84 protein-coding genes, 2 pseudogenes and 2 riboswitches (2 of these 88 only partly in view) are annotated in these 115343 nt (G+C 45.9%); of the genes and pseudogenes, 33 read left to right on the top strand and 53 right to left on the bottom strand.

The features are described from left to right. Nucleotides 1-858: the 3' portion of an ATP-binding protein gene (locus GO003_RS16100; RefSeq protein WP_159657919.1), read on the top strand. 810 nt of this gene lie to the left of the window's left edge; 858 of the gene's 1668 nt are visible here — the last part of the coding sequence; the start codon falls outside the window, past its left edge; the stop codon is at nucleotides 856-858. 39 nt (nucleotides 859-897) lie between these two features. On the opposite strand, the gene GO003_RS16095 is transcribed toward GO003_RS16100, so the two are convergent. Next, nucleotides 898-1539 carry a DUF2959 domain-containing protein gene (locus GO003_RS16095; RefSeq protein ID WP_159657920.1) on the bottom strand — a complete coding sequence of 214 codons (642 nt, stop codon included), beginning with the start codon at nucleotides 1537-1539 and terminating at the stop codon, nucleotides 898-900. Between the two features lie 100 nt (nucleotides 1540-1639). Between GO003_RS16095 and GO003_RS16090 the strand changes: the two genes are divergently transcribed. From GO003_RS16090 to GO003_RS16070, 5 genes are all read left to right on the top strand, one after another. After that, on the top strand, nucleotides 1640-3220 hold the full coding sequence (locus GO003_RS16090; RefSeq protein WP_159657921.1) for a peptide chain release factor 3: 1581 nt from the start codon (nucleotides 1640-1642) through the stop codon (nucleotides 3218-3220). Between the two features lie 22 nt (nucleotides 3221-3242). Continuing rightward, nucleotides 3243-3881 carry a uracil-DNA glycosylase gene (locus GO003_RS16085; protein WP_159657922.1) on the top strand — a complete coding sequence of 213 codons (639 nt, stop codon included), beginning with the start codon at nucleotides 3243-3245 and terminating at the stop codon, nucleotides 3879-3881. 2 nt (nucleotides 3882-3883) lie between these two features. Beyond that, nucleotides 3884-5725, top strand: a complete 1842-nt coding sequence (gene uvrC / locus GO003_RS16080) for an excinuclease ABC subunit UvrC (protein WP_159657923.1) — start codon at nucleotides 3884-3886, stop codon at nucleotides 5723-5725. After that, nucleotides 5715-6284, top strand: a complete 570-nt coding sequence (gene pgsA, locus GO003_RS16075; protein WP_206444716.1) for a CDP-diacylglycerol--glycerol-3-phosphate 3-phosphatidyltransferase — start codon at nucleotides 5715-5717, stop codon at nucleotides 6282-6284. Before uvrC ends, pgsA begins: the two co-directional genes overlap by 11 nt. Before the next feature lie 152 nt (nucleotides 6285-6436). Continuing rightward, nucleotides 6437-7036 carry a TetR/AcrR family transcriptional regulator gene (locus GO003_RS16070; protein WP_159657949.1) on the top strand — a complete coding sequence of 200 codons (600 nt, stop codon included), beginning with the start codon at nucleotides 6437-6439 and terminating at the stop codon, nucleotides 7034-7036. Between the two features lie 63 nt (nucleotides 7037-7099). On the opposite strand, the gene GO003_RS16065 is transcribed toward GO003_RS16070, so the two are convergent. The 3 genes from GO003_RS16065 to GO003_RS16055 all read right to left on the bottom strand — a co-directional run bounded on the left by GO003_RS16065 (nucleotide 7100) and on the right by GO003_RS16055 (nucleotide 11706). After that, the gene (locus GO003_RS16065) at nucleotides 7100-7564 is read right to left on the bottom strand and encodes a peroxiredoxin (protein WP_159657924.1); all 465 of its coding nucleotides are present in this window, start codon (nucleotides 7562-7564) and stop codon (nucleotides 7100-7102) included. Nucleotides 7565-7810: 246 nt separating this feature from the next. Further along, nucleotides 7811-8632, bottom strand: a complete 822-nt coding sequence (locus tag GO003_RS16060) for a class I SAM-dependent methyltransferase (protein ID WP_159657925.1) — start codon at nucleotides 8630-8632, stop codon at nucleotides 7811-7813. A gap of 11 nt (nucleotides 8633-8643) precedes the next feature. After that, nucleotides 8644-11706 (bottom strand): transglycosylase domain-containing protein, encoded by a 3063-nt coding sequence (locus GO003_RS16055; protein ID WP_159657926.1) that lies wholly within the window; start codon nucleotides 11704-11706, stop codon nucleotides 8644-8646. 572 nt (nucleotides 11707-12278) lie between these two features. Between GO003_RS16055 and GO003_RS16050 the strand changes: the two genes are divergently transcribed. The 6 genes from GO003_RS16050 (at nucleotide 12279) to GO003_RS16025 (ending at nucleotide 19511) form a co-directional block, all read left to right on the top strand. Then, complete coding sequence (locus GO003_RS16050; RefSeq protein WP_159657927.1) at nucleotides 12279-13646, top strand: alkaline phosphatase PhoX; 1368 nt, start codon at nucleotides 12279-12281, stop codon at nucleotides 13644-13646. 87 nt (nucleotides 13647-13733) lie between these two features. Beyond that, nucleotides 13734-14732: a metallophosphoesterase gene (locus tag GO003_RS16045; protein WP_159657928.1), complete on the top strand. Its 999-nt coding sequence runs from the start codon at nucleotides 13734-13736 to the stop codon at nucleotides 14730-14732. Between the two features lie 397 nt (nucleotides 14733-15129). Beyond that, complete coding sequence (locus GO003_RS16040; protein WP_159657929.1) at nucleotides 15130-15792, top strand: lamin tail domain-containing protein; 663 nt, start codon at nucleotides 15130-15132, stop codon at nucleotides 15790-15792. An 87-nt stretch (nucleotides 15793-15879) separates the two neighbouring features. Next, nucleotides 15880-16806: an SdiA-regulated domain-containing protein gene (locus tag GO003_RS16035; protein ID WP_159657930.1), complete on the top strand. Its 927-nt coding sequence runs from the start codon at nucleotides 15880-15882 to the stop codon at nucleotides 16804-16806. Nucleotides 16807-17182: 376 nt separating this feature from the next. After that, entirely contained in the window at nucleotides 17183-18424 is a 1242-nt protein-coding gene (locus tag GO003_RS16030) for a glycerophosphodiester phosphodiesterase family protein (protein WP_159657931.1), read from the top strand. Nucleotides 18425-18782: 358 nt separating this feature from the next. Next, complete coding sequence (locus tag GO003_RS16025; RefSeq protein ID WP_159657932.1) at nucleotides 18783-19511, top strand: esterase family protein; 729 nt, start codon at nucleotides 18783-18785, stop codon at nucleotides 19509-19511. A gap of 20 nt (nucleotides 19512-19531) precedes the next feature. Here GO003_RS16025 and GO003_RS16020 read toward each other — a convergent pair whose 3' ends face one another. The 9 genes from GO003_RS16020 to GO003_RS15980 all read right to left on the bottom strand — a co-directional run bounded on the left by GO003_RS16020 (nucleotide 19532) and on the right by GO003_RS15980 (nucleotide 28986). Further along, nucleotides 19532-21436: a pyruvate kinase gene (locus GO003_RS16020; RefSeq protein WP_159657933.1), complete on the bottom strand. Its 1905-nt coding sequence runs from the start codon at nucleotides 21434-21436 to the stop codon at nucleotides 19532-19534. Nucleotides 21437-21896: 460 nt separating this feature from the next. Then, nucleotides 21897-22403 (bottom strand): arsenate reductase ArsC, encoded by a 507-nt coding sequence (locus GO003_RS16015; RefSeq protein ID WP_159657934.1) that lies wholly within the window; start codon nucleotides 22401-22403, stop codon nucleotides 21897-21899. A 131-nt stretch (nucleotides 22404-22534) separates the two neighbouring features. Further along, nucleotides 22535-23710, bottom strand: coding sequence for an ACR3 family arsenite efflux transporter (gene arsB / locus GO003_RS16010; RefSeq protein ID WP_159657935.1), 1176 nt, complete (start codon nucleotides 23708-23710; stop codon nucleotides 22535-22537). A 109-nt stretch (nucleotides 23711-23819) separates the two neighbouring features. Continuing rightward, on the bottom strand, nucleotides 23820-25604 hold the full coding sequence (gene arsA, locus GO003_RS16005; protein ID WP_159657936.1) for an arsenical pump-driving ATPase: 1785 nt from the start codon (nucleotides 25602-25604) through the stop codon (nucleotides 23820-23822). A gap of 11 nt (nucleotides 25605-25615) precedes the next feature. Continuing rightward, the gene (gene arsD / locus GO003_RS16000) at nucleotides 25616-25972 is read right to left on the bottom strand and encodes an arsenite efflux transporter metallochaperone ArsD (RefSeq protein ID WP_159657937.1); all 357 of its coding nucleotides are present in this window, start codon (nucleotides 25970-25972) and stop codon (nucleotides 25616-25618) included. Nucleotides 25973-25988: 16 nt separating this feature from the next. Beyond that, the gene (locus GO003_RS15995; protein WP_159657938.1) at nucleotides 25989-26468 is read right to left on the bottom strand and encodes an arsenate reductase ArsC; all 480 of its coding nucleotides are present in this window, start codon (nucleotides 26466-26468) and stop codon (nucleotides 25989-25991) included. 32 nt (nucleotides 26469-26500) lie between these two features. Next, the gene (locus tag GO003_RS15990) at nucleotides 26501-26839 is read right to left on the bottom strand and encodes an ArsR/SmtB family transcription factor (protein WP_159657939.1); all 339 of its coding nucleotides are present in this window, start codon (nucleotides 26837-26839) and stop codon (nucleotides 26501-26503) included. A gap of 370 nt (nucleotides 26840-27209) precedes the next feature. Then, nucleotides 27210-27938 carry a DUF1566 domain-containing protein gene (locus GO003_RS15985; protein WP_159657940.1) on the bottom strand — a complete coding sequence of 243 codons (729 nt, stop codon included), beginning with the start codon at nucleotides 27936-27938 and terminating at the stop codon, nucleotides 27210-27212. Between the two features lie 256 nt (nucleotides 27939-28194). Continuing rightward, entirely contained in the window at nucleotides 28195-28986 is a 792-nt protein-coding gene (locus GO003_RS15980; RefSeq protein WP_159657941.1) for a UDP-2,3-diacylglucosamine diphosphatase, read from the bottom strand. Between the two features lie 223 nt (nucleotides 28987-29209). Here GO003_RS15980 and GO003_RS15975 point away from each other — a divergent pair, with 223 nt between their 5' ends. From GO003_RS15975 to GO003_RS15945, 7 genes and pseudogenes are all read left to right on the top strand, one after another. Further along, nucleotides 29210-30937, top strand: coding sequence for a lysophospholipid acyltransferase family protein (locus tag GO003_RS15975; RefSeq protein WP_159657942.1), 1728 nt, complete (start codon nucleotides 29210-29212; stop codon nucleotides 30935-30937). A gap of 276 nt (nucleotides 30938-31213) precedes the next feature. Beyond that, a pseudogene (locus tag GO003_RS15970) lies at nucleotides 31214-32047 on the top strand (DEAD/DEAH box helicase family protein); the annotation flags it as partial. Nucleotides 32048-32091: 44 nt separating this feature from the next. Continuing rightward, nucleotides 32092-33057 (top strand): HsdM family class I SAM-dependent methyltransferase, encoded by a 966-nt coding sequence (locus GO003_RS15965; RefSeq protein ID WP_231089026.1) that lies wholly within the window; start codon nucleotides 32092-32094, stop codon nucleotides 33055-33057. Nucleotides 33058-33175: 118 nt separating this feature from the next. After that, nucleotides 33176-34387, top strand: a complete 1212-nt coding sequence (locus GO003_RS15960) for a PDDEXK nuclease domain-containing protein (RefSeq protein WP_159657943.1) — start codon at nucleotides 33176-33178, stop codon at nucleotides 34385-34387. Continuing rightward, the gene (locus tag GO003_RS15955; protein ID WP_159657944.1) at nucleotides 34384-35562 is read left to right on the top strand and encodes a restriction endonuclease subunit S; all 1179 of its coding nucleotides are present in this window, start codon (nucleotides 34384-34386) and stop codon (nucleotides 35560-35562) included. The genes GO003_RS15960 and GO003_RS15955 overlap by 4 nt, the downstream gene beginning before the upstream one ends. After that, nucleotides 35555-37318, top strand: a complete 1764-nt coding sequence (locus tag GO003_RS15950) for an ATP-binding protein (RefSeq protein WP_159657945.1) — start codon at nucleotides 35555-35557, stop codon at nucleotides 37316-37318. The genes GO003_RS15955 and GO003_RS15950 overlap by 8 nt, the downstream gene beginning before the upstream one ends. 41 nt (nucleotides 37319-37359) lie before the next feature. Beyond that, nucleotides 37360-38514 (top strand): IS630 family transposase, encoded by a 1155-nt coding sequence (locus GO003_RS15945; RefSeq protein ID WP_159659124.1) that lies wholly within the window; start codon nucleotides 37360-37362, stop codon nucleotides 38512-38514. A gap of 239 nt (nucleotides 38515-38753) precedes the next feature. Here GO003_RS15945 and GO003_RS15940 read toward each other — a convergent pair whose 3' ends face one another. The 5 genes from GO003_RS15940 to GO003_RS15920 form a co-directional block, all read right to left on the bottom strand. Then, nucleotides 38754-39842: an SAVED domain-containing protein gene (locus GO003_RS15940; RefSeq protein WP_159658531.1), complete on the bottom strand. Its 1089-nt coding sequence runs from the start codon at nucleotides 39840-39842 to the stop codon at nucleotides 38754-38756. After that, entirely contained in the window at nucleotides 39839-40336 is a 498-nt protein-coding gene (locus GO003_RS15935; protein WP_159658532.1) for a Mov34/MPN/PAD-1 family protein, read from the bottom strand. Before GO003_RS15935 ends, GO003_RS15940 begins: the two co-directional genes overlap by 4 nt. After that, entirely contained in the window at nucleotides 40321-41949 is a 1629-nt protein-coding gene (locus tag GO003_RS15930) for a HesA/MoeB/ThiF family protein (RefSeq protein WP_159658533.1), read from the bottom strand. The genes GO003_RS15935 and GO003_RS15930 overlap by 16 nt, the downstream gene beginning before the upstream one ends. Further along, the gene (locus tag GO003_RS15925; RefSeq protein ID WP_159658534.1) at nucleotides 41946-42926 is read right to left on the bottom strand and encodes a nucleotidyltransferase domain-containing protein; all 981 of its coding nucleotides are present in this window, start codon (nucleotides 42924-42926) and stop codon (nucleotides 41946-41948) included. The genes GO003_RS15930 and GO003_RS15925 overlap by 4 nt, the downstream gene beginning before the upstream one ends. A 131-nt stretch (nucleotides 42927-43057) precedes the next feature. Next, entirely contained in the window at nucleotides 43058-44512 is a 1455-nt protein-coding gene (locus tag GO003_RS15920) for an ATP-binding protein (RefSeq protein WP_159658535.1), read from the bottom strand. 527 nt (nucleotides 44513-45039) lie between these two features. Here GO003_RS15920 and GO003_RS15915 point away from each other — a divergent pair. The 4 genes and pseudogenes from GO003_RS15915 to acpA all read left to right on the top strand — a co-directional run. Continuing rightward, on the top strand, nucleotides 45040-46080 hold the full coding sequence (locus GO003_RS15915) for an MJ1255/VC2487 family glycosyltransferase (protein WP_159658536.1): 1041 nt from the start codon (nucleotides 45040-45042) through the stop codon (nucleotides 46078-46080). 268 nt (nucleotides 46081-46348) lie between these two features. Continuing rightward, nucleotides 46349-47008, top strand: a complete 660-nt coding sequence (locus tag GO003_RS15910; protein ID WP_159658537.1) for an alkaline phosphatase family protein — start codon at nucleotides 46349-46351, stop codon at nucleotides 47006-47008. 41 nt (nucleotides 47009-47049) lie between these two features. Next, a complete protein-coding gene (locus GO003_RS15905) occupies nucleotides 47050-48204 on the top strand; it encodes an IS630 family transposase (RefSeq protein WP_159659124.1) in 1155 nt (384 codons plus the stop codon). A gap of 37 nt (nucleotides 48205-48241) precedes the next feature. Next, a pseudogene (gene acpA, locus GO003_RS15900) lies at nucleotides 48242-49186 on the top strand (acid phosphatase); the annotation flags it as partial. Nucleotides 49187-49295: 109 nt separating this feature from the next. On the opposite strand, the gene GO003_RS15895 reads toward acpA, so the two are convergent. The 16 genes from GO003_RS15895 to GO003_RS15820 all read right to left on the bottom strand — a co-directional run bounded on the left by GO003_RS15895 (nucleotide 49296) and on the right by GO003_RS15820 (nucleotide 79407). Next, on the bottom strand, nucleotides 49296-49694 hold the full coding sequence (locus tag GO003_RS15895) for a hypothetical protein (protein ID WP_159656721.1): 399 nt from the start codon (nucleotides 49692-49694) through the stop codon (nucleotides 49296-49298). Between the two features lie 80 nt (nucleotides 49695-49774). Further along, nucleotides 49775-50086, bottom strand: a complete 312-nt coding sequence (gene tatB, locus GO003_RS15890) for a Sec-independent protein translocase protein TatB (protein WP_159656723.1) — start codon at nucleotides 50084-50086, stop codon at nucleotides 49775-49777. Nucleotides 50087-50095: 9 nt separating this feature from the next. After that, nucleotides 50096-50311 carry a twin-arginine translocase TatA/TatE family subunit gene (gene tatA, locus GO003_RS15885; protein WP_159656725.1) on the bottom strand — a complete coding sequence of 72 codons (216 nt, stop codon included), beginning with the start codon at nucleotides 50309-50311 and terminating at the stop codon, nucleotides 50096-50098. A 133-nt stretch (nucleotides 50312-50444) separates the two neighbouring features. Further along, nucleotides 50445-52793: a PhoX family protein gene (locus GO003_RS15880; protein WP_159652912.1), complete on the bottom strand. Its 2349-nt coding sequence runs from the start codon at nucleotides 52791-52793 to the stop codon at nucleotides 50445-50447. Between the two features lie 651 nt (nucleotides 52794-53444). Further along, nucleotides 53445-55121, bottom strand: a complete 1677-nt coding sequence (locus GO003_RS15875) for a choice-of-anchor I family protein (protein ID WP_159652914.1) — start codon at nucleotides 55119-55121, stop codon at nucleotides 53445-53447. A 121-nt stretch (nucleotides 55122-55242) separates the two neighbouring features. Beyond that, on the bottom strand, nucleotides 55243-55911 hold the full coding sequence (locus GO003_RS15870) for a TVP38/TMEM64 family protein (protein WP_159652916.1): 669 nt from the start codon (nucleotides 55909-55911) through the stop codon (nucleotides 55243-55245). A gap of 58 nt (nucleotides 55912-55969) precedes the next feature. Continuing rightward, the gene (locus tag GO003_RS15865) at nucleotides 55970-58357 is read right to left on the bottom strand and encodes a tetratricopeptide repeat protein (protein ID WP_159652918.1); all 2388 of its coding nucleotides are present in this window, start codon (nucleotides 58355-58357) and stop codon (nucleotides 55970-55972) included. A 532-nt stretch (nucleotides 58358-58889) separates the two neighbouring features. After that, the gene (locus GO003_RS15860; RefSeq protein WP_159652920.1) at nucleotides 58890-59651 is read right to left on the bottom strand and encodes a hypothetical protein; all 762 of its coding nucleotides are present in this window, start codon (nucleotides 59649-59651) and stop codon (nucleotides 58890-58892) included. 11 nt (nucleotides 59652-59662) lie between these two features. Beyond that, nucleotides 59663-61390, bottom strand: a complete 1728-nt coding sequence (locus GO003_RS15855; protein WP_159652922.1) for a putative porin — start codon at nucleotides 61388-61390, stop codon at nucleotides 59663-59665. 6 nt (nucleotides 61391-61396) lie between these two features. Further along, on the bottom strand, nucleotides 61397-62056 hold the full coding sequence (locus GO003_RS15850; RefSeq protein WP_159652924.1) for a TonB C-terminal domain-containing protein: 660 nt from the start codon (nucleotides 62054-62056) through the stop codon (nucleotides 61397-61399). 10 nt (nucleotides 62057-62066) lie between these two features. Continuing rightward, nucleotides 62067-62471 carry an ExbD/TolR family protein gene (locus GO003_RS15845; protein ID WP_159652926.1) on the bottom strand — a complete coding sequence of 135 codons (405 nt, stop codon included), beginning with the start codon at nucleotides 62469-62471 and terminating at the stop codon, nucleotides 62067-62069. A gap of 22 nt (nucleotides 62472-62493) precedes the next feature. Beyond that, nucleotides 62494-64311: a DUF2341 domain-containing protein gene (locus GO003_RS15840; protein ID WP_159652928.1), complete on the bottom strand. Its 1818-nt coding sequence runs from the start codon at nucleotides 64309-64311 to the stop codon at nucleotides 62494-62496. Between the two features lie 141 nt (nucleotides 64312-64452). After that, a complete protein-coding gene (locus tag GO003_RS15835; RefSeq protein ID WP_159652930.1) occupies nucleotides 64453-74931 on the bottom strand; it encodes a filamentous haemagglutinin family protein in 10479 nt (3492 codons plus the stop codon). A 36-nt stretch (nucleotides 74932-74967) separates the two neighbouring features. Then, nucleotides 74968-75046, bottom strand: a riboswitch (cyclic di-GMP riboswitch). A gap of 238 nt (nucleotides 75047-75284) precedes the next feature. Beyond that, entirely contained in the window at nucleotides 75285-76892 is a 1608-nt protein-coding gene (locus GO003_RS15830) for a ShlB/FhaC/HecB family hemolysin secretion/activation protein (protein WP_231089025.1), read from the bottom strand. A 104-nt stretch (nucleotides 76893-76996) separates the two neighbouring features. After that, nucleotides 76997-78523: a hypothetical protein gene (locus GO003_RS15825; protein WP_159652932.1), complete on the bottom strand. Its 1527-nt coding sequence runs from the start codon at nucleotides 78521-78523 to the stop codon at nucleotides 76997-76999. 71 nt (nucleotides 78524-78594) lie between these two features. Then, the gene (locus GO003_RS15820; RefSeq protein WP_159652934.1) at nucleotides 78595-79407 is read right to left on the bottom strand and encodes a PEP-CTERM sorting domain-containing protein; all 813 of its coding nucleotides are present in this window, start codon (nucleotides 79405-79407) and stop codon (nucleotides 78595-78597) included. 67 nt (nucleotides 79408-79474) lie between these two features. Further along, nucleotides 79475-79552, bottom strand: a riboswitch (cyclic di-GMP riboswitch). A gap of 563 nt (nucleotides 79553-80115) precedes the next feature. Here GO003_RS15820 and GO003_RS15815 point away from each other — a divergent pair. Next, nucleotides 80116-80574, top strand: a complete 459-nt coding sequence (locus GO003_RS15815) for a hypothetical protein (RefSeq protein ID WP_231089024.1) — start codon at nucleotides 80116-80118, stop codon at nucleotides 80572-80574. A gap of 10 nt (nucleotides 80575-80584) precedes the next feature. On the opposite strand, the gene GO003_RS15810 is transcribed toward GO003_RS15815, so the two are convergent. The 16 genes from GO003_RS15810 to GO003_RS15735 all read right to left on the bottom strand — a co-directional run bounded on the left by GO003_RS15810 (nucleotide 80585) and on the right by GO003_RS15735 (nucleotide 99812). Beyond that, on the bottom strand, nucleotides 80585-81712 hold the full coding sequence (locus tag GO003_RS15810; protein WP_159652936.1) for a hypothetical protein: 1128 nt from the start codon (nucleotides 81710-81712) through the stop codon (nucleotides 80585-80587). Between the two features lie 236 nt (nucleotides 81713-81948). Then, entirely contained in the window at nucleotides 81949-82431 is a 483-nt protein-coding gene (locus GO003_RS15805) for a hypothetical protein (RefSeq protein WP_159652938.1), read from the bottom strand. Nucleotides 82432-82505: 74 nt separating this feature from the next. Then, a complete protein-coding gene (gene fae / locus GO003_RS15800; protein ID WP_159652940.1) occupies nucleotides 82506-83057 on the bottom strand; it encodes a formaldehyde-activating enzyme in 552 nt (183 codons plus the stop codon). Nucleotides 83058-83179: 122 nt separating this feature from the next. Beyond that, complete coding sequence (locus tag GO003_RS15795; RefSeq protein ID WP_159652942.1) at nucleotides 83180-83554, bottom strand: glycine zipper 2TM domain-containing protein; 375 nt, start codon at nucleotides 83552-83554, stop codon at nucleotides 83180-83182. Nucleotides 83555-83750: 196 nt separating this feature from the next. After that, complete coding sequence (locus GO003_RS15790; RefSeq protein WP_159652944.1) at nucleotides 83751-85643, bottom strand: XrtA/PEP-CTERM system amidotransferase; 1893 nt, start codon at nucleotides 85641-85643, stop codon at nucleotides 83751-83753. A gap of 42 nt (nucleotides 85644-85685) precedes the next feature. After that, nucleotides 85686-86837 (bottom strand): TIGR03088 family PEP-CTERM/XrtA system glycosyltransferase, encoded by a 1152-nt coding sequence (locus GO003_RS15785; protein ID WP_159652946.1) that lies wholly within the window; start codon nucleotides 86835-86837, stop codon nucleotides 85686-85688. Between the two features lie 39 nt (nucleotides 86838-86876). Continuing rightward, entirely contained in the window at nucleotides 86877-87884 is a 1008-nt protein-coding gene (locus GO003_RS15780; RefSeq protein ID WP_159652948.1) for an NAD-dependent epimerase, read from the bottom strand. 3 nt (nucleotides 87885-87887) lie between these two features. Continuing rightward, complete coding sequence (gene tviB / locus GO003_RS15775) at nucleotides 87888-89159, bottom strand: Vi polysaccharide biosynthesis UDP-N-acetylglucosamine C-6 dehydrogenase TviB (protein ID WP_331001642.1); 1272 nt, start codon at nucleotides 89157-89159, stop codon at nucleotides 87888-87890. Between the two features lie 52 nt (nucleotides 89160-89211). After that, the gene (locus tag GO003_RS15770; protein WP_159652952.1) at nucleotides 89212-90399 is read right to left on the bottom strand and encodes a TIGR03087 family PEP-CTERM/XrtA system glycosyltransferase; all 1188 of its coding nucleotides are present in this window, start codon (nucleotides 90397-90399) and stop codon (nucleotides 89212-89214) included. A gap of 8 nt (nucleotides 90400-90407) precedes the next feature. Then, nucleotides 90408-91427, bottom strand: coding sequence for a FemAB family XrtA/PEP-CTERM system-associated protein (locus GO003_RS15765; RefSeq protein ID WP_159652954.1), 1020 nt, complete (start codon nucleotides 91425-91427; stop codon nucleotides 90408-90410). Nucleotides 91428-91468: 41 nt separating this feature from the next. Further along, the gene (locus GO003_RS15760; RefSeq protein WP_159652956.1) at nucleotides 91469-92320 is read right to left on the bottom strand and encodes an XrtA system polysaccharide deacetylase; all 852 of its coding nucleotides are present in this window, start codon (nucleotides 92318-92320) and stop codon (nucleotides 91469-91471) included. Between the two features lie 35 nt (nucleotides 92321-92355). Then, nucleotides 92356-93903, bottom strand: a complete 1548-nt coding sequence (locus GO003_RS15755; protein WP_206444590.1) for a TIGR03016 family PEP-CTERM system-associated outer membrane protein — start codon at nucleotides 93901-93903, stop codon at nucleotides 92356-92358. 6 nt (nucleotides 93904-93909) lie between these two features. Further along, nucleotides 93910-94806, bottom strand: coding sequence for an XrtA-associated tyrosine autokinase (locus GO003_RS15750; protein ID WP_159652960.1), 897 nt, complete (start codon nucleotides 94804-94806; stop codon nucleotides 93910-93912). Nucleotides 94807-94896: 90 nt separating this feature from the next. Continuing rightward, nucleotides 94897-96435: an XrtA system polysaccharide chain length determinant gene (locus GO003_RS15745; protein ID WP_159652962.1), complete on the bottom strand. Its 1539-nt coding sequence runs from the start codon at nucleotides 96433-96435 to the stop codon at nucleotides 94897-94899. A 147-nt stretch (nucleotides 96436-96582) separates the two neighbouring features. Further along, a complete protein-coding gene (locus GO003_RS15740) occupies nucleotides 96583-97323 on the bottom strand; it encodes a polysaccharide export protein (protein ID WP_159652964.1) in 741 nt (246 codons plus the stop codon). Nucleotides 97324-97400: 77 nt separating this feature from the next. Then, nucleotides 97401-99812 (bottom strand): tetratricopeptide repeat protein, encoded by a 2412-nt coding sequence (locus tag GO003_RS15735; protein WP_159652966.1) that lies wholly within the window; start codon nucleotides 99810-99812, stop codon nucleotides 97401-97403. Nucleotides 99813-100259: 447 nt separating this feature from the next. On the opposite strand from GO003_RS15735, the gene prsK reads away from it, so the two are divergent. After that, nucleotides 100260-102347, top strand: coding sequence for an XrtA/PEP-CTERM system histidine kinase PrsK (gene prsK / locus GO003_RS15730; RefSeq protein ID WP_159652968.1), 2088 nt, complete (start codon nucleotides 100260-100262; stop codon nucleotides 102345-102347). Between the two features lie 36 nt (nucleotides 102348-102383). Further along, nucleotides 102384-103733, top strand: coding sequence for a PEP-CTERM-box response regulator transcription factor (gene prsR, locus GO003_RS15725; protein WP_159652970.1), 1350 nt, complete (start codon nucleotides 102384-102386; stop codon nucleotides 103731-103733). On the opposite strand, the gene folP is transcribed toward prsR, so the two are convergent. Next, on the bottom strand, nucleotides 103724-104527 hold the full coding sequence (gene folP / locus GO003_RS15720; protein WP_159653036.1) for a dihydropteroate synthase: 804 nt from the start codon (nucleotides 104525-104527) through the stop codon (nucleotides 103724-103726). The genes prsR and folP overlap by 10 nt on opposite strands. A gap of 100 nt (nucleotides 104528-104627) precedes the next feature. Between folP and GO003_RS15715 the strand changes: the two genes are divergently transcribed. From GO003_RS15715 to GO003_RS15695, 5 genes are all read left to right on the top strand, one after another. Further along, nucleotides 104628-105164, top strand: coding sequence for a flavoprotein (locus GO003_RS15715; RefSeq protein ID WP_159653038.1), 537 nt, complete (start codon nucleotides 104628-104630; stop codon nucleotides 105162-105164). Beyond that, nucleotides 105161-106546 (top strand): DUF6513 domain-containing protein, encoded by a 1386-nt coding sequence (locus GO003_RS15710; protein WP_159652972.1) that lies wholly within the window; start codon nucleotides 105161-105163, stop codon nucleotides 106544-106546. The genes GO003_RS15715 and GO003_RS15710 overlap by 4 nt, the downstream gene beginning before the upstream one ends. Before the next feature lie 99 nt (nucleotides 106547-106645). Continuing rightward, entirely contained in the window at nucleotides 106646-107209 is a 564-nt protein-coding gene (locus GO003_RS15705) for a DUF447 domain-containing protein (RefSeq protein ID WP_159652974.1), read from the top strand. Continuing rightward, nucleotides 107206-107886: a (5-formylfuran-3-yl)methyl phosphate synthase gene (locus GO003_RS15700; RefSeq protein ID WP_159652976.1), complete on the top strand. Its 681-nt coding sequence runs from the start codon at nucleotides 107206-107208 to the stop codon at nucleotides 107884-107886. Before GO003_RS15705 ends, GO003_RS15700 begins: the two co-directional genes overlap by 4 nt. Before the next feature lie 411 nt (nucleotides 107887-108297). Continuing rightward, nucleotides 108298-109566 carry a dicarboxylate/amino acid:cation symporter gene (locus GO003_RS15695; protein WP_159652978.1) on the top strand — a complete coding sequence of 423 codons (1269 nt, stop codon included), beginning with the start codon at nucleotides 108298-108300 and terminating at the stop codon, nucleotides 109564-109566. A 7-nt stretch (nucleotides 109567-109573) separates the two neighbouring features. Here GO003_RS15695 and GO003_RS15690 read toward each other — a convergent pair whose 3' ends face one another. Both GO003_RS15690 and GO003_RS15685 read right to left on the bottom strand, forming a co-directional pair. Then, on the bottom strand, nucleotides 109574-109840 hold the full coding sequence (locus GO003_RS15690) for a PilZ domain-containing protein (RefSeq protein WP_159652980.1): 267 nt from the start codon (nucleotides 109838-109840) through the stop codon (nucleotides 109574-109576). A 143-nt stretch (nucleotides 109841-109983) separates the two neighbouring features. Then, nucleotides 109984-111267 (bottom strand): YhjD/YihY/BrkB family envelope integrity protein, encoded by a 1284-nt coding sequence (locus GO003_RS15685; RefSeq protein WP_159652982.1) that lies wholly within the window; start codon nucleotides 111265-111267, stop codon nucleotides 109984-109986. Between the two features lie 326 nt (nucleotides 111268-111593). Here GO003_RS15685 and GO003_RS15680 point away from each other — a divergent pair, with 326 nt between their 5' ends. Both GO003_RS15680 and GO003_RS15675 read left to right on the top strand, forming a co-directional pair. After that, a complete protein-coding gene (locus GO003_RS15680) occupies nucleotides 111594-113777 on the top strand; it encodes an ATP-binding protein (protein WP_159652984.1) in 2184 nt (727 codons plus the stop codon). Between the two features lie 95 nt (nucleotides 113778-113872). Then, nucleotides 113873-115343 carry the 5' portion of a proline--tRNA ligase gene (locus GO003_RS15675; RefSeq protein WP_159652986.1) on the top strand. 245 nt of this gene lie beyond the right edge of the window, so only the first 1471 of its 1716 coding nucleotides appear in the window; the start codon lies at nucleotides 113873-113875; the stop codon falls past the right edge of the window.

The raw sequence follows: 115343 nt of genomic DNA, 5'->3' as shown, positions 1-115343 counted from the left end.
GAAATTGGGCTTAACGCAGCTTCAATTGATACCCCCATCTATTTTTCCCTGGCCGAGCTGTATATGCAGTTTAAAAACGCCAATGAAGAACGAAAAGATTTTGGTAAAACCAAAGGTGCCTTGTTCGGCCAGTTTGATGAGTTTCTGGTGCGTATGCAAAGCCGTTTTAACGATGTTCGCTATGATTTTCTGCTTAAGCCAAAAAAATGCAACCATTCCGGCGCCATGCCTGATCTGCTAAGACAGTTCATTGGTTTAGGAAAAAATAAAGCGAATATTACCGTTGTTGATTTAAGTTCAGTTCCTACCGATGTCAGGCCCGCGGTATCTGCTCAGGTGGGCCGATTAGCTTATGAGTTTAACTATTGGAACCCTAAGCGTCGCGAGTTTCCTATCACGCTGATTTGCGAGGAAGCGCATGCCTATATTCCCCGAGAAAAAGGCGGTCAGTTTGATGGCACCAAAAAAATGATGGAAAGGATTGCCAAAGAAGGCCGTAAATACGGTGTCTCGATCGGTGTCATCAGCCAGCGGCCTACCGAACTGTCGGAGACCATGCTCTCTCAATGCAGTACTTTTATTTGTTTAAGAACGACAAACCCTGATGACCAAGCGTATATTCGCGGCCTGGTTCCTGAAGCTGAAGGTGATTTGACCGACATTCTGACTTCTTTAGGAAGAGGCGAGGCGCTGGTTTTAGGTGAAGCAGCGCCTATTCCCACACGCGTCCAGATCTATCGGCCCAACCCCGAACCTAAAAGTAATGATGTTGACTACTACACCGGATGGAGAGAAGGTCCTGATGATTTGGATGTTGATCAAATTGTTAACTTTTGGCGGACACAAACCCGAAAGTGAAGTGTTCCGTATAAAAAGCGAGCAGGATTGAGAAACCAATCATTTAGATTCCATGGTTTTGATGAAGGCGTTGGCTTCATTAATTGATTTCTCCATAGACAGGATCAGAGAAGAAACATCCGATTTAATGTTACCTAATTCGCCTTTTAATGAGCTTATGGCCTGAGCATTCAGGTTATGTTTTAAAAACATCACCTGATCTTTAAACACAATCAATACCGGTTGAATTTTTGATTCTGCATTTTTCATGGCTGAAATCAATTGTTGGTAATGCGCTTTTGTTGCGGTCAATTTTTTCTGGCTACTCGCTTTAAGCGATGGACTGCTGTATTGAGTGATTTCTTGTTCCCATTCTGTAAACAAAGCACCTGATACGTCTTCAATATCACTGATCCGTTTATTGACTTCTTTGGCTTTGTCGACACTGGCTTCGTATTCGGCATTCAGTTTTTCATAGGTGTCTTGCAGGTCACCGCCTTTAAATTGAGTTATTGCGGTAAATTGAGCTAAAGCTGATTTGAATTGTTCTTTTGTTTCCTGTTGGGTATCGCGCGCTTTTTCTACCCTGTGAACCATCACCTCACGTTTAGGGATGCCTATTTGTTCAAGTCCGCTGTAATAAAGAGAGGAACATCCTGCAAGGACAAAAAAAGCCAGGGTAGTCAGAATGTTTAATCGCATGATGGGTCTCTCCTCTGTAAATAACGCATTACATTGATTCTATACGGTAATTGATAATAAGTTATAATTGCCAGCTTTTTGTAGTCTTTTTTATTGAAACATGTCAGAAACACTTTCAGAACTTGAGCGGCGACGGGCGTTTGCAATTATATCTCACCCCGATGCGGGTAAAACTACGATTACGGAAAAACTGTTGTTGTTCGGGGGTGCTATTCAGCTAGCCGGATCGGTCAAAGGCCGAAAAGCAGCGCGTCATGCGACCTCCGATTGGATGGAGATGGAAAAGGAACGGGGCATTTCCGTGACTACATCGGTCATGCAGTTCGAGCATAAAAACTGTATTCTGAATCTTCTGGATACCCCCGGGCATGAGGACTTTTCTGAAGACACCTACCGGACACTCACTGCTGTAGATTCTGCTTTGATGGTGATCGACGTCGCCAAAGGCGTTGAAGACCGGACCATCAAACTGATGGAAGTTTGCCGTCTTAGAACCACCCCCATTTTGACATTTATCAATAAACTCGATAGAGAAGGGCGGGAACCCATAGAGCTGATGGATGAGGTGGAAAGCGTCCTCAATATTAAATGCGCGCCTATGACCTGGCCTATCGGCATGGGTAAACGATTTAAAGGCGTCTATCATCTTTATAAAGACGAAATTCATTTATTCAGCGCTCAGCATGGCGGAAAAATTGCCCAGGCAGAGGTAATTAAAGGTCTGGATGACCCCAGATTGGACGTTTTACTGGATGATCAAGCCCAAGAGCTTCGTGATGAGATCGAATTGGTCAAAGGCGCCAGCCATGAATTTGATCTGGAACAATACCTGGACGGAAGACTCACGCCGGTATTTTTTGGTTCGGCGATTAACAATTTCGGCATCCTGGAGTTATTGGACGCTTTTGCCGAATTTGCCCCGGCCCCGAGGCCGCGTCAGGCTGAACAGCGCATCGTAAAACCTGAAGAAAACAAATTCAGTGGTTTTGTTTTTAAAGTGCAGGCTAACATGGATCCTGCTCACCGTGACCGTGTTGCCTTTCTGCGCATTTGTTCGGGCAAATTTGATAAAGGTATGAAAATTTATCATGTTCGAACCGGCAAACAAGTGCAGGTTGCCAATGCGATCACTTTCCAGGCCGATACCAGAAAAAACGTCGAAGAAGCTTATCCCGGCGATATTATCGGGTTGCATAATCACGGCACCATTCAAGTAGGCGATACGTTCTCGCAAGGTGAAACACTCAAATTCGGGGGAATTCCTTATTTTGCTCCCGAGTTATTCAGACGCGTAGTTCTAAAAGACCCCCTAAGAGCCAAAGCCTTACAAAAAGGCTTGATACAACTCACCGAAGAAGGCGCTACCCAGTTATTCAAACCACTCAAGAATAATGATTTGATTTTGGGCGCGGTCGGAATTTTACAGTTTGATGTAACGGCCTATCGGCTTAAAGCGGAGTACAATGTCGAGTGTGTTTATGATGCCTCGCCCATCAACACCGTGCGCTGGATCAGTTCAGATAAACCGGCAAAATTGGAAGACTTTAAGAAAAAAGCTTTCGAAAATTTAGCCGAAGATGGCGGAGGCTACCTGGTCTATCTGGCCAGCAGTCGCGTTAATTTGCAACTGACAGAAGAGCGATGGCCTGATATTAAATTCAGCGCTACGCGTGAACTCTGATATCACTTCTGGAGAACCTTGCGTGGATTCCATTCTCCTGTTTGACCCTGACTGTAAAAGCTGTAAACGGTTGGATCAATTCCTGATTGATGTCAAATGCAAGTTTCCGGCTTATCACGCAAAACCTGTGGCGCCTTTCGGAGATAGCAATCCCGGATTATTGATTGTCGGTTTGGCACCCGGCATGCATGGGGCCAATGCTACCGGACGGCCATTTACCGGAGATTATGCGGGCATTTTGCTCTATGAAGCATTGTATGAATTTGGTTACAGCAATCAGCCTGTATCGACTCATCTTGATGATGGATTAGTACTCAAAAATTGCAGAATCACCAATGCCGTCAAATGTTTACCCCCGAAAAACAAGCCGGCCGGCGAGGAAATTAACCGCTGCAATCAATTCCTTGCTGCTGAATTAAAGCAGTTATCAGGTCAATCGATTATTCTGGCATTGGGACAGATCGCTCATCAGGCTGTGCTTAAAGCTTACGGATTAAAAGCAAGTGCGGCCCGGTTTGGCCATAATCAAGTGCATAGGTTGCCAGAAGGGCGCCTATTGATTGATTCTTATCATTGCAGCCGTTATAACGTCCAGACCAAACGGTTAACAAAAACCATGTTTTCCGATGTTTTTCAAACTATTGCAGAACTATCAAAGTAACGGTGACAGGCGACTCATCTTTTAATGAATTTGACGTTAAGGGTTTCCTGAAAACCTTAACGCCTCGCCCGGGCGTTTACAAAATGCTCAATCAACAAGGCGAAGTGCTTTACATTGGCAAGGCTAAAAACCTGAAGAACCGCGTTTCCAGCTATTTCAGAAGCCAAACCGCATCTCCCAAACAACAGGCTATGGTGAGCCATGTTGCGGATATTGAAGTCACCGTAACCCACAGTGAAGGCGAAGCGCTGTTGCTGGAAAGCCAGCTCATCAAGCGCTATATGCCCAAGTACAACATTTGTCTTAGAGACGACAAATCGTATCCCTACATCTATATTTCCAGTCTTCATGATTTTCCACGCGTTACTTTTCATCGAGGCGCAAAAAAGCTGCGGGGACTCTACTTCGGACCTTATCCCAGCGCCGGAGCCGTTAAGGAAACCTTAAAATTAATCCAGAAAATCTTTCCGGTACGCCAGTGTGAAGACTCTTATTATCAAAATCGTTCGCGGCCTTGTCTGCAACATCAAATTCAGCGCTGCACAGCGCCTTGCGTCGGATTAATCAATCGAGAAGACTATGGACTGGATGTAGAAGGTACCGTTTTGTTTCTAGAGGGTAAAAGTGAAACTTTAATCAACCGCTTGATCGAAAAAATGGAAAAAGCATCCATGTCTTTGGATTTTGAGCAGGCTGCGGCGTATCGGGATCAAATTTCCCGGATTCGGGGCATTCTTGAAAAGCATTTTGTCCATGGCGAACGAGGCGATGTCGATATTGTTGCTAGCGCTACTCGAGCCGGCATGGCTGCTGTTCAGGTTTTTTTTATACGCAACGGCCAACATCTGGGTAACAAGTTATTTTATCCCAAGCTATTCGATGACACCGCGTCTGAAAATATTCTGCAGGCTTTTATAGCGCAGTACTACCTGGATAAACCGATTCCTTCTGAATTAATTTTAAGTCATGACATTGACGAAATTGAGCTGTTGCAGGAAGTGTTGACACAACATGCAAAACGTCCGGTCAGCCTCTGTACCAGTGTTCGCGGAGAACGGTTAAAATGGCTGCAAATGGCGATGACCAACGCCGAAAGTGCTCTCAATGCCAAGTTATCAAATCGTCAAGGTTTGTATGGACGATATGTCAGCCTGCAAGAAGAACTGGGCTGTAACGAAATACCCAAGCGTCTGGAATGTTTTGACATCAGTCATACGCAGGGCGACCAGACAGTCGCGGCTTGTGTTGTCTTTGATCAGGAAGGGCCTGTTAAATCCGCTTATCGCCGCTTCAATATTCAGGGTATCACAGGCGGTGATGATTACGCGGCCATTCATCAAGCCGTATCGCGCCGCTTTGCACGAATTAAAAAAGGCGAATACGAAGCGCCGGATATTTTATTCATTGATGGGGGCAGGGGGCAGGTCAATGAGGCAAAAAAGGCTTTGGCTGAATTAGCGATAAACAATGTTATGATAGTCGGCGTTTCCAAGGGACCCGATCGAAAAGCGGGAATGGAAAAATTAATTCTGACCGACCAGGAACAACCCATAGACTTTTCTCCCGGTTCGTCAGCTTTATTACTGATACAGCATATCAGGGACGAGGCGCATCGTTTTGCAATTACAGGACACAGGCAACGACGTGGGAAAGCCAAAAGAGAATCGTTGTTAGAGGAGATTTCAGGACTAGGGCCCAAAAGGCGTCAACTCTTACTGAAACAATTTGGCGGATTGCAGGGTATAACAAGGGCCAGTGTCGATGCATTAAGCAGTATTGACGGCATCAGCAAACACTTGGCGCAAAAAATTTACGATCAATTACATCAACAAGATGGCAATTAAATTAAACTTACCAACTCATTTAACCTTGCTAAGAATCTTTTTGATTCCTTTATTGGCTGTGTTTTTTTATTTACCCTGGGAGCACGCTAATCTGGCTAGCACGCTTATTTTTGTGGTTGCCGGCTTTACCGATTGGCTGGATGGTTATTTAGCCAGAAAAATGGGACTGGAAACACGATTTGGTGCTTTTTTAGACCCGGTTGCTGATAAATTGATGGTTGCCTTTGTTTTGGTCCTGATTGTTCAGCAAGATGGTTCGCCTTATCTGGCTATTCCCGCGGCCATCATTATCGGCCGTGAAATTACCATCGCTTCGTTAAGAGAATGGATGGCCGAATTAGGTCAAAGAGCTAAAGTTAAAGTCTCTGAATTGGGCAAATGGAAAACCAGTGCACAGATGCTCGCCATATCATTTCTTCTCTACAGCCATGATATAGCGGGCTTTCCGGTTAAAACATCCGGTTATTTTTTACTGTATTTAGCGGCTTTTCTGACATTATGGTCGATGATCAATTACTTGAAAGCCGCCTGGAATGTCATTCAAAATGATACGCTTTAAGCCGATTACAAAAACAGATAGGTTTACTGATCTGGCGACATACTTAGGATGTAAATACCCATTCGACAGTGAATTGGATTTCAACACTAAGTATTGTTTTTTCTAACAATTTATTTATAAGTAGCACATTGATTTTGCTGCAAAAAGCGAAAATGGAACAAGAAATAGAAAATAATAATAAAAAGCTGGACACTCCGGATGAAATACTCCTGGCTGCTTTAAGGTTATTCGCCCAAAAAGGTTTTTTTAATACGTCATTAACGGATATTGCCAAAGAAGCGGGTATCAAAACAACCAGTGGCGTTTACCAGCATTTTAAAAATAAACAGACGATAGCCGCCGCTCTTTACGCAAACATTATCGACAGTTTAAGTATTTCTATCGACGATATTCGTCGATGTAATAAAAAACCTTCAGAACAATTAAGGGAAGTTGTTGGGTTATTATTTCGATTGGCACAAGATGCGCCGGATATCATTGAATTTTTATTCGTGATAAAGCTTTCTGAATTTTTACCTGACGAAAAGCCTTTAATAGAAACAGCGCCTTTTATAAAAATAATAAAAATTATTCAAGCAGGCATCAAGGCTGAAGAGATCAAAAACATCGATCCCATGGTGGTTTACACCTTATTTTTTGGAATTATCAATCACACATTAGTCATGGCCGTATCAGGAAATCTGACTAAATCAGTGGATAGCTATCAGTCTCCGGCTTGGCTTGCTGCCTGGCACGCGATTCATAAAAAATGATGATGGCAGGTGACTTAGAATTGCTATGGCACCTGCCCCTATGTTTATTTCCACGAACCGAAATTAATCACGACCAGCAGTTTTTATTGCCTCAATGACTTCTTCGCTGTGTTTGGCGGGTTTGACCTGTCTGTATATCCTGGTAATCACACCTTCCGGATTGATAATAAAGGTGTGCCGCTTGCTGAATTTAATCGGCCCCAGTTTAAACAGTGCACCATAAGATTGGCTAACTTTGCCATCAGAATCCGATAACAACGTAAAAGGCAGTGATTGACTCTGTATAAATTTTTCATGGCTGGTGATTGTATCAGTGCTTACGCCCAGCACAACGGCGTTCAACGCTTTTAACGTTTGATCATTATCCCTGAATTGACACGCTTCGATAGTACATCCAGGCGTATTGTCTTTGGGGTAAAAATAAAGAATAACCCATTTGCCTCTATACTGAGCAAGTTGATGGTTGACGCCATTAGCGTCTTGTAGCGAAAAATCAGGGCTGATTTGCCCGGGTGTCAATGCTTCCATTTGTTTGATTTACCTTGAGTATGGCCGAAATAATTGAATTCAAAAAAAAGCCGCATGATAAAAAAAATATCATGTGCAAGAACGGCTTTCATAAATGGCAGATCGTTAAAGAAAAAAAGTTTGATGTGAAGTTTGGAAAACTAAGTACTCTTTATCAATGCGTCCGTTGTAAGGTTGTTAAAACAGAATGGACCTAATATGAATCAACATCAGCTTAAATTTCTGATTAAACTGCATCTCTTGCGATTATTTTCGATAACTTAATATCAAATAATCCAACCAACCCAAACGACTGACCAATTCAGCGGTCGTCGTCTCCATTATTGCTGATACGTTATAAAAACCTACATCTCTGGCAAAACGCCGCAGAAAACGGTAAGTCGGTAATGTATTTAAGGTAATATCGAGTTCATTTTTCTCAGAAAATCCTGTTTCTTTCGCCAGGTTCCGGTATTTTTCAATAGTGAAATCAAACTGGCAGTGGCCATAAAAATGAAACCCGAACGGTCTGGGTAATTTAATCTGAGTTAACGGAGCCAGCCACGGTTTAGGTACAAAATCTGAGAACACCAGCGTTCCGCCCGGTTTTAAAACCCTGAAAACCTCCTGAAAAAATAATGCCCTATCAGAGAAATGGAATATGCATTCAACCGCTAAAACACAATTGATAGATTGATCGAGGAAGGGCAGGGAACAAGCATTGCCGTTGACAAGAAGATAGGGACTGTCAGCAGTTTGCAGCAAATTATTCTTGGCCCGATACAATTGTCGAATATCCAAATTAAGTCCATATAATTTCAGATTACTGTAGGTTTCTTGCAAGTAAGCAAGGGTGCCTCCAAAACCGCAACCCACATCTAAAACAGTCATTCCATCATTTATTTCAGCGAATGCACAGAGCATACGCGTCAGATTTTCTGTGGCTTTAATGAAATCATCTGTCGATAATGTTGCCCGTTCGGGATCATCCCAACAGCCCCAATGCACATGCTTACCGAACGGCTTTTCAACAAAAGTATCTTGTGCAAGCAATTTAAGCAATTCATCAAAATAAGGCAAATTAACCATAGGTGAGGATATCAGGAATGGTTTTTGTCTGTTGTCACAAGGTTTACTTCTTGATTTGATTTGTCTATGCCGAATGGTTTTCTGATAAGCGGGGCCAGTGTCGGTTCCAATGATTTGATGATTTGTACCGGCAAGGAACTCGTGAATCGGTATTTTTCAGCTTCAGGACCTTCCACATAGGCTGTTATGACGCCGAAGAAACGATCACCCATAAAAAATGCAAACGTAGCAGCGCGGCTAATGAATTGAGATTCCAGCAATACACCTCGCTCGCCTCTTACTTGCCGCCTATGATCGCCGGTTCCTGTTTTACCGCCAACAGCAAGCGGTGCTCCTTGAGAATCAGTGTAAACGCCTCTTAGCCGAGTTGCAGTTCCTCCTTGGACTACACCCAGCAATGCATCTTTAGCGACTTTGGCAACTTCTGGGGCAAAAACACGAAGGCCTTGATCAGACAGACGATTCATCGTCGTTTCATAAGGGGTGCCTTCAGCAAAATGAAGCGTTTCAAAACGTATTAAAGGTTGTTTAACCCCGTTATTTTGTAATACCCCCATCAGCTCTGCCAAAGCAGCCGGGCGATCACCCGAGGCGCCGATTGAGGTTGCATAAGAGGGTGTCAAACGCCCAAACGGATAGCCTACACGCTGCCAATCTCGGTGGATTTCCTCGAATGCTTTCGCTTCAAGAAGGGTCATAATGCGCCGGTTTTGTGCATTTTTCCGGGTGCTCTTAAACAACCAACGGTAAACATCAATCCTTTGTTCCGCACTGGCTTCGATTACATCGTCTCTGTCAGCCTCGGGATGCCCAGCCATGTAATTGACCAGCCAAAGTTCCAGCGGATGTATTTTGGTGATATAGCCTTGGTCTTGCAGATTGAATGTTGCGGGTGAATATTTCTCTTTTAGCTTATCAATATCTTCATTTGCCAATGCAGATGCAGGCAAATGGCTTTTCAGAAAAGCGGTCAACGCCTCTATGTCGCTGTCCGGATAAATGGCTTGGTAAAGCATGGTCAACCTGGAGGCTTTGGGCTTAACTCTCCGAGTCAGCATTTCAAGTGCCTCTTGTGCGCTTTTACCTTTATATCTGCCATAAAAACGCCGCAGATAAACCTGACCTTCCTGATCGGCAAAATGTTCTAAATATTCTTGTCTTCTGGAATCATTTGGATCTTCCATCCACCGGGCTATTCCACCGGGTTTATAAAGGTGATGATAAACAATATCTCGCATTAATCGGATAAAGACCAAATTGACAGAGTCCTTAAGTGCATTACGGACTGACATGATCTTGTTATTCTCGTCACGCGTAAAATTATTAAACCGATGTAAACCTCCGCCGGTAAAAAAGCTTTCTCCCGGACTGGCCGAATAACGCCTGTCTAAAGCCAGATTCAACAATGCTTCCAGACCAATGTCCGGAGTAACCTTAAGATGGCTGATTACCCAGGCCGTTAAATAGTCACGCGGATGAAGCGGTACTTTGGCGAGTTCTTCAGCTGAAAAGTCTTTAAATTGTCCATGAATCAAGCTGATGATTTCTAAATAATTCACCATCGTCCTTAATTTTGAGGTCGAGCCCAAGTCCAATTTGATTCCTTCGTTAATATCCAGAGGCTGGTCATAGTTATCGGTTTGGATCCGCAGTAGATTTCCTTTGTCGCCGCGTTCAAATAGCATCAAACTATAAATGATAGGAGAGGGATCGTTTGTTTCGGATAAAAGTCTGAAACCCACTGCTCCGGCTGCTTTTGCGCCATCAGGTTCACTCAATCGCCTCAAGGCTTTGGAAACTGCTTTTTGCGTTTCGAAATCAATCGTAGTCTTAACGCTTAAATCCAGCCGGTCGAGTTCGTAAATTGATTTCAGCCCAATAGCTTTAGCTAATCGCGAGCGCAGCACAGATTGTGTTTTCTTTTCCGCCATGAATTTGGCTGGAACGGAGTTTTCTCGGGGAGGGATTACGACTTGGGCTTTTAATGCAGCATCGCGCAACGCTGCTGAAATAACCCCTTGAGACGTCATTATCCGCAAGTAACTGTCAGTCAATGTCTGTAATGCTTCAAATCCGGGTCCAAGCAGGTAAGAGGGTCTTCTTTGTGATAACAGTAAACTTAACACTTGACGAAAAGCTTGTGCCTGAGCTGGCTTGATGTAAGTGGATTGATTTATGGATGGATCTGCTAATAAAGTATTGACTTCGTTAAAATCGGCACCAAACCAAGCTGACAAACCATCACCTAAACCATGTATTTCCCCCAGCTTTGGAGTTGCAGCCAGAGGCATCGAGTTTAAATAGGTATGAGCAATTATTTTCCGCATCTCACGGGTATCCGGGCCCAGCAGATAAGCTCTAAGCGAGGCGCTGCCCATTTGAATGAACTTGTCAGACATCGTTCTTGTTATACCTTCAGGGGAATGTCTGTATTTTTCCAGTTGGGTCGCCAAAGTACTACCACCCGGAACGTTAATATTTGATCCCAGTTTTTTGGCCATTAATTGAACGCCCGCAAAACCTAGTCGGTCCCATTCAACAGCGGGATTTTTGTTGGTCTGAGTGTCGTCTAGTAATTCGCGATTCTCTATGAATAATAGCGTTTGTAGAACAAGCGACGGTATGGATTCAAAAGTCGGATAGCCATAGGTGGGAAAATTGGCACTGAATAAGATATTTTCGTTTTGATCGGTGATACGCAAGCCGGTCCGGGTTTTCTCCTGATAAATCGGATAGAGACCATAATCAAACAACTGATCCATCATTTCAGAAGATTTTGCCTGTGCAACAACGCTGTAACCTGACTTTTCCAATTTGGCTATGGCATCAGGCAATAAGGTATAACCGAGCCTTTGATCGTAGGGACCGTATTTAGGATAACGGATTTTAGAATTTGGCCCGGGCTCCACCTTAAAATCAAGCTTTTGAGTGATGCTGGAGAGATACTCCGATTGATACTTTGAAGATTTGGTTTCATCCTTGACGAATTTAGCCGCAGAAACGATAAAAAATATCAGGACTGCGAACAAGCTCAGCACTAATAATCTTTTTATTACACGTTTATATCGCAACATGTTTTGTAACTTTGATTCTGACAAAGTATGTTTGAAAAAAATTAGATTTCATAGTCTACAGAGTGAGCGGCAAAAGTAGGAAAATTAACAGTCAAAAATTATAGGCTATTATGCTTAGGGCATAAAGAAACTTAAAGACGCACGATCAAACATCACTATTTTATTTGGCTTTGAGATCCATCCATCTCTTTTTTAGTTCATTTTCTAGGCTCATTAAAGTACCTATAATGTATATTATGTTAAATTATCCATATATACCTATCGTAGATCGAAATTCGGCACAGGGGTGCCCGTCAAAGGACGCCGTAAAACCATCCATGTGGGCTCTATGCCAGCATCCATGCTGGCAAAGCCTTTGCCTCCTTAGGCACTGCCGAAATTTGAAGTGCGGAAGGTATAAATATACATAACTTTTAGTTGTTTCGAGATATCCAACTGCTGCTAAACCTCGTATGACATTTAACGCAAATTTAACATGGCCTTAATTCGATTGTCATGCTCCAACTCTACAATTTCTTTTGATTGATCGCTCCAAAAATAATTACGACAACTTAAAAAGTTAGAGAGGAAAAATGAAAAACAATCAATTCAGCCGCCGGTCATTTTTACAATTGACTGCCGCAACAGGTGGAGTTTTGGGTTTAAGCGCTATGGGAATACGTTTGGCTGAAGCCACAGTGCCTCAATTTGGAGGAACAATCCCCGGATTCGGGCCATTAGTACCAACAGCCGCTCAAAATACCGGTGAAGTGCTAATAGCACTACCTGAAGGTTTCAAATATAACGTGCTGATTCGTCGTGGCAACATCATGTCCGACGGTCGCCCCTGCCCTAGCAACATTGACGGCATGGCGGCATTCAAATTCAACGACAAAGTGCGTTTGGTGGCTTGCAACGAACGTAGCCAAGGTACGCCTATCGGCAGTCTGCCTTATGACACTAATGCCAGCGGTGGCACCACCACTTTGACCTTCGATCCTAAAACCCGTTTGCTGACCGAAAGCTTTGTCAGCTCCAGTGGCACCATGCGCAATTGCGCAGGCGGCTTGACTCCTTGGAATACGTTCCTGTCTTGCGAAGAAAGCAATTTGGGTCCAACCAACACTTCAGGTAGTGGCAAACTTCAAAAACAACACGGCTATGTATTTGAAATACCGGCTGATGCCAGCGGTGAAATCGCTGCAGAACCTTTAGTAAACATGGGCTTGCATTATCCTGAAGCCGCTGTAGTCGATCCTAAAACCAGCATTGTTTACATCACGTCCGACCGTGGTCCTTGCGGTACTTTCCGTTTCATCCCGGATGAATTCGGCAATCTGGCCGGTACTGGCCGAGTACAAATGCTGGCAATCAAAGACATGCCCGGTTATGACACCCGTAGCGGCCAAAAAACCAAAGTCAAACTGCCTGTTACTTGGGTGGACATCGACGATCCGAGCAATGAAATCGAGTATGCCAAAGACGCTCTTTATACCTACAAGCAAGGCTTGGTCAAAGGCGGCGCGACCTTCTCTCGCGGTGAAGGCGCCTGGTACAGCCGTAACAGCGTATTTTTCGCATGCAGCAACGGCGGCGACGCGCGTTTAGGTCAAATTTTTGAACTGCATTTGAAAAACAACGATGTGCAAGAACTTGAATTGATTTTCGAATCGACTCAAGAAGAAGCAATGGCTGCGCCTGACAATATCTGTGTCTCCCCTTCAGGTAACAACCTGATCATCTGCGAAGATGGCAGCGGCAAGGAATATCTGCATCTGTTGCGTCGTAGCGGCAACCAAATCTATCGCTTCGCTGAAAATATCTTTCCAGGCCAGGAAGGCAGCGAGTGGGCAGGCGTATGTTTCAGCCCGGACGGCAAAACGTTGTTCGCCAACCTGCAAGGTGCAGGAGTTAGTTATGCGATTTGGGCCGACAACAATCATTGGGCATCAATTACCTGATTGATTGCACTTCAAACTGAAGTAGAAAGGGACAGACGACTGTCCCTTTTTTCTTAAAAAAATAAGTCATGCACGGAGATGAGAACAATGATTAAGCTGAAATATCTTATGACAAGCATGGTGATGCTTCTTACTTTTGCTTCCTGCGTTGAAGCACATCAGTCGCTGCAAAAAAATGCCAAAGGCTACGGTTCATTCGAATTTGCTTTAATTGGCGACGTACCTTACAACTCGGTCGATTATTGGAAACTTGATAATGTGATAGCTGAAATCAATGCCGACAATCAATTGAAATGGATTTTGCATGCCGGTGATATCAAAAATGGTTCTTCGTTATGTTCGGATGAACTCTTTTTAGACCGCCTCGAACGTTTTCAAGAGTTTAAAAAGCCGTTCATTCTGACGCCGGGTGATAATGAGTGGACTGATTGCCATCGTGCGAACAACGGTTCTTATCTACCGCTCGAACGTCTGGCCAAACTGCGCGAGATCTTTTATCCGGTGCCCGGTTTGACGTTGGGTAAAAAACCCATGATTGTCGAAGCGCAAGATGCGCCGTTTGTTGAAAATATGCGCTGGATGGAGCAACACGTCATGTTCGCTACCCTGCATATCGTCGGCAGCAATAATGCATTAGCCCCGTTTGCCACAAGAACGTCAGCAGATGACACTGAAGTAGCAAATCGCATCCAGGCGTCTGTAACCTGGATCGAAGAAACTTTTGCTAAAGCCGAAGCAGAAAATGCGCGCGGTGTATTGTTGTTATTTCAGGCTAATCCGGGTTTCGAATTAGCCAAAGGCAGTGCTGGACGCAAAGGTTTTGAAGAAGTGCTTGAGGCTTTCGAACGCGCTGCAGTCAGCTATGGAAAGCCTGTGGTGTTGGCGCATGGCGATTCGCATTATTTCCGTATCGACAAACCGCTATTAGGCAGCAAAAGCAGACGACGCATCGAAAATATAACTCGCGTAGAGACCTTCGGAGCGGATGATGTTCACTGGTTACGAGTGGTTGTAGATCCTAATTCACCGGAAGTCTTTTCGGTGCGTCAACAGATCGTTAAAGATAATTTGGAAAATCATCAGTAATTTTTTCTATTTTTAGAATACATCACCCCCTGTGCCCGGACACTTTTTTATCCGGGCACATTTCCTTTCCGTTGCTGCATTAGCCTTTAAAAAATGCGCTAATTCACCTGCCCCGCTCCTACGCGATACGTTTAATTTAACGGTATTTGAGAAGTCACTCAGAGTAGAACTAAGGAAAGGCGCAGCGTTTTTCAATTGTTCCTGTTAAAACGCTGCTTCCTATGTAATTCATTTCTTTAAAGTGTCACAAAATTGAAAAGATACTGACATTTTTGCCTGGAAAAATGTGATGAAGTTAACATTTATTCAAACCAAATACCTATCAATTGTTAACCAAAATGGCTTCAAGCCGGATTTTATTATCTCAAACTGATTATTTCTTTGAAGGATTTTTACCATGTTGAACGTTTCATCAATCAAAACGGCCCTGGTCGCCGGATTATTATTGGCTGCCAATCAGGCTTCAGCATCCGGAGTCTATATTACTGAATGGATGTACTCTGGTAATGGCGGGGAATATATTGAGTTCACCAACTTAAGCGGAGCCGACGTTGATTTTACGGGCTGGAGTTTCGATGACGATTCTCGTATTGCCGGTGTTTTTGATCTTTCCGGCTTTGGTTTAGTAGCACACAACGAGTCAGTTATCATCACTGAAGACACGGCTGACAATTTCAGAGAAGACTGGGCGCTTACTTCAACAGTCAAAGTGCTGGGTGGAGTAACTAATAATCTCGGCAGAAACGATGAAATCAACCTGTTCGATAAAAACGGTAACCTGATCGATCGTCTGGCCTACGGCGATCAAAGCTTTCCAGGTTCGATTCGTACACAACGCATCAGCGGTAATCCTGGTTCTATAGCAGCGTTAGGCCTAAATGATCCAACACTTTGGGCTTTGTCAAGCATCGGTGATCAATTCAATTCCTATACATCTGAAATTGGTGATATAGGAAATCCCGGACAATTTGCTGTAAGCGCAGTGCCTGTCCCGGCAGCGGTTTGGTTTTTGGGCACGGCATTAGTGGGTTTGGTTGGAATGAACCGTCGTAAAGCATAATTAACGGATATAAAACCTAAGCGCCTTAAGAGTTTGCAAAAGTCTCCAGGGCGCATTTTTTGTCGATTAAGATTTAATTGGAAAAATATGAAAATCCATTTTTCAACTCAGATCAAATATACCTTGACCCAATTCGCTATTTTGGGGATGCTCTGTTCCGCTTCGTCTGGTGCACAAGCTACCTCTTCTCTCAATTTAGCCAATTATCAATTGACTGCCACTTATGCCTTGCCCAGACTAACGGCAAGAGAAGCCTCAGCAATTACCTATAACTGGGATACCCATACACTTTTTGTCCTCGGTGATGAAGGTGAAGAATTGGTTGAGGTTTCAAAAACAGGTCAACAATTGAGTGTCATGAGTCTATCCGGATTTGAAGATACGGAAGGTTTGACCTATATGGGAAATGGCCAATTTGTTATCACTGAAGAACGGCTAAGAAATGCCTATCAGATAAATTACACGGCGGGAGGCAATTCAGATAGATCCGCTTTGCCTTTTGTAGATTTGGGATCACCAGTGGGTAATATTGGCATTGAAGGCATTACCTTCGACCCAAGAGACGGATCCTTTATTACCGTAAAGGAAAAAACACCTCAGGAAATCAACGCTCATACCATCGATTTTGCCAATGGAACTTTTACAAAAGCGAGTATCTTTAACCCTGGCCTATTGGGATTACTCGATATTTCCGATGTGCAGGTCCTCTCAACAGGACCCGCTTCACTTGCTCCTTCTACAGCAAATAATCTTTTGATATTAAGCCAGGAATCGTCACGTTTACTGGAAGTTGATCGTAACGGATCCGTTTTAAGTACATTTGACCTGAGCGGTTTTTCAAGTTCGGCCGAAGGTGTCACCATTGACACTGACGGCACCCTTTACATCGTCGATGAAAACGGCACACGACCCCGCTTATTTGTGCTGACTGCTGTGCCTATTCCACCTGCATCTCTTCTTTTCGGCACAGGCTTAATGGCATTAACAGGTATTGGTCGCAGAAAAACCCGGTAAGGCGGATTCGCCAACAGGCAATCCACCATGGCTTTGAAGAATGTTGGCGTTTTGCTATCGCGAAAACGCCCTACCGATTATCGATTTTTACATTGGGTTGTGTTTTTTGACTTAATTTGTCTCCAACCACATTTTCGTGACTAGGGGTAAACCTTCCGTTGCTTTTTCTGAAGGATTACCAAAAAACACACCCTCTTCCGCTCAACCTAATATCCTTAAGTTCAGGGCATTGCCGCTCATCCACCCACTAAAAAACGTATTGCATGTCATCAATTATTAACGGTTTAGAAATCAAAAAGACATATATCAAAAGTAAGGTTTGAGGGTCGACCCGATAGAATTTTCGACAACACCTTAACCTTCGTTGGAGCATATCATGAACTTAAGTAGAGTGATTCTCGCAGTTGTATTTGCTGTTACTACAGCATCATCAATGGCGGTATCTGCCGATCAAAAAAACAATAAATCAGACGCACGTTTTGGTCAAAATATCCAGTTAGGCCCAAGGCCTTATTTTTTGGTTAACGATATGGAAAAAAGCGATCTAAAAAAAGCATTACAACAATGCTCTGAAGGTCCCTTTTATAAATCGGACTTTTCGATAGGTCATCGCGGAGCGCCTCTGCAATTCCCCGAACACACTAAAGAATCTTACGAAGCAGCCGCGCGAATGGGCGCAGGCATTGTCGAATGTGATGTCACGTTTACCAAAGATAAGGAACTGGTTTGCCGGCATTCTCAGTGTGATCTAGAAACAACCACCAACATTCTGGAAACCAATTTGGCCGGAAAGTGTTCCGTTCAGCCAGACATGAACAGTGAAACGCCTTATAAAAATGTCAGCTGCTGCACCAGTGATATTTCGTTGGATGAATTCAAAACATTGAAAGGCAAAATGGATGCCGGTAATCGTAATGCCAAAACACTGAGTCAATTTATGAATGCCACGGCCAGTTTCCGGACTGATTTATATTCATCCAAAGGCACTTTGTTGACGCATAGAGAAAGTATCCGCTTGTTTAAAAAACTGGGCGTCAAAATGACTCCTGAATTGAAATCACCCAGCGTAGCGATGCCTTTTAATGGTTTCACTCAACAGGCTTACGCCCAAAAAATGATTAATGAATACAAAATGGAAGGCGTACCTGCCAAAAATGTATATCCCCAATCGTTTGACCTTGAAGACGTACGTTACTGGATTGCCAACGAACCCAAATTCGGCAAGCAAGCTGTTTACCTGGAAACCCTGGATTTTCCTGATCAAGTACCGGCCGCTATCACTAAGTTACCATCACTTGCTGCCGAAGGCGTGAAAATTGTAGCGCCTCCTATGTGGGTCCTGGTGACCCTGGATGCCAACAACAAGATCGTTCCTTCTGAGTATGCCAGAGCAGCGAAAGCCGCAGGCCTGGATATTATCACCTGGACGATTGAACGTTCCGGTCTGTTGAAAAACGGTGGAGGATATTATTATCAATCTATCACTGACGGCATTAAAACAGATGGCGACATGCTGGTTGTTCTGGATGTCTTGGCCCAGGATGTAGGTATTATGGGCATATTTTCAGATTGGCCCGCAACTGTCACCTATTATGCTAACTGCATGAATTTGAAATAACGGTGTATTGACCCGGCTCGTTGGCAACAACAGCCGGGTTTTTAATCTAAAAGGCATATCCTCAATTGTCCGTTATTGCTCAGTCGTGTTTATTTTGTCAGCAAATAAAAGTGATCCCGTTCACCCAGAGCTTGTCGAAGGTACAGTCGTTCTTGCTTAGATAAATTCACCACGAACTTTTTTTGCAAAATGCTTATGAACTAAACTAACTGTCAACCGGACTATATCGAACACTCCCTATCTCATACCCTTCTCCCATGTCCGCTATCTATCCCGCTTACGCCAATGTAAATCCTGAGTATTTTGCAAAACAGACACCTACTTTGTTAACCGAATTGAAGGCATTTATAAGAAAATTATGAATCGGGAATATCATTGCTGGCATAGTCCCCGTTTGTGGCGGGATATGGAGTTACTGGTTTTCGGACATGCCGGAGCCAAAGTTTTGATGTTCCCCACCCGCGAAGGGCGTTTTTTCGAATACGAAACGCTGGGAATAGTCCACGCGCTGTCACATAAAATCGACGCGGGGCATCTTCAATTGTATTGTGTTGACAGCATACCCTGGGAAACTTTTTATTGTGACTGGCGACATCCGGCCGAGAAAATAGGTCGCTATATTCAATTCGAAGAATACGTTCTGAATGAAGTCCTGCCTTTTATGGCCTGGAAAAACGAGCATCCCTGCACTATTGTTCAGGGTTGTAGCCTGGGGGCGTTCCAGGCGGCCAATATCGCCTTCCGCCATCCTCACCTCTTTCAAAAGTTATGCGCGTTTTCAGGCCGTTATGATCTGACCCTGGCTGTTGAACACTTTCATAATCTGTTTCACGGCTATTATGATGAAAATATCTACCACAACACCCCGACGCACTTTCTTCCCCAGCTCGACTGTGATTGGCACTTACAGCATTTACGCAACATGGACATGGTTTTCACAATCGGCAAAGAGGACCCATTCCTTGGCAACAATCACCATCTGAGTCATATTTTGTGGTCCAAAGGGATTTGGCATGCCTTGCACGAATGGGATGGACGGGCTCACCGTGCCAGTTATTGGCGAAAAATGGCGGCATTTTATATCTGAGAAGCCAAGCCCCCTCTAAGCTACCAGTGCAACGCGCGTAACCTGGGAAATTTTTTGTGCTGATGCTCTTGCATACGAATCATCACGTTAACCAAGGCTTCCAACGCATCGATAATAAAAGGTCCTTTATTCAACATCACGCATTCAGCCCTGACTGCCATGGCTGCATCGGTAAACTCCGGCCTCGATTTCGTGCCTTTTTTGGCTATGGATTCGAGCACCTGGGTAGCCCAAATTACAGGCACATGACCGGCTTCACACAACCAGAGCAACTCTTCCTGAATTTCTGCCAAGCGCGCACTTCCCAGTTCTACCGCCAAATCTCCCCGAGCAATCATGATGCCTAAACTATGGCGGCCTATGGTGCCGAGTATGATTTCCGGTAAATTTTTAACCGCGCGATTAGTTTCTATTTTGGCAATGATTGGTAAATCCGTAGCACTGCGTTTCGCCAGTTCATCGATTAAGCACCCCATATCCGCCAGCGATTCAACAAAAGAGAACCCGATCAAATCAGCATGAGAACAAACAAAATCCAGGTCTTCCATATCTTTTTGACTCAATGCAGGCAAGGCCAAATCCGTTTCGGGAAAATTAATGCCTTTGTCGCTCAAAATTGATACACCGCTGCTGCGCGTTTTAGTTACACGCAATAAAACACCTTGTTCTGTAATCGTTTCGACGATTGCTCCCAACTTACCGTCATCAATCCAGACGGGATCGCCCGCTTTCAATCGATTGATCGCATGCGACAAAGTGCAACCGATCTGAGCGGGTTTAATCGTTACGCCCTGTTCATCTATCCCGCACGGAGCGCCCAATTGTGAAGCATCAGTCAACAGCAACAGATCGTCTTTAAAGAGCAAAATTTTCTTGGGTAAGCCGTCAAAGCGGCCAATTTTACAAGTCGACTCAGGCGTCTTGGCGCTATCAGCGTCAGACAGCAACTGTAATTCACATTCTGAAACCAGATAACTGCTTTGTTCGCATCTGACTTGCCATTCAGAATCGGAAATCAATTGTTCAACAATGAGTTGGCGACATTTGCCTCTCGAATCTTCAAAGGCCAGATGATGGCCCGCCTTCAGGCTATGAAAAAATGCTTCCGGCACTGTCACTCTAAATAAACCATCGTCTTCTTGACCGGAAGGCACAGCGCCAACTTGCTCGTTAACCAGAAGCAACCTGCCCGGCAATACCGTTTTTCCATAAGCATCACGTTTAACTTTAATATGGTGAACAGCTGGACCCAATTCAATCGCAGCGGTTCTGATTTTGTGCCCAGCCAGATCCATCAAAACCCGGCAACTGCGACCTGTTTCCGCTTCGGCTCTGCGGATATTCCGGATCATGGCTTGCCATATTTGGGGGTTATCATGAGCACAATTGATTCGGGCACACGTCATGCCTTTACTCATTAACGCGCTAACCAATGGGTAGTCCCATGCCGAATCAGTTCCCAGCGTTACCATTACATGCGCTTTACTTTTTTCAAAGTAAGTACCAAACAATTCGATAGTATGCTGTTCCAGCAGTTGCTGTCCTCTATTGAAGCCAAATTCACGAATATTTTTATCATCTTCGATAATGTTTTTATCAGTAGCATGCCTCAACAAGTTAATGACAGCATCCAATGTGGATAAAACCGAAGATTCCGCCCGCCCCAGAGAAGACAAACCCACTTGCGCTAGTCGCTGCTGTAAATGTCTTAAATCAAACTGCCTGAGCGCCAAATAATGGGCCAGATTAATAGCGCTCTTGGTAAAGACGCCGGATCGATAAAATTTTGAATATTTTTTCAATCTTAAATCGGCGTTTTCGACCACATGACTGCGGATCTCGCAGACATCCAGCATTAACTGGCTTAGTGTATCGCAATATGAATCGTGCGAAATTAATGAGGACAAATTGTCTTGAATGACCATGGGTATCAATTAGCTTGGAAAAAACAGGTACTTCACTAAAAGTGCAAAAAGGCTACAAGGCATACGCCTGTCTGGCAAATGCCTGAAAATACCGTTTACCCCATGCTATTAAGTTAAGCGTATTTCGTAGAAGCAGCAATGCCTCGCTCCTACAATGGTGCCTATCGATTGAATTTAACTTAATGGCATTCCCGTTCACCTGTTCGACAAATTCATGACAGGCTTCGAGGTAATTCAGAGCGAACAGTATTTTCGATAAATCAGCTGCATTTTTGGGTTTATAGGTTTGGTGATGTCGGTTAAGCCCATCAGAGAAAATGACTGCAACTGCATTATTGAGAATGATGAAGCTAAAATATTGCAGCTTTATGACAATCAATGCTTTTCGGACCAATCGTCAAAGAGGCCACGCGTGACAAATTTACTTTTTAAGGCTTTGTATGCTAAATGAAGACCTACGCTACAAGTCGTTTTTGAGTTGCCCTATATTGTCCATTTCTTGCTTGATCGCGAGAGAATCAAGCTGTTCTAGTGGCAGGACTATAAAATACCTGATACGCGTCAGAATAAAATTGAAAACAAGTTTAAAAGCATGGCGCTTAGCATCTTCATTACCTTGCTCTGCCGCAGGGTCTTCAAATCCCCAATAGGCCGTAATTGGCCTTCCGGGCCATACCGGGCAGACTTCGCCAGCCGCTTTATCACAGACAGTGATCACAAAATCCATGACGGGTGCATCCGGTGCGGCAAATTCATCCCAGCTTTTACTCCGTAATTCCTCGACGGGATAATTCAAGGTTTTAATTTGTTCGATCGCCAAAGGATGAACCGTGCCTGTAGGATGACTGCCTGCACTGTAAGCTTTAAATCTTCCATTGCCTAGCTTATTAAATGCCGCTTCCGCCATGATACTGCGTGCCGAGTTGCCGGTACATAAAATCAGAACGTTATAAACTTTGTTAATCATAAAAAGCTTTTAATTTATAAGCGTATAGGGGGTCAATGTCATAAGATGTATCTTGTTGCTATTTGATTAGCCTGGGTAGTCGGAGGCATTGAAGGCCATCACCGCTCTGGCATTGGTTTGCTGATGTAAACTCAAGAGCGCTCTTCACCGAACCAATGTTGTGTACGTTTGCAAAACCCTACCAGAGCCAGCATCAACGGCACTTCTATCAGTACCCCGACCACGGTGGCGAGCGCAGCGCCGGACGACAGGCCGAACAACATGACGGCCGTGGCGATGGCGACTTCGAAATGATTGGAAGCGCCTATCATGGCCGAGGGCGCGGCGTTTTCGTAGGAAAAGCCCCACAGCTTGGCGGCCAAGTAGGTGATGGCGAAAATCAGGATGGTTTGTATCGCCAAAGGAATTGCAATCCACAGTATCGTCAGCGGATTGGCGGTGATGACTTCGCCTTTAAAGGAGAACAGCAGCACCAGCGTCAACAGCAAGGCGATGATGGTAATCGGGGTCAATACATGCAGAAATTTTTGCTCGAACCAGTCCAGTCCTTTATGAGCGATGATCCAATTTCGCGAACAGAAGCCAGCGACCAATGGTAAGGCCACGTAGATGCTGATGGACAACAGCAAGGCTTCCCAGGGCACCGGCAATTGGCCCACGCCCAACAAAAAGCCGCCGATCAAGCCATACAAAAACAGCATCGCCAATGAGTTGATCGCCACCATCACCAAGGTATGTCCGGCATTGCCACCAGCCAGATAACCCCAGACCAGCACCATCGCGGTACACGGCGCCACACCCAGCAAAATGCAGCCGGCCAGGTAGCTGCGCCATAAGGGTACTTGCAGCATTTTGACGCCATCTTGCAAAATGACGGTGCCGGAACCGTATTCACTGCCAACCGGCAAATCGAGGCCGAACGGCATTTTCACCAAGTCCACCGCGTCGGCACCTAGCAACGATTGAAACAACACACCCAAGAACAAATAGGCGATGCCGTACATCGTGAAGGGTTTGATCGCCCAATTGACGATCAAGGTCAGGCTGACCGGCTTGATGCTCTTGCCAGCTTTCACCACCTCGGCAAAGTCGATCTTGACCATGATGGGGTACATCATGAAAAACAGGCAGATTGCAATAGGGATCGAGACGACCGGCGCGCCGTTAACATTGATACTCATGCCGTCCAGCGTCTTGGCGAAATTAGGCGCGAAAGCGCCCAGCAGAATGCCGCCGGCGATACACAAACCTACCCAGAGAGTCAGGTAACGTTCAAAAAATCCCATTGCGTGTTGTTTGGCTGTCATAGTCTTGCCTCGTAGATTTTGTAGTAAGGATTTTGCTAAAAATAACTTTACCCTTTGAAAGGAGTTCGAGGGGGGATTGACTAAAAAGTGATAGGCGTGTGCAAGCGTTTCAACACAGTCTCTCCGGATCTTGATTGATCAAGGGTTGGCTCAGCGCCGACAAGCACGCTAGACCAACCGGTTCTTTTTGCAATAGCGGCACCACAGCATAACGACGGGCATGCTGACGGGCGACGGCATTGATTTCCCGCAGTTCATTGGCGGCCCGTTGCCGTAACAAGGGCGACTCGGTTTTAGTGGCCGCCACGCTGGAATTGACGATCCAGGCCCAGGCTTCGATGCCGGCGCGTTTTAGGTCGGCCTGGAGGTTGGCGGCTTCGAGTACCGGCGTGGTTTCTGCCAGCGTAACGATCAGCACTTTGGTGTGTTTCGGGTCTTGCAGCCGCATCAACGGTGTGCTGTAGTGCAGCCCGGTCGTATCCATCTGTCGGCTGATTTCCCGGTGATAAGCGCCGGTGGCATCCAGCAACAGCAAGGTATGGCCGGTCGGCGCGGTATCCATAACGACGAACTTGCTGCCTGCTTCGCGGATGATGGCGGAAAAGGCCTGAAACACCGCGATTTCCTCGGTGCAGGGAGAGCGCAAGTCTTCTTCCAGCAGCGCGCGGCCTTGTTGATCCAGCTTGGCGCCCTTGGTTTCCAATACATGCCGGCGATAACGTTCGGTTTCCAGATGGGGATCGATGCGGCTGACCCTCAGATTGTCCAAAGCCTCATTCAACGTGTCTTCCAAGTGGGCCGCGGGATCCGATGTAGTCAGGTGCACCGGCAATCCGCGCCGGGCTAATTCCACCGCGATGGCGGCGGCCAGGGTGGTCTTGCCGACACCACCTTTACCCATCAGCAAGATCAGGCCGTGTTGGTCTTTGGCTATTTCTTCAACCAGTTCGGACAGGCCCGGTTCATCGAGTACCAGCGGAGCATCCATGGTGACTTCGGTCATTCTGGGCGTGTCGTCGAATAAGTGCCGCAATGCGGCCAAGCCCACCATATTGAAAGGTTTGAGCATCACCTGATCACGCGGCAGCGTTTGCAAAACGGCAGGAATAGACTGCAATGCGGCTTGTTCGCGCTCGTGAATTGCCAGAGCCAAAGGATCGAGCTCGGTTTCACTGTGTGGCAGGATGCCGTTGATGACCAGATGTTGTTGCGTTAAACCAATCGACGCCAGTTCTTCATGAGTGCGGGCGACTTCGCGCAAGGTGGCTTGCTGAGCGCGCGCAACTAAAATTAACCGGGTGCGCTGGGCGTCCGCCAAGGCATCGACGGCAGCTTTATATTGTTCGCGCTGTTTTTCCAGGCCGGCTAAAGGCCCCAGGCAGGACGCATCGCCCTTACCGGCTTCCAGGAAACCGCTCCAGGCACCGGGCAGTTGCAACAAGCGAATGGTATGGCCGGTCGGCGCGGTATCAAACACGATGTGATCGTAATCCGCCGTCAGCGCGCTATCGGTCAACAGCGCGGTGAATTCGTCGAAGGCCGCTATTTCGGTTGTGCAGGCACCGGAAAGCTGTTCTTCTATGCCTTTGACGACCGTTTCCGGTAACAGGCCGCGTACCGGGCCGACGATGCGGTCGCGATAGGCTTGGGCGGCGTCTTGCGGGTCGATCTCCAAAGCGGCCAAACCCGGCACCACAGCTATTTCGGTGATCCGGTTGCCGATGGTGATGCCGAACACCTGGCCGACGTTGGAGGCAGGGTCGGTGCTGACCAGCAACACCTTGCGACCGGCATCGGTCAAATGAATGGCTGTGGCGCAGGCGATCGAAGTCTTGCCGACACCGCCTTTGCCGGTAAAGAACAAAAAGCGAGGCGGTCGATCGAGAAATTTCATGCTGTAATCCTTTAGCAACACTTACTGCCGCTGCAACAGCTGGACTCGGACTTTTCGTCAATTGAATTGATTGCAGCCCAGCGTGTCAGTTCATTACGATTGGGATAGCGACCGGCCAGAGCCACTTCGCCGTCGACCAGAATCAACGGTAAGGCTTCCGCGCCGGAACGTTCCAAGAAGCCTTTGACGACCGGGTTTTCCGCAAACGCCATCGGTTCTTGAGCCAGGTTGAAACGCTCGATTTGTGCGCCATTTTGCTTGGCCCAATCCACGTCGGCGGAAAAATCGACCAATTGCTGATCGACGTCCACACCGCAGACGCCGGTACTGCAACACAAGGCCGGATCGAAAATTTGAATAGTGCTCATAAAAAAATCCTAAAAATCAAGGTAACAAGGTGCCGATGCGGTCCAGCTCGGCTTTCAGACGTGCCGGATCGTTCTTCAGTTCGTCCAGCGGCAAGGCAAGGAAGGTTTCGATGCGGTGACGCAAAATGCCGTAAGCAGTCTCGAATGCCGCTTTGATTTCAGCTTCCGTGCCTTCCGCATGCGCCGGGTCTTCCACGCCCCAATGAGCGCGCATGACCGGGCCGAGATAGGCCGGGCAGGTTTCGCCTGCGGCGTTACCGCAAACGCTGATGACAATATCCGGCGTGACCGGAAGGTCGTTCCAGGATTTGCTGTAATAGCCTTCGATGGAGATACCTTTTTCTTGCAGCAAAGCCACGGCGCCGCTGTTTAAACGACCGATGGGCTTGCTGCCGGCACTGATAGCATGCCAGCCTTCGGGCGCCAGATGGTTGAAAGTGGCCTCGCCCATCAAAGATCGGCAGGAGTTACCGGTACAAAGAAATAAAACATTCATAATGGAAAGTGCTGAGTTGTGGATGGAAAAAATTAGTCGCTATTGCAACACGCCGAAGCCTCACCGGCATCGAGACAAAGTTCGGGATGACCCGTGCAGCACTCCGCCGTCAGATAATCGATCAACGATTGCATGACCGTTAAATTGGCTCGGTAACGCTGGTAACGTCCTTCTTGAGTGACGTTGACCAGGCCGGCATGCGTCATCGCTTTCAAATGAAAGGACAGGTTGGTCGGCGGCAAAGTCAATTCAGTGGAAATTTCACCGGCAACCAGACCGGTCGGTGCGTGTTTGACCAACAACCGGAACACATCAAGGCGAATGCCGGAGGACAGCGATTCAAAAAGTAAGGTGGCGAGTTCTTTATTCATGCTATTACTCTACAACTATAGTTGAAGTATGTAAATGAAAGTTTTAGGAATTTCCTCCGATACCGAAGTTTCGACCAGCAGCGCTATCGTGCCAACGACCTTAATAAAGCCTGAGCGTACTATTTATTGCTTGCGAATTCTGTGGCTAGCCCGATGGCAGTTAAGAGAGGTTCACCAGCAGCAAACGAGGTTTGCTGTTGGTGATTAGGATTCAATGCCATAGCATTGATTTATATAAGAATACAGCGATGTGAAAACTATCTGACGGAAATATTAAATAAGAACAATATACTTAGCGCGGAGCAATTGAAATCGTCCCTTCCCTACTGCGGGAATTCAAGAAGACTTTGTTGACCAAGGCCTCAGACAATCAGATTGCGCCTTTTCTGCGCAAGCCCATCAAACCTAAAAGACTGCTGCCCAAAAACCAGACCGGAGCTGGCAGAGGAACTGCCGCAATATCACCTGAGCGTACGGCCCACGCCAGATATTCGCCACTTTTATTCAGATCGCTTTGAACACCAAAATCAGTTGCAAAAGCCCATGCGAATGAAGCGTTGTCAGGAGCATATTCAAGGTTTGTCCAGAATACATTGGCTTCCAGATTTACGATTGACTTTGCTGCGTTTGTTACACCGTCTCTAAAAAAGGCATTCGGCGTTTCATTCCAACCCAATTGTTCTTCATCTCCGAATATTGAATAAAAGCCTCTGTTTAACAGATTGACGTGATACATATAAGCCAATTCCGAATTTGGACTGGTAATGTTGTAACCGTAATCGGTGCTGCCGTCATACGCAAATTCATAGTCAAAAGCCGAGCTGTTTGCTGCTGACAAAGTCGGCAAACGCCAATCGCTAACACCGCCGTAAACCAGACCATCGGCCCAAGCGTTCGCCTGTTCCCAAGTCATCAATCCGGACTCATGCTGACCTGAGGTTTTTGCATAATTTGCATCCTGTAACCAGGTGACATCAAGAACCGTGTCATAGATCATACCGTTACCGCGATCCATCAAAACCGCTTCTGATAAGCCTGAAAACATAAGCCCGCCACTCATTAGTGCGGCTGAAAAAACTTTTTTAGCACGGGTATTCATTGAATCTGCTCCTAAGTAGATGGATATAAACCGGGAAATAATCTGCGTCAAAAAACATCAAGACGCGATGAGTCTAAAAGTTTTTTATGACAAAACGTTTAACGTTTGATGAAGATTTGGTGACATTTTTGAGTCAACACGCACAGATTATTGCCGGATAAAACCGCTACAGTGCTTTCTGCACTATTCAAAACGGATAATGGCAATGAAGTGAGACACTATTGTGATCTTTTAGAACGGCTTAGGCTCGATATTGCTAACTATCGCCTAAGCCTAACGATAATGGCGTTTCCTGATCTTGTTGTTCTTGTTTACGCCAATGCAGCATCTCCAGTCTCCCGTCGAAGTGCTCGACGATCGCCGTGCAACTCTCCACAAAATCGCCCGTATTGACGTACCAAAAACCTTCAATTTGCTTGATTTCGGCATGGTGTATATGCCCGCAAATCACGCCATCCAGCTTTTCATGCTTAAGCGTGTGAACAATGCTTTCTTCGTAATCGGAAATAAACTGCACGACATTTTTGACCTTGAATTTGACATATGCGGCAAGCGAAAATTGGGATTGCACGCCCAGCAATCGCCTGAAGAAACGTAACACACGATTGATATCAATCAACCAGTCGTAACCGATGCTACCGATTTTGGCAAGCCATTGATGATGGCGAGCAATGGTGTCGTACTCGTCGCCATGGACGATAAGAAATTGTTGCCCTGTGACAGTGGTATGAATGTCAGAATTTTTAACAACCACATCACCAAAGACAAAGCTGTCGTATTCTCTGATGTTTTCATCGTGATTGCCCGGTATGTAGATGATTTGAGTCCCATGACGGGCCTTGCGTAACAGCTTTTGGATAATGGTGTTATGGTCGGGTGGCCAGTACATTTTTTTTGATAGCGCCCAAAAATCAATGATGTCGCCCACCAAATAGAGTTTCTCGCTGTCATTGTGCTTGAGAAAATCCAATAGCGTATCGGCTTGGCATTGGGTGGAACCGATGTGAAGATCGGAAATCCAGATTGTGCGGTACTGTGGACTGGTCATAAATAGTTAACAAAAAGCGGCAAGCTGCCGGATACCACTATTTTGTTAGCTAATTATGACAATTGAATGACGGAATGACTTTATGCCGGCCATTTTGATTTAAAAAACAACTGCAATCCGCATTATTTTGGCGGTGCGCTTACTGCCATTTGTGCGTTTAATATAAATGACACAATTCCTGCCTAGAATCGGCTTTATTCTCTGTTAATGCTGGAACTTGCCGATGATTGATGCCGAAAACATATTACGTCAAACCTATCCCGATTTTAAACTGGGTAAAGACAACAAACTGGTAGTAAAAGCCTTAAAAAAATTAATTCATGAAGATGACTTCAACGATGTCATCCGAAAAAACCAGCATCTTCGCGGCTTTGCATTTTTAGACAAGATGCTGGCGTATTTCAAGTTCAATTACCAGGTCGATAACGACTCCTATAACAATATCCCTTCAGAAGGTCGCATGCTGATCGTCGCCAACCACCCTATCGGCACTCTTGACGGCCTGGCACTGGTAAAGCTGATTCGTTCGGTCAGGCCGGATGTGCGCATTGTCGCCAATCGTGTCCTGTCACACATGCAGCCATTGGAATCGGTGTTCTTGCCGGTGGACGTACTCAGCGGCAAAAAACAACTCAAAGAAACTTATCAGGCGATGCTGCAGGCACTGAAAAATGAAGAGGCCATAATCATTTTTCCGGCCGGCGAAGTCTCCAGAATAACGCCTAAAGGCATAAGGGATGGTGCCTGGCAAAGCGGATTTTTAAAACTGGCCAGGAAGGCGAAATGCCCCATTTTACCCATTCATATCAAGGCTAAGAATTCGGCTATTTTTTACAGCATGTCGACCTTATATAAGCCGTTAGGCACGCTGTTATTGGTTCAGGAAATGTTCAATAAAAAGAACCAAACCATCAAATTTCAGGTTGGCGCACCGATACCCTACAGCGCAATCGATCAATCCGGTGAAAGCAATAAATTGCTTTGCAAGCGTTTCCGCAAACATGTATTGAACCTCGGCAAAAAACAAAAAACGCCTTTGTTCGACACTGTTGCTACAGTGATACACCCCGCTGATGCCAAAGCCGTAAAAAAAGCCCTGTACCAGTCGCGGCAGTTGGGCGAAACCCGAGACGGAAAAAAAATCTTTCTTTATCGCTTTACCAGCGATTGTCCTGTGATGCAGGAAATTGCCCGCTTACGCGAGCTTACTTTTCGCACAGTAGAAGAAGGCACAGGCCTGTCGCTTGATTTGGATAGTTTCGATGTGTATTACAGTCACATCGTTTTGTGGGACGACATCGGCTTGGAAATCGTGGGCGCCTACCGCTTGGGTGAAGGCCCGCGGATCATGGCGGAATATGGGATAGAAGGTTTTTACACCCATACCTTGTTCGACTTGCAAGGCCAATTTTCCAGCTACCTGCCTAACAGCATAGAGCTTGGCCGCAGCTTCGTGCAACCCCGGTATTGGGGCCAGCATAGCCTGGATTACCTGTGGTACGGCATCGGTGCTTACTTACGGGAACAACCGGACATCAAATATTTATTTGGCCCCCTCAGTCTGAGTAACGCTTATCCACAATTGGCTAAAGAAATGATCATCGGTTTTTACCGTCAGCAATTTGGCTCACCATTAACTTCTGCCAAGGCACGAATGCCGTTCGTCATGTCCGAAGAATGTGAGCAATTTGCGCGTGAAGAATTCAGTGACGATTACCCTATCAGCTTCAAAGTGCTGAATAAGGAGCTAAAAAAACTGGGCGTTAAAGTGCCGACCCTTTACAAACAATATGTGGAACTGTGTATAGACAAAGGCTGTCATTTCATAGACTTCAATATCGATCCGGAATTTAACAACTGTATCGATAGCCTGATCATGGTTGAGATTGACAAAATCGCACCCAAAAAACGCCAGCGCTATATCGACAAACCAGTTTCTTTGAATTCGTAACGTTGATGAAGGCTCTTTATTATAAGAATGTTTCAGCTATCTATTCGGGTGCGTCATTCCGGTAGGGATTGCCGGAATCCAGGTCACATGGATAGCTCGAAGCATATTATTCATGGCACTGGATGCCCGTTTGCAGATTGCATCCTGCGCATCGGCTTTGCTTAATAGGACTTAGCAAGATAACTCCATTTCGTCCATGACATGCTTAATGCACCCTACCTTGTTATAATCTACCGGACTCTTCTGCCAGGCGACTTAATTTAGGACACTCATCGAATGGAAAAGGATATAAAACGAGACAGTGTTATGACAGAAGCCGATACCAGCCGTGAATTTGTCACCCCAAAACTGGTTCTGGCAGGTTGGTCCTCCTCCCCTCATTCGATCGGTGAACAGCGCATTTTTACAAATGGCCGGATTATCGTTTCTGGTGGCAAAGTCAGACGCGGCAATCAAAAACGTGCTGATTACCTGCTTTATTATCGTCGAGATTTACCGATCGCCGTTGTCGAAGCCAAAAATATAACTTTTCCTGCCGAAACAGGCGTCCAACAAGCCCGCGAATACGCTGAAACTCTCGGACTAAAATTTGCTTACGCTACCAATGGCCACCGAATTATCGAAATTGATTATACGACAGGCACTGAGCAATACATTGATCATTACCCAAGTCCGGCTGATCTGTGGCGCCGAATAGCCTCGTCTGCGGCTATACCTGAAGCAGTCAGTAATCACTTACTGGAACCCTTTAATCTGGTGTCCGGCAAGATCCCCCGTTATTATCAAGTCATCGCCATCAACCGAGTCATGGAAGCGATTTTGTTGGGACACAAACGCATACTCGCCACCTTGGCTACTGGAACAGGTAAAACCTGCGTAGCATTTCAACTGTGTTGGAAACTCTGGAATAGCCGCTGGAACAGAACCGGGGAATACCGACGGCCCAAGATTTTGTTTCTTGCTGATCGTAATATCCTGGTTGATGATCCAATGGCTAAAATGTTTGCGCCGTTTGGCGATGCCCGCTACAAGATTTCCAGTAACGATGTCAGCCAAGACCGTGAGATGTACTTTGGCATTTACCAGGCGTTGACTAACCCTTCCAGCGATGCTGGCTCTGGTAGGGTTTTGCAAACGTACACAACATTGGTTCGGTGAAGAGCGCTCTTGAGTTTACATCAGCAAACCAATGCCAGAGCGGTGATGGCCTTCTCGGTGGCGAAGAAGAAGCGGGCATTAAAGCCAATTTTCCGGCCAACATGCAAACCTCTGAAACCGCTTTGCTGTTCTTGCAATTGATCATGCGCAAATTGCGTGTTGCCGGTTTTGGCGCAGAACGCGGAGGTCGTACCGGAATGGATCCCGTCCATTCCGGCACTTCCTCCGTCCGTGGAGGTCGCGCCGGTGTGGTTGTCCCTAACGGCATTCTGTTTGGCGATGGCGTTTGTGCCACCATCAAGGAAGAACTGCTCAAGGAATTCAACCTGCATACCATTGTCCGTCTACCGCAAGGCGTATTTGCGCCGTACACCGACATTCCTGCCAATCTGCTGTTTTTCGAGCGCGGCGGCCCCACCGAAACCATCTGGTATTACGAACAACCGTTACCGGAAGGCCGCAAGAAATACAGCAAAACCGCACCGTTGCAATTCGAGGAACTGGAACCGGCCTTAAACTGGTGGCACAACCGCGAGGAAACCCCGCAAGCCTGGAAAGTCGACTTTGCCAGAAAAAGCACGGAAGCTTTGACTGCCGCGGAACCCCACTGGCAACGCGCCAAAAATGAACGCGCTTCGTCTCTGGCATTGGGCAAACAGATTCGCGAACTGGAGCAAGCTGTATCCGCCGCCGGCAATGGCGACAAAGCCGCATTGCAAACCCAGCTGCGCGATCTGAAAGCCAAACAACAAGCCCACGAAGCCGCCGCTAAAGCCGCACAAAGCGAAGGGGATGCGCAGTACTGGCCGATTTATAATCTCGATCAAAAGAATCCCCACGCCAAGGCAGGCCTGGAACATGCCGATCCCAAAGACCTGATTGCCAGCATGCGCAGCCACGAAACCGAGGTCATGCGTTTATTGGGCGAGATCGAAACCTTGGTTCATAAGGTGGAGCAATGAACATTTCCGAGACACTGTCTCGGAAATCTCAACGCCATGATTCCAACGTTGCGCGTGGTAACCCAGTCACAGACGCTCCAGCGTCCCGAGTCGAGACGTTAAAACGTGAGGTGGAGCTATGAGCGAAACCAACGATTTGCCTATTGCCTACGGTGACATTCATACCGACATCGTCCAACTGCTGGAAAATGCTCGCCTCGCCGCCGCACGTAGCGTCAATGCCTTAATGACAGCCAGTTATTGGGAGATAGGCCGCCGCATCGTCGAATTCGAACAAGGCGGCGAAGATCGCGCAGCGTATGGTGAAGCCTTGACTGAACGTCTTGCTCTCGATTTGACCCATCGTTTTGGCCGGGGCTTTAGCGTTCGTAATCTCCAGCAAATGCGGGCGTTTTATCTGGCCTGGCCATTGGAGCCAATTTGCCAAACGGTGTCTGGCAAATTAGCGCGAAATACGCAGACACTGTCTGCGCCATCTTTCATGTCACCCATTCAGCAGACATTGTCTGCAGAATCTTCTTCAACGCCAATTATCCAGACAGCGTCTGGACAATTACTCACGCTCGCAACCTTGGCCGAAGCCTTCCAACTGCCCTGGTCGGCTTACGTGCGCTTGCTTTCGGTCAAAAAACCGGAAGCGCGCGGCTTCTACGAAACCGAAGCCCTGCGTTGCGGCTGGACGGTGCGGCAACTGGATCGGCAGATCAACAGCCAGTTTTACGAGCGCGCCGCGTTATCCAAAAACAAAGTCGCGATGTTGGCGCAAGCGGAACACGCCGAACCGGATGACGCCATCACCCCGGAACAAGCCATCAAGGATCCGTTCGTACTGGAATTTCTCAACCTGAAAGACCAATACTCGGAATCCGATCTCGAAGACGCGCTGATCCAGCATTTGGCCGACTTTCTGCTGGAATTGGGCGACGATTTTGCCTTTGTCGGTCGCCAGCGCCGCTTGCGGCTCGACGATACTTGGTTTCGCATCGATTTGCTGTTTTTCCATCGCCGCCTGAAATGTCTGGTGGTGATTGACCTTAAGGTCGGCAAGTTCAGCTATGCCGATGCAGGCCAAATGCACATGTACCTGAATTATGCCCGCGAACACTGGATGAAACCCGGCGAAAACCCGCCGGTGGGCCTGATACTCTGCGCCGCAAAGGGTGCCGCAGAAGCCCATTACGCCTTGGATAACCTGCCGAACAAGGTACTGGCCGCCGAATATCAAACCGTGCTGCCGAATGAAAAGCTGTTGGCGGAAGAATTGGAGCGGTCGCGGACCGAGTTGGAGGCGCGGCGGTTGTTGGGTTCGAAAAATGAGGGTGAGGCATGAGTCGGTGGCCCATGGTTTCTTTAGGTGAGTTGCTTAGGCGAAGCAATGAGACCGCAATACTTGATTTCAATACTGAATATCATGAAGTAACGATTCGGCTTTGGGGCAAAGGCGTTTTCAGCAGAGGTAGAGTAAGAGGCGGTGATGTAGGAACATCTCGCCAATTGGTTCGAGCCAATCAACTTATCCTGTCGAAGATTGATGCCAGAAATGGTGCGATCGGCATTGTTCCCCCGGAATTGGATGGCGCAATCGTTAGTAACGATTTTCCATCCTTCGAATTTGCCGAAAAGCTCGACTCTTCATTCATGGGTTGGCTAGTTCGGTCAACACCCTTTGTTGAGCTATGCAAAGCTGCTAGCGAAGGTACAACCAACCGGGTTCGAATTAAAGAAGATCGATTTTTAACTCAGCAAATCCAATTACCCTCGTTAGAAAAGCAGCAAATCATCGTTGCCCGCCTGAATCAATTGGCGGACAAAGTACGGCAAGTCAAAGAACATCTGGATGCTGCTGAAAATGATGCTTTTCGGCTGTTGATCTCGATGGCAACCCGTCGTGATCTATCTGATGAACAACGTAAGTCAATGGGTTGGAAAGAAACTGCTATTGGCGATTTCGCTAAGCTAGCCCTATCTCCGGTTACCGTAGACGCCAATGAAAACTACCCCAATATAGGTATCTACAGTTTTGCCAAGGGATTATTCGAGAAACCTCCAATCGAAGGCAGCCGCACCAGTGCAAAAACGCTTTATAAAATCAGAAATGGTCAGTTTATCTATAGCCGTCTCTTCGCATTTGAAGGCGGATACGCATTGGTACCACCTGAATTCGATGGCTACTATGTTTCGAATGAATTTCCTACATTTGATATTGACCTAGAAAAAGCAACATCCAAGTTTTTAATCACTTTGTTTCTGACCGAACAGGATTGGCAAGAGCTTGCGAGGTCGAGTAAGGGTGTGGGCGATAGAAGACTTCGCATCCAACCAGAAAAAATATTGCATCGAAAAATATGGTTGCCACCACTCAGGGAGCAAGAACGGATTGAAAAAATGTTCGATGCTTACCAAGCACTCAAGAACAAACATACGGGAATCCGCGAAGCCAATCAGGCGTTGATTCCTGCCACGTTAGAACGCCTATTTTCATCCGAGGGCCACCAACATGGCTGATGACTCCTTACAAAATTCGCTATTTGAAGAGGATTATCTTCTCCGAGAACTTGGTTCAGTTGCCCATGTGCCGCAAGTCGCGCTCACTGAATTGGTTGCCAATGCCTGGGATGCCGGTGCATCGCGGGTTGACATACAAATACCGGAAAAAGTCGGAGACAACTTGACGGTACGGGATGATGGTCACGGCATGACTGCGGCGCAGTTCAGTAAACGCTGGATGACATTGCGTTATGACCGTCTAAAATATCAAGGCGAGGATGTTGAATTTCCGGCTGGGCGTTCTGCTCGTCAACGTAAAGCCTATGGCCGTAACGGCGTTGGGCGACATGGCTTGCTCTGTTTTGGCGATGAATACCAAGTTGAGACTTGGCGGGACGGAGCCTTAAGCACTTTTCTTGTCGGCACGGAATCCGGCCCAAGCCCCTTTGTATTACGCAACAAAGAAGTAGGAAGCCGGAACGGCAGCGGCACCCGCCTTATCGTACGAGTTGAACGACATCTTCCCGACCCTGAAGAAATCTTGACGGTGCTTGCCGCCAGATTTATTCACGATCCTGAGTTCGAAATTCGCGTTAACGGCATTGTTCGCCCCATGCAGGACATTGAGGGTATCGTCAGCAGAACCGAGATTGATTTTGGCGGTGGCAATACGGCTACGGTGATCGTTATCGATTCCACCTGTGTAAATCATTCATCGGTTCATCAAGGCGTTGCATTTTGGGTGAAGCATCGGCTGGTCGGCACCCCATCCTGGACAGTTGGCCAAATCCATAGTTTTGATGGCCGCACCCGTTTCGCTCGCCGCTACAAGGTGATTGTCGATACTCACGGATTCGAAAGCGAAGTGGAACCGGATTGGACCAGCTTCAAGAAAAGTGAACGAGTACATGAGCTGTTCAAAAAGACCACTGCATGCATTATTGAAGTGGCAGCATCCATTGCCGCTGAAGTTATTGAAGAATCCTTGGAAGATGCCCTTACTGAAAATCGACTGGAACTTGCCGGTTTAGGTAGAGGTGCGCAATACGAAGTCACTGAATTTACCAAAGCGATTGCTCAAGCTCATCCGACGGTATCCCCAGACTTTCTCGCTACGGCAGTGAATGCTGTCATTAACCTGGAAAAAACCAAGAGTGGCGCGGCACTACTGCAAAAATTGTCGGCTCTGCCGGCCGATGACATTGATAGCCTCGACCGACTGCTCGACGAGTGGTCAGTAAAGGATGCGCTACGAGTTCTCGATGAAATCGATAGTCGTTTAAGCGTTATTGAGACGATCAGAAGAATTTCAGGCGATCCAAATACCGATGAACTGCATACATTACATCCGTTAGTACTTCGCTCACGCTGGTTATTTGGCCCTGAATTTGAGTCGGAAGAATATTGCTCAAACGTAAGTCTGCAAAAAGTGGCTAGAGAGCTTTTTAAAAACACGACCGCTGAGTTCGATAATCCCAGAAAACGGCCAGATATTGTCGTATTACCGGACAAAACCACTATCGAGCTAACAGGGATAGAAGCATTCGATGTCGCTGACCCAACTGTTTCTCGCATACAAAATATTTTGCTTATTGAGCTTAAAAAAGGCGGATTCCCGATAGCTCGAACCGAGGTAAATCAAGCCGATGCCTATGTGCAAGACATTGTAAACTCTGGATTCATCAGTGGCTCACCGTATATTTGCGCCTGGGTGGTTGGGGAAACCATTGTAAAAGGACTAGTACATCGTTTCATAAAAACATTTACAAAATAATTCGGAATGTCATGATACTGTTTTTAGTCACGAGGTAGGCCATGGCGCGAAAAACAGAACGAGCATCCCTAACTCTGTCGGAAGAGCAAAGACGAGAGCTAGAAACTCTTACGCGTTCACGGACAGCAGCAAGACGGAAAGTTGAGCGAGCCGAAATTTTGCTCCGTTATGCAGAAGGCACCCCCATTTTACAGATTGGGAATTTACTGGGCGTAAGTCGCCCAACGATTTACAAGTGCATCGACAAAGCACTAGCAGCAGGTATCACCATGGGTTTATCGGACACCTACCATCGTCCGAAGGCCCCTGAGATTAGTGACGACGCAAAGAGTTGGGTGGTCAACTTAGCGTGCACCAAACCCAAAGATCATGGCCTGGCGGCAGAATTGTGGACCTTGTCACAGTTGGCAAAATTTATTGGCGGTGAGGCAGAGAACGCTGGATTTCCGCGCCTTGCTAAGGCAAGTAAGACCACGGTATGGCGAATTCTTGACGAACACGAGATCAAGCCTCACCGCATTCGCTATTACCTGGAACGGCGCGATCCTGATTTTGATGCGAAGATGCGCGAGGTTTTGATAGTTTACCAAGAAGTAGCCCTGCAAAACGCGATGCCAACAAAAGCCGCTCCGGACGCATCGGAATCAGAGTGTCCGGTTATCACTGTCAGCGTGGACGAAAAGCCGGGTATCCAAGCCATAGGGACCGTGGCACCCGACTTGCCGCCCGTATCCGGGCGTCATTCAGAAACCGGGCGTGATTATGAATACGTAAGGCATGGTACATTAAGTATTCTCGCCGCACTCGATTTGCAAACGGGCCATCTATTTGCCGAAGTGGAAGAGCGTCATCGCAGTAGTGAGTTCATCCAGTTACTCAAGCGTCTGGATAATCACTATCCTGCCAATGCGACTATTCGGGTTATCCTCGATAACCACAGCGCACATATTTCGAAGGAAACTATGGCTTACCTGGCAACGCGCCCGGGCCGCTTTGAGTATGTTCATACACCTAAGCATGGCTCATGGCTTAACCTGATTGAAATGGCCTTCTCTAAGATGGCTCGCTCATTCCTGCGCCATATCAGGGTAACTTCAAAACAGGAACTCAAGGAACGAATTCTTAAGGGCATTACCGAATTTAATGATCAGCCAGTTGTATTTAGATGGAAAAATTTCGATCTTGGCTTAGTATAAATTGTATATGTTTTTATGAAACGAACTACTAGCAACAGACAAGAAGGTTAGTGATTCAATACGGGGAGAATATGGTCGTGTTAGAGCAACCACATTTAGCCAATTGGTTGGAACTGCAAATTTGCGATTACTGAAACTTCGAGATCGTCTAAAAAGCAGATATGGCGAGATGCCAACTGATAGCTTGTTGGAACGCGTCCTTGGTAAGCCCTATCAAAACAATATTCCGTCAGAATGACTTAACTTAACCCATGATTCTGTTCTATCAACAAACCTGAAAACCGATCCGAATTTGGCATCTCAATTCCCCAAGGATAAGGATTTTCGGTTTGTGCGCGTTGATATTGGTAAACGATCATTACTGGCATATTCCGTGGAGCATAACAACTTCCTAATCGCATCGTTAGTACGCTAGGCGCAGCCAGGGCCAAGTGGATTTTGCGAATTCCCATTCCTTGCATTGCGGCGACTGCCTGCATGAATTGCTGCATGATGTTTTGAATCGAAGCTTCGCTAATAACTCGGCCTGGATAGGCACCGTCTAATTTCACCTCAACAATCGGCAAATTAGGAAACGATACAGTCAATTCGTTCCTGTCTATTGGATATGAAATGGACATGGCGCAGACTATCTCGTCGCCGTTGACAGATGAAAAATCCACAGGCGCTAATTCACCGACATCGACTCCGTCGCTCGGTGAAGTCCAGTGTAACTCTTTACGATCCCAATCCATCCAATGGATTGTACTTTCGGAGGCAAGCAATGTGCCGGCTAGAAACAAAACAGGCACTGGCGCGAGGCCGCCTGCATAAACAGCAAGGTCATTTCGATCGCGTCCATCTTTTGCAAGTTTGAGTTGTTGCGGAAGAAGATTTACTAAATCAATCGCTGCTTGTCGCTGAGTTTTAGTACCGTCAATTTGATTTCGAACATCGATTAACAGTGCATGACGCGCCCCCAACACACGGCGCGGAATTGCTGATTCAAGGGGTGTATCAACCGACTGGGTCAGTCCGCGTAACTCAATAGCAATAACTCGCTTGCGGCGTTGATCCTGGAAAAGTTGCCATGAGAACCACAAACCTATACCGATCAGCACTGCACCGATGGCCAAACAACCAGCGCTGATCCACCATTCCGTATCGGCGGTAGCGAGTTGGCCTTCAACATACTCTTGTTCCGAAGCACGCGCGCCGAAGTTTAGTTTTACATCAAATGTGGAGCCTGCTGCCACTAAGAGCGCGCCGGTTCCAACCAGCTTACCGGCAGGGGATCTACGGAAATACAATTCCAATAAATCTAAAAGGCGGTGGATTATTTTATTCATGGGGTGAAATTTCCAAGCAAAACTAAAGGGGAACCAGATTTGGCAAACCAACAGCCTATACTGCGCGTGCCAATAATTAAATAAAGGATCCCATCAACTGCGAATTTACCGGTCGCCAAAACATTACGACAATCTTCTAAATCAGTTGGCGAGGGCGTTGGGTCAAGTTCAGGATGTGTATGCCACAATCCAAGCTGGGTGCCCCGTCCATCCGTAACGCGATTCCATTCAATCGCTTCTTGTTGATGGCGTGGTCCACGATAAAAACTGGTGCGGCTACGGCGATCTCCTCGGCCTGGAGTCGTCGCGAATTCGCCCAATAAGCCTTCCGTTTCGTTGTCGATAAATCCTAACAATAGCCCACCGGCCTCTCTCGACCAGAATGAATGCTGAGCCCATTTAGACAGCAGAGCGATCAGTTTCGGGGACAACGAACCTGAACAACTTTCGTCAAGACGCCAAACGACATGCCCGGTACTCAAACGCTGCAACATGGGCACTCCAGGTGCGTGAAATCTGATGACGACAGGAATGTAGGAATACGCTGAGACATCAGTGCCCAGTAGGTGCTTGAAGGGCTAATGTTGGCATTTTTGGCCTGCGTCGTATCGCCCACCCAACGGGAATAACCAAGCTTTTGGTTTATGACATGTTCAGCGGCTATTAACGCTGTACGCGTTGCATCAATGGCCGTGTATGGCGTGAAAGCCCCGCAGCCCGTCAATTGTCGGGTCACAACTTGGCCAGGCTTGATTAAAGCTGTTCGCATACTTGGTATTGGTTGTTGTGTTTCCGGATCAATATAGAGGCAGTCCAAACAGCCAGCAGTACCTGGGCGCATAGCTATCACGTGTCCGCCAAGTCCTACTGCCTCAACACTGGTAGAAACAATGAGCACGCTCCACTGTTCTCGATATGCCTGGCGTGCAATTGCTCGTTCGAGAGGAGCATTCCCAGTTGCCAACACGATTGTGTCGACATTGGCGGGAATACCTTTATCAATCAGACGTTGAATATTCGTGGCTTCTGGGACAATATCGATGCCTGGCATGCGTTCTGCCAAGAAACTTGCTAATGCCTCAACTTTCTTCTTTGAGATTGCGTCTTTGCCGAGAACGTGGCGGCCAAGATTATCAGCACTAAATATGTCTTGATCTACCAGCGTAAGTTTGGAAACGCCAGCCAGAACCAAATGTTCAGCGACTCGAGAACCAATGGCGCCTACCCCTGCGACCAATACATGACGATCAAGAACCGTTCCACCAGTCCGGCGAATGAGATAGTCGCGATCTTGTCGTTGCAAAAGATAGACAGTGGCTCCCCATGGTTTCTTGTTACCACGGTTTCCCCAATACAGTGTTAACAACGCGTGGCCATAGTTGTTAGCCACGCGCAGGACAAGTCCTCGATGTTTTGGTGAGGTGGCAATCACATGTTGCGATTCATCAAGACAACTCAAAAATTGCTGCCACCAATTGGCATCGAGCTCTGATTTGAGAGGTGGTAGTTGTTGAATGCAAACATCGAGTAAACCAATACGAACCTGCTGGCAGTTAACCAAAGCAGTTGAACCTGCATTCACTCGACGAAGGACAGGGACGGTCTTAAGCCCAAATTTTTGATTATGGACTTCACCGTAGACCGATTGATTTGCTGCAAATTGCTCATCGAGCTGCGCAAATCGGGCACCCAGATTTTTTAGATAGCCCTCAAGTTCATCGGCAAACAGTGAGAGACGTTCACAGTTCGACATTCCGTGAATTTCACGCAGCAATCTTTTGACCTCGGCTAACAGCCAGCTTAGTACCCCCGTGATGTCGCTAGGGTCATAGTCCAGTCCCTCCCGATCACTAACGCAAACATCACCACTGCCGCTTATATGAGGCCATCCCCAAACTGGCAAACTGGTTAACCAGTTTACTGAAGGCAGACGACAAAAATCCCAACCGGCCGGACATAATTCTAGCGGCCAAACATAATCGCCATCTGATAATTCAAACTGCCAAACCGGCTGAGAATTAGAAAGCCTGAAGTTAATTTGCGTTGCGCCAAGCTCAGCCAAAGCGCACGCAATACTGTCAGTAAATTGTTTCTGCTCCGATATCAAGCCGATCTGCCCGAAACGCTCACACCCGATGAAGTCTTTTTAGTAGTGCTCGCTTTTTCAGGTACTGGAAAATCATCTCCAAACTGCTTTTGCAAAATTTTACATGCTTCATGAGTGTCTGGCTGGCTTTCAGCTTCGTTCAAAGCATTTCGTAAAGTTTCCAATCGTTCTTTGAAATCCTTCATTTGCGCATCGCTCATCCGTTCGAAAAGGTCGCAGTAAGGAGCTACCGGCAAATTTACCACTAAACGGGAAAATCCCCAGTTGGAGAGCATTTGGTTAATCAAATCCCGCATTGCAATTAGATCAAGGGGTTTACCATCAACACTGTCGTATTTGGGCGTGAACCAGTTATAAGCAGCTACGGATAAACCAATGCTAGGAACATTTTTGTGACCAATTTTATTGTCGCGCCAACGTTTTAATGCGCGAACTACGCGGCGAAATTGTTGACGATCATTATCTTTAAACCGATCAATAATTTTACTTGTAAGCTCCCGTGCTTCGGATGGTTCCCATACCCGATCTTCCTTGGCATCAGTTTCTCTGCAGCGAGCAAGCTGGGTTTGGCCATTGCCATTTACACTGTAAACAGCCAAGTCAATATGATGCGTAGCCTCTCCATCCTTGAAATAGGTAACAGTGACGCAAGGGCGACGAATTTTGACAGTACGATTGTGACGAGTTAGAGCGTCTCTGACATATTTTTTTAAAGTCAGCGGATCAGGGTAATCTTCAGGGGCGCAGTCAAAAATTACCCCAATGTCCATATCGGGATCGCCGACAATGGGAGTGATACCCGTATATAAAGCATAACTGCCCTGATTAAAAGTCTCGTATTTAGGGGCATCTTTGCTGATATTGTTTTTTAAATCATTCAGCAAAGTTTCGCGTCGATCACGTAAAACAGAACTTTCGTCATAACCAAGTAGGATCTTGCTATGAAAATTTTCAAACTGGGTTTGTGCATGAGCCATCTTTGCCCTCCTTAAAAAACAGATGATGAGGGCTAGATATGCGAATTCAAGTCTTCAGTTACCTCGACAAATTGGAAGCTGGTTTGGGTAATTCGTTGTTGGCAGCCATAAAATCTCGCTGTTTATCCAGCTTAATCGTTAAATTCGGGTTGATTCAATTCCGATGCGCCCATCCAGTAACACAATAATGGTGCCGGCAGACGCATGATCTGGCTGGCAGTCTCGCCGGTTTGCGGCAGACCGGTCATCAAGCCGAAGTCGTCGAGCGACTTGGTGACAACATAACCACGGGCAATTTTCTTTTGCTCGCACAGTTCAATCAACCCTTTTAACTCTCTCGCACCAGTATGCTGGGCTCGATATTTGACTTCAAAGGGAATCAATTGGCCGCCGATTTCTGCGACTAAATCGACCTCACGGTCTTTTTTCCCGTGCCAGTAGGTAAAACGTACATTCTGGGGATAGTAGCCCGCAAAAAGATGCTTAAACACTGTCGTTTCAGTTGCCACACCCAAGGCAGCGGGATCGTCGATGATGCTTTTGCCCTTGAGCAATACGGCGGGTGCGATGGCGGCATCGGCCAAGTAAATTTTGAAACGTCCCTTGAGCACGTCTTTGCCATAACCGAACGGCGGCAGGCGGTAAATCAGGTGGCATGCCTCCAGAAGTTCGATGAAGTGCTGGGCAGTGGGACGTTTGACTTCCAGGTTGCTAGACAAGTCGGTGATATTCAGCAAACCGCCGTCGTTCATGCACAAATACAGGAAGGTATGTTCAAGATCCAGAATGCGACGCACACCAAACAGTGCGGTCATATCGCGTTTGAGCGCCTTGTCTATGATGTCTTCACGCAGCAGGCGCTGGGCTTGGGTGATGCTTTCCACTTGAGCGGTTTGCGGGAAGCCGCCGCGAATCAGATATTCGTGAAAATGGCCGACATAGGGCACTGCGATTTCCTGCGCCCGGTAAAATTGTGGCGGCGTCCAGTCGAACAGCTCGGCCAGGCTTTTTAAAGGCGGCAACGCCGGCAGCTGTACCTGTTTGATTTGCAGGTACTCGTAGAACGACAAAGTGGTCAGCCGAATGGTATACCAACGCCCGACGCCGGATTCCTGGTCGGCTTCCACCAAAGGCATGGCCGAACCAGTAAAGACAATGCGGCGCTGTTTGTTGAAATCGATCTGATGTTTAACCCACGTCCCCCAATCACGAATGAACTGAGCTTCGTCGATAAATAGGTATTCAGGCCCATCGACGCGCGGCTCGCGCTCGCGCCACGCTTCCAACACGGCTTCGATGCCGGCCAATTTGAGGACTGGATGGTCAAAAGTAGCGTAAAGGATGTTTGCCGCTGGGAAGCCTTGTTTTAATAAAGCGTCGATCTGTTGTTGTAACAGGGTCGTCTTGCCGACCTGGCGTGCGCCGGATAACAGAATGGCCCGGTGAATCGGAGGATGATTTATCCAGCGATTTAACTCCCGCGAAGCGGCACGCTGCCAATCCGGTAAATCGGCAATGGGTTCGCCACGCCACCAAGGATTGAATTGGGCCAATACGGCAATTAGTTCTTCTTTTGAGACTCTCATGAGCCAATCTTAGCATTGGAATGATTTTATTGTCATGTGTAGGTTACAATAAATACGTATTTTTGTTCCTACGATTCTAATAACAAAACACTCAAGCATATTTCACCCGTATTAACGCTCATTGCGCACCTGCCTTTTCAGAGTCTCTCTCATTAATCACTGAATCATCATCCTTGGCAAATTTCGCTGGCTCATCCAACAGTTCAGATTCCTGCGGGCCAGTCGCACTTCCTCTACATGCCCTTGTTCATAAGCCGCCTGATGCGCATGCCGTTCCATTGTCACAATTTTTTGGCCAGCCGTTGCTCCGCGCAATCGGCAATCATCTGGCTGACAATGCTTTCGATTTCATCGACGGTTTCTTCTCTGCCCAACTTGCGCAAGATCACATCGATCGCTTATCCCGCCTAATGCAATTTTGTCGTGAAGACTTACGCTGTCATCAATCGTTAATATAACCGTCATATCCATGTCACAGACATGACTTAGATTGTCAGTTAAATCAACTACTCTGACACTCAATCGATATGAAAATTTTCTACGGCGTTCAAGGCACGGGTAACGGCCATATTACGCGCGCCCGCGTGATGGCGGAAGCTCTATATGCGGCGGGTATCGATGTTCATTTTCAATTCACCGGCCGACCTAAGGACAGCTACTTCGATATGGCAGTTTTCAACGGCTTTCAAGTGCGCACCGGTTTAACCTTTAATACCCATAATGGGCAGGTCAGTTATTTGAAAACGGCGATAGAAGCCAAGCCGATCACTTTTATTCGTGATATTCAATCACTCGATTTGAGTGATTATGATCTGGTGATCAGCGATTTCGAACCGGTTACCTCGTGGGCTGCCAAGCGGCAAAATAAGCAGGTGCTTGGTATCGGTCATCAATATGCCTTCGGTCATACTATTCCTCGTGCCGGATCTGATCCACTGGCCAATCTGGTGATGAAGTATTTTGCTCCGGCAGACCGGGGTATCGGCCTTCACTGGCACCATTTCGGTCAGCCTATATTGCCGCCGATTATTGAAACACCGGCGATGCCGCACACTTTTTTCAAACACAAGGTTGTTGTCTATCTCCCCTTCGAAGATACGCAGGAAGTTTTCCAGCTATTGGCGCCGTTCAAGGATTTCGATTTTTATATGTACACGCCCGATGTGCAAGAGTCACCCTATGAACACATAGCCTGCAAGGCTCTGTCCCGTGCGGGATTCATGCAAGACTTGCTTGACTGCGGAGGCATAATCAGCAATGCCGGATTTGAACTCGCCAGTGAGGCCTTGCAACTGGGTAAAAAAATCCTGGCCAAACCCTTGCACAATCAAATGGAACAAATTTCCAATGCAGCGGCTTTGCAGCAATTGGGTTATGGTCATGTCATGAAGGATCTGAACGCTACAGCGATTGGGAATTGGTTGAAGGTAGATCATGCCGTGCATATCACTTATCCGAATGTCGCTCAGATCATTACCCAATGGCTACAGGATGGCATGCCCGAGATGAACACTGATTTCATCAATAACATCTGGGATAATGTCAATGTGTTGCAGGTGAAGCATTAGTTTAGGAATAAGCACAAATTAATTTAGACTTTTGACCCCCCTCACCCCAGCCCTCTCCAAGAGGGAGAGGGTAACGCTATGAACAGTATTCATGGGCGATACGAAGATTATCCTGACACGTGGGCTGCCGACATCCTTGCCAAACACAGCCCCACCTTCCGGAAACAAGACGTTATTTAAATCAGATTGGACAAAGCGCTCAGCCTTGTTGGATTGTTGTATTTGACCGCTATAATAGGCTTTCATTGCCTTTTTAAATCAAGAAAACATGCTCATCAATCGCCGTCGAATTTTATTAGGGTTAATCGTCAGTTCCTTATTGTTAACTAACGCCATTGCGGCTGATGCTCAACCGGCGGGCTCTATCAGCCCTGATAAAACGTCATCCGAGCCTGATCTGAACAAGATCAAAACCATCGTGGTGATCTACGCGGAAAATCGCAGTTTTGATAATCTGTATGGCCTTTTTCCCGGTGCTAATGGCATTGCAAATGCGTTGGCCCATCCTGAATCCTACTTACAACGTGATCGAGACGGCAAAACCGTATTACCGGCATTGCCCCCGGTTTGGAACAGTGATGATCCTAACTGGTCATTTGTCGCACACTTACCGAACAAGCCCTTTCAAATTGATGCCGCACCTGGCGGAACACCTGGCAAGACAGGTGTTAATGCTGCTTCACCGGATCTGGTGCACCGTTTTTACAACCATCAGATGCAGATTAATGAGGGACGCAATGATCAGTTCGCGGTCTATTCAGATGCCGGCGGTCTGTCGATGGGGTATTACGATGGCGCCAAGATGGCGATGTGGCAACTTGCAAAGCAATATACTCTGGGAGACAATTTTTTCATGGGCGCCTTCGGCGGCTCATTTCTGAATCACTTTTGGCTAGTACATCGTTTCATAAAAACATTTACAAAATAATTCGGAATGTCATGATACTGTTTTTAGTCACGAGGTAGGCCATGGCGCGAAAAACAGAACGAGCATCCCTAACTCTGTCGGAAGAGCAAAGACGAGAGCTAGAAACTCTTACGCGTTCACGGACAGCAGCAAGACGGAAAGTTGAGCGAGCCGAAATTTTGCTCCGTTATGCAGAAGGCACCCCCATTTTACAGATTGGGAATTTACTGGGCGTAAGTCGCCCAACGATTTACAAGTGCATCGACAAAGCACTAGCAGCAGGTATCACCATGGGTTTATCGGACACCTACCATCGTCCGAAGGCCCCTGAGATTAGTGACGACGCAAAGAGTTGGGTGGTCAACTTAGCGTGCACCAAACCCAAAGATCATGGCCTGGCGGCAGAATTGTGGACCTTGTCACAGTTGGCAAAATTTATTGGCGGTGAGGCAGAGAACGCTGGATTTCCGCGCCTTGCTAAGGCAAGTAAGACCACGGTATGGCGAATTCTTGACGAACACGAGATCAAGCCTCACCGCATTCGCTATTACCTGGAACGGCGCGATCCTGATTTTGATGCGAAGATGCGCGAGGTTTTGATAGTTTACCAAGAAGTAGCCCTGCAAAACGCGATGCCAACAAAAGCCGCTCCGGACGCATCGGAATCAGAGTGTCCGGTTATCACTGTCAGCGTGGACGAAAAGCCGGGTATCCAAGCCATAGGGACCGTGGCACCCGACTTGCCGCCCGTATCCGGGCGTCATTCAGAAACCGGGCGTGATTATGAATACGTAAGGCATGGTACATTAAGTATTCTCGCCGCACTCGATTTGCAAACGGGCCATCTATTTGCCGAAGTGGAAGAGCGTCATCGCAGTAGTGAGTTCATCCAGTTACTCAAGCGTCTGGATAATCACTATCCTGCCAATGCGACTATTCGGGTTATCCTCGATAACCACAGCGCACATATTTCGAAGGAAACTATGGCTTACCTGGCAACGCGCCCGGGCCGCTTTGAGTATGTTCATACACCTAAGCATGGCTCATGGCTTAACCTGATTGAAATGGCCTTCTCTAAGATGGCTCGCTCATTCCTGCGCCATATCAGGGTAACTTCAAAACAGGAACTCAAGGAACGAATTCTTAAGGGCATTACCGAATTTAATGATCAGCCAGTTGTATTTAGATGGAAAAATTTCGATCTTGGCTTAGTATAAATTGTATATGTTTTTATGAAACGAACTACTAGTCTGTGCCTGTACTCCGTCTATGGCAACCGCGCCGGAGGGCCGGACAGCTATCCTGGACGATAAAACCGGGCTGTTGCGGGTTGAACCATCCAGCGGCTTACATTCAGCGCCACACTATCCAGGCGATTTCAATTTTACCCCTGAAGATAAAATCACTCAGCTCAGTTATGCTGTCAATACCACACAACCACCGTTTCAACCCAGCGGCACGCCTCCTGCAAAAGACGGTGATCCGAGATTAGCTAATCAGCAGGCCAAAGGTTCAGCTGCTGTCTTAAGCCCCCAAACCGAAAAAACGATAGGCGACACGTTGTCGGAGAAGCGCATCGAATGGGCCTGGTATGCCGGGGCATGGCGTGAAGCTCTGCTTGATGGTTTACAAAACCCTGACCAACCGCGCAAGGTGATCTACAGCAAGGCAACCGGGGCGGCTAATTTTCAGCCTCACCACCAGCCCTTCAATTATTTCAGCCGCTTTGATCCGACCACTCCGGACGGCGCGCTACAACGTGCAGCTCATCTAAAAGACTATGCGGATTTTCAAAGGGATATTGCCAACGGCACCCTGCCAGCGGTGGTGTTCTATAAACCTCAGGGCAGTTTGAACCAGCATCCCGGTTATACCGATGTCATGTCGGGTGACGCCCATATTGCCGAGGTAGTTAAACAACTGCAAGGCAGCCCGCAATGGCCGAACATGTATATTATTGTCACCTACGACGAGAATGGCGGCTTTTGGGATCATGTAGCACCCCCTGTAAATGATCGATGGGGGCCGGGTTCCAGAGTTCCAGCGATATTTATTTCCCCGTTTGTCAAAAAACAGCATATTGATCATACGGTTTATGACACGACATCAATTATTCAATTTATTACCCGCCGGTTTGATTTACACCCTTTGCCCGGGATTCGGCAGAGTATGGGTGATTTGATCAATACGCTTGAATAAAAAAGCGTAGGTTGGGTTGCACACTTTTCGCAACCCAACATTTGACTATGCCTTGACAGGTTGGCTTGGCTATCGCCAACCGCAACCTACGTTTATTGAATTGAAAAAGCTATTCGGCCGAATTAAGCGGGCGGCCGGTTTTAAGATTTTCCACTTGACCGATGGCTTGCTTGAGATCTTCATCGCTTAAAGTTTCAAGCAACAACAGTCCGGCACGAAGTATTTCACTTTTTTTGGCCTGCAAACCCATAGTCAGGCATTTAGCCTTGAGTTCCGAGATTTTTCGATAATCTGATTTGGGGAATGAAAAGCTGTCTCTGACCACTTTATTCTTCTTGCCCGGTTTTTCCGGAGTGGTTTCGGCAGTTGTTGCCGTTACGGTCTTTTTTACCGGCTTTTGAGTTTGAACTGGCTTTGCTTTTGAAGTGGTTGGTTTTACAACTTTCTCTTCTTTAGTTACGGCTGTGTCGGCTTCTGTTTTTTTCGCTTTAACCGTTTTTGTATTCATAACAAGGATTCCTATACAGGGGCTTAAAACCAAAGTATAAACCGTATATACTGTTTTTTAAAGTTCTATAGTCAGGACCCTTAACTTTTATCTATGGCTTTATCGGTCAGAGCCATCGATTCAGCCGATCGATTGATGGATTCGGCCGCAGAACTGATGTCCTTGCTGATTCGGCTCAACTCCTCCTCCGCTATCTGCGCATTAATCGCACTGCGTAATTCCTCGGCGTTAAGCTCTTCTTTGATTTCTGCTTTGATTTTTGCAACGGCATTTTGGGTTTTACCCAGCCAAAACCCGGCGATCCGGGCTACTTTGGGTAGCTTCTCCGGACCGATAACCAGGATACTGACCAGTCCGACCACACAGAGTTCGGAAAATCCTATATCAAACATGGTACAGGATTAAACTTTGCTTTCTTCATGCAATTTGACTTTGGCATCACTGTTTTCAGATGCATTGGCACTCAGTGATTTATCATTTTCACCTTCTTTCATTGACGAGCGAAAGTTTTTGATGGCTTCGCCAACGTCGGTGCCTATCGTTCTAACTCGTTTAGTGCCAAACAATACAATAACGATCACCATAATAATGACCAATTGTGTCACGCTGATACCCATACTGACTCCTGACTATTTAAATCATGCTTTGCACGAAATATTGAATGTAGATCCCGAAAAAAAAAAGAGGCATCCCTGCCTCTAAATCGTCCTTGACCCACTACCTGCTCCTGGGTTCGCTAAAGCTTATTCTTTATAAACCTACGATACCGCCATCTTCACGCGTGATGACGATTGTGGCTGAACGTGGACGTGCGCCGTTTGGAACAGCAACAACCTCAGTATCACCGGGGTGTCTGTAGACTGCTCCACTGTCCGGCCAGTTACTGGTGAATGCGCCCGGTTGTGAACGGTCACCTGGATGCTGGAAGTTAACAAACATCGTCTTACCATCCGGTGTAGACACAACGCCTGTCGTTTCCTGATCGTTCGGTCCTTGCAAGAAACGCTTGATTTCACCGGTGACAGGGTTCGCTGCCAACATCTGATTAGCACCAAAAGGGCCTGACGCTTGCTGTGAACCGCTCATGTCGGTTTGAATCCACAAAATGCCGTTTTGATCTATCCATAATCCATCCGCGCTGGCGTGGATGTTGTCTTGTGTCAAAGCTGGACCGCCTTGTTCCGGCAATACTTGGCTGTCACTTTCAGTACCCGACAGCACGAAGATATCCCACTCGAACTTCTCCGCCCAAGAACGGTTACCCTGCTCGCGCCAGCGAATAATATGACCGTAAGGATTTGGACCGCGTGGATTGGCCGCATCGATATTACCGGCGTTTCTGCTGCTGTTGTTGGTCAGTGTCATATAGACTTCACGGGTTTGCGGATGTACCGTACCCCACTCAGGTCTATCCATTTTAGTAGCGCCCACGACATCAGCCGCCAGACGGGTATTGACCAACACATCCGCTTGATCTTTAAATACCACGTTGGCATTGGCTGCCGCTGCCTGGAAAGCCATATTGTTATAATCCAGAGCTAACCATACGCCTGTGCCGTCGTCATTAAATCGGGCTACATACAACGTGCCTTCATCCAGGATTTCGCCTTTGACTGATTTGGTATAGCGCGCTTTGGTGACAAATTTGTAGATATATTCATTTTGAGCGTCATCACCCATGTAGAAAACTACTGGCTGACCCAGTTGCGGAGGAGACAACCAAGCGCCTTCATGCGCAAAACGGCCCATCGTGGTACGTTTAATCGGTTTACTGCTGGGGTTAAACGGATCGATTTCCAGCACCCAGCCTTGCGTGTTTGGCTCGTTGCGGTAATCCTCGGTTGCATCGGCACCTTTGGGCGTGGCGTCGAAACGGATGTATTCGTCCGCACCGCTTTGCGCGGTTTCCCAACGGTAACGGCTGTTGGCGGTAGGCACGCCGAAACGGCTTTGTTCTCTGGGCCGACTCAAAGACAAGTTTTGATCGATACCGGCTTGAGTCAACAAGGCGCCGAATTCGCCTTCCATTACGCGACCGGCATCCGTAAACACATTACCCACTTGTGAATAAACCAAATTGGTGACTTTTTGATCGAAAAATTCGTCAAAAATACCGATGATACGGCCGGTTTCCGGATAGAAACGGGCAAAATAGCGGCCTTGGACGAATGACGTTTTCCGGCCCGGATACAGAGTGGCTTGCGTATCTTCGAACCAGTCCAACAAGGCTTCGGCGCGGGCTAATTGCACACGGCTGACGAAATAACCGGCCCAGTTTTCTTCACACGTCAAATAAGTGCCCCAAGGCGTATAACCGTGCGCACAATTATTGATCGTACCGCGCGCCATCGTGCCGTTTGGGCTGTATTTTGTTTTAACCAGATCGCTGCCGCGGACCGGACCACGAATTTCGGCAGGCGTACCGGCAGTTACTCGGCGGTTGTACTGGCCATTGACTACATTCCATTCACCGCTCACTGCATCTTTTTTGATCTCGACAATACTGACGCCGTGGCCTGCAATTTCTTTTCTGACTTCATCTGTAGGACGTTGACCGGCTACGAACGTCGGGCCGGCTGCATGAAATACGCGCTGATCGACATATTCATGGTTCACGCACAACAAACCATGACCGTTAGGATCATTTTTCATCGGGAAGTAATGCATGCCGTCGTGATGCGAACCGACTTGTTGTTCTTGTTCTTCACCGGTATTACTGTTAACCGAATCGAAGGCTGGATAGTTGCCGGTGATTGGAGTACCCCAAGGAATCAGCGCTTGCGCTTTATAACCCAGCGGGAGAGTAGCGGTATCGGAACGCGTGACCGGAATCGCGTCGAAACCCAGAGTAGGATTTAAAGCAAAAGGAGGCTTAACACCCGCTGCAGTAGGTAATGAACCTGATGCGGCATTAGCCAGGCTTGTAACGCCGGACGCACCAAACATGCCGGCAACCGCTACACCTAAACTGCCCGTCAGCATTTGTCTGCGCGACAGTCTTTTTTCCAGAATCGTTGCAAAATGGGGATTATCGGAATGATTGCTCATCGGCTCATCGCCGGAATCAATTTCAACCAGGTCTTTATCTAAATCGTTCATGATGTCCTCGTTTCTCTTGCGGGTTAACGTGAGATCACAAGAATAAAGATACTGTGTGAAATTGTGATGAAGGTTTGATGACAATAAAATGTCAAAACCATGACAGTTAATCGTTGCTGTAAGCAACCAACCTGATCAGGATAAAATGGGTAAAAAAACCCGGTATGGGTCAGGAAAACTTTTTCACGCTTCCTTAAAAGCAACGAGGCAAAATAAAGAAAATCATCAACCTGTTCCGATTGATTGATTCACAATGAGAAGTCTTAAAGCGGAATGGTCTTGCCGAATGGAGAGAAGGGTATTGATTAAGGTTATGTTTGCGTTACCGTGAAAGCCGATGGGTAGGGTGGATAAGCGGCAGCGCATCCCCCTTCAACAGCATTGGCGGAAGCGGCTGTCGCCTTATCCGTCTTACAACGATCTTTCATTTGTCGGGGTAATGCCAAGCCTTCAGATGGTTTATTAGTTGAAAGGACATCAACGCCGTCATTCCGGCATGGATTGCCGAAATTCAGGTCACACCGATGTGAAAGTCCAATGCCATCCATGGCTTGTGGCCCCCGGCAATCGGTGACGGGGTGACACCCACTATCAACGCTATCCGTGCCTAACTTAACGTCGTTGGGGGTAACGCGCCCCCATCAATGAGGGTTATCCCAACATTTTTTTACGTCTAGACATGCCTAAAACCCCTGTTAAAGCAGTAGCCATCAGCGGCAGAGCAGCCGGAACAGGAACGGGTTGAACAACCGAGTAAACACCGATACCGCCGCCGTTCAACTCATATCCGGTTATTAACAAGTTTTTACCGGTAGGATTGAAAGCCGCTTCAATAAACAAAAGGGATTCGGGTGATACCAGGCCTTCAGCCAGACTGTTGATATAACCGGCAAACTCCATTTGTTCAGGGTTGGTAATATCGTAAGCCAGCAGGCCGTTCTGTCTTTCCATGCCAATAAAAGCATAACGCCGACCGTTGAACTCACCTACCGTCAAACCCTCAGGTTCCGGTCCTTTGTCCGCTGAACGTCTGTCTATTGTGCTCAAGTCACCGTCAGTGATGTTGTGCAAGTCAGGGTCCAACTCGAGAAGCTTGGGTTCAAACGAACCACTGTCGCTGACCAACTGGCCTGTTTCAGCATCCCAAATGGAAAATGAACGGGTACCGGTCATGGTCAATGTTTCAATTTGACCATCACCATCGGTATCCCCATCTATTTTGGAAACGCGCAAGCGGCCCAAAGCGCTATCGGCTTTGTAATTGCCGTAAATGGCGTCGAGATCAGCTTCAGTCGCGCTGTCTACGGAACCGGCAGCAAGATCTTTTATTCGAATCCGGTCATTATCATCCACGCGAAAATCGCCTTCATTAGCCGTCACAATGAAATTTTTTCCGGCTGAACTGAAAGTCGCAATCGTATCGGGCATAGGCAAACCGGCTACTTTATCGTCGATATGGGCGCCGCCATCTCTGTCGGAGGCATCAATAGTTTGCACTATCGTTCCAAGCTTATGAAGGTCAACCCATTTTTCCGAGGCCAAATCAAACACACCGACAGCATTGTTTTCCTGAAGACTCACATACAAACGGCCGTCCAATTCGGACATAAACTCCGGCTCAACATGCCGGTATAATTCAGTCGCTGTCTTATCATTAAAGCGCAGCCCGTCCAAAGTCAGGCCAGCGGCCAAATGATGAGATTGAAAATCGAACGTTTTGACATGGGCACTGGTCAATGATGCGAAGTCACTGAGCGATTGAATGCCTGAAAGATCAATTATGCTGATAGAACCCGGCGCATCGGTATTGCCGCCAGTTGTAAACTCACCCTCGTTAGCCACAAACAGGCGGCTGCCGTCAGCTGAAAACTTGATACTGTCAGGATGATAACCCACATCCAACGTCGTTAACGCACCTAAAGAACCGGCCCGGTAATCAAAAAACCCTAATTTTCCAGCCGTCGAGCCGTTTGCTGTGGGTATCAGTGAAACTGCACCAAAACCACGGCCTAATGGATCGGCAGCCGTCGAGGAAGCGCCGCTGATATCGCCAATTCCGCCGAAAACCGTATCGAAAGTAATCAGTCCTCGCTCACTCAAGGTTCCTGTGCTAGCTAATGACAAAACCTGGACACCTGTTCCGCTGTTGCCTGACATTGTGCTCAGAACAGTATACTGATCGGGTGTATAAGCCACGATTTCGGCACTGCCGTCACGCGCCCCATTGGCGCTGGTAAAAGCTTGTAGCAGGTTGATTTCCAGACTTGCCTGTGCTGAAGGGGCAAAGATTGCTGACAACGTCACTGCTAGGGGTATGGTTTTATTCATGAATATCTCCTGAGATTGTTGTTGAAATACACAAAAGTGTGATGTATTTCACCAAAAGAACGTGACAATTCGGTGACAGCGCACTTGACAGGCGGATATTCTTCAACTACTAGGTAAACGATTATTTTATGCCTTTATTATTCTTTAAAAAAACAGGCAACAAGGTAATCGTAGCAACGATGACAATAGAAAACAGAATGTCGAAACTGAACAGGTCTTTAATAGAATGGATGTGATCGAGTTGATTTCCGCCATTTGCATAAATCAACGAAGCTGGCGTCACTCCGATCAGGGTGCTTAATAAATATTTTTTGAAAGATATTCTTGAAATACCCCCTAATATATTGATTAAAAAATAAGGCACAAACATTACCAGACGTAATGATAAAAAATAATAAAACCCGTTTTTTTCTATTTCATTGCCGATAGAATCCAGTTTATCCAAATAACGATTTTTAAATACTTTATTGAACGAATAACGGCTTATCAAAAACCCTATCAGACAAGCCGCAAGTGTGGCCGCTATATTGTAAACAGCACCTAGATAAAAGCCGAAAAAGAAACCACCCAATACTTTAAGAACGGCAGCCAAGGGAATCGGTGAGTTAATAAATATGATGCAGGAAGTAAAAAACATAACGACTGAAAAAAAGTAATTATTACTAATGAAATACCGGATGTATTTTTCATTATTTTTCACATTATCCAATGTAATAATATCTGACGAATACAGGCTAAGGATAATAATCAACACCAATAGGATAATAAGCCAGTTTTTTACAATATTCATGTCAGTTTTTACGGTATTTAAAATAGTTAACTGCACTTGGACTCTGGCATTGCCCCGCCTAACTTTCCGAAATGGTTTTTAATGTCTGCCTAGCTTCGTCGACGCCGTTATAGTGGTCGTCTTTTTCAATAGCTTTTTCCAAATGCTCGCGCGCCCTTTTGTTATCGCCTTGTTTAAAATAAACCATACCCAGCTTGTGATGCGCAACGGCTGAATCCGGCACTTGTCCGGTAACTTTCTCCAATAACTCTCTGGCTTTGTCATAGCTGCCTTGTCGATAGGCTAGGACTGCCACGGTATAGAGCATGTCAGGATTGTTGGTTTTGGCTAACGGTCCGGCCAGTTTTGCAGCACGGTCCAAGGCTGCATTGTCTTTTGCCTGCACCGATAAGTAGCGCACCAGATTATTCAAGGCTACTGCTGATTGCGGCTGATTTTTATAACTGTCTTCCAAAAGTGCCAACGCTTTATCATGCGCGCCGGCTTGATGATAAATTGCCGCCAAATCACTAACCAATGTCAACGAACCGGTCGTGTCGATGCCTTGCTGTAAAATCCGGACGGCTTTTCCCTGCTCTTTTAGATTGATATAAAGTCCAGCCAGATTGCGGTAAGGGTTTTCCCATTCGGGCTTGATTGCTATCACCCTGTTAAAGGCTGCAGCTGCCTCGGCGGGTTTGTTGGCTGCAGCAAAAACACCGCCCATCAGGTTATAAGCGATAAAATGCTCCGGTTTTTGTTTGATGATCTCTTGCAGAATTTTAAGTGACTGATCCGGTTTTTTTAATTGCAGATAACTATTAACCAGTTGCGTCAATGGTTCGACCGCGTCAGTTTGCTTGCTCAAGGCTTTGGCAAAAAATGTGACAGCTTCCTGCTGCTTGCCTTCGGATTGAAATGTCAAGCCTGCAAGGTAAAAACCAGATGCGTCATTCGGATAGGCCTGCTGTAAATGACCGGCAACTTGTCTGGCCTGCTCCCATTGCTGCTGCACCCGGTAAATATTGAACAAGGCTTCCAGTCCTCTTTTGCTGCCCGGATTAACTTGCAACCAGGTGATCATTTGCTCAGCAGCCTTACCTGCACTGCCGGTTTTAACCAGCAGCTCAGCCAACTCGAGTCTGGCGTTTTCATCATTCGGTAGCAACCGTACGATTTTTTCCAGGTTTTCCAATGCCGGCACCGGGTCCTGATTCAGTTGATGCGCCGTAGCCAGCAATTTCAATACTTTGATCGTGTCCGGTTGCTCTACCAGCACTTTGCGAAAATCTCCGATGGCATCGGCTAAACGGCTTTCAGTCAGCGCCAGTTCACCGCGCAAAATCAATGCTTCGGGTTCCTTGGGATTAGCGTTCAGCAAGGTTTCAATCAATTCCTTCGCGGACTCAATGCGCCCGGATTTAACCTGCAGTCGCGCCAGCAAGATATTTGCCTTGACGCCTTGCCTGCCGGACTGATCCAGAGCTATTATCTCCTGCAACGCCTGTTCGGCTTTTTCGGTCAAATTTTGCGTCAGATAGAGATTGACCAAACCGAATTTCAATACAAAATCATCGGGATGGTCTTCCAGCATGGGAATCAATTCAGATTCGGCAATTTCAGGGCCTCTTTTTTCAGCCAGGAAGTCGAGTAAATTCAGCCTGGCTTGCTGATTATCGGGAAGATCGGCGACCGCTTGACGCAAAACAGCCTCGGCTTTATCCAGCTGATTTTGTTCAATTAAAAACAAGGCCAGACGTTTTCGATGAATCAGCGGTTTGGGTTCGATTTTAACGATCGCTTCCAGCGTCTTCAACGCTTCATCAAAGGCCTTTGTTGTGATGTAGAGATTGGCCAGCATCAAACGCAGTGAAGTATCGCTGGGATTTTTTCCAATATGCTGAAGCAAAAACGTAATCGCTTTGTCCGGTTTTCCGGATTTGGCCTGCAACGATGCCAGCAATAAAATCGCAGGTACATCTCCGGGTCTTTTGGCCAATGCCGCTTCCGCCTTGACGGTCGCTGCATCACTGTTGTTTTGCGCAGCCAATATTCCGGCACTCAAAACCAAGGCATCAGGATTTTCATCATCAATCGCGTTGGCCTCTTTGGCCAGGGTTTCAGCATTATTGAGTTGTCCGGCTAAGAGATAAAACTGACCCAGCTTGACTCTTGCCATTAAATGTTTGGGATCGGCATCAACGGCTTTTTGATAAAACTCGCGGGCCATCTGCAAATCACCCAGTTTGGCTGAAACTTCGGCTGACTGATACAAAGCCTCGACATGATCGGATTTTATTTTAAGAATGTGGTCAAAAGACTGACGGGCATTCTCATAGTCCCCCGCCTGAAATTGCTCCTTTCCCTGTTGAAGCAGTTCGTTCATTTTCCGTCTTGAATCGTCGCAGGCTGTTAATGAGCCGATTGAAAGAATCAGTACCAGTATTCCAAAGTAATTATGCTTCATAGCCGTGACAGGATTGCTTGAATGTAGTTTCCCAATAATTTCAAAAAAAACTGCGGCAGGTTTAGTCCCGGCAGTGAAAGACGGAAACATAACCTAAGATAAACCCCTTACAAGTCTGGATATCTTTGTAAAAAAATCGAAACTTCAGCACATAGGATGTGCCGACGACAGGAGGCGCATCAATCGCGAACGATGCGCTTCGTACCTCAGCTCATCCTATGTCTTCACATCTTATTGGTGTTATAGAACCCACTCGCTTTATCAGGTTTATTGCCCATCTTCACTGGAATTACCATCAACTTCTTGAGTTTCGGTTTCGCTTTCTGATTCCGCCTCTTCCTCGGTTTCACCCTCATCCGGTGCTGGTTCGGCTGCAACATCGGCTTCTGTTTTTCTCAGGTACTGATGCGCAGTTCATAGGATGTGCCGACGACAGGAGGCGCATCAATCGCGAACGATGCGCTTCGTACCTCAGCACATCCTATGTCTTGGCATCTTTCCGGCGTTATGTAACGCACTCGCATTATCTGGTTTATTGCCCATCTTCACTGGAATTACCATCAACTTCTTGAGTTTCAGTTTCGCTTTCTGATTCCGCCTCTTCCTCCGTTTCACTCTCTTCCGGTGGCGATTCGGCTGCAACATCGGCTTCAGTTTTCCTCAGGTATTGATGCGCAGCCAGTTTATCCTGGTATTCCTGAATCATATTTTCGATTTCAACGCCGTTAAATCCCAGTATCGGTTCTTTACCGAGCAAGGTATCGAATAAGCCTCGGCTATTGAAATTTTCCATCATCGTGCGGGTTGTCTTAAGCAGCTCCAGATTTTTGTTTTCACAGCTATCCAATTCTGTCGCAGTAAATTGTTGAGTCTGCTGTAACTCGGTGAACTGTCCGTTTAGTTGTTTCTTTTCCTGATTCAGCTGTTTGTATTTCTCAACCACTTCATGCAGCTTTGACTTGGTTTTATCCAACTGACTGCTGAGCCGAACATTACTACCCTGTGCTGCCGAAAGTTCTCCGGTCAATTTGGTCTCTACCGACGCCGCCGCTTGAGACATCTGTTTTTCGGCATTCAATTGTTCTTTAAGCTGCTCATTCTCCGCCGTTAGAGTGGCATTTTCAGTTTTCAGTCTATCGCGTTCAGCACTGACCTCACGCACCATCGCCTGTAATTTGGCGGCAATGCGCTTATCGGCGCTTTCATCACGTTTAACCGCGTGCACCGGCATCGCGGATAACAGCGAACTGAGTACAATAAGACCCCAAATGAACTGCTTGCTTGAAATGTTCATATTCAGGTTCATTAAAACTTCGCGTTGACATCAAACTGGAATACATCGACACCGTATTCAGGACCTTCGATAACATCGGCAGTCAACCAGCGACTGGTCAGCCAGACGTTATTAAGCAAGCCGTAGTTTGCCCCAAGTATCCAGCCTTTGGCATTGGTGCCGCCTAAATGAAAATCGGAATCAGAGAAAGCATCCAGAACGGAGTCACGCTCGACGCTCTTATAAGCAACGAAAGTGCTCCAATTGCCTTGTCGGTCGACTCTGAGATGGCCAACATCTCCCCGGACCTGCCAGGCATTAGTTTGATCTTCGACATCTCCTCCGCCTAAGATGCGCGCGTCTTGAACATCTCGGCTATTAAAGCCGACATTTTTGGCATAATCCGCAGAAAACGTGAAATGAATAGGATTGAACAACGCAAAGTCATAACGCATATTGACATTAATGATGTTGAAATCAGACGCTAAACCCAGCATGCCCGGAGTGCTTCCAGGATTAAATTGATCACCTTCAAGACAGATTGCCGCCAGACTGTTTCCACCCTGCATAAACTCAGGCATGGAAGCATCGTTCTCGCGGGAATTCAAATCGCAGGTACCCTGAGTTGAAGTGTTGGGCCTCGCACTGATATTTTTATAATCATAATAAGCAACAGCAAATTTCAGGCTGTCATGATTTTTAAAGCCCCAATCCAGACCGACCTGACCACCAAACAGCCATTTATCGTTATGACTGAAAGGTGCCTCCTGCAGAGGAAAAGCACCCGCCGTCGCATAAATCATCCGGGCATCGTCACCCAGACCATTGGAAACTCCCAGATTATGACGCACGGTCGCGGAAAAACCCTCAAACGACAAATCGGTATCCCACACCAGCTCCGAACCACTGGTAAACTCGCCACCGCCGACGAACCAGGGATTTTTCATGCGTCCACCCATCAATGTCAACCATTTGAAACCATAGGTATTGGTATGGTCATATTGCAGATAGGCTCTATCGATATTAAATTCGTAACGATCCCCGGTTTGTCCCATCGTCTGATTCGTCGAAACCGGATCCCTGAAATTGCCGGTCGATAACCGAACAGCTGCTTTTAGTCCTTTAGCAATATCGACATCAAGACCCAAACGAAGGCGTTCACGAAAACGATGATTATCATTGGTGGTATTTAACAAGGCATCAGGAAATGCCGCAATTTCTCCACCGCGCTGATTGATCGTTTGAGCATCCGGATAAAATCCCGTTGCATTACCATCCGCATAAAACACATTTTCGGAACGCAGACGAATATCGCCCGACAATTTAAACTTACGCGTCCATTCCGGCAACGCATCAGCCAAACCCCAGCCCTCTTCCTTGGCCTTGCTGATCACATCGTTGGTTACATCGGTGCGCAGTTCGGCGCGAATCTGTTCACGAATCTCATCCTTCATAAATTCAGGAATATACGGCACACGCACTTCATCGGCTTCAGGCGATCCGGTTGCCTCGGCATTGCCGATGGCTTCCGCTGTTTTGGCTTGAGCCGCCAATTTACCGGCATCATCTTCAGCCTGCTTGAACATATCCTGAGCGGTTTCCTCGTTCAGAACGCCCTGTTTAACCAGTTGCTTGATCAGGCTTTCCGTGGTGCTGCGTAGTTTCAGCAATTCCTCTTTTTCGCCAGCCTCAACCGGTCCCAAAAAGCCCAACAACATCAAGGCTGTAAAAGCCTGTTTAGTTTTATTCGACGTGTTCATATCTCTCTAGATGCGTGAAGTAATACGTAACTTGACCGGGGATTTGACGCCAACAGGGGGTGCCTTGCTGATTTTCTTGAGCTTGCCCAACTGTAATTTCAATAACTCGTCAACTTTGGAATCGCTGCTGCTTTTAGTCAGCTCAAAGCGTTGCACGTTTCCGTCAAGGTCGAACCAGATTTTTACCGAGGCGGTATATTTGCTGCGTCTCAGATCGTCGCGATCTGAAATCAACTCGGTCAATTGATTTCTGATGACACCCTTGTACCAGCTCACCGGACTGCCGCCACCTAACAAACCTTTGCCGCCTTTACGTCCGACCAACCCGAAACCATCTGATCCGGCGGTTCCTTCAGCGTCCAGACCGGTGTCAGCCGGGGCATCCTCGGGTGCTTCTTCCGGCGTATCTTCCGGTTCCGGTTCAGGCTCGGGTTCCTCTATTTTTTCCTTTATTTCTGGCTCCGGCGGCTTCTCGATTTTGGGAGGCGGTGGTGGCGGAGGCGGTGGTTTGAGCAGGGTGATGGCTTGAATCTTTTTTTCTTTCTTTTCCGGTTTTTCCGAGTCAATCTGACTGACAAAATAAGCCAACAAACCCAGCACAATGGCTGCAATCAGACCAGCCGCTACCCTCGGGATATAAACCCGCCAATGTTTTTTATGTGTCATGGGAATAGGCTTATCTGACTAGATTTTGCGTAACCAGTCCGATTTGAGTGATGTCGATCCGACCCAGCAAGGCCAAAACATCGACCACATTTTGATACTGCACGGTAGCATCCCCTTTGATAACAACAGGCAGATCAGGGTCAGCCGCCCGGTACTGCTGTAACGTGGACTCAAGCTGTTCCAGTGTCACCGGAAAAGTATCCAGAAATATCGTTCCGTCAGCGGTAATCGTAATGGCTTTAGTTTTGGGCTTGGCCAAGCTGGGGGCATCGCTGGCTTTGGGTAAATTGACGGTAATGCCCTGCACCGCCGCGGTGGTCATGATGATAAAGACAATCAACAAAACGTAGGCCAAATCCAGCATCGATGTGACGTTGATTTCATCATAACTGTCCAGTTCTTCTTGATAACGCATCAGTAATTACTCGCAGTTCTAATTAGCTGTATTGTTCGGATAATTTAGTCGTAAACTCATCGACGAAAATATACATATCGGCCGTAATCAACTTAATCCGGCTGGCAAGATAGTTGTAACCAAAGAGGGCAGGAATCGCGACCAGCAAACCGGCTACTGTAGTTGCCAGCGCCGCCGCGATACCAGGTGCAATCGCATTGACGTTGACTTCTCCGCTGGCAGCAATGTCACCGAACGTGATCATAACCCCCAGTACAGTTCCCAGCAGCCCCAGAAAAGGTCCGCCGCTGATCGCGATGGTTAACAACACCATCTGATTGTTCAGTTTTTGTATTTCCCTGACCAATGCCGATTCCATGGCGGCTCTTACCGAGTTAATGCCTTTTTCGGAAATCATCGGCTCGCTCACATCCGCACCCACCGCCCTCGCCAAACGCCGGTTCATTTCCTCCACGCCGACATGGTAAAGAATGTAGATGGAGGATCCTGCAAACCGCGCATGTCCGCCGGTCATTGATAACAGAATCGGTGATTCTTCAATGTCTTCATCATCTTCGGTCGTTTCACGATTCAGATTACTGATGTCACTGGCTTTCAGTTTGGTGAATTCATCTTCGAAATTGCGATTTTCTTTATGATTTTTGTTCAAAACGATGGACTTCACTACCATGACGATCCAGCTCATCACAAACATGATTCCGCATAAGCCGATAATGACCCAGCCATCCGGCGTTACATCGCGAAGAGTCGCCATAATCCGGGACTCGCCACCGCCGTCATCGTCCCCGGAGGCATCCTCACCGTAGGTTAACAAGGTCGAGTTAGGGCCTTGCATCAGGGTATCAAAACTCAGCGCATTGGCATCACGAGCGGTTTTATAGAGCACAATATGATCCATCATGCCCACATAGCCGCGGCCGCCTTGCGCATCGGCGCCGATGGTGACATCGTCGGAAAATTCAGTCAGCGAAACAGGATAAGAACCGGTTGATTTACCGTCGATATACAGTGCAATATTACCCGCACTCGCCACTAAGGCCAGATGATGCCAGGCGCCTGCTTCCAAAGGCGCTAAACCGGCAAATCCCTGCTTGACGCCGGTACTGTCGACAACTTCGATAAAAGGCATGCTGTCTCTAACCGATAAAGTCAGGTTCTGCATTGAACCGGCAACCTGGAAAACTACGCTATCGACCACTTGCGCCTGATCGATTTTTAACCACGCTGAAAAAGTCCAGCCTTGCTCAGGACGCATTTGCAATGAAGGCGATGCCGGAATTCTAATAATCTGACTGCCTTGAAACACTGCACCCTCACCTATCAGCCCGCCTTCAGCGATCGTGGCTGTAGCTTCAGACGGGTGATGATTATTTGCGGATAAATCTTTGATGCCTTCTTTTGAGAAAGGGTATGTCAACATCTGCGTGACATCAAATGATCCGGGAGCATCCTGACCGTCAGCCGCTTCAGGATTTCCGGAATAAATCCAGATCGCCGGTTCCGGCATGCCCGCCATATCCTTGGGCAGTTTTACCCAGATAAACGCCATTTCATTAATAGGATCCAGTTTTTCAATAAAAAACTTTAACGGCGTTTGCTCATCGGCGCTCAGCACCCGGATGTCTTTACCATTTTCGGCAAGATCCAGGAAATTACCGAAGTTACCCGTGTGCAATCTGATCAACGCATAGCCGTCATCAGGAATTGTTACGCCCGACTGGGTCAATGTATTCGTATCCAGATTTATTTTTTTCTTGTACGCCCAATCGTCGTTCCACCAGGCGGAAGCGATAGTCGGTACAAAAGCCAATAAAATCAGAAAAAAAGCAAAACGTTTCATTATTTCTCTCAAACTCAAATCAGAATTCAATTATCGCAAGCGATTGTTACATCTATGTTACTTTGTGAAATTTATTGGTCGCGGCGAAACAGTTTTCGCGGCGACCGTGATAAATAAGCGCCTATCAGGTTAAACAGAGGGCTAATTCGCCTCCTCATCGCCGAAACCGAGAATATCAACGCTGATAATGCCTAATGCTGCGGCGCTGGCCATTTTATCGCCGGCGTCCTTGGCCGCATCGCCGGAACTATCGACAGCGTCGGCAACCGCTGCAGCCACATTGCTGACATTGCCCAAACCTGCTGCGAGGCTTCCAGTTGAAGCAACCGGCACACCGACCGATACGCCGCCGACATCAATGTTATCGGACCCGACAATCGCCGTTGCGCCAACCGTGACATCCTTGCCGCCGACACCGGCTTCGGACGCATCGATAATGCCTTGCAATGCAAACAGCAGTGCATCACCTTGTGAGCCGTCCGGAGCCACGTTGGCCCTGATACCACTGCCTGCTACTGCAGGTGGTAATTCAATGATCAAATTGCCTTTCTCATCGAACCTGACAATCGGAACCGGCGCAGCCAAAGCGGTTTTAGCGCCGCGACCGGCGTCAATATTGCCGTCAGTGGAACCGATCATGATATCGCCGCCACCCAAGGTCATAACCCGTGTCGTATTGACCTGGAAATCATCGCGAACCATAGAATGAATTGCCCCTTTTTTGAGCGCCACGATACCGAGTTGCGAGGAGTCTTTAGCGCCGCTTGAATTCACTGCCAAACCGGCATTGACACCTCCATTCGGCGCATACAAATTGATATCGCCGCCATCGGTGCTGTGTATCCGGCTGAAGAACATGGAAATATCGCCGGTTTGTGATGTATCCCGCTCAGCAGCAAATGCGCCGCTTAAAATACTGTCAGCATCATTTCCGTTCTTGAACACGAGACCCTTTTCCGGGTCGATGGTAAAACCATCGTTTCCGGCCAAAACGGTAGTACCGGGGAACAACACTTCAATTGCCGCCAGAATTTCGAGTTGCGCCAAATCCATCTCCTGTTTGAATTTGAATTTATCAGCCTCGTCAGCAGTATTATCAAAGCTGTTTTTCGCATTTGAAAACCGTGCGCCTTGTATTTTCATCATCTCGTTAAACGGCTTTCTGATTGCAGACAGATAGTGCGCATTAAAGTGAGCCTGCTCAGTTAAAGAGAGCTTTTTAAACGCGTCGATCGCAGCGCTTCCGGCTAACGCATCATTGCCGGTGAATCGCCGCATATAATCGATAATACCCTGCTGATAAGCTTGATTAAAAACTTCCCTCTCGATGAGATAGTGACCGGCAAATTCGGCTTGATCAGTTAACGAAAGGTTTTTGAAGGCTTCAATTGCATCACTTTCGGCTAACGCATTATCCTCGGTCAATTGCCGCATATGTTCAATAATGTCCTGCCGATTAGCTTCAATATAAGCATCCCTGTCGGTCACTATCTGACTGACAAAAGCAGCAACATCAAGATTGGTTTTGGCGAGCCCCGAGATCACATCAATGTTGGCTCCATCTGCAGCCAGAGCTGGATTGATCTGATTGCCGACGGTAGTGATGCCTTCCGATGAACCCAAATCGACATTCCGACCGGCAAGAACGGTCAATTGTCCGGGACCTGAAACCTCAAGCTTTTGCACGACGTTGAACAACGCACCGGTTGACGGGTTTCTGGCGATGTCGTATTTAAAATCGCGTCCGGCATTGATAATCGATTCAGCTCCTTCAAAATTATGCTGAATTTGAAAACTGACATTGCGTATATCCTTTCCAGTCATGACCTCCGTCTGTTTGGCCATGACAAACAGAAGCGGATTAATACCTCTGATGTTTCCATTCAGTGTGCTGATCAGTGCAGGTTTTAAATCGTTGATATGATTAGGTACCGGCGCAAACAGCTTATCGGGTTCGTTACTCTGTCCGGAGGAGACCAGTCTCAAATTGGCGTCGTTGTAGCTTGCCGCCGGATATAACACGGAAGGCAGCAAGGCCGGATTAGTGTCCGACATGGCTATGTTGATATTGGAACCGCTGACGCCGGTCTCTATATTGTTCGCTGCAAAAAGCTCGAATTGTCCGGTAGGGCTTGGGAACAAAATCATGCTCTCTTTTAAAACAATATCGCCGTTCAGAGCATAAGCATTAAGAGAAGCCGGATTGACAAAAATAGGCTCTCTGGCGCTACCTGAAAAATTCATGGTATTAGCCCCGGTTCGCTGGTGATTCAAAAAGTCGGTCAGTGACGAAGCATTATTATCGAGACTGATTTTACCGGCCATTGAAATGAACGAAACGGCACTGTCGGCGCTATACCTGAAAAACAGGTTCGCTAAATCCGGCCTTTTGCTTTGCGGTTGCGGCAAAGTCATCGGGTCAATAATCGCCTGAACGGCAATGTCTTTTCCCGCCGTAATATAAAATTGCGAGTCACCTAATGCCAAAACCGGATTCATTTCCGGCTGGCTGACCGTCTTGAATGAACCGGCGGTCAAAGAACCAGCAACATTCAAGGTAGCGGTGCCTCCATCGACATAAAACATCCCCCCTTTCAAATCACCACCCGAGGTAAGATCAAGATGTCCGCCGCCATTGATTTCGACCACATTGGTCAAATAATTCTGGTTAGCCGGATTTTGAGGTGCCACCCGTTGTCCCACCTGCTTTCCGGTTGTCGGTATCACAACTGAAAGATCACTGACATCCCCTTCCGCCCTTATCGTAATATTGCCGCCGCCCAAGGCTCCGACATTTTGACGGTAATCAGGCGTTATGCTCGATCCAACGCGAGTGCCTACAGCTATCCCCCAAGCAGTCGGCCTTTCTCCGGTATGGGTTTCATTGCGCGACCAATTGCCCGTTCTTAACAGCCAATCGGTAGCAATCTGATTGGTCACTGCGCCTTTGATATCCCGTCCGGCTTGGAAGTTGATGTCCCCGCCTTCAAGCGGATATTCGACATAAAAGTTAGAGGTAACGCGCGTTATGGGAAGTCCGAAACGATCAACTTCATCGGGTCTACCTGCGGTATAAACCACCGATTTATCATTTCCGTAAACAATATCGCGTCCGGCATAAAAGCCGATATCGCCCGTGCCGGTGCGTACTTTAATGTTATTGGCAAGCCTGATATCACCCGCGTTATCAGACACTGCCTGAATATCGGCCGAATCGGAAGAACCGGCAACCACCGTGTAATCCCATGAGCGGCCGGTCTGTAACATATCGGTTATGTTCCGGAACAAAGTCGGTGTCACCTGAATAATGCCGTTCGCAAAAGCATCGGTCAGATCCTGTTGCACTAACACATCACCGGACGCTCTGAGCGTTAAATAGCCGGGCGTTTTGTTTGCCCCATAACGCCAGTCGACCAAATCCCACTTCGAAGACAGCGACAGCTCACCATCGGATCTGACTTCGACGCCGGGCGCTATTTCATAACCAGGGCCGAATTTGGCATTGGCAATACCACCGACGGCTATGGCATTCATATAAGACGCGGTGTCGCTTTTAATCGCATCAATGGCCGTAGCATTTATTATGCTGTAATTGAAGCGCTTGAGTGCTTCGATCGTCACAGTCGAGTCGCCGGTTATCGTACCGGCAGAGATTGACGCGATATTGACATCACCGGCTAAACGGTCCGCTCTCAGATGAACCTCACCCTCACTGCCGCCGTTATCTGTAACGGCAATTAAAGCGCCGTTTTCAATTTCGATACCGCCACCTTCTACAGAAGACAGCCTGACCTTACCGCCATTACCGGCCACGCCTTGCGCACTTGCGTTTACAGTTGCCGTCGATGCCAGCGTCAATTTGCCGTTCGAGTTAAGGTTGATAGAGCCGCCATCGGCTCCCCGGGCATTAAGTGTCCCGGCAAGGGTCAGATCGCCGTTATCAGCGGTCAGTTTGATGTTATGCGCATTGACCGCATCGTTCTGAGCGACGATCAAATCACCGTTACGCACCCTTAAATCCACTGCACCGGTAAATCCTGACCCGGTAAAAATAGTGTTAAAGCCACTGAATCCAGCGCCATCCATACTACCGACATCAATACCTACCGCACCACCCAAAGCAGCATTTACGCCACTGGCATTAATTGTTCCATTCAGTATTGCCTGACCTTCAGCCGCCGATAAAGTCAAACTCCCGGCAGCCATTTTCGGGGTATAGGCATTCAGCAACATCCTGCTGCCCGCTTGGGCGATGATATTTTGCTGTTGAGAGGTTAAATCGATGCGTCCGGCCCGTAAATGAACTGGATCGCTCAAACCGGCATTGACGACAATACCTGAAACATCGATCATTGCGTCTTTACCGAGGGTGACATCACCCGATTTAGCCTTCGCTATTACTGTTCCGCTGCGAAACAGCAAAGGCGCATCGATAGCGATAGAACCTGCGCTCAAACTCAGCTCGGCGGCTATGCCGGTCAGTGCAGATTGCGAGGCAGCAGCCGTCGATTTGGTCAGTGTTAATGCATGATCGCCGGCATCGATCGCCGTTTCAGAACCCGTTAAACCGGTGATATAACCGGCCTTGATCGTTATATCGCCAAGTGAAGTCAATTGCGTCACCCCGGAACCGGTCACCGAACCACTCAGATCGAAATGGGTTCCTGATTCAAAACCGGATACAGTAAAGTTGCCGCCGTCCAGTATCAAATGCTCAGCCGACAAAGCTAACTGACCGGTTCCATTTCCGGTAACACTGGTTAGATTGGCATGATTTCTTAACGTGAGAGTTTCGGCAGAAATTCTCGCTGTTTTACCGGCATTATCAAATCCGGCAAAACCGGCCGCATCAAATACCACATTGCCTAATACGACCGGCAAGTTTCGGCCTTCGGCATCAAGCAAGGGTATACCGTCAGCATCGGTTTGATAAATACTGCCGTAAAAGTTGATGTTGCTACGACTGGTCAAGACCAACTCTTTTGAGTTCAAACGACTCAATTGGGAATCATCGAACGATAATCCGGTTAACGCATCATTCACTTCGCCCAGATTAATCGCTTCGGCACCGATGTTTAGCGAATTACCGGCTTCGAGTTCACCGTTCATTTTCAGTTGACGCGTCGAATCAAACAGAACCGAGCCTGTAGCAGACGATACCAGTGTTCCTTCATTGATCATCAAGTCGCCATCAAGACCTTGCGAGCCGGTCCTCCTGATGATCGCTTGAGGACCGGTAGACACGCGCATTAATGCACCGTCTCCGGACACTTCCAAAACCGGCGAGGTTTCCGAAACGGGCTTTTTACCGACCGCGACAACTGAAGCACCTTTTTGTAATTCGACTTTTTGAGTCGCAGCCAGTAGCATTTCCTGACCTTTCAGAACCGTGTCTTCGGTCAATGTCACTGTTTTTGATTTGACATCCAAATTAACAGCACCGGTAGTCTGATCGAATGATCTGACTCCACCTATCAGGAGGCTGCCGACATCGAACGTATCAAGATCGCTGACTTGAAGTTGCACGGTATTGACCAGACCGTTTTTGGTATTAACGACGGCTATGTTTTCAGCAACGATATCGACCAAACCCGCCAGCCCGCCGTTAGCAGCACCAGCCAACACACGAGGCAAATCCAGTTGTGTCTTCGCGTCGAAAATCAAGTGCCCGGCATCCTGAGGCAGTCTCGGCATGGCCGTTTCGCTGTTAATCGCTTGTTGCGCGAAAAATTGATTCGCTGTCGTCAAGTTCAATTGTGAGCGGGTTAACGCAATACTGCCAGGTTCAACTGCGAAGCCCGACCATCGTTGGTCACGTGCCGACGAGCCGCTCAAGGCATTGAAACCAGCGACAACCGAAGCGCCTTCCAAATTGATTGTCTTCGTGCCGGGCACCATATCGCGGCTGCCCGCTTGCGGCGTAATCAAATACGCCCCGGGAAGCAATGCGTAATGAGCCGGCAACAACGTGTAAAAGCCGGATAAAAGCCCGCTGCCTGCTCCCAGAAACAGACTGTCCCCAACCGTTAATCCGGATTGTGGCGACTCTAAGGGATCGAAAGGCGCATAGCCGGAATATCCGGGGATCACGGCGTAAGATTGACTCGTCGCCAAAACATCTCTGGAACCGCCTATGCCGGGAATAAACTCATAAGCCAACAAATCGCCGCCGCCTGACAAATCGATGGTGGCGCCTACCTCACGTTGAATTTTATCCGCTTTGATCGTTATATTTTTATCCGGCGCTGCAACAATCAAGTTTTGGCCGCCGATCGGATAAAGCCATTCAAGGCCGCCTTCGGTTATACCGAAGGGAATAACCTGACCTTCCGCCGAGACTGAAGTGATGCTGTTCGCTCCAAATTTGATGGTTTCCGCCGCATCTAAAAAGATCTCCCCGAACGGTGCCTTAACAATGCCGTTCTGTTGGATATTCGGTGCCTTAACCGTCAATTTGGAATAAGCCGACAAGACAGGACGGCTTTGACCGTTGCCTTTAAATGTGATGGTTCCGTCAGGATTACCGTTAACAACCAGACTAAAGTCCGATAAAGTCGTTGTATGAATTTGACCGGCTGCCAAATTCAAATCGGCTGCTGTCTTAAATTCGCCGACAAAGTCCCTATCCGCAAACAGCAGGCGTATACCACGCAAGCGGATATCATTGCCGGCGTTAAAATTCACTTCATCAAAACCGCTGGTGTAAGTGCCGCCGAACAACTCAATAAGGCCGGCATTCACGGTGAGCTTACCCTCTCCACCGGTTGGGTTACCGTCTGCCGTTCGATTCAATTCCGAACCGATGACGGCATGAGCCGCAGTTAATTCAACACGCCCGCTATCGCCAGTCGCCAGACTCTCCCACCCGTATTTTGGAGTGTCAAGATTAAGCGCATGTTGAAGCGTTAAGTTGACATCACCTTGAAACCGGATTTCGTTATCTGCCTGTAGGCTCAGCGATGCAAAATTGCCGTTTGTAATCAGATTCGCGGAAAGATGGCCTTGCCGTGTCAGGTTGACGGGCAAGTTATCACCCCCTGATTCAAACTCCGGCGTAAAAAGCGTATTTTTTTGTTGAGCCAGATTGAGAATGCCGGGTAAAACCGGGAAATTCAAAACGATACCTTCATCAGTCGGCTCTTCTCTGCGGGTGCTGTCAAGACGAACCGATAAGCTTCCGCCCGAGGTGCCGGGTGCATTGCCGCCTGCGGCCGACATCCGGCCTTCTATAATGACCCCTTCGGCTGCTGAAATTGCGACGTTACCGCCGTGGGAACCGATGGTCAGCGGATCGTAAGACAGTCCGAACCCCCTGGAACTGATCCGCGGCAAATTCAAGACTCCGGTTGTGCCCGAAGCATCAATTAGTGAATTTGCCTTTGTGGCGACGAAGCCGCGCGCAGCATCCAAAGTGACACTGCCGCCATCGTAGACTTCGCCGCTATTACGGCCCAGTACATCAGTCTGAGTAACTGCAATTCCGGAAACATCAATACTGGCATTATCACCCAGCCAAATTCCCTGGGATGGCTGATAAAGCGGATCCAATGCACTGAGACCCTGCCACGGCGTAACAGCCAATGTCACATCGCCGCCGCGCGCAGTGATGGAACCGTCAAAAATTAATGAAGAATCAGAAATCAGTGATACGCGGCTTAGCGGGTCAGCCGAAATAGAAGCATTTCTGCCGACGGCCAGATTGCTGTCCGGATTGGAGCTGATCGTATGGTTAGAGGTCAGTACCAAAGAACTGGGTGAACGTTGAATGGCGGGCAGGACCGCAACTCTTGATATCTCAGCAATACTATCGGTATTGCCTTGCGTAATCGCCGCACCCGTCAAAATACGATTAACTTGCTGCAAGTTTATCTGCGCGCCTTCATCAACGGTCAAGCCATTGAGATTGGCCGTGATCATATAATTTGCAAATCCGCCTTGACCGAAAAAATCGTCTTCAATCTGTAACGGACGCAAGCCTTCAATTTCGTCTTCGCGTCTGCGCCGAATTGCCACCCCATTGGCCTCAAGCTCAAGCGTTCCGCCGTTTCCAAGACCGAATGCCTTGAGCGTTCCTTCCAGAACCAGATTTGAACCGGTTTGTTCGGCGGCTGCAACTAGTTGTACTTTACCTGCATCGCCTGATGCGACCGTGCCGCTGGTATTTATCCAGGCACCGCCGCTGACATCAATTACGCTACCGGCTTCCAGGACGACATCTCCGTTAGCCTTGGCGCTAAAGCTTCCGCCATCAATACTGACCGGCGTAGTGTCGATCAAAGAGAAAGGCGTGACTCTGTCATTGACCCAGGCGCCCTGCAGATCAATATTAGAGGTCTTTCCTATTTTAATAGCCCCGTTCAATTTACCGAATGTTTCGGCATTCAGCGCAGTCGTCAACGCAATATGTGCGCCCGTTCCTTTGATATTGCCGTCGATGCCAATTGCACCGCCTTGCAGCGACAGACTGCCGCCATCGTCCAATCTAACCGTGTTGTTTGCAGCAACCGTAATTGTTCCGTGAGTCAGGATTGATGCATCCTGAATGCCGCTGTCAGCTATTAAACCCGATTGCAGCGCCAGAGCAATAGTCAGGTTTTGATCGGTTACAGGAAATTCATCGTCCAATTCCAGACCGATACTTGCGGTATTCCTTGCTGAAGAAAAAATTACCGATTGCACAGCAGCCGATGCCAAACGCATATCGATCAACAATTCGCCGCCTTTAGCTTTGCTGGCCAACGTCCGCTGCAACCGGCCGCTGACCGTACCCCCATTCAAGTCGCCGTCAAGCAAGACATTCGGGCTAATAATGCTGAGACGCCCGGCATCGTGCCCCTCTATATAGCCTGCCTCTCGCCGTGCCAATGCAAACGGACCATCGACTTTCCAGACTTTCCGGACACCCCATTTTTCGTAAACCTTAACAACTTCGCCATAAACACCGTCATACTTCAGCGAGGGATGTGCCTCACTGATATCGAAAATACGGCCGTTCGACGTCAGTTTTGTTGTCGTGATGAAACCGTCCAGATAAGAGACTGCACCGCCCGAAAAATCGAGCGTCGCGTTTTTTTGAATGATGGTGTCGCCTTCGGAACTTAAATTGATTTCACCGCCTTTCGCCAGCCGTTCACCCAACGTCCGTTGTATCGCATCGATATCCGGCTGAATATCGGCTATCGGGCTGCCTTTACGAATATCAACCAGAATTGTTTTGCCGAATAAAATACCGTCGCGTTGCAGCGGCGAATCCTTCAATTGATTTAAACGCAGTTCGACTTCGATGATATTGCTTTCCATAGCTTTGACCGTCGTATCAACGCCGGAAACATCGATCTTTGCGCCGGAATCAACCAGAATACGGCTCTCGTTTCGATTGACCGAATTCTGCAACGGATTGAACGGATTTGCTGTCGCAACGATGTCAACCTTGCCGCCTGGAACAATAATCTCCGAGCCTTGCTTTAGATGAACCTTGTGCCCCATCACTTCAACCTTGGACAATGGCTGAATCTGCTCGTCGACAGCCGTTTCTCCGGTGCCCAGCTCCGGCAACACTTCGGTACGGCTGTTTTCGCCAAAGGTGACTGTCGCCGACGTGCCTAATCCATCATCGTTGGCGGTCCCGCGCTTCGTCCGGCTGGCAGTCATTTGAAAACCATTCGGTGTAGCCAAAACTGTCGCATTTTCGCGGGCAAGTAAACGAATGTTGCCGTTGATATTCATGGAGGTCGAGGCCGAGACCTTGCCGTTTTGATTGACCGCAAAGCCAACCAGGGTTACTTTACCGCGTTTGGAGGCAATCTCTCCCAAATTATTGACTTCACCGCCGGTTTGCACTTCAACGAGTAAACCGTCGTTTCCCGATTCCTGGAGATAAACTTTATCGGTTGCAGCAGCCAGAATGACTTGCCTATCGTTCGATTCGATATACCCGCCATTCGAGATGGTCGGGGCAATAATCAGAATATTCTGGCCATCCGAGGCTTTGATCTGAGCGCCTTTTTCAATGGTAACCGCCGCTTTGATTTTGTTACCGGCAGCATCGAGTTTAAAACTGCCATCCTGATTTTTTTGATAAAAATCGCCGTTACCTTGAAAGGCGGCAGAACCGTCATTGGCAAATACTTTTGTGATCCCCTGAGTAAACACTTCATCCGATACATCCAGAGTCGACGCCACCAAGCCACGGACATCGACGCGTGAATCCTTGCCGAATACAAAGCCATTTCGATTGACCAGATACACTTGACCGTTTGCAGTCAAGGCGCCGAGTATGCGGCTGGGGTCGTTTTGAAAAATCCTGTTCAGCGCAATCGACGTGCTGCCCGGCTGTTGAAAATGCACCGAATTCTCTTTACCGATATTGAAACTTTGCCAGTTCAAGATCGCTCGGTCCGTGTGCTGATCAATGCGCATTTGATTGCCCAGCACTTGCCGGCTGGCACCTCCCATGCTGGCCCAAACCGCACTGGGAACCGGTAATTCGGCCTGCACTTGTGCCACTGAACCGGCTACCATGGCTCCGGCGATTATTACCCGGACGCAAGCTGCGGTTGGTTTTAATCTGAAAGTTGCCGCGGTAAACCCGGATTGTTTGATTCGTTTGCTGTTAGCCATGCTCGTTGCCTTTACCAAAAGGATTATTCTTCAGTCAATGGCAACCCGGCTATCTTGATCAACAAGACCCGCAGCTTTCCGTCCCCGTCTCACGACGGGTTTGGCTTTTTACTTTATCTTTTGAAACTGTTCACCTCCCCCTTTTTAAAGGGGGATTGAGGGGGATTTATTTAAAAAATCTCCCCTAACCCCTCTTTTTCAAAGAGGGGGACAGAATAGTTCCATCTTTTCTTCGTTCGTAGGAGCGATACCCAAATCGCGATTTTCGAGGTCTGCGCAGGACAGTTTTCTACGCTAACTAACCGGAGTATTAAGGCTTCGATAGTCGCGACGAAGGCCTATGTCTCTCCTACTTAAAATTCCGTAGCCACTCGAAAATGCAGTCTCGGATCGCCGCTTTCTATCGTTCCCTGGGCAATAAACGGAAACGCAACATCCAGGTTTGCTATCAGATATTTCCAAGCCTGTAACCTGAAACCAAAGCCTGCGCTGGCGAGACTGTATTTACTCTCCACACCCGGCAGCACATCCTTGGACCAGCCTTGTCCCCCGTCCAAAAACACCAAGCCCTTCAATTTATTGACGAATTCCCATTCTTCATTAACGGGCAGCAAATGCGGCGAATAAACCTCGAATGACCCCTGAATACCGTCATCCGTTAAAACCTGAGTTTCATAATAACCGCGCACACTTTCGTCGCCGCCGATTGAATATTGTTCATTACTGATGATGGGCGAATCAGAGACTTGCCCGGAAACTCGGCTGATAAAATCAATCCCTTTGGGAAGATTGTGGGTGTAGTCGATACCCCCGTTGAAAATCATATAATTCGGTTTTGCCAAAAATCGCTTGTCGGCAAATTCCTGTTCATCGTTACCCAGGCCCCGAATTGAAAAATTCAGCCCCGTATTGAACGACAGCAAGGATGCCTCACCTCGTAAATTGCCGGAATATTGCACCATGAACGGAACATAGGTAATCGGCGTTTTCAACGAATCGGCACCTATCAAATTTAAATCCTCTTCGAATGATTTGTAATCCACACCGGCGGTAAACGTATGAAAATAATTTTCCTTGGTGGTCAGCGGCACTACGAAACGCGCCCCGTAGATATCACCGATACCAATGACGGATAAAGCACCGGCACTGGCAATTTGAGAATCTGATGACGAACTCACCCCATAAAGTGCTAGGCGTGCATCGGTGTTAAACACCGGCATCACGTAAGTCCCGACAAACACCTCCACTTGTTCCGGTGATTCAGGCGCGGTCTGATACATGAAGGATGCACTGTGAAACTTTTGCCATAAATTGTCATAACGCACGGAAGCAATTGTTCTCAAGCGGCTGGTATCGGCAACGTTACGCCCGTTTACCTCGACTTTACCGTGCAACGGCAGCTCATCTTTGACTTTTAAATCCACTTCCAGCGTTCCCGGCGTTTCCCCGGCCCGCAAAATCGGCACGACAGTCCTGTCCGATGATTCCTTGCCCAGTTCTGCCAGCTGTTCCTGCATTTTCGGTAAATTGGGCACTTTGCCTTCAGCCAGTTCCGGCACTTTGGCCTTGATGCTGCCTAACGAGAAGTAGCGCGAATCGGTCACGCGCAACCGGGAGACTCGGCCCTCGGTAACTTCCAGATAGACGACACCGCCGACGACATCCTGCTCGGGTATGTCGACTGCGATGGTCTGATAACCTTTGCCATGGTAGGCTTCTTCCAATGCGGCACGGGCTTTTTCAACCGTGTCGATATTTTTTGCCTCACCCAAAAAGGGATACACTGTTTTTTCTATTTCTTTTCGTTCCAGTAAGGTATTACCCTTGACTCTCAGTTCCCATAAATCGAAATGATCGGCATCTTCGGCAAAAACCGAGCTGCCTGACAAGCCGGCAAACAACAAAACCCCTACCAGCAACAAACGAAACCAGCAATTTTCCTTCCTGACCATAGATAGCATTTTTAATATTTTACAAACAGGTCAGCCCCCGCATGGCGGGGGCTGTTAGTGTGCATCCTTGCTGACCCTGTTGCAGGGTCAAATTCCTGTTGAAACTGTCAACCTTACAGCGGTTTTTGAGTTGCAGCAGCTGGAATTACCGGTACATTACAGTTGTTCAAAACACCGCCTGCAGCGTGTGAATAACCGATGACCGGTGCTGCTTCATTCAGTATGTGGCTATACGGGTGACCGTTGCTGGCCACGGCCAGATAACCTGACTTACCGAATCGATAAGTGCTCGTTTTGTTAAGCACTGAAGCCACTGTTGAAGGCGCGCCGGCGTCGACAATCAGTTTCTCGATGATTCTCAAAGTATCACCGGTTGGGGCGCCGTTGCCGGATTTACGCCATTGGTACGTAGGCTCTACCCAATCCATGTACGTGCCGTTCGCCGCATTTTGAAGCGTAGGCGCAACACCGTCTATCCTGACGAATTTATAACTTAAGGCATTGTTAGCATTTTTTTCCAGACTTTGTACACCGGTTGCCCAGGCAACAGTTGGACCACCTGTAAATACATCTACGTTGGCTCCACCGACATTGGTGCCATCTGAAAAGTCATCCAGACACAAGTCAACATTGCCTGAACCGGAGTTAAGAATGGTTCTGGGTCCGTCGAATGGATCGTCAAGTTCAGTAGGCTCTAATGCGCCAGGTGAGCAAGGGTTATTCAGGAATTTATTGTATTGCTGCGCACCAGTACCGGAACCCGCTACCCGTTTGCAGATATGGACCAGATTGGTTTCAGGAGCAGTTACGCCAGGGTATTGTGTAAACGGATAGTCCTGACCGTCTTTTTCAAACACAAATTCATCCCAGTTTTTGATTTGACCTGAAATAATCGATGCAACCTGATGCTTGCTCAGGGTCGGCATACATCTTTCATTAACAGCTTCATCTTCAACATAAACACCAATCTGGCAATCACTAGGAATTTTTCCCTGATCTTTTTGTACCACTTGCAAAGCTTCGTATAAGCCGTTAGTTACTGGAATACCGAAGATTAGGGCTGCAACCGCTCTGATTTCCAGCTGCTGGGCACCGGCAGGTGTTATTTCATTGAAACCGACAGGCGTGTTAGGACCTCTGAACTGTAACGGATCAACGTCGGAAATACCGATATTCGGGTATTTTTTAACCAGGCTGTTACCGGTGATCGTGCAATTCCACGTTTTGGTATTAGGCACGTTGGTGCAGTTATTGTTGAAAATATTTAATGCATCAAGCTGAGCGCCGTCAACCAAAGGATTCACGCCTTGTGCTGAACCGCCTGCAGAACGTTTGATGAACAACACTTTTTTGGCACTGGACAGATTAGGCACTTTAGTAGGGCTTAAGGTACAAAAATATGCCGAGTATGCAGAGCCGACTTTAGTTGCATCAGGATCTGAACCGTTACGGTAAAAATCCAGTGTGCCTGCGTCGCACAGGTTTTCAAACATGTTCTTGATAGCGTTATCCATCGCAGTAGCGCCGGACATAAACACTTCAAGATCAGGAACTGTAGAAGTGTTCCAGGCCATTGACGGGCCTGAAAAACCGGTTAATGTGGCAGCAGCAATGGCCGCCGAGATGACGTGCTTTTTCATGGGTGTATTCTCAAAGATTGTTTTATGAAAAGGACATTAAGGCCCGTCTTGTTATCAAGCCGGGTTATAAATTAAGCAGTTAAGGCTTTGCGGCGCTTAGCAGCGAAAAGACCCATCAAGCCTGTACCGAACAGCCATACAGCCGCAGGAACCGGCACTACAGCTGGTGCGCCATAATTTAAGGCCGCTGTTTTAGTATCGAAATCGATAACGAAAGTCCAATCGGCTAATTTCTCTATGCCCGTCAAACCTAAGGATGCAAATTCTCTGTTTTGCCAGTAAAAGCCAAGCGTATTGCCTTCGCCTTCTAACCCGACAGTACCGAATCCAGTTGAGCCGTCCATGTTGTCGCCCCAGGAAGTTCCGAAATAACCGACATCCGCTTTGCCACTGACAGAATCGAAATTGTTGCTGATGTCGCCGCCAGAAACATTAAGCTGTGTATTCAATTTGATTGCACGGTTATTGATTTTTCCAGCCGTATTATTAATAGCAGTTGTTGTTACTTTCGAAATATTTGCATCATTCGAAGTTCTTAACAACCCGTAATATGGAAGTGCTGCAAGCCCACCGGTTAAAGACCCATTTGATGAAGCAATGTTATAAACCAAGGTTTGCTCAGGTTGCGTGGCCGCTAAAAACGCAGCAAACGCCGTGCTGGTTTTGGCATCGATAGACCAGCTTTTAGCTTCTGTTTTTGTATCCAAAAAATCATTATGGATAACGCCCAAATCCAGCGCATATGAAATTTCTGATGCTTCATTCCAAAGATTGAAAACTAATTCGGTCGATGCTGTTGTCACACCGCCTTTAATGGTCGCCTGCGCGCCGGTTGCAGCCAACCCCATCACGGTGACGGCTAATGTTTTTCCTACAATGTTCATAACTGCCTCTTAAAAAGTTAAAGTTTGTTAACAAAAAAACCGGGAGCTGTGCCCATTCGTAGTAAATGGCTGCGACTCGGCTATCTTGCTGGCAAGACCCGTGGCTTTCCGTCCCCGCCTCACGACGGGTTTGGCAACATCATCACACCCGGCATATCCAGCCTTACGCCGGAACTGCCTGTCCTTGTCCTGACCGCTGCGTCGCCATCCCTCCCTTTTCGACTTTCTTCAACGGCTGGTCTTTAATCCTGTCCCTATCGACCTGCATGCTTCCTGCTACATTCAACTTGGCGCAAATTCTTTCACACTCAACGCACTCTAAGTTTTACAGTTGTGTTAAATTTTGATGACATGTAATACGAATTAATCAAAATCAAATTTAAATACGTTTAATTTATCTCTGTTTCTTTACACGATTTTGACAGCCAAAAATTGGACCGATGTTGATATTTCGGGATAGCAGCAAGGCGTTTTATTCCCGCTAAGTAGCCGATTATTATGTTTTTAAATGACTTTTTTATGACACAAAGTCTAACAAGTAAAGTGACTCGCCTTTCCTGTTAAGCAGAGGATTCATCGAATCTGCTATTGCACATTCCTTTTATTTTGTAGAGCACTCTCTTTATTCAAATTGTTCATTGTCGCAATTCTGTCATATTGATCTTTTAAATTATCCGGATTGATGTAGCGGTAAACCGGGTATTTAACGTGAGTGAAATAAAACAGATTGTTTCGATGCGGCTTGAAAACACCAAGCGAGAGCAGGTTCAGGCGCTGGCCACCCGCCTTTATGTAAGGGAATCGGATTTGTACCGTTTTGCTGTGGCTTATCTTATAAGCAAATTGGAGCACATCATGGATAGTTCGCACGTTGGCAGTGAATTACTGCCTTTGTTGCTGGAACTTCGAGAAGAAATCAACAGCCATTTAAATATCAAAAAACATCAACTGTTTAAAATTGTGAACTCAGGTCATACCCCACCCGACAAATTTGTAGCAATGGCCGATATTGAATTATTGCTGATGCCGCAACACAGTCTAAAACAGCACCTGCTGAAACTGGGTGAACGGCCTAAAGACAGTAATGATGGAGAAGAGTGGCTTAAAAGCTATCTTTATAAAAAATACGACTTAAGCGAACCGGACGCATTGCCGGATCGGATTTAACGTCAATCTGTCAATCAACAGACGCGACAGTCAACGCACCTGGGAGACATAATGAGCAATCCACTTCAACTAATTTAGCGGTATGCCTCTGACGCAAAGGGCGTGATTTTCCATCACGTCGATTCATTGCATCAAATAGCATCACTTCCAATTTTATAACTTCACGCTCATGCTCAAACAGATAAAGTGTTGGTCTCATGCCGCCTTGCGCCATAAACCGGCCGGTATCGTTCAGCATGATATTTACATGTAACAGTTCGTGCAGCAAAGCATCAGCCGGTGCTATATAACAGGCAGGATTTCCTGAGCATTGGTTATGAAAGCCAAATTTGGCGCCTGTTCGCGAATCAAAAAAAACTGTCGTGGAATCAACCTTAAAACGGTTTCCATACGCTTCGGTTTCCCATGTGTTTTTCCGGTATTGTAAACTGAGTGGTTTATTTTCCAGGTTTTTCAGTAATTCAATGGTGTCGCTAAACTGCGCGTAATAGCGGGCCATATGATCCAAATCGGCACGAATACCAGCAGGATCTCCGGGTTTTTGCTGATAGGCTTGATGTAATAATCGCCTGATTTGCCTGAATGCGGCCTTATCAACTTTCATTTTAGTGCGGACTTGCCGGTAACTTGGACTGAAATCTTTTACTGACGGCGCCGAACGCGTCAAGCGTAGATTATTTTTTTGATCTTTTTGGAGTATTAAAGCATCGATTCTATTTGCTGGAGTGACAGGATTTGAACTGATAGAAACTGTCATCCGTTGCTGACTCAGAAAATCCGCTTTTGATTGTGAAGTAGCAATCAGTAATCCTATGCACAAAGACAGCACCATGGCTGATTTTTGTCTGCGCTCAGACCCGTATTGCTCGGCTCTTTGTGCCCTGCTGTCTTCTTTTAAGCGAATGCCATAGTGTTTTGTTATCTCGGATAAAGCGTCAAAGGCTTCAGGATGCGTGTTGTTTAGATCTTTATTGCAGATTAAAGCCCGGTGTTCGTCAATCAGGCAAGGATGAAGAAAATCACACTCTGAAAATTCCTGCGCCCAATTTCTTAACTTTTCAACAAAAACAGTGAGTTGTTGAATTTGGCTATCAGTTTGAGGCCGGTAAACGCTTATTAAAGCGGAAAGTGCGTTCATAAATTTCCTGAGCGATTTAAGCTGATTAATCGAGTATGAAGTCTGTAGACGTGAAAACCATGAAACCAGTCATGATTTATTCGTTAGTATCAGAATAGATTAAACAGCGAAATCCTGCAGTAAGGAAGCTGAATTAAGCGTATTGCGGCGCCGAAATCGCAACTTCAAAAACTAAAAAATCTGAAGCCACGCTTTAATAGCCCCGTTCTATTAACAAAATGGCGTTAACGTTCTTGTCATTTAGCGTTTTCGTTTTGATTCAGTCCAGGAACGTCAATTGTTTGATAAGGTGATGAATGTAAAAAAACGGAAGGGTCCAACTGATTTAATAAAATTGCATTCAGTGTTATTTCTTCATACAACCAAAAATACAAGTTTTTTTCAAATACACGGCGCCGGTTCAAATAACGGAATTTGAACCACCTATTTAAAACCAGCTGACTTGTGCTGCCTTCTGATTCAATTTCGTATCCATTTAAATTTACTTTGAATTGACTGAATCGAACCGTATTACTTTTATACTGTGAAAAAATCAAATCAGTTTCAAAGCTACCAAATCTGTGATGATCTATCAGGCATTTTTGATCACCCGTAAAGGTTGCGGGAGGACTATTTATGCAGAATTGGTCTGGAATGTATGATCTTTTCTCTGCGTGATAGTCCGTCAATTCACTTTTATCCCATTGCTTAAGGATGGTTTGCAAAATAATTAAAGTCATTCACTTAATATTGCGTGAGTCGAGTAAATAGTTTGCGATTTTTCATAAATCTGACGGACTGAGAGCTTAAATTTTCACCATTGTGATTCACCGGTTTCCGGGTCATACATTTCATGACTGATTTTATGTCTGTTGGCAATCAATTCTTCAATACTTGGCGAATTGCTAAGTGCGCGGTGGATAGCCAGTTTCATTGCTTCGTAGTTCGTTCGATATAAATCTTTTCGATCTAAATCCGGATTGGTAGCGCACTCAGGCGCTATCCAAAGCATCGCAATAATACACAGATCATTAGCTTGTATTCTTGGAATGACACCTTCTATTACGCAGTCAAGCACAGCATCTGCAACGGCTGATTGAACAGGCCCCCCCAAAAGATTGACATAAGCATTGGATTTAATTGTAACTTTAGGAACCATCAAGGTTGCCGGGCGAACCTGTTGATTGCAGGCTCGAATAGCAAACATACGGGTGTGTCCGGCAGTTTGCCCCATGAGATTTGCGAAAGCATGACCTGCAGGACCTTTGATATCGCCAATTAAAATTTCGGGCATTGCATCGGTACCCTGCCCTTCGCTTGAAAATACAGTCGCTTCGCCGGTTCTAAACCATATTGTTTCTGACATGATACTTTTGTCCCCCAGAAAATAATTTATGAGTATTCATTTTAGGTGCAAAGTCATCAAGCGGCAACCTTATCCAATTTAGATAGGGATTATTCTTTTTTACGAAGCATTCCTACTCACATTCAGCGCATTCCGTTGCCAAATAATGAGCCGGCAGCAGCACCTATTCCAGCTGCAATAGGGTCGCCTCTACCTACTTCGTAGCCCAACGCCCCTCCCAGTGCTCCGCCAACTAAACCACTTGTTGTTCTCCTGTCATCATAATAGCGGTCCGGTTCGCGATAATTCCGTTCAACGTGCTGTGGGTAATAACGCACTTCTTCACGATAATAATGACGTTCAACCGGCGCATAATAAACCGGAGGAGCATACCGCATTCTTTGATGATGGTGATGACTGTGTCGATAACCTCTTTCACGGTGACCATGCCCACCTGAGGCTAAAGCAAATGGAGAATAAACAAGACTGACAATCAATAATGCAAGCAGTTTTTTCATTTTAATGACCCTCATGATAAGAGAAAATTTAATTCCGGTGAGTTGGATAATACGAGGAAATAAATTAATGAGGGCTTAATCGAATGCAGTTTTAGTAGATACTATAGATTGAGAAGGTCTAAAAAAGGGGCATTTCTATCTTAATAAAAATGCCCCAATGTCTTGGAATTATTTGGGATGGGTTTATCTTAGCGACTTAAGCCTCATTATTGCGGAGAAAAGCTTCAAACATGAGTAATGACCAAATGGAAGCGCTGTAATCTCTCAAGCCACTTTGGTGCTGATTAACCATCTTAGTGATGAATTGTTGATCAAACAATCCGCTTTGCGCCATCGTATCACCCAATAACGCATTTCTGACCTTGTCTTTTAATGGTCCTTTAAACCAGCTATCCAATGGCACAGCAAAGCCCATTTTAGGCCGATATAAAATATCTTCAGGTAAATAGGGTTCCAATGATTTTTTAAAGATAAATTTGCCTTCCTTTTCTCTGAGCTTAAGATCAGGTTTTAAACTGGCTATCCATTCGACCAGTTTATGGTCCAATAATGGCACTCTCACTTCTAATGCATGAGCCATGCTGGCTCTATCGACTTTAGTCAGGATATCACCGGGCAAGTAGGTTTTAATGTCAAGATATTGAACCATCGATTGCGCATCTTCGATATTGACATCTTTAGCATAGCGCCGGAACACTTCAACGGCCTGATAGCCTTGTAGCTCTTGTTTCAGCTTGGGGCTGAACAATGCGCTTCTTAGTCCATTTGAATTAACCGAAACACTGTGAAAATAACCTTCTAATGAATCGCGGGCTATCGACTCGAAAGTGGTTTTGGCTCTGAACATCTTTGGCGCCCAATCCGCTTTCGGATAGGCAGCGCCTAAAAAGCCAAATAGCGGTTTACGGATGGCATTGGGCACCAATGACCTCATTCTGTCTTCGTAAGTGTGCCAACGATAACGCCGGTAACCGGCCAGATTTTCATCGCCGCCATCGCCTGAAAGCACCACGGTCACTTGTTTTTTGGCCAATTCACAAACACGGTAAGTCGGCAATGCGGACGAATCGGCATAAGGTTCATCATAAAGATCAGCCAACTTATCGATCAAATGGAAGTCATCCGGATCTACCTGCTCTACCCGGTGAGCTGTATGGTAGCGGTCAGCAACCATTTGTGCATATTTTGATTCATTAAAAGCCGGATCGCCGAATGATATAGAACAGGTGTTAACCGGTTGATCTGATAATCCAGCCATCATTGCAACAACACCGCTGGAATCCACGCCCCCGGATAAAAAAGCCCCCAAGGGCACATCAGCCATCATGCGAATTTTAACGGCTTCACGAAATCTTTCGATCAATTCCTCGCCTATTTCCGCTTCACTTTTAACGTTTTGCACTGAAAAATTAACATTCCAGTACTGTTCGGGTTTATATTGACCCTGCCCTCTTTTAATGTGCAGCTTATAACCAGGCTCCAATTTATGAACGTTTTTGTAGATAGTCTTAGGATCCGGAATATAGCCAAAGCCGAAATAATCTTCTATTGCGCTAGGATCAAGTTCACGGGGAAGATCGGGGTGGACTTTTAGCGCTTTGAGCTCTGATCCAAAAATGAATTGTCCATTAGGCAATTCGGCATAATACAGAGGCTTTTCGCCAAGCCGGTCACGCGCCAGAAACAGAACCTCTTTAGCCCTGTCCCAGATTGCAAAAGCAAACATGCCGAGCAAGCGATCTACACAGGCCTCGCCCCAGGCCTGCCAGCCTATCAATATCACTTCTGTGTCGCAATGAGTCGTGAATCGATAACCCAGTGCCTCTAACTCCAGCCTTAATTCAGGAAAGTTATACACTTCGCCGTTATAAGTCAGAACGACATTGCCGTCCTGGCTATGCATAGGTTGCTGACCGCTGGATAAATCTATGATTGACAAGCGCCTATGACCAAAGCCCAAGCCCGGTTCAGTATGCAATCCCCCTTCATTGGGCCCGCGGTGAAATTGAATTTCATTCATTCGCGACAATAAGTCCTTGTTGATATCGCGCTTTTCTTTTAGATCAAAAATTCCGACTATTCCACACATACTGGTTGTTTCCACTTAAAAGTTAAAAATGGCACGCGTTGTTCAATCCGCTAAATAATCATAGACGGTTAAGTAATGCTCAACCATGATGTTTAAAGAAAATTCCTGATGAATTCGCTTAAGTCCATTTTCACCATGGGTTAATCGCTTTTGTTTGTCAGTGACGTAATCACTCATAGCATTTGCCATTTCAACAGCGTTTTCTTTCTCAACCAAGCGCCCAGTTACGTCATTGATGACCAGTTCCGGATTACCGCCGACGCGTGTGGCTACTACGGGTAAACCGGTTGCCATCGCTTCAAGTATCGTATTGGATATCCCTTCTGCCTTTGACGGCAACATAAAAATGTCAAAACAGCGCATCAGATCGGCGATATCGTCTCTTTCACCCGGCAGCCAGCTGCAGTCAGTCAGATCATGTTGGTTGAGCAGTTCCAAAGCTTCATTTCTTAAGGGCCCGTCACCGATAATGACCAGCCGGACAGACTTCTTTAATTCGGGGTATTGACCACAGAGTCTTATAAATGCATTCACTAAAGTGATTTGGTCTTTGACGCCATGCATTCTGCCTACAGCGCCAATAATTACTGAGTTTTCATTCAGTTGAAAAGGTAATTTTTGCTCCCTGCCTTTAGCGTCTTTTGCCGGAAAAAACTTTTGTGTATCCACACCGTTACAGATTCTCTGCACTTTTGAGGCGGGGATTTTCGCTTTTTCAACAAGATAGCGCTCAAGATGGCCGGAAAGAGGAATAAAACGCTGAATGATGAGCCCCATCATCCGCCTCAGTCTTTGATATTTTTTTTGGGTGCCGTCCGGATCAAAAACATCCCAACCATGTTCGCCATGAACACGCCGTTTAATCCCAGCCAACAAAGCCGGGATTTGATATTCAATAGCCGCCAAATTACGCGTATGTACAATAGTCGGTTGAATTTTTTTGAGTAACCGGTACATACGAACAAAAGAAGCCAGATCGTGCCCTTCTTTTTTATTAAGCTCGTAAATGGCAACATCGTCTCGTTGCAGTCGTTTACTAAAGTCGGTGCTTGCTTTCAGGCAAATAATGGCGTGACAGTATTTCTCTTTAGGAATGTTGTTAATTAAATTAACTAGGCCGTTTTCCAGGCCGCCCACTCCAAAACTGTAAATGACATGGGCAATGAGCGGGCGCTCCGTGAGTGTCTGGTTCATCAGCGCTATTAAAAGTTGAGTTGCTGAGGCTTAGCCATTTTAGATGCGGTAATAGTCACGGTACCAATTCACAAACCGCTCAATACCAATTTCTATGGGTGTGGAAGGTTTATAGCCAACGTCCTGGACCAATGCTTCCACATCGGCATAAGTATCCGGTACATCGCCTGGCTGCAAAGGCAGCAATTCTTTTTCAGCCGTTTTGCCTAATCTATTTTCTAATACTTCGATATAGTCCATTAATTCAACAGGACTTTGATTACCAATATTGTAAACCCGCCACGGTGAACGACTAGTTCCTGGATCCGGGCTTTTACCCGACCACTCGGGATTCGGTTGAGCGGGATGATCCAGCGTTCGAATAACCCCTTCGACAATATCATCGATATAGGTGAAGTCCCTGCGGTGTTTTCCATAATTGAAAACTTTAATCTTTTCACCCGCAAGAACGGCTTTGGTGAATAAAAACAAAGCCATATCGGGACGCCCCCAGGGGCCGTAAACTGTAAAAAAACGTAATCCGGTTGTCGGCAAACCATAAAGGTTGCTGTAGGTGTGCGCCATCAATTCATTGGCTTTTTTTGAAGCGGCATAAAGACTGAGCGGGTGATCAACATTATCGTGCACAGAAAAAGGCATGCTTTCGTTAGCCCCATAGACCGAACTGCTGGATGCATAAACCAGGTGTTCCACGCCATTATGCCGGCAGCCTTCCAAAATATTAATGAACCCCACAATATTGCTATCAATATAAGCATGCGGATTTTCAATTGAATAACGCACGCCGGCTTGAGCCGCGAGATTCACAACCCGTTGTGGTTGATGTTGTTTAAAGATCGCTTCCATCGAGGTTCGATCGGCCAAATCGGCTCTTATATCGGTGTAACCCGCATGGTCTCCTATCAACTTGAGTCGTGATAACTTCAAATTAACATCGTAATAATCGTTCAAGTTATCAACACCGATAACTTCATCGCCGCGTTCTAATAATTTTTGGGCTAAACGGTTACCTATAAATCCGGCTGTTCCGGTAACTAAGATTTTCATAAGTTATAAACGAGCATCCGTCTGTTCAGTTGGAAAAATGTATTTTAAATCATAAATAACCGAGTCTTTTTTGGTCAGCGCTTTAATTGAGGCAATCGGCATTTCCTTGAATTGCTGATGGGCTACGGCAAGAATAATTGCATCAAATTTTCCTTCCTCAAGCTTGGTTAAAGGTTTGATTCCGTACTCAGCGATGGCCTCTTCTGCGTCCACCCAGGGATCGTAAACTTGAACATTGACACCATAGCTTTGCAACTCATGGTAAATATCAACCACTCGCGTATTGCGCAAATCAGGACAGTTTTCCTTAAACGCCAAGCCCATAATCAGGACCTCGGCTTCTTTGACGTGAATACGTTTTTTCAACATCAACTTTACCAATTGATTGACAACATATTCACCCATACCATCGTTAATGCGACGACCGGAAAGAATCACTTCAGGGTAATAACCTATAGCCTGAGCTTTATGGGTTAAATAATAAGGATCCACACCTATACAATGACCTCCGACCAACCCCGGCCTGAACGGTAAAAAATTCCATTTGGTCCCTGCTGCCAGTAAGACTTCTTCGGTATCAATGCCCAATCGGTTAAAAATAAGCGCCAATTCATTGATTAAAGCAATATTGACGTCACGCTGTGTATTTTCAATCACTTTAGCGGCTTCGGCGACTTTTATACTGCTCGCCTTATGGGTTCCGGCGGTGATGATGCTTTTATAGAGAAGGTCGACTTTTTCGGCAATTTCCGGGGTTGAACCGGAGGTCACTTTGAGTATATTAGTGACCCGGTGTTCTTTGTCGCCAGGGTTAATCCGTTCCGGACTATAACCGACAAAAAAGTCCTGGTTAAAAACAAGTCCGGATACTTTTTCAAGTATGGGCACACAGACTTCCTCGGTCGCACCCGGATAGACCGTTGATTCGTAAATGACAATATCATTGGGTTTGATAACCTGACCGAGTAAATTACTTGCTTTTTCAAGCGGTGAAAGATCGGGTTGTTTAAATTCGTTGATGGGCGTAGGTACTGTGACAATATAGATGGTGCAATCCTTAATATCGTCAATGGATGCGGTATAGGTCAGTTGACTTGCTTCACTTAACTCTTCTGTGCTGACTTCGAGGGTGTGGTCATGACCCTGTTGCAATTCCTTGATTCTGGCGGAGTTTATATCAAAGCCCACCGTAGAATATTTTTTGCCGAATTCAACAGCAAGAGGCAGACCGACATAACCTAAACCTATCATGCCTAATTTTGTGTTTTCTAACATGTTCAAGCCTTTATAAGGTAAATATTGATGAACTGTAAATTTTATGAATCAGCTAATTAATTATAGATATTAATTTCTCGGTGCTGCTGTACCAACTAAAATGATCAATAACAAACTGCCGGTTGGTTTCAGCTTTATTTCGGGATTTATCAGTCAAAAGGTGGCCGACAAGCTCTGCAGTCTTTAAAGGGTCATCTTCAACAAATACCCTGAGTTGATCATTTACCGGAATACCCTCAATAGCTGCTACGGTACCTAATACGGTTTTTTCCATGGCCATGGCTTCCAATACTTTATTTTGAATACCTCGAGCAATTCTAAGGGGAGCGACCACCAGTGCGGCAAAGGCAAGATAAGGCCGGACATCTTCAACTCGCCCGGTTATAACAATGCCCGGCAGTTCACTTAAGGCTAGCACTTCTTTGGCAGGTTTTGATCCTACAATATAGAATCGGGCAGATTTATTTTTAGAATAGATAGTGGGAAAAACAACTTTTGCAAACCAAACGACCGCATCGACATTCGCCCAATAATCCATGGCACCGGTAAATACAATCGGCGTTTCACTCACTTTAAAAGGTGATGGAAAATTCAGTAAGGGGGAAAAATAATCGGTATCCACCCCATTATTGACAAAACCAATACGGTCTTTATATTCGGGGGCTAAAGCTTGAAAATGCGCAGCTTCTTGTTCTGAAACGAATATTCCTGCTGCCGATCTGGATATGACTTGACGCTCAAAGGTTAACAGCTTTTCTGATTCTCTCCGGTAAATCCAACTCTCCGGCCATTTTTTTTTCAACGCATATTGACGCCATTTATCAGAATCCACATCAACATAGTCAGTGATAATCTCAAGTTCCTTTTTATTTAGGACAAACTGCGCCATCACAGAAGAAAAGATCAGAACTTTTTTAATTGAAGCTGATGTAAGGGTTTGATCGATCCAATCCTGCATTTCAGTATTTTTATAATAGGGAATACTTAAGGCTTGACCCAATAATAATCCAGACAGACTCTTAACTTTTGAAAGGCGTGGATTAAGGCTGACAATGCAAGTTTCCTGGCAATAGCTTTTAACGGTTTTCTCATATTGCCAGTCTTCAGGGTCATCTACAAAGGTGCCCAAGTAAACCTCATACCGTTGAGATAAGGCCTTTAGAAAATGAAAAGAGCGTATTTTATCGCCTTTATTTGGCGGATAAGGTAGGCGGTGAACCAAAAATAATAATTTTTCCATTAACCCGGTTATCCTAAATCTTTAGATAACCAAGGCCCGACTAATTGGCTCATGGCCAGCGGAAGTTTTTTCCAGGCGGCTATGAACAACTGGTATTTCGGATTTAACGGATTAATATCTGGAAGCGCTTCGGCTTTGACCAAATGAAATTCATAAAATAAAGGTTCCGGTTCAAACCCCCAATGTTTTTTAAAGCTATAAGATCCTGTTCCAATTTTACTACGGCCGTAGTCAAAGACTTTGATGCCATTTTCGACCGCTCTCCTCATGACTTCCCAATACATAAAGTCATTACCCTGAACGGCTCTGGCTAAATCTGTTCCACCTCCATAATATGGCAGAACCTCATCCTTAAAATAGAAGCTCATGACACTGCTGATCAATTGGCCGTCTTTTTCAACAGTAAGAATTTCGCATTGATCCTGAAATATTTCTTTAAGTATTTGAAAAAATTTTTTGGAAAAAACGGGCGTACCGAGGTTTCTGACACTTTCCGAATAAGCTTGATAAAAACGTTCAACATTCGTATCAATTTTACTTTGTAACCCGGCAGCAATTCCTTTTCTTATCATTGCCCTTTGCTTTCTAGGGATAGCCTGCATGTTTTTATCAACATCGGTCTCCAGCGTTTTTCTAAAAGTAACATATAGATCTTTAAAGGGGCGATCAGGTGTTTGTCGGGTCCGGTTACGAAGTTCCAGATAATCCACACCGAGTTCTTCGGCTAATTCGCACGCTCTTTTGTCCAGCAATTGCATGGAGTTTTGATCTAAACCGACAATCCCACCATAAACACAAAACGATAATGAGGTGAGAGCATTTCCAAACAAAGCACTTTTGATATGGGCAAGAGGCAAAATAGCCGAAATTGCGCCATTCTTTTCAACATAAAGAAAATAAGTTTTATGGCCAAATGATCGCTCAATGACCTCTTTCCAACCTGAAAGGTGGAAAAAAGTAGCATCGTGATGGTTATTTACAAAATCATCCCATTTCTGGTAATCGGAAACGTCCAGTATTTTTATCATTAACAGCACAATAATTTATTAGTAATAATATTGGGGGGAAATTAATGGTTTTTTTTTAAAAAAACGTTAGCCATCGTGTCCCATTTGAAATCAGTCAAAAGTCTGATTATTCGATGTTCCATTTTATCCAGATTCAGATAGTGTCTGAATCTGGATTTTAAATTGATACCTTTCTGTCTGGGTTGATCCGGATCGATTTCCCACGGGTGAAAATAAAAGATACCGGACTGCTGTTCTTTGTGATTAATGACCTTGAAGGCCCATTTCGAAAAAGCATAAGGATAAAACCTGAAGAACCCGCCGCCGCCACAAGGAAAATTCTTGTTTCCAATTCTCACTGTTGTGATGGGGATTTCTTTAAAGTCACTGCTTTCAAGCGGCTGATAAAGATACCTTGGAGCATCAGGCATACCATAAAGATCATGTTTAACCGGATAAACACTGGAGCTGTATAAAAAACCGGCTTCATTCAGAATATCGTGAGCCCAAAGATTTTTGGCGCCGATTGAATAACTGGGAGCCCTATACCCGTTAACGGGTTGTCCTCCAAGATCTTCAAGAAGGTTTTTAGCTTTGATAATATCGGTGCTGAATTGGGTGGGGGTTTGATCGGTAACACGCTGATGGGCATAACCATGACAAGCCAATTCATGCCCTTCCTTAATGATACGTCTAATCAAGTCAGGGTTTCTTTCCGCAACCCAGCCCAGGGTAAAAAAAGTGGCATGAATATTATGTTCGGCAAATAAATCCAATATTCTATGTGTGTTTTGGCTTACACGCTGAGGCAGTGAATCCCAATCGCTGCGATTTATATATTTTTCAAATGCAGAGACCTGAAAATAGTCCTCCACATCTACTGTCATTGCGTTAACTGGACGTATCAATTGCATGTGATCCTATTAATGCAGGGAAGAAAAACCAACGTTCAAAAAAACGCCGACAAACCCAATGTAATACGATTTTCATCATATTCATTTTCAGCGTCATCAGAAATTTGTTTAAAATAACGATATTCTAAATTACCGCTTATATTACGACCGAGGACTCTGCTAAGTCCGATTGAGGTATCAATCAGCTGGCTACTTGATGATGGCTCATTTGCTACCGTGTTTGCATCCGTGTTTTGCCAGTTTGATCTGAGAAAAGTCGTCATTTTAGGACTGTATCGCCAGGACCAGGAACCAGAAATACCATAGACTTCATCTTGAGTTGTCTGTACTTGATAATCACGAGTCTCAGTAAAAGCTTGAGCGCTCAAAACAGATTTTCCTGTATTGTACGAGTAACTGATTTCGGCTCTCTTTCTTACAAACACTTCATCGATAAACAGTGGCAGGCCTAAGTTTCTTCCAAATAAGTTAGGATCATTAGGGTTATTTAAATTGTCCGGATTGTTGCCAAACAAGCCACCCTGGAGTTGCTGTTCAAGAATAACCTGCTGAACAGTTGTCGTATCTTCGTTATAGGTCACCCCCCAAACAGACCGGCGGGTCACATATCTTAAGTTGGTTTGCCAAACACTACCTGTATTCGTGCCAATATCATTATTTCTATAGGTAGTGGTCCATTGCAAACGTTGAATCGGAGCTACATAGACAGTAACAAATGAATTATTTCCACCACCCGCTGTTAGGGAGAAAATCCGGCTAGGCTGCCATGTCCCGCCGAAGGTATAAAAGAAACCATTTTGGTTCGTGTCTGTCGTCGTTTCAAAATCATTGTTACTGTGCCCACCCTGTGCAAATACGCTGAATAAACGATTTAGATTATATCGAACGAGGCCTGACGAACTTTGGAAATTAACATCGTCACCATCGGCGCGTTGATTCATTTCATTATTGAAATTACCCGACCAGTTGATTTTAGAAAAATACCGGCCGCTGGTTAAGCCAATATTTTGTGAGAAATTATCGGTATCTGATAACTCCCCCTCGTCGGAGGTGACTCTGTCATAAGATACACGGGCAATGCCGTTGGCATAATTACTAAAGTGAGGTGTCCAGTAGGGTGAGAGTCCAAATGTTGTCACTGTAGAGGTGTTCTCAGAACCCACCACATTATCCGTTATTAGGCGATTATTATTGATGTTTTGTTGGCTCATTGAGCTACGAGTATCAAGAAACAAACGACTTGGAGCCACTACATAATTGGAATTGTAACTAAGCTGATGATTAATATTGACATCAGATGTGCCACCTGCATTGTATAGACCCTGCAGACGGTAATCGAGGTTCAAACGGTAACGAGGAGCAAGACCGAAAACTGATAAGCCAGGACTGACTTCAGTCACAAAGGCACTTTTTTCGGAGCCCGACGGTGCTAAATCAATATTATCGGAATAAATTTCATTCACGGTCACACTGGGCGTTGCCGTTATATTCAGAGCCCATGCGACATGACTGGGTGATAAGATACAGTACACACAGGTAGATGCGATTAACGCTCGCCGATTATTTTTGCCCGGGTTTTTCATTGTTTCCTAGTACTGCCCATAGCCATAATAATTCATATCCAAGCCGCGTTTAGTCTTGTTTAAAAGTGCGAGGACAACATCACAGGCTTCCAGTTTTTTTACGGACTCCATCACTATGTTTTGAGCTGTTTGTTCTGCTTCAATCACCAATACGACCTGACCAACCATAGCAGATAATACCTCTGCCTGAGTTGCTGCCAGTAAGGGAGGAGAATCAAAAATAACAATCCGGTCGGCGTATCGTTCACTTAATTCTTGCGCTAGATTAACCATCTTGTTACTAGCCAGTAACTCTGTGGAAAATTGGTGGCTTTTTCCCGCAGGGACAATTCTGAGACCATCGATCTCCGTTTTTAAAATAATATCGGAAAGTTTAGTGTTTTTTCCTTCAAGGTATTCAATCAATCCCGGTCCTTTTTTTATACCTAAAACTCGGGATATTGAAGGCTTGGCGACATCGGCATCAATCAGTAAAACCTGTTTATCTCTTTCCGCGGCAATACTTATCGCTAGATTAATTGCAGTAAAACTTTTTCCTTCCCCGGGAACACTGCTTGTTATCAGAATAAGATTAGAACGCTCAATACCCCTTTCCATCCCGTTTAATGCATTGATAACCAAAGGCCTTTTGATCGTTCGAAACTCCTCGGCTATCTGAAGATATTTAACGGTAGGATCAATGAAGCCATTTTCACGTAAATAATCCCAATTAAAGGTTTCTATCTCAGCATTAGATTTATCATTTTTATGAGCCATCGTCGATGATTCATAAAAAACAATCTCTGTTTCGTTTGAAGCATCATGATGTATCGATGTGTTATCAAGTGCGGCGTCTTCTTCTTTTGATGCATTAGAGTCATTTTCAGCAGTTGCTTTCTCTAAGGCTTTTTCAATCAGGTTCATAAGACTCCAATAATCAATGTCAATTTCATGATATTAAGTGCTTCATTCCAATCTAAAAAAATATTACCCGTCAATTCAGATCAGGTGTAGTCAGGTTTTAAAAAACATAATGCCTGTATAGGTAGATATCAGCAAACTGCATGATAGGCCATAGAGTATTAGCTCTCGACTAAATCTTTTCTTTCTTGCTACATTTGAAATGATAGAAATACTTCCGAGTACAGGCAAACCGGTTAGATTTCTTACCTGATTAACTGCAATGAAAGTAGGTTTAATTAACACAGAAAAAAATGCGACTGCAATTCCTAACGCAATTCCAACACCAAAGGCTGCAGAATAAAGCAGTCCTCTATTAGGCGCAGAAGGCTTGAGAGGTTTATTAGGCGGATCGGCAACTTTAAATCGCAACGCAGTTGCCTGATTATCTGCTTTTTCAGAGAGACTGGCCTGCTCTTTACGCTGCAATAAGGACTGGTAATTGCCTTTAATTGTATCGTAGTCCCTGTTGAGGTTTTGCATTTCAGTTTCAATGCTCAATCGCTGATTAAATTCTTCATCCAACGTTTTTATTTTTGCTTCATACGCTGTAATACGTGACTTCATGGCAGCAATTTGAGCATCGACATCGTTAAGCGCGGCTTTAATCGATTGCGCAAAAGGATTTGTTGAAGAAGGTGAAGAGGTTAGTGGCTCCTCAGTATCGGCAACAGGAGTTTCAGCCGCTCTTTTTCTGGCATCAGCTTCGATAGATTTGATATTTTCGTTGAGTACTTTGATGCTGGGGTGCTTTGGTGTGTATTTCAGCAATAATTCATCTCGTTGCGCTTTTAATGACGTTAATCTGGCATCTTCGCTACTTGTTGTACTCTCAAGCCCAAGATCCCACTCATCCTCCCCGCTTTCTTGCGCTTCAATCAATTGTTCTTTAAGTACTTCTTTACGCGAATTTAGTTCTTCTATGAACAACTTGGCTTCTTCAAGTGTGGTATTAAGCAGCTGGATTTGCGAGATTTGATCGCCTCCTTGTCCCGGTAACAAATTCATATTGGCTTTTTTGAAACTTTCCCTGGCTTTTTCTGCATTACGTAATCGCTGCTCGTATTCCTGGATCTGATCAATAATAAATCTCTGAGCTGAACCGGCATCATCCAGAGCAGTTTTTTGAGTTTGCTCTGAAAAAACGGTAAGCACAGCTTGAACAACATGTTTCGCTTCAACGGGGTCCTCAGAATCAAAACTGATTGAAAAAATCTCATTGGAACCGCCATCTATCCTTATATTGGCCTTTAATCGGTCAACTATCTGGTGTTTATTGGATTCAGAAGAAGTGTTCAAACCTAAATCCGCAAGATTTGCAATAGTTTCCAGGTTTTGCTGAGAAAACATAAGCTGTTTCATGATCAAAACCATACCTTGAACATCAGCCTGAATAGCAAGCCCTGATAGCAAGGGTCTCAGCATGGTGCGGGTGTCAACTTGGACTCTGGCTGTCGAAGTATATTTATCCGGCATCTTCAGAATGAACCACCACGCGGGCAGACAAACAAGCCATGCAGCTATGATGACTAACCATTTATATTTAAATGTTGCCTTTACGTAATATAAAATCTCTGCGAACTGCTCTTGCATAATTCGTATTTAGCCTAAATTCATTCGTTCAATTTATAAATTCTGCAACCAAGCTTACCATCAGAAAACTCGATAGTTTGGTTTGCCCAAAACAAGGATTATCCCTAAAGTCATTTGTATAATATTCAATCTATAAACTTAGGATAATCAGAAAAATGACTCTGGAATAATTAAAATATCGCCAGGCATAATTTTCACATTCGCGGACAAATCACCTCTGCTCATTAAATCATCTATCCTGACGCTGAAATGTTTCTGTTCGCCATCTACTGTGCGGATAATACTGGCTTTGTTACCATCTGAAAACATGCCTAAACCGCCGATTTCGATCATCAGATCGAGTAGTGTCATGCCTTTTTTATAAGGAAAAGCCTGGGGGGAACTATTACCTCCGCCGCCTCCGCCGCCCGTGTTACCGCCGCCGCCCATGCCGCCACCACCACCGCCCATGCCGCCGCCACCGCCCATACTGCCGCCAAAGCCACCGCCACCAAAGCCGCCACCTGTTCCTCCGCCAAAGCTTGCTCCAGTTTGTAATACTCTAACCTGTTGATCATAAACCCCCTGAAAACCACCGACAATGATTGCAACCTGGGGATCACGGACATATTCTCCCAGGATCACCTCCATTTCTCTGGCTAATTGTGAGGGTGTTCTTCCAAAAGCTTCGACATCGTCAATGAGGGGTGTAGTAATTTTTCCGTCGGGTCTTACCGTAGCCGTTGTTGAAATTTCAGGGTAACCCCACACAAAAATTTCAATGCTATCTCCGGGACCTATTTGGTAAGTATAGTCATCGGGTAATTCAGCTTCATCCATTAACGGTGGATAAGTACAACCTGACAGGCTCAATAAAAAAACAACGATTGCAATCTTACTTTTTTTCATATGTTTACAAATCCAGGTTGATAGATTAAATCTTTTTTCATCCTTAATTGGACAGATGGCTTGCAGTCAAAATAATACTATTGTTTAGCTTTAACTTCGTTTTGAAGTTTATTCAATAATGCTTGGGCTGAATCATATTGTTCAAAATCATTTGCTTGAGCTATCGCCAACGCTTGCCGTAATTCAGAAATTGCCCCTGTTTTATTTCCGAGTGCATTATAAACTTCAGCCAAATGATACCTGAATATTGGGATGCTGGGTGATGCCACGATCACTTTCTCAAGTATTGTTAATGCTTGATTCAATCGCCCGGCTTTAAACTCAGCCCATGCATAAGTATCCATAAAATAGGGTTGATCCGAGTATTTAAAACGATCCAGTAATTTTAAAGCTTTATCAATAGAATCAGGACCCGATTGATAATCCAGCAACATGGAGGCTAGGTTATTTCTCGCAACATCTAATCTTGGATTTTTTTCCAGAACGTACTCGTAGATTTTAGCAGCTTCATCATATTTTTTTTGATTCACATAATTGGAGGCTAACAACATGGGGAGTTGAAGGTTATCAGGATTATCGGATACTCCTTTTTTATAGAGTTCTATGGCTTCATTTGCCATGCCTTTGAGATTGTAAATCCTGCCTAATTCAGCGATTAAGCTAACCGAGTTTGGACTGTTTTCTAACGAAGCTTTTAGTAAAGAAATAGCGCCATCAAAATTCTTATCCAGTGATAACAATTTACTTTTAAGTATTATTGCCGGTAAATTGTCAGGGTATTTACCCAGTATTTCGGTCAAAAAAGACACCATCTTGGGTCTTTGTTTGAGTAATTCGTAACAACGGGCAAATTCAGTCAATGTATCGGTTTGTACGGGTGATTTTTCCAATATATCTTTGAATAGGGGTACTGCCTGACTACACTCGCCTTTTTCCTGATATATTTTTGCCTGAAGGAATTTAGCTAACTGGCTTGCTTTGGGTTGTTTTTGAAGCTGCTGCAAAAGATTTTCAGCGGCTATCCAATCTTTTTCAATCATATGGATTTGAATCAACTTGTTGATCAAAACAAGCTCGCCAGGCAGTCTAGCCAAGGCTTTATTCAAAACATCCTTTGCAAAATTATTGTGTTTTTCACGAAGCGCCTTATCCACAATGGGGAACAGTGCCTGAAGATTGGTGGGATTTATATCCAATGCATCCTTAAAATATTTCTCTCCTTTGGCCCGATCTCCCTGAAGCAGCGCAATTTGACCCAACAAAACGATAGTTTCATCGGAGTTAGGCATATCCCACAGAACTGTATTTAGCAAAGTGGAAGCCTCGTCTAATTTTTCACTTTCAAGCAGCAATTTAGCTTTCAGAATTTTTGCTTCTACAAAATTAGGTTTGTCTTTTAGGATAGTTTCAACACGATCAAGCGAGTTAGCATAATCCCGCTGTTGAAAATCAATCTGTGCCAGCATCAAACTTGCTGTCGATTTTAATTCGTCATTAATATCATCGGAACTGACTATAGCCTTCAATTGAGATTTTGCATCCTCAATGCGGTTTGCGGCTAAAGTCCAGCGCGCCAGAGCCATAAGCATATCCGGCTTACCTTTAGCCTGCGCTATGTAGGATTGCAATTTTTCATCTGTCTTTGCTTTATCCAACGCATTGTAAAAGCCTAATGCAACCAGCTTGGGCTTTATTTGACCGGGCTTCGATTCAACCAGATCGGTGAGTAATTTTTCCGCCAGGTCATTTTTTTTGGCCAAAACATAAATTTTGGCGAGCGCATATTTAAGATCATCTTTCTCAGGGAAGACATTAATCAATTCCAGATAATCGGCAATGACCGCATCAATATCATTTTTTCTTGAGTCTAATTTAATCTTTAAAAGATGCAGCGATAAGTTGTTTTTATCTTCTGATATTGCAGGCTCAAGCAAAGCCAATGCTTCATCGAAGCTTTCATTTTCCATCAGTAAAACAGCTTTCAGTGACAACGCTTCGTTATGCTTTGGGTTTTTGGTTAAAACGTTATCCAAAACTGCCATAGCATCCACCAGCTTATTCTCCCTGACCAGTGCAGCGGCTTTTAGCGATAATGCGTCTTCGTTATCAGGAGTATTGCCAAGAATTTCATCAACAATCTTCATTGTTTCAGCAGACTCGTCAAAGAGTAGATGGACCTTGCCCAGCTTGATTTTAGCTTCGATATTTTGGGGATTTAACTTAATCGCCTGGATCAAGTTTTCCTTCATTGCTTTGAAATTTCGCCTTTTTTCATTTAACAGTGCCAAATAATAATAAGAGTCGGCACCTTCTTTGTCTTGTTGAATAGCGCTTTTCAGTTCTAATTCCGCTTTATCATAATCTCCCTTGTCGAATAGCTGTATTCCTTTAGTTTGCCTGTCTTTCGCTTCTTCCTCAGGAGTACTGCAAGCAAAAAGAGACATAATGCTTGTGAGAAATAATACGTTTAATGCATTTTTTTTTAACATTTTCTCTGGACCTTGAGGCAACTTTTCAAAAATTGACTTAAATTGATGGCGTGTCGGTAATATAAAAAACAAAGAGTAATTAACAAGTTGGGTAAAGCCGAATTAAGACTAACTTCATAAGCTTACAGTGAATATAGTTAGTGAATTTTGGTTCAAGACTTTAACAGGCGAATTAATCATAGTTCAATTTGACTTGATTTCGCAGTTAAAATCGCTTTTTTTCAATTCGTTTATAATCAGGCAATCAAAACTTAATCTAAAACGCATTAAAACTTAACTTTCTTGGATTCAAACAATTGAGCTCGGGAAATTTATGAATTGTAGTAATAAATAGTAATTAAACAATTCTCTAGATAAGAAATCTTGCTTAACTGTTGAAGTCATTCTCGCAATTAAGACATTGAAAACTGCTTTACTTCATCCAGACTCAACAAAACACGACGAATTATGAATGCGTTTGAAGATTATAGCTTTCTAAGCTACCTGGCGGCCTCTATTGCTTATCTGATGCTGCTTCCGTTAAGCATCTTCAGCTTGAAAAAAAGCAACCTGGCCTTGCCGATTATGATCGCTACGGGTCTGTCTTTTATTTGGGCCGGCTATACCACATTAGCGCTCAAAATCGACACTATCTATACGCCGGAGACATTGCCGTTTGAAACGTTGCGCAGTGCAGGTTGGCTGATTTTATTGAGCTTTATAATATATCAACAGCAAAACCATGAACACCTCTCATTTTTAAAAGAGTCAAAACTGGCTCAATCACTTATCCTCATTGTAACCCTGACCTTTTTAATAGAGAGCCATAGTCCATGGCTGATGTTGGTCAATTTTTATTTGGGTACTGATTTCCGTCTGTTTGCTCATGTTGGTTTCGCAATTGCCGGATTGATTCTGATTGAACAGGTTTATCGAAATGCCCTGTATGAACAGCGATGGGCAATTAAATTTCTTTGCCTGGCATTAGGCTCTTTATTCGTTATTGATTTTTTTCTATACAGTAAATCGTTGTTGTTTTCGAATATTGATTCAGCGCTCAGGGATTCAAGGGGCATTATCAATGCGATTGTAGCGCCATTACTGGCTATCTCTGTCGTCCGTCTTCAAGAACATACCACTACGTTAACCGTCTCCAGAAAACTGGTATTTCATACAACCGTCTTGTTTGCTACCGGCATCTATTTAATTTTAATGTCAGTTGTCGGTTATTACATTCGCGATTATGGCGGAAATTGGGGTCAACTGGCTCAGATAGCCTTTATTTTCCTGTCAATCCTGTTGCTCATCATCCTGTTTGTCTCGGGAAGAACTCGAGCCCTGGTTAAAGTGTATTTAAACAAACATTTTTTTCAATACAGTTACGACTACCGGGAAGAATGGATCAAATTAAGTAAAACTATCGCACAAATGGATTCCATTACCGAATTATATGGACTCATTTTAAAAACCATGGCCAATCTGGTTGAAAGTTCAGGGGGTGGCCTTTGGATTAAGAATGAACAGGGCGATTTTTATTTTGCCGAGCACTACAACATGGGGTTCGAACCTGAAGTTTTATTTAAAAAAGACACACCCTTTATACAATTCATACAATCCAAACAATGGGTGATAGATTTTGCTGAATATGCTTTTGCTCCCGATGTCTATGAAGATATCGACTTATCCGCCTGGGATAATAAAGATTATGCTATCTGGCTTCTGGTTCCGCTACTGCGATTAAACTCGGTTGAAGCCTTTGTCGTCCTGACACAAGCAAGAGCACCGCGCATTCTCAATTGGGAAGATCATGATTTACTAAAAACGGTAGGCATGCAATTATCGAATGCTTTGGCACTCAATCGAACAATTGACGAATTGGCAAGATCCAAGCAGTTTGAAGCCTATAACCGATTGTCTGCCTTCATTGTTCATGATCTGAAAAACCAAGTTGCCCAGATTGCTTTAATTGTTAAGAATGCCGAAAGGCACAAAAGGAATCCTGAATTCATTGATGATTCCATCGATACATTAAAAAATGTTGCCGATAAAATGCAACACGTCATCGATCAACTCAGAAAAGGCAATATTCATTCGGAAACCAGAACTTTGATTGATTTGATTGAGATAGTACAAGATGTCGCTATTCAACAATCCTGCAACAATCCTGGCCTTCAAATCATTAATCAAATGAGCGATACATCAGTGAGAGTCATAGGCGAACAAGCTAAAATGACTGCAGTATTAGGCCATTTGGTGCAAAACGCTCAGGAAGCGACACCCCAAAATGGCGTTGTTAGGCTAGAATTATTCAACGACAACGCAGACGTGACCATCAAAATAATCGATAGCGGAATTGGTATGGATAAACAATTTATCGCCACTCGTTTGTTTAAACCTTTCGATACCACCAAGGGCAACGCCGGAATGGGCATTGGTGTCTACGAAGCGAAAGACTACGTGACCAAACTATCAGGAACAATTGATGTTGAGAGCAATCCGGGCCTGGGTTCAGTATTTACGATAAAACTCCCCATCTACAAACCTGTAGAACAGTAACAAACTTGAGTACCACAGCAGTTAAGGACCAAATTAATGGAAGATAGAAAAATATTATTGATAATTGAAGACGACCCTGGATTGCAAAAACAACTTAAATGGAGCTTTGAAGATTATCAAACAGTCATTGCCGGTCATCGCCAGGATGCCATTATCGCATTGAGGCGATTCATGCCCAGCGTTGTTACGCTCGATTTAGGGCTGCCACCCGATCCTACCAATGCCAGCGAGGGATTGCAGACGTTAAGAGAAATTCTTGAACTGGCACCTTTAACCAAAGTGATAGTAGTCACCGGTAATGATGATCGGTCAAATGCACTGGAAGCGGTGTCATTGGGTGCGTATGATTTTTATCAAAAACCGATTGATCTGGATGTTTTGAAAACCATTATCCAGAGAGCCTTTCATCTGGACGAATTAGAAAAGGAAAATGTCCGGCTTCAGCAAAAAAACAAAGAGCCTTTGAACGGTATCATTGCATCCTGTAAAAAGATGCAAACGCTATCCCGCACGGTGGAGAAAATTGCACCTACACAAATTACAACCTTATTACTGGGCGAAACAGGAACAGGCAAAGAATTGCTTGCAAAAGCCATCCATGATCTCAGCGATCGTTCATCCAAGCCTTTTGTTGCGGTCAATTGTGCGGCAATACCGGAAAGTCTTCTTGAAAGCGAACTTTTTGGTTATGAAAAAGGGGCCTTCACCGGTGCGACCAAACAAACCAAAGGCAAAATTGAATACGCAGACGGAGGAACCTTCTTTCTTGATGAAATCGGCGATTTGCCGTTTTCACTGCAATCCAAACTATTACGCTTTATACAAGAGCGAAAAATCGAACGCTTGGGCGGCAGGGGAGAAATCCCGGTCGATGTCAGAATTATTTGCGCAACGCATCAAAATATTCAGGAACTGATTACCAGGGGATCCTTCAGAGAAGACCTTTTTTACCGCGTCAGTGAAATGGTGATCAATATTCCTCCGCTCAGAGAACGCGAAGGTGATGCTATCGTCATAGCAACAGCCTTGCTCCGAAAATTCAGTGAGCTACATAAAAAAACAATCCGGGGTTTCAGCAAAGAAGCGGCTCTTGCAATCGAAACCTTTGACTGGCCAGGTAATATTCGCCAGTTAGAAAACAAAATCAAACGAGCGGTTATTATGTCTAACGAGCCTTTGGTTAGCCTGGAAGACCTTGAAATAACGATCAACGACAAACCGTCATCGCCCTTCAATCTCAGAGAAGTGAGAGAAGAGTCCGAGACGGCTGCGATTAAACGGGCACTAACTCATTGCGACAATAACATATCCAAAACGGCCCAACTCCTCGGAGTAACCCGGCCTACGCTGTACAGTTTATTTGAAAAATACGGCATTCAAATCTGACGGCTTCCATAAATTGCCCATGCCACGTCTAATGCTTGTTTGTTCTCTTTAACATCATGCACGCGAAAATATTTAACTCCATTCATAACACCCAATGCAGTCGTCACTGCTGTGGCTGTTACCAATTCCTCAGGATTGTTCACATCGCAAATTGACCCCATGAAACGTTTGCGGCTTGTGCCCAATAAAACGGGATAACCGGTCGCTACAAATTGGTCCAGGTGTGCCAACAAATCAATATTATCCTGTTTACGCTTACCGAAGCCTATGCCAGGATCAATAACCAGTTGACGCTTATCGACACCCCTGCTGATCGCCACTTCGACCCGTTGCATCAATCCGTCCAGTACTTCCCTGACAACACTTAAATACAATGGACTTTCCTGCATCGTTTTAGGTGTGCCCTGCCGGTGCATCAAAATGAGGGGGACTTGTTTTTGTACGGCAACATCGAATATCAATTCATCATCAAAACCGGCAGAAATATCATTAATCAGTGTCGCTCCGGCATCCAGCGCCGCAGCCGCAACGCGATGTAGTGTTGTATCGATACTTATCGGAATGGTTTCGTTCAACTGCAGTCTTATCGCATCAATAATCGGAACGACGCGCCGAATTTGCTCTTCCTCAGATACCGGGTCTGCCCCAGGGCGCGTCGATTCACCCCCAATATCGATAATGTCAGCCCCCTGCTCTATCATCTTGCGGCATTGCTCCAGGGCTTCGGCAACCCCATTGAACCGTCCGCCGTCAGAAAAACTGTCAGGAGTGACATTCAAAATACCCATAATCATGGGCTTGGTATTCTCAACAATATTCACTTTAATGCCTCATTTATTAATCAGGGTCATGATTAAGGTATAATGCGTGTCTTTTAATCGCTTAACTTATGCAATGGATCATCCGCGTTTAGCTTGGGCTGTTACCGGTTCAGGCCACTATATAGAAGAATGCCTGGAATTTATTTTGACCCTGGACTGCGTGGATCTGTACCTCAGTTTAGCTGGAGAAGAAGTGTTGAAAATGTACGGCATCAAGCTGGACACTGTTCGCGAAAAAATGCCGGTCTATCGCGATAAAACCGCCTCTTCACCCCCTGTAGGACTATTCTACAAGGGTTATTATCACACTTTTGTAATGGCGCCGACGACCTCCAATACCGTTGCCAAATGTGTATTGGGCATCGCTGATTCGTTGGTTACCAACCTCTACTCGCAAGCCGGAAAATGCAGAGTTCCCAGTATTGTTTATCCTTGCGATATTGCGCCTGAAATGGAAACCACAGCACCCGGGGGCAAAGTAATGGTTTATCCCCGGCCGATAGACCTTGAAGCAACGGATAAAATTCGAACATTTCCCTACACACAGGTGGTTGAAAGCGTGGATGAACTGATTGAAGCCGTGCAAGCACGATTAAAGACGCTGGCATGAGCGAGCATATTCTCTTTTTAACCGGAAAACTGGCAGAAAAGCAATTACACCGCATTCTGGAACAAATGCAACCGGAGTTCACCTATACGGTGCATCAACTGGGTATCAAAGTCGCGGCGCTTATGACCACGGATATGATTACCAGGCGGTTGACCGATACGTTTAATGCGGATCGCATAATCGTTCCCGGACGTTGCCGGGGAGATATAGACAAACTGTCCACTGACTTAAGCCTGCCGGTTGAACGCGGTCCTGATGAGTTAAAGGATCTGCCCCAATATTTTGGCAAGGCAGCACATAAAATCGATATCAGCCATTACACGGTCAAAGTGTTTGCCGAAATTGTCGATGCGCCCTTCGTCAGCATAGAAACCATTTTGCAGCGAGCGTCTTATTACCGTGACAACGGTGCCGATGTCATCGATATCGGGTGCTTGCCGGGCACTCCATTTCCGCATATGGAGGAGACCATTCAGGCGCTAAAACATGCCGGATTTCTGGTCAGCGTCGATTCTTTAACATCCGAAGATCTGCTGAGAGGGGGTAAAGCCGGTGCCGATTATTTGCTCAGTCTGCACGAAAGCAGTCTTTGGATTGCCGGCGAAGTCGAGGCCGTACCTGTCATTATCCCCGAGACACATGAAGATCTCGATTCTTTATACCGGTCGATTGAAACGCTGCAAGCAAACAACCAGCCTTTCATAGCCGATCCGATTCTGGACCCTATCCATTTTGGATTTACCGCTTCGCTCGTTCGCTATCATGCAGTCAGAAAGCGTTATCCCGGTATCGAAATGATGTTGGGCGTTGGCAATATTACCGAACTGACGCATGCCGATACCCCAGGCATGAATGCACTGTTACTCGGTATTTGTTCAGAACTCGATATTAACCATATTTTAACAACCGAAGTCAGCAGGCATGCCTGCAGAGCGATTAAAGAAGCGGATCTCGCTAGACGCATCATGTATGCCGCCAAACAACAGGACAGGCTGCCAAAACATATTGATAACGGCTTAATGGCACTGCATGAAACCGCCCCTTTTCCCTATTCGGCGGTAGAAATCAAAGAATTAGCCGAGCAAATAAGGGACCCCAGCTTCAGAATTCAAACCAGTTCGGACGGTATCCATATTTTTAACCGTGATGGCATCCATACCGCGCAAGACCCGTTTGATTTATACCCCAAGCTTGATGTAGCAAGCGATGGCGGTCATGCCTTTTACCTGGGCGTGGAATTAGCCCGTGCGCAAATAGCCTGGCAACTCGGCAAGCGCTTTACTCAAGATGAACCGTTACAATGGGGGTGTGCTGTCGATCTAAAAGAAAACACCGTTGACTTACATCAATTCAAACCGGCAGGTTCCACATTACAAAAATAAAGCTAAAAACGTGGCAGGTTAAGCTCTCCTTGATTATTTTCTCCAAAACATCACAACGCTTAACGTTTTGATGGCTAACGATAGTACTTACTTCGAATTATGATTTTTGAAACCATCGTCACGACTCAAAATTGCTCAGGCGAAGTCCATATCGCTCCTATGGGTATCCATAAACAGGATGATCTGTTCATTATTTTGCCTTTTCGACCTTCTACAACTTTGACGAATTTGCTGTCAACGCAAACGGCCATCATCAATTTCAGCGATGATGTGCGCATATTTGCAGGCTGTTTAACCGGACGCCGCAATTGGCCCTTAAAAATGGCGGAAAAAGTCACAGGTCACGTCCTCGAAAACACCCTCGCCCACTCTGAAGTTAAGTTACTGCGCGTGGAAGATGACCCCGTTCGTCCGAAATTATTCTGTCAGGCCTTACATACTGTCAATCACAGACCGTTTACGGGATTCAACCGAGCACAATACGCCGTTCTTGAAGCAGCAATACTGGTCAGCCGGCTTGATAGATTGACTCATCAAAAAATTGAAAGCGAACTCGATTATTTACGCATAGGTCTTGAAAAAACGGCAGGGCCGGTTGAATTAGAAGCGTGGCAATGGCTGATGGAGGCCATCGCTCAATACCAGCAAGAGAGTAAACCATGACCGGAATGCTAGCCAGTGTCACCCATCTGCAAGAGGCATTACAGGCGCTTCAGTACGAAGTTGATATTATTGACCTCAAAGACCCGGCCCAAGGTGCACTCGGTGACCTTGAGATAGAAAGCATAAAAACGATAGTCAAAGCCATCAATGGTCAACGCCAGATCAGTGCGACCATCGGCGATTTGCCCATGCACCCACAGACTATTTTTTCCGCCGTTCTTGCCAAAGCTGAAACGGGCGTCGACTTTGTTAAAATCGGTTTTTTTCCAGGTGGCGACTGGAACGCAACTCTTGATGCGCTGGCTGACCTAGGCAATGCCGGGATCAACATGATTGCTGTTTTATTTGCGGATACGCAACCTGAACTCGGCATCTTAAGCAAAATAAAGTCCGCTCGATTTCGCGGTGTGATGCTGGATACGATGGATAAACAGAAAGGTTCACTAACCGATATGATGCCGCAAAAAAGCATTCAAAACTTTGTCGAACAAGCCGCCGCTAACCATCTTATATGCGGGTTGGCGGGCTCACTGCGAGTTGCCGATATTCCTGCATTAAAGTCATTAAAACCCGATTATTTGGGCTTTCGCGGCGCGCTATGTTCCCAGCAAAAAAGAACCGGAGAACTGGACGAATCGGCGATTAAAGCAATTTGTTCACTTATTAAAAAGCTATGAGCGCGTCATTCCGGCAGGGATTGCCGGAGCCGTCAGACCGCGCAAGCGAATCCAGGTCACAGGGATAGCTCGAAGCTTACCATACTTGGCACTGGATGCCCGTTTCCAGACGGGCATGACGGGCTTATGGATTGAGCTGAAAACATCTTGCTAATCAGGTCCTATTATTACTCGGCAAGACAAGCATAACTAAACTGAAGTTTCCCAGTTTTTATAGGATTGTCCAGGCTTGTTTGGGAACTGTGTTTGAATTAATAGTTGCCGTCATCCCGGCAATCTCTGCCGGGATGACACTTCTGCCTGAGGCGAACAGTGCTTTATGAAATGGGTTTGGCACCGTTTACGCAAACTCTATCGATAATTCCTGCAGCCCATGCATAATGGCAGTTCGTTCACTCTTAAGGCTAAACCATGAAACGACCGCTTCCGCTTACCACACAAATCCTGATCGGTATGGGGTTGGGCCTTCTTATCGGATCACTGATCAATAACTTTGCAATCGATCACTCTTTTGTGGCTACCTATGTGGTTAACGGCTTTTTTTATGTATCGGGGGCACTATTCATCAATGCTTTAAAAATGCTGGTGGTGCCTCTGGTCACTTTTTCGCTGATTGAGGGCGTTAATGCCATCGGGGATGCCGGTGCCGTTGGAAGAATAGGTTGTAAAACCATTTTTTGGTATTTGCTGACTACCGCTTTGGCCGTTTCGATGGCTTTGGCGATTGCAGCGATAGTTTCACCCGGGCAAAACTTTGAGACCGTCATCAATCACACGGCTTTTACTCCGCCGCCCGCCCCTTCTCTGAATGAAGTATTGATTAATCTGGTACCCGGCAATCCGGTTAAAGCATTTGCTGAGGGGGAAATGCTGCAAATCATCTGTTTTTCTCTGTTCTTCGGCATTGCCATGTTAAAAACCGGAGATACCGGTAAAAAATTGGCCGGTTATGTGTCAATGGTCAACGAGGTAATGATGTCACTGGTTACGCTAGTCATGCGCTTCGCTCCGTTGGGTGTTTTTTGCCTGATGGCAAAAACATTTTCCGAACAGGGTTTAACCCTCATCATGCCCATGCTCGGCTATGCGCTCACCGTGATTGCTTGTTTGCTCCTGCATTCCATCGTCACGCTGAATCTGCTGCTGTATGTCAACACGCGACTGAGCCCCTGGATTTTTTTGAAGAAAATGCGTCCTGTTTATCTTTTTGCATTCAGCACAGCCAGTTCCAACGCCACCCTGCCGGTTACCTTGCAAACCGTGGAAAAAAAACTGGGAGTTCATACCGGCACGGCATCGTTTACCATTCCATTAGGGGCTACGTTTAACATGGATGGAACTGCAATCATGCAGGGTGTCGCCACTGTTTTCATTGCCAATGTTTATCATATTTCGCTGACTTTAGAACAGTATTTAACCGTAATCGGCATGTCCTTACTGGCCTCAATTGGCACAGCCGGAGTTCCCGGTGTCGGCTTGATCATGCTCGCCATGGTATTAAATCAGGTCGGCCTGCCTGTAGAAGGAATCGGCTTGATAATAGGCATAGACCGCTTGCTGGATATGATAAGAACTGTTGTCAATGTCAACGGAGATGCAGTAGTAACCTGTATCGTTTCAGGTAGTGAGAAAACCCTGGATAAAAAGGTTTATCAAAACAGTGAATTAAATTCCGAATGATCTTCTTTTAAAGGATAAATTCCAGAGCAAAGCCTTTGCCCGGTATTAACCTGACTACTTTGGTTTTCAATACTGGCGCGTCATCCAGTTCCAGTGTTTGCACACTCATTAATTCACCCAGCTGAGGCAATTCGGTTGGACAAAAAATAAACAAACCACTCTCTGAAAAATCATTCATTTTAAGTTGTGCAGAATTGCCGGAGGAATAAGTCACCTTGACCAATGCCCGATGGACTAACCTGGCATGCCTCCTTCTATTGGTATCATTTGTCATAAAGCCTTACATGCCTATAAAGAAAAATATAACTATTCAGTCCCCTCTTTGAAAAAGGGGGGAGGTGAATAGAATTACGAAAAAATAGTTAACACTGAAACTGACTCAATAATAGTTGGTAAACAGTCAGGATGTAATGAAGTTTACTTTTCTTGATCATGATTTTGCCAATCTCTAACCAGCAGATGTTGGGTATTTTGACTGAATTGTTGTTGAACTTGCCTGATAAACTGCATTGCGCCCTTGACATGCCTCATTTCCGGCAGTTCATTGACTCCCTGGCTATCAATAGCCTCCAGAACATGTGCAACCGTAAGCTGGGTGCTTTCCATGGCGGGTTGAAAAACAGCGGCGCGTCCCACCTCGGTCTTTAGCTCAACAATCAATCGCGCATGGATCAGTTTGGTCAGCAACTCTTTAATGGTACCGGGAGGTATTTTTAATGCTTCAGCAAGTTGATCAATCGAATAAGGCGGGTCTCGTTCAATAAAGGCTAGCAAAATGAGCCGGGTTAGTTGTAAGGCAATTGCTTTTTCCAGATTGACACTCAATGAACCGGTTGTTAAGTGTTCATCGTCTGGATTTTGATGAAAAAAAACGACTTCGCAGCCAAACAGCACAATCATCCAGCCCGCTTGTAACCAAATGAGAAACAAGGGTAAAGCGGCAAAACTGCCATAAATTGCATTGTAGCCTGACACGCCGATTTGTAATGACAAATAACTCCATTGCAAAATCTGGTAAAGCAAACTGGCAAGAATACCGCCCAACATAGCGGACTTTAAAGCAATTTTTTGGTTCGGTATAAACAGGTAAAGGCTAGTAAACAAAATAAACATGATGACCAAGGGCGACAGACCGAAAATCCAGGTAATCAGAGCCACGCCCAACTCAGGCAGGTAATAAGTGGCAAGCCAGTCTAAAATATGTGTTTTTAAAAAAATAGTCATACTGCTGGCCGAAAGAGCTAATACCGGAGCTAAAAACATGAACGAAATATAGTCAGTCAACTTTTTTTGCAGCGGCCTGGATTGTTTAAGTTTCCAAATGGCATTAAAAGCATCCTCAATATTACTCATCACTTTTACGCCGGACCATACAAGAACAACAATACCTATTCCGGCAATGAGCCCCCCTTTGGTTTCTGCCAATATATTTTCTGCGAACCCCAAAACTTGCAACAGCATCGTTTCCTGATTAGGCACCTGTTCTAGCAATCGCTGTTTTAGATGAATTTCATAGCCGAAACCTTTGGCTACTCCGAACAATAAAGCAAACACAGGTACAATCGATAATAGACTGTACAACGTGAGCGCTGAGGCATGTAAAGGACAAAAATCGGCAACAAATCCTTTGACGGATCGAAAAAGCAGGAATTTTAATGAAAGCAGCCAATTAACAAAGCCCTTTTGATGCCAGTTGATCAAAGTGGACTCCGCAAAGAGTCCAAAATAATGAGTTTTTTGATTCATTTTTTTGGTATTTGAAGCGTTAAGAATAGAGTTAAGATATCTTCCTGAAAAAGAGAGCAAATCGGGTATTCCCAAAATGAAGGCTCAGTTCATAAACATAAAAGTGAATGTTAACCGATAACCTGAACGGCCATCTGGATCTATGACGTTAACATGTATTCAATAGATTGCTAAGTTTTGAGTGTAGAATATTAAAATTGAATATCAACGCAGTATCGGCTTGACATTAAGTCACTCAGGTCAAGCACAATCAGGGTTTTTCATACCTCACTCAATTCATTATGACGTTACGATTTAATCCGGTGGATATCTTCCATACCTGTGTTTTAATCATCTTCGTAATGTGCGCTTATTTCATTCTGGGTTTAATAGGCCTTGAATTGGCAGTCCCCCCCAGCAATGCAGGCGCCGTTTGGCCCCCGGCCGGTATCGCTTTGGCGGCGATAGTTCTAAAAGGACCTCGGGTGCTGCCCGGTATTTTTCTGGGCAATTTTTCTATCAGTGCCTGGGCGTTTGGTTTCAGCCCTCATGCTTGTCTGATTTATACAGGCACAGGAATAGGCGCAACTGCCTGCGCTTACACAGGCTACAGGTTAATCAAGCACCTTATTGGTTTACCGAATCCATTACTCGAAACCCAAAAGATTGTTTTATTTTTTACGTTGGGTGGACCTGTCAGTTGCCTGATTCCGGCAACCCTAGGTATTTCGCTAATGGTCAGCATGAAGGTTATCTTTCCTGCAGATATTCCGTTTAACTGGTTTAGCTGGTGGGTCGGCGACACCATAGGCGTATTGGTTTTTACTCCGCTTGCCCTTATTTTATTTGCCAAATCTCACTCAATTTGGCGATCCCGGTTAAATACTGTTGGCACGCCTTTATTGCTTAGTTTTCTCATTGTTTCAGGCAGTTTTCTTTTTATACAGGAGGATGAAAACCGAAGACATGCAAAAGAATTTGAGAGTCAAACCCTTTCGTTAGTCAAATTGATTAATGAACGCCTTAACAATCATTTGCAAATTGTTTACGGAATGCGCAACTTATTTGCAGTAAGCACTTCACCATTTGATCAAGCCGGTTTCTCATTTTTTACGCACTCTTTTTTTCAACAGTATCATGAACTTAAATCCTTGGCATTATTTTCAATAGCTTCGCAAGGATCAGAAATTAAAAGTCTGATTCCCCAATTAGTTGAACCAGAAAATAGCCGTGATTTTTTTTCCACCGTACTCAATGACCCGAACTCATACTTTAAGTTTTTCAGCCCATTTGAATCAGCAAAAAATCCGGCAGCGTTAATTAAATTTATCGATGAACAAGTGGTTATTCTGACCCCTGTCTATAACAATTCAAACACTAATAAAAAGGCTCTGATCGGTGTAGCCCTTTCGATGGTTATGCTGCCTGAGTTGCTGGATTCTGCTTTTACCGGATTAATGACGGAAGGGATACATATCAGCATAGATGTACTTGATAAAAAAATTGGGGTCATCAATGTTCATGCGCTTGCAAAAAACCAGTCAATTGACCGACAGATTCAGCATGAATTTAAATTGGCTGATCAAAACTGGCTGGTCAATTTTTTTCATGACAAAAGCCATATTCACGCTCAATACCATTGGTCGTTGTGGTGGTATCTTACGTGCGGTTTATTTTTTATAAGTGTTATGGGCGTTGGATTGCTGGCGCTAACCGGGCGTCATGCCATCACAGAGAGCATTGTGAATGAAAGAACCCGCGATTTATTGAAAGCCAAAAATACAGCCGAAAATGCGAATACTGCAAAAAATCATTTTCTCGCAAAAATCAGCCATGAATTGAGGACACCTTTAAACGGCATCATGGGATTCACACAATTGCTTCAAAACAATACGGATTTGAGTGATAACGAAAAACAACACATCAATATCATCAGGCAATGCAGTCAGGATTTGCTCGGTTTAATCAACGATATACTTGATTTTACGGCAATCGAAACCAACAACACCAAGGTTGTTAACGGACTTTTTGACTTTACGGCTTTTGTCAATGATATCAATGCGATTTATCAACTGATTGCAGAAAAACAACATCTGGAATTAATCACAACAATTAATAATGCACCCGCCAAACTCCAAGGTGATGAAAAACGTATCCGTCAAATCTTATGTAATTTGCTCAATAATGCCTTCAAATACACCGAAAATGGTCAGATCCAATTTATTGTGGATGCCTCGGAAAACGAACTTTATCTGACCGTAGCCGATACCGGCTATGGCATTGCGCAGGAAGATATGGATAGAATTTTTGAACCATTTATCCAATTGAATAATCATGACGCAATTCAAGAAGGCATAGGGATAGGACTGACTATTACCAAAGAACTGCTGAAAATCATGAATGGACGCATCTCTGTTCAAAGTGAGTTGGGAACCGGCAGTATTTTTACGGTAACTCTTCCTATTGAGAATCAAACGACAGCTTGAAACTAAGCTCGAATTGGTTTATCAGTAAAAGCAGGATGACTTATCGGGTTATAACTCTATAAAATGTGTTTTTTTATTAAAAATCCCTCAACGAGATGCGTACATCACAATTTCCACTGAATACTGTAAAAGAAACACCTGCCGATGCAGAAATAGTCAGCCATAAGCTGATGATCAGAGCGGGTCTGATCCGCAAATTAGCAGCAGGCTTATACTCCTGGTTACCGTTGGGACTGCGCGTTATGCGCAAAGTCGAGCAATATACCCGCGAGGAAATGGAAAAAGCCGGAGCGCTTGAAGTTTTGATGCCCGCCCTTCAACCAGCCGAATTATGGCAGGAAACCGGACGCTGGGAAAAATACGGTCCCGAATTGGCCAGACTTAAAGACCGTCACAAACGCGATTTCTGCCTGGGACCGACGCATGAAGAAATCATTACCGATCTGGCCCGCAATGAAATAAAAAGTTACAAGCAATTACCCATTACTTATTACCAGATTCAAACCAAGTTCAGAGATGAAATCAGGCCGAGATTCGGAGTGATGCGTTCACGCGAATTCATCATGAAAGATGCCTATTCGTTTCATTTGGATGAAGCCTCGTTGCAGGAAACTTATGATCAAATGTATCAGGCCTACACCAACCTGTTTAAACGTTTGGGCTTAGGCTTTAGAGCTGTAATTGCCGATTCCGGATCCATTGGCGGTGCGGTATCCCATGAGTTTCACGTATTAGCCGACTCAGGCGAAGACGCCATCGCCTTTTCAACTGAAAGTCAGTACGCCGCAAACGTTGAAAAAGCAGAGGCGCTTGCCCCTGCTGAACCCAGAAACCCGCCCTCTCAAGCCATGGCATTGACCGATACACCGCAGCAAAAAACCATTGAAGAAGTCAGTCGGTTTTTCAATGTGCCTGCTTCACAATGTCTTAAAACACTTATTATAAAAGGTGAGGAAGAAGGCGCTTTGTTCGCTTTGCTGATCAGGGGCGATCACGAACTGAATACCGTTAAAGCACAAAAAATTACGGGCGTATTAAGCCCAATGGAAATGGCGACAGACGAACAGATAATCAAGTCCTGTGGTTGCAATCCGGGGTCAATCGGTCCTATCAATCTGAACATGAAGATAATCGCGGATCGCAGCGTGATAGCGATGTCTGATTTTATCTGTGGTGCCAATCAGGATGACAAACATTATCAGGGCGTAAATTGGGAAAGAGACCTTCCGCTTCCTGAGACAATCGCTGATTTGAGAATGATTTGTGAAGGTGACCCGAGTCCGGATGGTCATGGGTCAATAACCATTGCGCGCGGCATTGAAGTTGGCCATATTTTTCAATTAGGCACCAAATACAGTGAGGCGATGAAAGCATCCATCATAAACGAAGCCGGGAAAAATCAAACCATGATCATGGGCTGCTACGGCATTGGCATTTCCCGTATTGTAGCGGCTGCTATTGAGCAAAACCACGATGACAAAGGCATCATTTGGCCGATGAATTTAGCCCCGTTTCAAGTAGCGTTGTGCCCGATGAACATGCATAAATCAGAACGTTTACGCGAAA

Origin of the sequence: Methylicorpusculum oleiharenae, from assembly GCF_009828925.2 — a bacterium.
GTDB classification, from domain to species: Bacteria; Pseudomonadota; Gammaproteobacteria; order Methylococcales; family Methylomonadaceae; genus Methylicorpusculum; species Methylicorpusculum oleiharenae.
Note: the sequence above shows the minus strand (reverse complement) of the source record. Positions and strands in the feature narration are given on the sequence as shown.

Bases quoted from the DNA above. Each gene is read 5' to 3' on its own strand.
- GO003_RS16095 (WP_159657920.1), bottom strand. From the start codon at position 1,539: ATGCGATTAAACATTCTGACTACCCTGGCTTTTTTTGTCCTTGCAGGA.
- GO003_RS16090 (WP_159657921.1), top strand. From the start codon at position 1,640: ATGTCAGAAACACTTTCAGAACTTGAGCGGCGACGGGCGTTTGCAATT.
- pgsA (WP_206444716.1), top strand. From the start codon at position 5,715: ATGGCAATTAAATTAAACTTACCAACTCATTTAACCTTGCTAAGAATC.
- GO003_RS16070 (WP_159657949.1), top strand. From the start codon at position 6,437: ATGGAACAAGAAATAGAAAATAATAATAAAAAGCTGGACACTCCGGAT.
- GO003_RS16065 (WP_159657924.1), bottom strand. From the start codon at position 7,564: ATGGAAGCATTGACACCCGGGCAAATCAGCCCTGATTTTTCGCTACAA.
- GO003_RS16060 (WP_159657925.1), bottom strand. From the start codon at position 8,632: ATGGTTAATTTGCCTTATTTTGATGAATTGCTTAAATTGCTTGCACAA.
- GO003_RS16055 (WP_159657926.1), bottom strand. From the start codon at position 11,706: ATGTTGCGATATAAACGTGTAATAAAAAGATTATTAGTGCTGAGCTTG.
- GO003_RS16050 (WP_159657927.1), top strand. From the start codon at position 12,279: ATGAAAAACAATCAATTCAGCCGCCGGTCATTTTTACAATTGACTGCC.
- GO003_RS16045 (WP_159657928.1), top strand. From the start codon at position 13,734: ATGATTAAGCTGAAATATCTTATGACAAGCATGGTGATGCTTCTTACT.
- GO003_RS16040 (WP_159657929.1), top strand. From the start codon at position 15,130: ATGTTGAACGTTTCATCAATCAAAACGGCCCTGGTCGCCGGATTATTA.
- GO003_RS16035 (WP_159657930.1), top strand. From the start codon at position 15,880: ATGAAAATCCATTTTTCAACTCAGATCAAATATACCTTGACCCAATTC.
- GO003_RS16030 (WP_159657931.1), top strand. From the start codon at position 17,183: ATGAACTTAAGTAGAGTGATTCTCGCAGTTGTATTTGCTGTTACTACA.
- GO003_RS16025 (WP_159657932.1), top strand. From the start codon at position 18,783: ATGAATCGGGAATATCATTGCTGGCATAGTCCCCGTTTGTGGCGGGAT.
- GO003_RS16020 (WP_159657933.1), bottom strand. From the start codon at position 21,436: ATGGTCATTCAAGACAATTTGTCCTCATTAATTTCGCACGATTCATAT.
- GO003_RS16015 (WP_159657934.1), bottom strand. From the start codon at position 22,403: ATGATTAACAAAGTTTATAACGTTCTGATTTTATGTACCGGCAACTCG.
- arsB (WP_159657935.1), bottom strand. From the start codon at position 23,710: ATGACAGCCAAACAACACGCAATGGGATTTTTTGAACGTTACCTGACT.
- arsA (WP_159657936.1), bottom strand. From the start codon at position 25,604: ATGAAATTTCTCGATCGACCGCCTCGCTTTTTGTTCTTTACCGGCAAA.
- arsD (WP_159657937.1), bottom strand. From the start codon at position 25,972: ATGAGCACTATTCAAATTTTCGATCCGGCCTTGTGTTGCAGTACCGGC.
- GO003_RS15995 (WP_159657938.1), bottom strand. From the start codon at position 26,468: ATGAATGTTTTATTTCTTTGTACCGGTAACTCCTGCCGATCTTTGATG.
- GO003_RS15990 (WP_159657939.1), bottom strand. From the start codon at position 26,839: ATGAATAAAGAACTCGCCACCTTACTTTTTGAATCGCTGTCCTCCGGC.
- GO003_RS15985 (WP_159657940.1), bottom strand. From the start codon at position 27,938: ATGAATACCCGTGCTAAAAAAGTTTTTTCAGCCGCACTAATGAGTGGC.
- GO003_RS15980 (WP_159657941.1), bottom strand. From the start codon at position 28,986: ATGACCAGTCCACAGTACCGCACAATCTGGATTTCCGATCTTCACATC.
- GO003_RS15975 (WP_159657942.1), top strand. From the start codon at position 29,210: ATGATTGATGCCGAAAACATATTACGTCAAACCTATCCCGATTTTAAA.
- GO003_RS15960 (WP_159657943.1), top strand. From the start codon at position 33,176: ATGAGCGAAACCAACGATTTGCCTATTGCCTACGGTGACATTCATACC.
- GO003_RS15955 (WP_159657944.1), top strand. From the start codon at position 34,384: ATGAGTCGGTGGCCCATGGTTTCTTTAGGTGAGTTGCTTAGGCGAAGC.
- GO003_RS15950 (WP_159657945.1), top strand. From the start codon at position 35,555: ATGGCTGATGACTCCTTACAAAATTCGCTATTTGAAGAGGATTATCTT.
- GO003_RS15945 (WP_159659124.1), top strand. From the start codon at position 37,360: ATGGCGCGAAAAACAGAACGAGCATCCCTAACTCTGTCGGAAGAGCAA.
- GO003_RS15940 (WP_159658531.1), bottom strand. From the start codon at position 39,842: ATGAATAAAATAATCCACCGCCTTTTAGATTTATTGGAATTGTATTTC.
- GO003_RS15935 (WP_159658532.1), bottom strand. From the start codon at position 40,336: ATGTTGCAGCGTTTGAGTACCGGGCATGTCGTTTGGCGTCTTGACGAA.
- GO003_RS15925 (WP_159658534.1), bottom strand. From the start codon at position 42,926: ATGGCTCATGCACAAACCCAGTTTGAAAATTTTCATAGCAAGATCCTA.
- GO003_RS15920 (WP_159658535.1), bottom strand. From the start codon at position 44,512: ATGAGAGTCTCAAAAGAAGAACTAATTGCCGTATTGGCCCAATTCAAT.
- GO003_RS15915 (WP_159658536.1), top strand. From the start codon at position 45,040: ATGAAAATTTTCTACGGCGTTCAAGGCACGGGTAACGGCCATATTACG.
- GO003_RS15910 (WP_159658537.1), top strand. From the start codon at position 46,349: ATGCTCATCAATCGCCGTCGAATTTTATTAGGGTTAATCGTCAGTTCC.
- GO003_RS15905 (WP_159659124.1), top strand. From the start codon at position 47,050: ATGGCGCGAAAAACAGAACGAGCATCCCTAACTCTGTCGGAAGAGCAA.
- GO003_RS15895 (WP_159656721.1), bottom strand. From the start codon at position 49,694: ATGAATACAAAAACGGTTAAAGCGAAAAAAACAGAAGCCGACACAGCC.
- tatB (WP_159656723.1), bottom strand. From the start codon at position 50,086: ATGTTTGATATAGGATTTTCCGAACTCTGTGTGGTCGGACTGGTCAGT.
- tatA (WP_159656725.1), bottom strand. From the start codon at position 50,311: ATGGGTATCAGCGTGACACAATTGGTCATTATTATGGTGATCGTTATT.
- GO003_RS15880 (WP_159652912.1), bottom strand. From the start codon at position 52,793: ATGAACGATTTAGATAAAGACCTGGTTGAAATTGATTCCGGCGATGAG.
- GO003_RS15875 (WP_159652914.1), bottom strand. From the start codon at position 55,121: ATGAATAAAACCATACCCCTAGCAGTGACGTTGTCAGCAATCTTTGCC.
- GO003_RS15870 (WP_159652916.1), bottom strand. From the start codon at position 55,911: ATGAATATTGTAAAAAACTGGCTTATTATCCTATTGGTGTTGATTATT.
- GO003_RS15865 (WP_159652918.1), bottom strand. From the start codon at position 58,357: ATGAAGCATAATTACTTTGGAATACTGGTACTGATTCTTTCAATCGGC.
- GO003_RS15860 (WP_159652920.1), bottom strand. From the start codon at position 59,651: ATGAACATTTCAAGCAAGCAGTTCATTTGGGGTCTTATTGTACTCAGT.
- GO003_RS15855 (WP_159652922.1), bottom strand. From the start codon at position 61,390: ATGAACACGTCGAATAAAACTAAACAGGCTTTTACAGCCTTGATGTTG.
- GO003_RS15850 (WP_159652924.1), bottom strand. From the start codon at position 62,056: ATGACACATAAAAAACATTGGCGGGTTTATATCCCGAGGGTAGCGGCT.
- GO003_RS15845 (WP_159652926.1), bottom strand. From the start codon at position 62,471: ATGCGTTATCAAGAAGAACTGGACAGTTATGATGAAATCAACGTCACA.
- GO003_RS15840 (WP_159652928.1), bottom strand. From the start codon at position 64,311: ATGAAACGTTTTGCTTTTTTTCTGATTTTATTGGCTTTTGTACCGACT.
- GO003_RS15835 (WP_159652930.1), bottom strand. From the start codon at position 74,931: ATGGCTAACAGCAAACGAATCAAACAATCCGGGTTTACCGCGGCAACT.
- GO003_RS15830 (WP_231089025.1), bottom strand. From the start codon at position 76,892: ATGCTATCTATGGTCAGGAAGGAAAATTGCTGGTTTCGTTTGTTGCTG.
- GO003_RS15825 (WP_159652932.1), bottom strand. From the start codon at position 78,523: ATGAAAAAGCACGTCATCTCGGCGGCCATTGCTGCTGCCACATTAACC.
- GO003_RS15820 (WP_159652934.1), bottom strand. From the start codon at position 79,407: ATGAACATTGTAGGAAAAACATTAGCCGTCACCGTGATGGGGTTGGCT.
- GO003_RS15810 (WP_159652936.1), bottom strand. From the start codon at position 81,712: ATGAACGCACTTTCCGCTTTAATAAGCGTTTACCGGCCTCAAACTGAT.
- GO003_RS15805 (WP_159652938.1), bottom strand. From the start codon at position 82,431: ATGACTTTAATTATTTTGCAAACCATCCTTAAGCAATGGGATAAAAGT.
- fae (WP_159652940.1), bottom strand. From the start codon at position 83,057: ATGTCAGAAACAATATGGTTTAGAACCGGCGAAGCGACTGTATTTTCA.
- GO003_RS15795 (WP_159652942.1), bottom strand. From the start codon at position 83,554: ATGAAAAAACTGCTTGCATTATTGATTGTCAGTCTTGTTTATTCTCCA.
- GO003_RS15790 (WP_159652944.1), bottom strand. From the start codon at position 85,643: ATGTGTGGAATAGTCGGAATTTTTGATCTAAAAGAAAAGCGCGATATC.
- GO003_RS15785 (WP_159652946.1), bottom strand. From the start codon at position 86,837: ATGAACCAGACACTCACGGAGCGCCCGCTCATTGCCCATGTCATTTAC.
- GO003_RS15780 (WP_159652948.1), bottom strand. From the start codon at position 87,884: ATGAAAATCTTAGTTACCGGAACAGCCGGATTTATAGGTAACCGTTTA.
- tviB (WP_331001642.1), bottom strand. From the start codon at position 89,159: ATGTTAGAAAACACAAAATTAGGCATGATAGGTTTAGGTTATGTCGGT.
- GO003_RS15770 (WP_159652952.1), bottom strand. From the start codon at position 90,399: ATGGAAAAATTATTATTTTTGGTTCACCGCCTACCTTATCCGCCAAAT.
- GO003_RS15765 (WP_159652954.1), bottom strand. From the start codon at position 91,427: ATGATAAAAATACTGGACGTTTCCGATTACCAGAAATGGGATGATTTT.
- GO003_RS15760 (WP_159652956.1), bottom strand. From the start codon at position 92,320: ATGCAATTGATACGTCCAGTTAACGCAATGACAGTAGATGTGGAGGAC.
- GO003_RS15755 (WP_206444590.1), bottom strand. From the start codon at position 93,903: ATGAAAAACCCGGGCAAAAATAATCGGCGAGCGTTAATCGCATCTACC.
- GO003_RS15750 (WP_159652960.1), bottom strand. From the start codon at position 94,806: ATGAACCTGATTGAAAAAGCCTTAGAGAAAGCAACTGCTGAAAATGAC.
- GO003_RS15745 (WP_159652962.1), bottom strand. From the start codon at position 96,435: ATGCAAGAGCAGTTCGCAGAGATTTTATATTACGTAAAGGCAACATTT.
- GO003_RS15740 (WP_159652964.1), bottom strand. From the start codon at position 97,323: ATGAAAAAAAGTAAGATTGCAATCGTTGTTTTTTTATTGAGCCTGTCA.
- GO003_RS15735 (WP_159652966.1), bottom strand. From the start codon at position 99,812: ATGTTAAAAAAAAATGCATTAAACGTATTATTTCTCACAAGCATTATG.
- prsK (WP_159652968.1), top strand. From the start codon at position 100,260: ATGAATGCGTTTGAAGATTATAGCTTTCTAAGCTACCTGGCGGCCTCT.
- prsR (WP_159652970.1), top strand. From the start codon at position 102,384: ATGGAAGATAGAAAAATATTATTGATAATTGAAGACGACCCTGGATTG.
- folP (WP_159653036.1), bottom strand. From the start codon at position 104,527: ATGATTATGGGTATTTTGAATGTCACTCCTGACAGTTTTTCTGACGGC.
- GO003_RS15715 (WP_159653038.1), top strand. From the start codon at position 104,628: ATGGATCATCCGCGTTTAGCTTGGGCTGTTACCGGTTCAGGCCACTAT.
- GO003_RS15710 (WP_159652972.1), top strand. From the start codon at position 105,161: ATGAGCGAGCATATTCTCTTTTTAACCGGAAAACTGGCAGAAAAGCAA.
- GO003_RS15705 (WP_159652974.1), top strand. From the start codon at position 106,646: ATGATTTTTGAAACCATCGTCACGACTCAAAATTGCTCAGGCGAAGTC.
- GO003_RS15700 (WP_159652976.1), top strand. From the start codon at position 107,206: ATGACCGGAATGCTAGCCAGTGTCACCCATCTGCAAGAGGCATTACAG.
- GO003_RS15695 (WP_159652978.1), top strand. From the start codon at position 108,298: ATGAAACGACCGCTTCCGCTTACCACACAAATCCTGATCGGTATGGGG.
- GO003_RS15690 (WP_159652980.1), bottom strand. From the start codon at position 109,840: ATGACAAATGATACCAATAGAAGGAGGCATGCCAGGTTAGTCCATCGG.
- GO003_RS15680 (WP_159652984.1), top strand. From the start codon at position 111,594: ATGACGTTACGATTTAATCCGGTGGATATCTTCCATACCTGTGTTTTA.